The sequence below is a fragment of the Aquamicrobium soli genome (genome assembly GCF_042646345.1).
Taxonomy (GTDB): Bacteria; Pseudomonadota; Alphaproteobacteria; order Rhizobiales; family Rhizobiaceae; genus Mesorhizobium; species Mesorhizobium soli_A.
In genome coordinates, this window is the sequence record NZ_JBHRTK010000004.1 from 1 (window position 1) to 115,343 (window position 115,343).

A 115,343-nucleotide genomic window follows, 5' to 3' on the forward strand; every position below is an offset into this window, starting at 1 on the left:
TCCATACTGACAGTCAGCTACGGCATCAAAATTACCGCAAGGCGGCCGCCCTCGGAGGCGTACCCTATCTCCGATCCCAATACAGGATCAGCAACCTCACAGATCGCGATCACTCCCGAAAGGTGGTCCGGAAACACCGCTTACGGAGGGTTAGGGGATCTACACCGTGGAATTGTATCTGAAGATCCGTCTGGCCTGCTCGGAAGGGATGAGCAGTCGTCAGGCGCCGAAGCATTTCAACATATCGCGCGACAGCGTAGCCAAGAGGCTGTCGTATTCGACCCCGCCGGGCTATCGGCGTCGGTCACCGGTCCGACGGCCGAAGCTGGACGCGTTCGTAGCGACCATCGATCGGTGGCTGGACCAGGAGCCGGTTTTTACGCCGCCGTTGACACGGCCCTCGGCGCAGGGATACGGCTATCCTTCCTTGCGGTTGTCGCCGTCGAACTTTTTCAACGAAATGAACGATGCGATCGTTGCCTACCCTGAGCTGTCAAAGGGCTTCTGGCTCGGTACCGCGACAGATTTTTTGCGACCATGGCGCTACCGTGCCTTATCGCGGGCTGGCTAGTGTTCAGACGCACGTCATCGGCTAGGATCAGTTGAACGGCAGTGATGAAGCGGCTAGGCGCTAGTGTCAACTACGCCAGCGTCCTTCGTTCTCCTGAAACCAGCGATATGTTTGCTGAAGTGCATCTTCGAAAGGGGTTCGTGCTTGCCAGCCCATGGCTGCCAGCCGGGACACGTCCATCAACTTGCGCGGCGTGCCGTCGGGCTTCGTACTGTCGTAGACGATCCGGCCGTTGAAGCCTGTGATCCGCGCTACCGCTTGTGCAAGTTCCGCGATGCTGATGTCCTCGCCCGTGCCGACATTGATGTGCGAGAGCATGGGCTGAGTGCTCGCCTCGTAGGCCGCCGCGGGCAAATCCATTACGAACAGCGAAGCCTCGGCCATGTCGTCGACATAGAGAAACTCGCGGCGTGGCGCGCCTGACCCCCACACCACCACCTCGGCGTCCCCCGCGCGCGCGGCGTCGTGGAAGCGGCGCAGCAGGGCCGGCAGCACGTGGGAGTTCTTCTGGTGGAAATTGTCGCCGGGCCCAAACAGATTGGTCGGCATCACCGAGCGGTAGTCGACGCCATATTGCCGATTGTAGCTCTCGCACTGCTTGATGCCGGCAATCTTGGCGATGGCATAGGGTTCGTTGGTTGGCTCCAGCACACCGGTCAGGAGCGCGTCCTCGCGCATCGGCTGAGTTGCGGCACGCGGATAGATACAGGACGAGCCAAGAAAGAGCAGGCGCCGAACGCCAGCCTCAAACGCCTGATGGATCACATTGCCCTGGATCATCAGGTTCTCGTAGATGAATTCGGCCGGATAGGTGTTGTTGGCATGAATACCGCCAACCTTCGCCGCTGCCAGGATCACAACATCAGGTCGTTCAATTGCCATGAAGCTGCGCACCGCTACCTGGTTGGTCAAGTCAAGTTCCGCATGGGTGCGTGTCACCAGTTCGACGCCGTCACGGGCAGCAAGCCGTCGGGCGATCGCCGAACCGACCATCCCGCGATGGCCGGCGACATAGACTTTCACAGCCGACATTCAGATATCCATCGACAGAGGGGTCTTGAAGCCGTTCTCCCTGAGGAAAGCGTGGCGGCGGGCAGTTCCAAGGTCTTCTGCCACCATCTCGGCGCACATCTCGCGCGCGGTGATCTGCGGCGTCCATCCAAGCTTTTCGCGAGCTTTCGACGGGTCGCCAAGCAGCGTCTCGACCTCTGCCGGACGGAAATAGCGCGGATCGATGCGCACGATCACGTCGCCCGGTTTCACGGCTGGCGAGCGGTCGGAGACAACCGCCTCAACCACGCCGCACTCCTCAGCACCCGAACCCTCGAAGCGCAACGTGACGCCCAGTTCGTCCGCTGTCCACCGGATGAAATCACGCACTGAATGCTGAAGGCCGGTAGCAATCACATAGTCTTCCGGCTGCTCCTGCTGAAGCATCATCCACTGCATACGCACATAGTCCTTCGCATGGCCCCAGTCGCGCAGCGCGTCGATGTTGCCCATATAGAGGCAGCTCTCCAGCCCGTGGGCGATGTTGGCCAGCCCTCTCGTGATCTTGCGCGTGACGAAGGTCTCGCCGCGGCGCGGGCTTTCATGGTTGAAGAGGATGCCGTTGCAAGCGTAGAGACCATAGGCCTCGCGGTAGTTGACGGTGATCCAGTAGGCGTAGAGTTTGGCGGCCGCATAAGGGCTGCGCGGGTAGAACGGCGTCGTCTCACGCTGCGGCGTCTCCTGCACAAGCCCGTAAAGCTCCGACGTGGAGGCCTGGTAGAAGCGGGTCTTCTTCTCCAGTCCGAGGAAGCGGATCGCCTCCAACAGGCGCAGCGTCCCGATGGCGTCAACGTCGGCGGTGTATTCCGGCACCTCAAAGCTGACCGCCACATGGCTCTGGGCGCCAAGATTGTAAACCTCGTCAGGCTCCACCTCACGCAGGATACGTGTCAGGTTGGAGGTGTCGGCCAAATCGCCGTAATGGAGCGTAAGCCGTGGGTTGAACTCATGAGGATCCTGGTAGATGTGGTCTATGCGTTGGGTGTTGAACAGCGAGGCACGCCGCTTGATGCCGTGCACCTCGTAACCCTTTTCGAGCAGGAATTCGGCCAAATAAGAGCCGTCTTGTCCGGTGATGCCGGTGATGAGAGCGCGTTTGTTAACCAAATCCGATTCCATTCTTATTCTCGTACTACGAACTGCCCGAGCTTGCTGAGATTTTTCCAGGCGAGCGCGCTCAGGCCCCCGATACCGTTCTTCCTCAGGGCACGATAATCCTCTCTGCTTTTATGCAGAATCTGCATGAGTGACCTGTTGCTGGCGCCGCCGAGCCTCATCTTGACCAAAACTTCGGGAATGTAGACAGGTCTAAGATCTTCGCGGCTGAAATAGCGCAGGATCGCCTCATAATCCGCCGCTATCCTGAAACTCATATCATAGAGGCCCTGGCGCTCGAACACCTCCCGCCTCAGGAACAATGTGGGATGGGGCGGCATCCAGCCTCGTCGCAGCTTCTTCGGACTGTAGGTACCCGAACGCCAATGACGGACCACACGGGTTTCATCCTCCGCCATGACATAGTCGAGGTCGCCATAGACGGCCATGATATCCGCCTTGCCGAAGGCGGCAGCGACTTTCGCCAATACCTCGTCATGTACAAAGAAGTCATCTGAGTGCATCATCCCGACGACGTCGCCGGTGGCGAGTGCTATCCCTTTGTTCAGCGCATCGTAGATGCCCTCGTCCGGCTCGCTGACAAAGCGCATGCGATCATGCCAGGCCACCTCGATCGCAGCCAGCGTGCCGTCCCTTGAGGCGCCATCGATGATCAAATGCTCGACATCCGCGTGCGTCTGGTTCTTCACGCTACTTATTGCCTGGGCGATGGTCGCCTCACGGTTGTAGACGGCGGTGATTATGGAGATTTTCACAATGCCGACGTCTTGCGGCTGGAAGAAGTCGGAGCATTCGAGATCTTGATGCCAGTGCATGCGGTAATCGCGTCGGTCACCATTCCCCCCTGTTCAGCCCATCGAGTTTCTATTTCCGTCACTTTCGCATCGACGAGACTGCGATACCAGAAAGCCTGTAGCACATGAAAATACCATCCGGGCTCGCCGTCTAGGAAGCCGAGCCGGATGATGTAGCGATAGAAAAAGTAAAGCAGAGCACGCAGTCTCTTCGGAAGGCGGCCATAAACCTGCTCCTTGAGAAACCGACGCATTCTGGCCTGAGGGCTTGCGCCACCCTGAGCGAGAGTGTCAACGTTCATGAAGCCGTGTTTGTGGTTGAGGATGTCTATGGCCTCCCGTGAGGCATAGGAATTGTGCTTGGCTGTCCACCAAGTGAGCGAATTGAGGTTTATGTCGCTCAGAACGAGACCCGTCTTCGCCACGCTGCCTGCCACCTTGATGTGCTCGTCCATCCAACGCTGCTCGCATCGGCCGCGCCCGTTACGCCAGAGCCGCAACTGCCAACTCGGCTCAATACCGCCGTGCCGGATACGACGCCCCATAAAATGGATGCGTCGCCGCACTAGAAGGCCATCCACTCCTGGCCTTGCCGCCGCAATGGCGCTCCCCAGCGTCTGGGCACTGTCAGCATCGAGCACCTCATCGGCGTCAATGCGCAACAACCAGCCGCCCTTTCCGGCGAGCGCGTCGATGCCGAAATTCATCTGAGTGGAATGGTTGACCCACTCATTTCTAAGTATATGCGCCCCAAGATCTTCAGCGATAGCCATTGTAGCGTCTTTGGAGCCGCTATCTACAACCGTGACACTGGCGCATTGGCCCGAAAGACTCCCAATGCAGCGGGCAATATGCTTTTCCTCATCTAGGGTGAGGATAATCGCGTGAATTTGATTCATTATCGCGACTTCAGACCGGAGGTTTCACGCGACGATGATCATCGGCCAAGACTTCCTCCTTCCGTACGAAACCGCAACAGCCTCGCGGGATTGCCGATTGTGATTGCGTTCGCCTTAACATCCCTCATCACTACGCATCGCGCACCGACAATGGCGTGCGCACCGACGCGTACGCCGGGGCCTACGAAGGCATCCGCGCAAATCCATGCGTCGCTTTCGATGATAATCGGGGATTTGATCAATGGCATTGTCGGATCGCAATAGTCATGCGTTCCGGCACAGAGATGTGCACCTTGCGAAATTGTGACGCGGTCGCCGAGCGCTATGGGACCGAGCGCATAGATGATGGCCCTATCACCGATAGCGGATTGACGACCGACGGACAAGTTCCACGGGATGGTGATGCGCGTGGACGGATAGACATGCACATCGCGGCCGACCTTTGCGCCGAATAGTCGCAGCAGAAAACGCCGCCAGCCCCAGAGCGGCCGCGGGCTGAATGCGAACAGAGGGTAGACCAGCACCCACAAGACTCGTCCCGCCTGCTCTCGTCGCGACCACTTTCGCGTGGCCCGGTTGGCTGCAACATCCATCCCTTAACTTCAGTCCGTCATGATGCAGTCAGGCTTCGGTTTCTGGCCAAGTGCCCAAGCATACACATCAGCCATGCGCCTAGCGATACCTTCCCAACCGAAATCCCGCTCCATCCAGGCGCGCCCACGCGCGCCCATTGTTCGACGCTCAGTAGACGTTAAGGACATCGCTTCTTTCAATGCAAGCGCCATATGATCGGGCCCATGCTCTACCCACCAACCGCAACACTCATCCGTCAGCCCCTGCCAAGGCGCTCCTTTTGTAGAAATGACTGGGGTTTCGACGGCAAGGCTTTCGGCTACCGTCATCCCGAAATTCTCATGCAAGGTCGATAACGCGAACAGTTCTGCCTCTGCAAGCAACGCGATCTTCTCATCGCCAAAGACTGGACCTGAAATCTCGACGGTATCGAGGTTCAGTTCCCTCACGAGTTTTTTCAGCGCCTCAGCGTGGCCGATTTCGCTCGGCCCAACGATCTTCAGTCGCCATTCTTGAAATTCCGGCTCCACCAGAGCCCATGCGCGTATCAATCGGTCGAGCCCTTTCTTTGGATGGACGCGACCGAGGGACAGGACGAAGGGAGAAGAATTTTCTTCTCGCGAGCTATCGGCCGCCAGCATGGGTAGATCGACACCGTTCGGAATGACGGCGACGGGCTGCGTAAGCCCAAAAGCCCTTATGTCGTCGTATTCCTGCATTGCAGTGGCGTGGAAACAGGTGACCCGGCGTGCCGCACGACCTTGAAGCAAGGTCCAGAACGCCTGCTTCCTGAGTTTTGAAAACTGAAGGGCCTCTCTGCCAAGCATACCCCTAGGCGCCAGTACGAATGGCTTGCGAGTTTCGATGGCGGCAGTCGCTGGGTAGACGTTTGGCATCATCCACAAACCGTGAGTGTGGAATACATCTCCTTCGGACCTCACGAGTATATTCTTCATCTTTCGAGAAACGCCTAATCTTGCCAATGTCGTTCCAGCAGCGAACGGTCGCTGGATGCGAATATCCCTGTATTCTCCCTCTTCCACTACCGCTTCTTGACTCGAAAGCGACAAAATATCTACAGAACACCCAATCTGCGCTAGTGATCTACAAAGCCTCGGCACTGAATAAGTCGGCCCTGAAGCCTCCTCTTCAAGTGAAGATACCGTGTGTACTATCTTCATTAGATATTACTACCAACCCAAGCGCTAAAGTGACGCCGCAGTAGCAAAGCGGTCCTGCTCGCCTGCGGGAACCGAGTAGGACATTCTCGTCGTCGCCTCCTCGATGAAGGATCCGATATGAAGAATGCCCATCAGATGATTTCTCAAGTTTGCCGTGTGCGGTTCGACACCGCCGCGGGCATCCTCATCAACATACGGAACCCGAACTACTCTCATTTCTCGGCTATCGATGGATTTTGTGTATGCCAAGGTGGAACGGACTGCACAGGTACGGTCATATCCGGTGCAGGTAAAAGGATCACTTCAAGATAAGCTGCGCCCGCCGTCGCGCCGAGACAACGCGCCCACCCAGCAAGCGCCGCCCGCCTCTCTTGCGTTTGCCGCCCACGTAGCAGGGCATCGTGCAAAAGACCCGCCATTGCCTCTGCACCGCCGCCGGTAAACACTCCTCCAACGCCGCTCGCCCTCACCACGCCCGCGACGCCGCAGGTCGCGGAGCAGATGGCAGGGGTTCCCGCCATCAGTGCTTCCGATACCACCGCACCCCAGCCGTCATGCCGACTTGGCAGTACAAGGCAATCCGCATCGGCCATCAACATTGGGATTTCGTGGATGGGTCGCTGGCCGAGCCAACGTACACGGCCCGGAAGCAGTCTGCTCGCCATCATACGCAATCTTCCTTCAAGAGGCCCCGAGCCGACCACCGCCAGTTCGAACGGACTGTCCTTCAGCCTTGCAAGCGCTTCGAGCAACAGTGCAATACGCTTAAGTTCGATAATTCTACCCGCGAACAGGAAGCGGAAAGGCGCAGTCGTTTCGAAACGCGGCATCTGCAGGAACTGCCTATCAGGCAGGAAATAGGCGAAGGGGAATATTTTTTTCGCTGGCATGCCGCGCTTGACGAGCCAATCCGGCGTGGCGTGGCCGATAGCAAATACGCCCTCCAGATGCGGGTGCCAGCGCCGGATGAGGCGGCGATACTCCAACCGCTTGGGTATGCCGCGCCAGCCGGAGTCGTCCACCGTCTCCATGATCACCCATTGCCGCAGACCACGCAGCGCCAGCGCCTCCCGCGCTACGCCGACCAAGCCATTGCCGCGAAATCCTTGGCAGATATGAATACTTTTTGCCGGCGCGGCGCGAACCGTCTCCCGCATCGTCTCCGGGGTCGACGCAAAAACCGAGCGAGCGCTACCCAAGCTCGAGGTCTGCCAACCCTGCGCGGCGCGGTCGGCCGACATTTCCTGTTCGGCGACGTAAGTGACGTCATGACCGGCGCTGGCCAATGCCGCCGCGAGTCCGGCCATGTGTGGCGACACTATGCGCTGCCAGAACCAGACGGGATCAGCCATGCCCGATACCGCGTGTCGAGGCGTCGCTGGCATAAGCCCATCCGAGTAATATTAGTGGCAGCAGTCCGAAACCGCCGGGCGAGAACAGAGTGGCTTCTCCCATGTTGAGCAACAGCACCGTCAGACAGACGGCCAGCGGGGCCAAGCTGCTGCGCGACGCTGACCGCAACAGGTGGAATACCCAAAATGCGACCAGCAGGGCGCCAAATATGCCGAGTTCCTCTATCACCATCAGAGGTGTAACCCCCTTCTCGATGGACGCGCCAACCGGAAGACCAAGAATGGGGTCTCTGGCCACTACCATCAGCGCAGGCTCAGAAGCGATGCCGAAGCCGATTCCGGTCAGTGGATATTCGGCGATGTTGTCTAGCATAGAATTGATTAGGCCGCCACGCGAACGGTCGTAGGCTGCCAGAAGGCCATCCACCTGAGCGCGACCGGATTTGCTGATATAATTTTGCGCCATCTTGCCGATCGTGGGAGCCATAAAAACGCCGGCAGCGAGAACCACGCCCAGCACGCCCCAGATCCGGGCGCTACGCAGGCCGGGAAGCATTTGCCGGACCGAACGGCCGCCAAAACCAGGCCCGAGCAATATAGCGAACCCGACCGCCAGTACCATCGCCAGGCCGGCGGTGCGCGCCTCCGACATCATGATGGCGCCAAGGGAAGCCCCGGCAACACCCAGTAGCCACCAGGGTGGCCGGGCCTCCCCGAACAAGCGCGCCGTCGCCCAAGCGCATAGCAGCGCCATGGTCGGCCCGAAGGCCTGCGGATGGTTCAGGATGCCCTGAAAGCCGGTCCCGTTACGAAGATAGCCCAAGGAGGAGACCGAGAGCGGCAGGCTGGCGAGGAGGATCAGCACCAGCCCCCAGAAAATTTCACGCGAGAGTTGCTCCCTCTGCCAGTATGATAGGATGCACCAGACGGAAACCAGTGTCGCCATGGCCAGAGCCCAAGATATGGCCTTCAGCACCGAAACGTCGGCCATCGAACTGAACAAAAGCGAATGGGCGACTATGAACAGCCCCAGCAGAAGCGTACCCAGCGTAAAGGGACGCATGTACGGGCGGCCAAGGAAGAAGCCGCTATGCAGCATTGCGGATGCCGCGGCCCCAAAAAGCACCGCATAACGCCCGACTGCCGCCGCACTCGCTTCCGGCGCGAGCCCGGGACTGAGCATGGAAAACAGCCACGATATCGTCAGAGCGCGGATGGCGTGGGCAGGGCCGAGCAGAGCATATGCGGCGACCAGCAGATAGCTCAGATTGGCGGTGGACGATGAGGCTAGGCGCAGTCCTAACATCGCGACCAGAGGCGCATAAGTCCACAAGCGCGCGGTCGCAGAGCGGCGCGAAACCAACACGGCGTTTCGGGCAATAGCGATTCTCACCTCGGCCTGCCTCTGGTCATTTTATCCACCGCCTCTCGTCCCCCCTCCAGCTTCACCACCATGTCGCATCCTTCCAGCGTCGAGAGGCGGTGGGCGATGATGAGGATGGTGAGGGTGCGGTCGAGCCGCTCGATGGCGGCCATCACCGCGCTTTCGGTCTCGGTGTCGAGCGCGCTGGTCGCCTCGTCGAGTACCAGCACGCTCGCCTGTTTGTAGAGCGCCCGCGCGATGCCGATGCGCTGGCGCTGGCCGCCCGAAAGCTGGATGCCGCGCTCGCCTACGTGCGTGTCGTAGCCCTGCGGCAGCGTCGCGATGACCCCGGCGAGTTCAGCCTGCTCCGCCGCCTGGCGCACCCGTTCGCGGTCGATCTCGCCTCGCCGCACGCCGAAGGCGATATTTTCGGCGATGGAGGAGTCCGCCAGGTATATCGTCTGCGGCACATGCGCGATGTTTTTCTGCCAGGCGGCGCGATTGGCGGGGGTGAGTTCCACACCGTCTACGCTGATTTTTCCCGCAGTCGGCTCCAGCAGGCCCAGAACGAGGTCGATCAAGGTCGACTTCCCGCTGCCTGTCTTTCCCGCGATGCCGACCCTCGCGCCCTTGGCGACCTCCAGGCTCACTCCCTTGAGCGCGACTCCCCTGCCGCCGGGATAGGCATAATCGACGCTATCGAGCTTGATGGCGCGCGCGAACGATAGCGCGGCCTCCGCGGCCGATATCTCCGGCGTCTGCCGGGATAGCAGTTCCACGACGTCGTTCAGCACCTGCCGATAGCCCATCGCCGACGCCCAGCCATTATAAGCTTGCTGGATCAGCGGCAGCAGGCGCTGTGCGCCGAGCGCCAACGCCCCCAGCACCGGAATGGCCTCCGTCAGGCCGCCGGGGCGCTGCACCATCACCACGGCCACGATCGCAATCAGCACCATGCCGAGCGCTTCGACCACGAAACGGGGTGCGCCGGCAAGAACGGCATTGCGCGTTCGCGCGTCCCGGAAGCCCGCCTCCGCCCGCTCGTAAGTCTCGATGAAAACGGGCTGCAAACGGTCGAGAAGCACGTCACGGATGCCGCCCAGCCCTTCCTGCATGGCCTGCACGCGTTTGCCTTGCGCTTGCGCGATGACGGTGCTGTTGCGGCGCAGGCGCCTGCGCGCGGCGACCGAGGCGACCAGGTAGATCGCGGCGAACCCCACCCCGGCGACAAGCGCTACCGCAGGGTCGATGATGATCAGCCCGGCGACGATGAACAGGCCAATCACGACGGCAATGGCCCCGCTCATCAGCGGCAGAAGCACGCCGTTGGTGACAATCTGAACGTTGTTGATCGAGGCGATGAGCTCACTCGAGTTATGGCGCGTGTGGTAGGTGTAGGGCTGCAGCAGCGTGTCGGAATAAAGCCGCACGCCCAAGTCGTAGGATGCGCCGTAGACGAACTTGTTGCTCGCCCACAACAGCGCCAGCCGCAGTCCTGCGGCAACGAGTGCAGTCAACGCGAACAGGCCGGTCACGGTATAGACCGCGGCAGCTTGATCCTTGATAGCCAGGCGTCCGATCAGGGGGAACATAGCCGCGGCTTCGTCTGCCGGAGAAGCGATGAGGGCCAGGAGCGGGACCACCGCGCCGATCGTGACGACCTCTGCAAAGGCCCCGACGAGCATCAGCACCATCAGCGGCATGAAGGCGCGCCGGCGCGCCGGCGAAAGCTGAGCAATGAACAAGCGTAACGCGGCGAGCAAAGACATATTCGCATCCGCGCCGCTTTTGACCTTTATCGATTTCACCGCGTAAATTTTCTTCCGGACGTTGATTTCACTGTTACAGCCAATTTATGAATGTTTCCGACATCTGTAACTTTTTTTTCGGGCAACAAAGTTCCAGGTCATCTTGCGCCCGATCCATACAATGCGGGCGCTTCTCATAAAAACTACGACCCATGAACTATCCTGCTAACTTCGACTCGCGATTGTAGACGTCCTCCAGCCGGATGATGTCGTCCTCGCCAAGATAGCCGCCGGTCTGCACCTCGATCAGGATGACCGGCTCACTCCCATGATTCGCCAATCGATGGACAGTCCCCAGTGGCACGTAGACCGACTGGCCAAGCATCAAATCGCGTATGTTGCCGTCAATGGTTACTTCCGCCCTGCCCTGCACCACTACCCAATGCTCGGCACGATGACAGTGTTTTTGCAGCGACAGTATGCCATCGGGCTTCACGACGATCCGTTTGACCTGATATCCCTCGCCCATGTCGAGCCGTTCGTAGTTCCCCCAGGGCCGGAATAACTGAAGACCTTCAACAGCCTCGATGCGCGCCTCGGTCTGAAGTCGAGCCACAAGTGGCTTGACGTCTTCGGCGCGGGGCTTCGGCGCCACAAGAAGGCAGTCGCGGGTCGACACGACGATCATGTCGTTCACGCCAATCAAAGTCGTCAACCTGTCCTGTGAGTGGACGACGTTGTCGCTCCCTTCGAGAATGGTCGCATCGCCAATGACAGTGTTGCCATGCGCGTCAGATTTCACGATCTGAGACACCGCGTCCCAACTGCCTACATCAGACCAACGATAATCGACCGGCAGAACAGCAGCGAGATCGGTACGCTCCATCACCGCGTAGTCGACCGAGATCGAGGGCGCCTGCGCAAAAGCGTCTCCCAGCCTTTTAAAATCTAGGTCGCTCGTTGCGGTTTCGAGCGCCACCGTCACCGCAGCAAGGATATCAGGCTGCAGTCGCTCCAACTCCTCAAGGAACGTAGTGGCCCGAAAGAGGAAATTGCCGCTGTTCCACAAATAGCCCTCAGCCAAATAGCGCTCGGCCTGATCGAGGTCGGGCTTCTCCACGAACCGTCTCACCGCTGCTGCCTTGGTCAGCGGCTCGCCCGGCAGGATATATCCATAAGAAGTGGCAGGACGGTCGGGTCGCACGCCAAAAGTGACAAGTCGACCGGCTTCGGCATCTGCCAGCCCTTCGGCTACAGCGTTGGCAAAGGCGTTCGTGTCGGGAATGTGGTGATCGGCCGCCAGCACCAACACCACAGCGTCCCTCGAGCGCTTCAGTGTCTCGAGGCAGCCTGCGGCAATAGCGGCGCAGGAATTGCAGGCTTTCGGCTCCAGTAGGATATCCGCCCCGAGGCCTACGGCAAGCAGATCCTCGGCAAGAAGAAAACTGTGCCCGTTCGCACCGACGACAACCGGTCTCGGATCGAAGAGGTCACCCCGGCAACGCAGAACCGTTTCCTGAAATAACGACTTCCCGCCGCCGAAGCTCAGAAACTGCTTTGGCTTGGACGCTCGAGATAATGGCCACAGTCGAGTGCCCGACCCACCGCTCAAAATGAGAGGAACAACATTCATGCTGCGACGACCTCCGCGAACGCTGCCTGTTTTTGGATGAGCAGGCTCATATTCCTTTCCTACCTACCTCGCCCCGAAGCCGGTCAGCATGATCCGGATTGTGCGCAGCGCCACGACGAGATCGAGCCAGGGCGAGAAATTCTTGATGTAGTAGAAATCGTAATAGAGCTTCTGGTGGACCTCGCTGACACTGGCCACATGCCCCTGGTTCACCTGCGCCCAGCCCGTCACGCCCGGGCGCACGATGTGGCGATAGGTATAGAAGGCCAGTTCCTTCTGGTACCACTGCGACAGCACCACCGCTTCGGGGCGAGGGCCGATCCAGCTCATTTCGCCGCGCAGCACGTTTATGACCTGCGGCAGTTCATCGATGCGCGTGCGCCGCAGGACGCGGCCGATGCGCGTGATGCGATGGTCGTCCTTCTGCGTTATCGCTTGGTCCTTCTCGCTCCTGGCGTCATCTCCGCCGGCCCGCATCGTGCGGAACTTGTAGACGGTGAATATCTGCCCGCGATAGCCGACGCGCGGTTGCCTGAACAGTGCCGGCCCCGGCGATTCAAACCGGATCGCCAGCGCCACGATCAGCAGGAACGGTGCCCCGATCACCAGGACCACAAGGGCGCTCAACCAGTCAAGCAATTGCTTGATCCCGAAATAGACCTGGTTCGGGTTGAGCGAGCCCAGCGTGTTTTCCGACAGGTGCTCGATCGCGACCCTGCCGGTCAGCGATTCCAGGATCTGCTTGACGTGGTAGACCGGAATGCCGGCCAGCACGCAGTCAGTGATGAAGCGCTCCCAAGCCTTCGGCAGCTCGGTACGTAGGTCAGCCACTACCCCCTGCACCCGGCCCGGCTGCGCGGCAGGAGACGACAGGCGCTCCCAGATGACGCCGTCAAGGCGCATCAGGCGCTCGACGTCGCCCAGCGGCACGATCGCCAGGCGATAGGGCTCCAGCCGGTGGATGAAGACGCTGAGGCCGAAATACCAACTTGCCGAAAGGAGGAACGAACTGCCGGCCTGGAAACGGCTGTAGTCCAGTCGCAGGAAGAAAATGGACAGGAAAACAAGCCCGTAGCTGATCACGAAGGCCGGCAATATGGTGCTGAAGGCGGCGACGCCTGGAAAGACGTCGAGCCGCTTATAAATAACGTAGCCCATCAGATGCGCGGCCACGGCCGCCACGATGGTTGTTTGTGTGGTGATCGCGATGGCGGCCTGCCAGTTGATCGCCAAACGGATTAAGAAGGGAAGGCCGACCGCGACCAGTAGTCCACCCAGAAGCTGGTACCGCATCCGCAGAAGGGGGTGTAGCCTGTTGCCGGCCGGATCCTTGCTACCCAGCGGTGGATTAATATCCACTACACTGCGTTCGCTCATTGGGAAAACTCCGCCTAGTCGGCAGTCGTCGAAACATTACAAGCCTGCCTTTTATGGCGCGTTGATCGCCGGTGCTCGAACAGGAATCTGAGGCCCTACAAATTCCATGAGCACAAAGACGCGCCCTTGATCGGCAAGGTGTCCAAGACTGCTGATTGCGTTTGAAAAAGGCGCATCTGCAGATACCGCCGTATCTTCGAGCTGAGGTCCATCATCGAAATCGATCACATCATCGCTGCCGACCCTGGCCTTAAGCGCCTCCACAAAACCGGGCGCCAAGGCGACGGGACCATCACCATTCGTGACCATCCTTTTTACGCCGAACGTCCCGTTGACAGGATTCCAATTTCCGCATGACGAACCGTCAAGAAACAAATAGCCAGGGAACAGCGAGACGAGCGGACAGATACCTTTCGAGCATGACGAATCGTCTTGTGTAATTTCGGCCAGAGCACACGAAATCCTTGGTTTCTCAGATTTAGTGAAGCGAGGGATTCCTGGTTCGGTTTGGTCGCAACCAAATACCACGTCTTTTCGGAATTCAAGACTGGCCGTCCTAGCGTTCATATAAGCACATTTACAATCGATGGTATCATTTCTGCCCTCCCACCAATATAAGTGACCCTTTCCACTCTCCTTTTCCATTGTCAAGCGATACGAGGCGTAATCTGTTTTATAGGTGGTCGATTCGCTTGATGCGTGGCAATCATTTTCGAGTCCCAACGGTGGTCAAGGTAATGTTGAAAGGCGTACGCCGCCGCCCCAAAAACGTCTTAAACTGCGACATGGACGCGCCTGCATTCTGGCTCGCTTAATGATCCTAGCCTTCTGGCGTGGGGATCGAAGCCCACTCCTGCACCAGGTTCCGTATGAGCGAATCGAGCGCCAGCCGGCCGGACAGCTACTTGTCGATGCCGTGCTGGCCGAGCAGGTAGCAAGCCATACAGTCCTGCATGTCGCGATCGAAAAGCTCCTTGCCCGTCAAACCGAGCTGCTCGCGAATCGACTGGAGCTTGCTCCTGGGGTCCTGGAGCATCTTGGCCTGGATCTTGTCAATCTAATCGAGCGTCATGCCCACCAGGTTTACGTCGCCGCCAGTGTGGGGCCCGTAGTCCCACGTCTCGTTGTAGCCACGGCCCTTGTCGGCGCCTTCGGATTTGCCGATCAGGTCGAACATGGGGCGATACACGTAATAGCAGTCGCCCGCGACCGAGGGTGCGTTCGTCATGATGGTGATCCTTTCAGGTTGCGGTTGGTGGTGCCGCCTAGTAGGTTGCCAGCGCGTAAAGCTACGGAGGGGGCAAATGAAGTGGGCGATTATTCTCGTCGCTGCGTCGCTGCGACGGGACGTATAAGATCAGTTTTAGACATAAGCTGCGCAGATGAAATGACCGATACTAGTCCAAAATACGTCATTTGGTTGGACTGGGCATGTTCCCTAGCCGCATTGGCGACCGAGGCGATTCGCATCTCTTTTCCTGCGGAAATCCCTAACAAAATTTTGGCTGTTTTCTACAAGGCGAAGAGATGATGCGATCAAGTGCACATATCGCTATAATAACCGCTTCAAACCCACAAAATTCTGGAATGTACAGCGTCGACCTAGCAGCCAAGAATTTATTTTCCCAATTAGGTGTCCCTCACACGTTCTTCTTAGCTCAACCGAGAAAGAAGCGGGGCGCAAGGTACCTGCCAATGTTGAATTGGCAGCAGATGAGATTCGGAGTGTTAAAGCATCGTATGCTCCACTCTATTCGAGAACTAGAAGGGTTCAGTCACATCGTATACTGGGGCGATTTCCTCAATAATCCCAGATTTGGGGCGGAAGATTTTTCCCCTACGGATGTCGCAAACGGCTACTCTAAGAACACGAAGGAGGCGTTCGAGCGCTGGAGTGAGATCTTCGCGCTGAAGGGGGGTAAACCAAGCGCGCGAGTCATAGCCGCTGGGGGTAATTTCCAGCATGCTTTCAACCAGGACGAAGCCGCCATCCTAGGTTCATTTCTGCATAGTGCTGATTTTGTCGCACCACGCGATCCCTTCTCCTTCGAAAATATCGCACCACTAATGACTTCGTCTGCGACGCTTATACAGGGAATGGACTGCGCATTCTTGCTGCCCTCGAACGCCTCCTGTAAACGAGCGGAGAACTACTTCTGTTACGAGTTTGGCCGATCATCCCTCCCCGGTACAGAGAACTTGGTCCGGTCAGTAGAAGCGGCAACCGGCTTGACCGGTATAAGGCTACCTCATTGGCTTTCTCTCAAAGCCGGAAGCGCTCATGCTGTATTTGAAAAGCAGAGAAAGACGCTGTCCTCCGCACAGTTCATCCTCACGGATATCTATCATCTGTCCGTAAATGGAATAAGCTCCGGGGTGCCAGTCTACTGCTTAGGTCGCGCTCATGACGCCCAGGTGGGAACACTCGGCGATTTCAAAAAGAAGACACTCTTTTCTATGCTAGGTTTGAGCAATTACTACTTTGAGATGGGCGACAAGATTGATTCCTATCGATCGGTCGTGAAGACAATAGAGCATAGGTCGAGGCACTCAGAGCCAGAATGGGGCGATAGCCAGAAGCGTATTGTAAGTATGAAAGAGGATTTCCGTTCCGCGCTATTTTCTTCGATTTGATGTTCCTAGCAAAGTTCTCTCATCGACTGAGCGAACTACCAATTTGCCTTGTTATAGATGCAAGAGCCACTTTATTCTCCAATCCGACTATCGAGCTGATTATTCGTGCCGTCCGGGTTCCTGCGTGCCCATGGAAGCCTCGTTTCCGTGCTTCTGCAAGCATATCCCTGCCTAATGAAGTGTGCCCCTCCTGGAAGCAGGATAGAGCCAAGACGTAGTACCGGAGCCCTATGGCGGTGAAAATCTTATTCGCGCTTTCGGTGCATCGTTCAGCGAAAGCCTCTGCTTGCGAAAGGATGCGCTTCTGATCTTCTATAGAGCTTGCAACGGACACCCTTGAAAATCGCGTAGGACTTGAATGGTCCACATAAATTAGGCGTCCCTTGTGACTGAAGGCGAAGCGCTCACCCTTGATGATTGTCCTAATCCCGATCTCGTAATCATCGGCCTTCTGGACGGCAGCCCAACCACCGATCGATTGTAAGAAGGTAGTCTTCCATGCCACTGAACCGGTCAAGCATCCTTGCCCCCCCACCCAAGCGCATAGGAGCTCCACCTTGCTCTCAATGAGATTACAAACGACGTTCGAAGATGCTCCCTCTCGGAACCTATCGTTTTTCAGCACAGCCCAACGGGTAAAAACCGCATCTGCGCCGCTGGAGAAAGCCGCAACCATCCCGCTGTGAAGCCCGTCTTCGACAAAATCATCCGCATCCAAGAAAGTCACGTACTCAGAAGTAACCTTCTCCAGCCCGATATTCCTTGCGCGAGCAGCACCCAATGGTAGTTCGTTCACAACGATGCTCGCGTTAGGAAACGCCGCAACCTCTCGACTAGTCTCGTCGCTTCTACCATCGATGACTGCGATGACGCTAACATTCGAAGGAATAGAAGAAAGCGTTCTGTGGATCGTTTTCTCAGCATTGTGTGCCGGTATGACGACGGTGATGTCTGCCACCGATAACCTCCTCAACGTCCTTGCGATCCAATTTGTTTCGCAAATGCATTAGAGCTATCCGCATCAATTGGCAACGATCGCACGGGAGTGTGGTCGAGTATGGTTTCGGGCCAAGCGGTGACTCGCGTCCGGTTTACTGCTATCAAGGCGCAATTTTACAATACCCACCGGATGCCCTTTGATGAAAGTTGTGATCTGCATATCTTCCGACAATGAGCGCTCGGGAGGTAGCTTCCGAGTTGCTGAGGTTGCAATCCGATCATTGTTGCGTCTCGGTATCGAGGTCAACGCAATAATTGGCTACGGGCAAGGTGGGCGAATAAAGCGGTTGCTAGGGAAAAACTGCCATCTCGTAAACGCGAAATCGTGGAAAGATCTTCAGGGGTGGATTCGCATGCGCCGTCTCGTGAAGCAGTTGGCCCCTGATGTTATCCATTTCGCTTCATCTTCGAACTGGATGGCCGCCTGTACTTTTGGCTTACCACCCCTTCGAATTATGCACCAGCACTTCCGTCCCAACATTGGTCCCAATGCGATCAAACATATTCGCTACGCACGGTTAACGATGGTGGGTTCGAACAGAGTAATTGCGATATCTTATGAAGCTGCCAGACAGCTTATTAATCTCTGCGGCATACCTGAAGCGAGAGTTGCTGTTGTCCACAATGCCATTGACGATGAATACCTTACGGCAAGTCGACGCAGGCCTACCGATAAGAAACGACTGGGCATGGCGATCCGTGTGGTTGAGGATAAGGGTGCAGAGGATGCGATAGAGTTACTATCTCTCATGCCAGAAAACTTCGTCCTCACAATAGCAGGCGATGGGCCGGCGCTCCCGCGCCTCAAGGCTTTATCCGAAGAAAAAGGACTTGCATGTCGGGTCGAATGGCTTGGCTCCATACAAGATATCGATGAGTTTTACAGTGCGATCGACTACTACCTCTATATGTCCTGGTATGAGGGCTTCGGCTTGTCCGTTGCTGAAGCGATGACTTGCGGCATCCCGGTTGTAGGACTACTTGGCGACGGCGAAATAGCAGAACCCGAGTACCCTCTAGTCACTCAAGAGAACTCGCTATTATTACCACGATCCTCTCGGCGGTTCTGTCGAGAAACGGATATGGCAACGCTAGAAAAATTGCGAGACGCGATCATTGAACTCGATAAAACGGGTGATGCGCAGGTCATGCAGATAGAAGCGGCAAGATTGTGGATTACGGATCGCTTTTCCTCCGATCACTACGGCCGGCAGCTTCTTCAAGTATACCGGGACACGCTACGATTGCCACGAGGTTACTCGTGAACGCCACCATCTCTTTCTTCAACAGCGTATTTTGGCACCTCCTACCAACTACACGCGCTTTCTCACTGAGGCGAAGACTACTCCGCCTGGCGGGGGCGACTATCGGGGAGAACGTTCGCGTCGTCTCAAGCGCGAGAGTATTTATTGGAGGGCACCTCATCATTGGGGCAAATACGTGGGTAGGTCACGACGCGCTATTCGTTGGAGGAGATGCCTCGATAGAAATCGGGGCCAACTGCGATATTGCTCCTCGGGTATCATTCGTGACCGGGACGCATAAGGTAGAACCCACGGGCTTAAAGGCCGCGGGCAACGGATACTCACTCCCGATTACCGTGGGGGATGGCTGTTGGATCTGTGCAGGGGCAACGCTTCTTGGCGGCACCGTCGTAGGGCCTCATTCTATCGTTGCATCCGGCGCAGTCGTAAAGGGCGTTTTCCCCGCTTTCAGCGTAATCGGAGGGGTACCGGCTCGGCAGATAAAATTCCTACGCGATCGCGCCGGGCCTGCGTGAGAGTATCGGAGCTGACATTCTCGGCGTTTTCGCGGGCGTAACGATCGAGTTTCGCCAGCCGGCGCCTCCTCCGGATCCGGGGCGGCATTGGCAATCGTCGGGTGGGCAGGCCTTCCCGCGAAATCACCCTCATCGCGTTCGGCTTCCCGCGCCATCGCCTCGTAGCAAGCCGAACATAGGCCTTGCGCGAGTGACCTGCTCGCCATTCTGACGTGTTCGAGACGTAGTCGTGATACCCAGCCATCCTAAAGCGCTCTGTGTGGTCCCCGACCAGAACCGCCAGTTCTGCATTCAAGCGCTTACCAGAAAAGCCATCACGAAAACGGCGAGCTTCATCAGCGTCGACCTCGAAACGGGCATAACGTTCGTCAAGGCACGCGATCCTTCATCCAGCGCGAGGCCGGATCTGTAGAGACGTGCTGCCATGTGGGCATTGGATAAGAGCCGGCGACTCTCCTTCGCAAAGGTAACGCCGTGCTTTGAGTCATCGAACAGCCGATGCCATCTCTTTAGCACTTCCGGCAACAAAAGCCTCGCCTGGATCTTTCGTGCGTAACGACCGACGAAGTCCACGATTTATTAACCAAGATGCTATTCACCCTCGTTGGTGGCGCCCATGTTCGTGCGCCCCGGACAAACCCTGCGTCCGCCGCTGCGTGGCGCGACAGTTGGCAGGCAGAGACACGGGGAGCATGACCTCCTCGCCTCGGTACAGACGTTCAGGAATCGGAAGCAAACATGGACGTGCGAGGCATAAACTTGTTTGAAAACGAAGAGACAAAGCAGCTGAGCCGCCACGGCTGGACCCGGTTGCCGGCGCTGCTGCTCGCGCTACTTTGCCTGGGCGTCACGAGCGCATTCGCGGAAATGCGCTCGCTGAGGATACATCATCTCCATACCGGCGAGAAGGCCGAGATCGTCTTCAAGCGCAACGGGCGGTACGACCAAGCGGGGCTCCGCAAGATCAACGTCATCCTACGCGACTGGCGCCGCAACGAGCCGATCAAGATGGACCCGCGCCTGCTCGACCTCGTCTGGCAGGCCTATCGCGCCAGCGGCTCAAAGGCCTACATCAAGGTCGTCAGCGGCTACCGGGCCCCGGCCACGAACGCAATGCTGCGCAGCCGCTCCAAGGGCGTCGCGCGCAAAAGCCAGCATATGCTCGGCAAGGCAATGGACTTCTTCCTGCCCGACGTGCCGCTGAAGAAACTGCGCAACATCGGCCTGAGGATGCAGGCCGGCGGGGTCGGCTACTATCCGAATTCCGGCTCGCCCTTCATCCATCTCGATGTCGGCAATGTACGCCATTGGCCGGGCATGAGCCGCAGGGAACTGGCCGGCCTGTTTCCCGAAGGCAAGACGCTGCACGTGCCCAGCGACGGCAAGCCCCTGCCCGGTTATGCGCAGGCGCTCGCCGCCTACAAGACGCGGCAGGCGAACGGTTCGCCGGCCATTGCGCTCGCCAGCACCGGCGGTGGCAAGGGCAAGAAGCAGGGCCTGCTGGCGGCCTTGTTCAGCGGCGGCGAAGACGAGGCCGACGATGTCGCGGATGTCGCCCGTGCCGCGCCCGTGCCGCCCAAGGCGGTCAAGGCCGCCCCGCAACCGAAGCCCCAGGAGGCAGCCCCGCGGCCCGGCATCGCCATCGTATCGCCGGAAAAGGCGCAGCGCGCTGAAATCCCGGTGATCGGCGAGCAGGCCCCTGTCCCGGCAGCCAAACCGGACGCTCCCGAGAGCATCGTCGCCTCGCTGACCTCGGTTCCGCTGCCGGCGTTCGCGCCGTCACCGGATGCGGCGCCCGAGACCATCCCGTTCGGGGCGGCCGACACCACCGGACCTGCCCTCACCGAAAAAGCATCCGACCGACCGCAGGATGCCGCGGTGGAGATGGCCGACCTGAGCATTCCGCTGCCGACGCGGCGACCCGATTCCCCTGTCGTGGTGGCGGCGGAAGAGCCAAAGGCCGACGACGCGGTCGCCGCGCTGCTGGCGATGAACCAGCCCGACGACGAGCCGGCGAGCCTGGCCAGCCAGCCGGTTTCGGCCTCGCTGCCGTCTGCGGCCGATCGCGTCCGGACCATGCCGAAGACGGGACGCGTCATGGCTCGGGCCAACCAGCCGGCCGCTCCTGTCGTGGCGGCAGTGCCGATGCAGGCGGGCTCCTGGCCGCTCGGGGTCGACCGTGTCGTCACCGGCGCCGTCCCGCGACAGAAGGCGCCGCGCCTTTCGGCGAACGTCATCCGCACCGCGCCGCAGCACGCCTATGTGGCAGGCTTCGACACCGACCGCACCCCCGTCGACCACCAGCGCTTCACCGGCACGGCGGTCAACTTCCTGCCTGTCGCCCGCTTCAACTAGGCTGCCGCGCCGAAACTACCATCGGCAAAAGGCATGTGAAAACAAAAGCTACGGCAAACCGATTGATCCGATATCGGAGGTTTGCCGCAGCGCATTGCGCCGGGAGGTTACCGGGTGAAAGCCGTCAGGCCTGCTGAATGGCGGAAAGCTTCCACTCCGCGCCGTTGTCGCGGGTAAAGGTCCACAGTTCGGTGGTTTCCGTCGGCTGGTCGGCGTCGCCCTCGACGACCTTGCCCGTTTCTCGGTCGACGGTCACGTCGCGCGACGAATAATGCAGCGCGGCCGTCGCATAGTCGCGGTCGCCCTCGCTCCAGCTTTCGGCGATATCGGCCTGCAGCAGGGTGACGTCCGACACGTCGTTGCGAACGCCGTTATGCGCGTTCTCGGCCAGTTCCTCCGACAGGTAGGAGACCATTTCCAGCGTCACCAGGCGGCGCAGCGCGGCGTGGTCTTCGCGCCCGAACGCTTCCTGCACTTCCGTCAGCATCCGCTCGAAGGTATCGAGGTCGCCCTGCTCCAGCGTGATGTCCTGCGACGACGCCGCCTGGGCGCTGCCGCCCGATCCCGCGCCGAAGCCGGAGCCGATGCCCGGGATGCCGAAGGAGGGAGCGTCGGTCGTTTCGCGCGCGTGGCCGCCGGCTCCGGCCATCGCCGGGGCTGGCGCGCGCGCCGATTGCGAGCGGAAAAAGCGGATCGCCAGCATGATCGCGCCGCCGATCAGCAGCGCCTGCAAGAGGAAGCCGAACATGCCGGCCAGGCCGCCGAAGCCGTGCCCGAGCAGAAGGCCGAGCAGGCCGCCAAGCAGCAGGCCGCGCATCATCGAACCGCCGAGCCCGTTCATGAAGCCCGGGCGTTGCAGGCCGGCCGGCTGCTGGCGGCTTGCGGCGTTGGTGCCGGTGTTGGGCGTCATCGACCGCTCGACCGGGGCGGTCTGGGCCGGGGCCGTGCGGGTGGGCGCCGGTGCCTGGAAGGTACGGGTTCCGCGGCTGCCGAAGCTGCCGCCTCGCCTCGCCTCCGCGTGGTCCATCGCGGTCATGGAAAAGGCCAGGAAAAGGGTGGCGAACAGGGCTGCAAAGCGGACGCTGGGCGAAGTCGGCATCGGATTTCCTCGATCAATGCTGGTTGACTGTCTGGTGTTCACGCCGCCGCGCCGTGGCGCGCATGGCCCGGCCCGATCGATCGTTCAAACGGCGATCGCCGGCGGGACAGGTGGTGGGAGAAGCGGGCATCGCCGCACTAGCGGCGTAGCCGGAGCAGGACGGAAGCGTAGGGAGCGATGTCATGCCAAACTCCAACCGGTTGCAGCGCTGGCCCGCTCGAACCGATGGATGTTTTCGACATCATGGAACGGGCCCTTTAACGCGGTCCGACATCACGATCGCCCGGAGGCGACAGTCAGAGGGGCCCGGCCCGCGCGTGGGATTTGGGCAGGCCGCATCCGGGTTTCAAGAGCCCGTTCCGATAAAATCGACCGACCCCACAATTTTTCGCGCAGCCGCGCGCGACCGCATGGGGACGCTTGAATTTCAAGGCGCCTTCGGCTAGACGAGCCGCACCCAGGACCGGGCCCCTCTGGCGGTTCGCAAGAACCGTGATGTCGGACTGGATGTCAATAAAGGTGGCCTGGTGTTCGTGGATTTTCACCGACCTTAGCTTTTTGCAGCCATCCGGCACCGGCACGACAATGCCGGGGCAGGCACTGGCGATACGGTCGATCCACCCATGCGGGCGCACCTCAACGAAAACGGGTGCCACATGAGCGAATTTCTTACACCGGAAGCCCTTTCCGCCCTCCTCCAGGTCATTTTCATCGACCTCGTGCTCGCCGGCGACAACGCCATCGTCATCGGCCTTGCCGCAGCCGGCCTGCCCAAGAACCAGCGCAACAAGGCCATTCTCGTCGGCATCATCGCGGCCACTGTGCTGCGCATCGGCTTTGCCGCCATCACGACCCAACTGCTGCAGATCGTCGGCCTGCTGCTCGTCGGCGGCATCCTCCTGCTGTGGGTCTGCTGGAAGATGTGGCGCGAACTGCGCGCCGGTCACAGCGCGGAAGCGCATGCCATTCTCGACGGCGATGCCGCCAGCCCCGACGGCGAGAGCGGCGGCGTTCCGAAAAAGACCTTCGCCCAGGCGGCATGGCTGATAGTCGTCGCCGACGTGTCGATGTCGCTCGACAACGTGCTCGCCGTCGCCGGTGCGGCGCGCGATCACCTGACGATCATGATCTTCGGCTTGGTCCTGTCGATCGCCATGATGGGGCTTGCCGCGTCCTACATTGCCCGCCTGCTGCAGCGGTTCCGCTGGATCGCCTATCTCGGCCTCGCCATCATCCTCTATGTCGCGCTGGAAATGGTCTATCGCGGCGCCCACGAGGTGCTGAGCTATCTAGGTTCCTGAGCCGTCAGGAAATGGCCCGGCGGGGTTTCGTCCCCGCCGGACCGCTTTCCCCCCCGACGGCGAGAAGCCACGGGGATGGTACGCGGCCGATTGCATGCCTAAATAGGGCGAAGACCTTCACCCTATGCACGGTGTCTTTCATGAAAAAGATCGGTTTCCTGTCGTTCGGCCACTGGTCGCCCTCACCGCAGTCGCAGACGCGCTCTGCTTCCGACGCCCTGCTGCAATCCATCGACCTTGCCGTCGCGGCCGAGGAACTTGGGGCGGACGGCGCGTATTTCCGCGTCCACCACTTCGCACGCCAGCTCGGGTCGCCCTTTCCGCTGCTGGCGGCGGTCGGCGCCAGGACCAGCCGCATAGAGATCGGCACCGCCGTCATCGACATGCGCTACGAGAACCCGCTCTACATGGCCGAGGACGCGGGAGCGGCCGACCTTATCGCCGGCGGCCGCCTGCAACTCGGCATCAGCCGCGGCTCGCCCGAGCAGGTGATCGACGGCTGGCGCTATTTCGGCCGTACGCCGCAGGATGGCCAGAGCGACGCCGACATGGCCCGTCACTACGCGGAGGTGTTTCTCGACGTGCTGAAGGGCCAGGGCTTCGCGCAACCCAGCCCCCGGCCGATGTTTCCCAATCCTCCCGGCCTCTTGCGCCTCGAGCCGCACTCCGAAGGCCTGCGCGACAGGATATGGTGGGGTGCGGCCACCAACGCCACCGCGCAATGGGCGGCCAAACTCGGCATGAACCTGCAAAGCTCGACGCTCAAGTTCGACGAGGGCGGCAAGCCTTTTCACATCCAGCAGGCCGAGCAGATCCGCGCCTATCGCGAGGCGTGGAAGAAGGCCAGCCACGAGCGCGCGCCGCGCGTGTCCGTCAGCCGCTCGATCTTCGCCCTGGTGAACGACCTCGACCGAGCCTATTTCGGCGGCGACGAGAGCCAGGATCATTTCGGCTACATCGAGGCGGACACCCGCGCCGTGTTCGGCCGCAGTTATGCCGCCGAGCCGGACGTCCTGATCGAGGAATTGAAGCAGGACGAGGCGATCGCCGAGGCCGACACGCTGTTGCTGACGGTGCCCAACCAGCTCGGCGTCGCCTACAACGCCCATGTCATCGAGGCGATCCTCACCCACCTCGCGCCGGCCCTCGGCTGGCGCTGACGCAAAGCTGCCGGCCGGACGAGGAAATTAAAGAGCCCAACCGCGGGGGGCCTCTGGCCAGATCGAGAAATTTAGGCTACCGGTCGAAGGCTAACTAAGTAAAGTCCGGCAGCCACTTGGCTACTTTTTCGGGGGAAAAACATGAACGGAAAAAATACAGAAAAGAAGCCCTATGTGCGACCGGTCCTGTCCCGTCGGGAAAAGCTGGGCGCGGTGACGGCGGCGCCCGCCGGATCGGGTGCGAAGCTTGTCTGATCGACCCTTCTGCTCCTGAGGCCCGGCGCCTCAGGGCAGGTATTGCACCAGGCGAAAGCTCTTGCGGCGCAGCCATGAGGCGCGCGCCGCTTCCCCTTGCGCCGCGATGAGCGTTCGCGGGGTAATCAGCATCTTTCCGAAACGCTCCTTCAAGCCGGCGTGGAACAGCTTTTCCAGTTCCGCGCTGGCTGGGTCGTGGAAGAGCCGCGCCGTCACGGCCAGACACACGGCGCATTCCAGGCCAAGGCGCATGGCGCAAAGCGTGTATGCAAACCGGCGGTAATCTTCTCGCGGCAGATGCCGCACGGCCTGCAACACGTCGACCAGCATGGACAGCCGCTCGAACTTGTGCCCGAGCGTCGCGTGAACGATCGCCGTAGCGAGCAGCGCGCCGGCTGCCTCGGCGTCGCCGTCTCCGACCCGCAGAAGCTCGTCCCGGCCGAACGCGGCGCGCCGGCGCAGCAAGGGGTAGTGCACCATGTCGCCGTGCAGTTCGATCAGCACATGGCGATAGTCCGGGTGGGCGAACTTGTATTCGAGGCTGCGCCGCAGGCCCTCGCCGCCGTCTTCGCGCACATAGCCCAGTTGCCTCATCACGGCGTTTGCCCTTTCGAGCGCGCCGGGCTTGACCATCAGGTCGATATCGGTATAGAGCCGGTCGCCGCGCACGCCGTAGAGCTTCGCGGCGAAGACCGGCCCCTTCACCACCGATGCCTGCACTCCGCCTGCCGCAAATGCCGCATCTATTTCAAGGCGAAGCCGGTTCAGGAGCATGGCCTGGCCGATGCGATGGAGCATTTCCTGATCACCGGCGGTGCCGAGGCCGCCGCCGAACTTGCGCCACACGATGCTGTCGACCCCGTGCACCCGCGCGAGTTCCATCAGTTGCTCGCGCCGGGCCGCGTCGTCGACTTCGATGGCCGGTTTTTCCGGGTCGGCGAGGCAGGCGAGCATCGCATCCAGTTCCGACTGCCCCCACGCCGCAACTGCCTGCGGAAAATGGGCGGCATTCTCCGGCAGGGAAACTTTCTCCGTCATCATGTTCCCCGTGCTTCGTTGTCGTCGGCCGGTAACAACGCGGCAAAGCTGGCTACCGTCTCCAGCGAACCGATGTCCTCCGCCGTGAATTGACGCTCCAGCCGTTGCTCGAAGGCCATCACGATCGACAGATGCGCGATGCTGTCCCATTGCGGCAGCGAGCCGACCGGCGTCTCGCCCGTCACATCCTTCGGGTGGCAACCAAGGACGTCCACGATGATGCCGCAGGCGACGGCGAGGCGAGGATCAGCCATCGGCTTCTCCTCTCCTTGCCAGCCATTCGTCACGGAACATCTCGAAGATCAGCATGTCATGGACCTCCCCCGTGACGGCGTCGCGGCGGCATCGGTGCAGCGTACCGACATGGCGGAAACCGAACTTGCGATAGTTGAAAACGGACGGAAGGTTGCGGGCCACGACCTGCGCCTGCAGCCGCTCGACGTCCGAATGGTCGAAGATGTGGTCGACGATGCGGCCGCGCACTTCCTGCACGACGCCCTTGCCCCACCATTCACGATCCTGGATCCCGATGGCAAGAAAGCAGGTGCGATGGGGCCGGATGACCGAGAAATGGTAGCCTATGGGCTTCGTTCCGCCGCGCGGCACGATCGCATGGGCGAATTTCGTGCGGTTGTTGGGGTGTATCATCTCCCGGTACCATTTCCACGGCGAACGATGCTCGCCCGAACCCGAGTAGCTCGACATGAAGGCCCTGTCCCGGCACCAGGGATAGGTGTCGCGGAAGGCTCGAAACCGGCCTCGCGGCTCAAGACGGAAACGCTCGCTTTCGATCACGGCCGCCAGCGCGCTCCTGCCCATGCGAATCACGCTCCCGGGCCGGAGGCAAGCGCGGCTTCCCGCACCCTGGCACGCACGATCTTGCCGCGATCGTTACGCGGGATGGCCGTCATCACGAACAAGCGCATTGGAACGGCCTCGGCGCGACAACGCTCGCGGCACCATGCACGCAATGCCGGTATGTCCAGCCCCTCCTCCCCTACCACGGCGGCGGCCACCGCTTCTCCCGCTACCGGATCGGGGATAGCGAAAGCACAGGCTTCGCGCACCTGCGGATGGCGCTCGAGCAGCATGTCGATTTCCTCGGCGGGTATTTTGACGCCGCCCCGATTGATCTCATTCTTGATCCGGCCGACCAGCGTGATGCGACCGGCAGCGTCGATGCGGCCGGTGTCGCCGGTGCGCAGCCACGCACCATGAAACGCGGCGCTGGTTTCCTCTTCCATGCCCAGATAGCCGTTCATCATCGAGGGAGTGGCCGCAAGGATCTCACCGACGCCTTCGCGCCTCACCCCGCCGTCCTCACACAGCACGGCAACGGCCCCGCCCCACGGACGGCCGACCAGCCCGTCTGCGGCATCGGCTTCTTCCAACGATGCGGCTGCGAACCAGTTCGCCGTTTCCGTCATGCCGTACATGTTGAATACCCGGCTGCAACCGGTCCATTCGGCGATGGCGCGCCATTGCGGCAGCGAAAGCGGCGCCGAGCCGACATGCACGCGGCGCATCGCCTGGGCAGGGCGCGGCGAAAGGCGCATCGCGACCGTCCAGAAGGTAGGGGTGGAACTCATGAACGTCAGGCGCTCGGCATCGACGAGCGGCCCGAAACCGCCGATCTCGTCCAGTCCCGGCTGCGGCCACAGAACCAGGCGGCCGCCGGCGGCCAGGACCGTGAACACGTTGCCGATCATGCCGTGGCCGAAATGCAGCGGCAGCACGCACAGGCTGCGCTGCAGGTCGCCAGCGCCGATAGCCGAGAGGTTGAGCGAGACGCGTGCCGACAAACTGCGCTGGGTGTGGACGATGCCCTTGGGCCTGCCCGTCGTGCCCGACGTCATGAGCACCAAGGCAGGATCGTCTGGGCCAAGCGGACCGGCGGCGCTGGTCTTGACTCCGGTCGCGTTCAAGCCGTCGTCGTCCAGCAGCGCCGAAGCGCCGGTGGCGGCTACGACGTTGCGGCGCTCTTCCGGCGTGATCGCGGGATTGACGGTTACCGCCATCGTACCGGTTTCCCAGAGCGCGAAGATATCGCACAGATAGTCGAGCGGCTTGCGGCACGCCACTATAGCTGCCCCGCTTATTCCGGCATCTCGCAATTCATCGGCGCGTGCGATGACGGCATTGGCGAAGGATTTCAGGTCAGTGGCCGTTTGCGTGCGGTGCTCGACCATTTCCGCCCGTTCGTCCAACAGTGACAAAAGCATCGATCGCATGGACGCGGTCATGCATTTCCCCTTCGCATGCCCGGGCTGCGGGCGGCGGCCCTATTCTTGAGAGTTTCGGCAACGCTTTCGAGTCCGGCTAGGCCGTCCGCAACTTGCACGCTGCAGGCCGGGATCGCGCGCGCCATCTCGGCCAGCATGGCAAAGCGACGGTTTTGCAGCGGGGTCAGGCCGGCGAGCGAGCCGCGTACATTATCCGCCGCCAGCGCAGCGAGCGCTTCCGTGGCCGACAGCGGCTCGACGGCGGAGACCGCCCCTCGCCGCAGCAGGACCAGGCGGCTGATAGGCAGCTCCCCGTCTTCAAGGGGGATGACGCCGGTTAACCTGCTCAATGGCAGCGATTGCTCCCCATTGCTTCTCCAATCGTCGCGGACCGGAATCCAGGGCAGCATGGCAAGCGTCCGGCGGTGGATGTTGAGGGCGCGCGGCAGGCCCCGGGCCATGAGGCGGGAGCCCTCGCGGCGCAGCGCCACCACATCGTCGGCCGCGAACGAGAAGCCGCACCGGGCGAGCGCCAGCGCGGTCGTCGTCTTTCCGGTTCCGCTCGGCGCCGAAACCAGGATCATGCCGCCGTGCTCCGGCAGGGCGAGGCCGGCGGTGTGCAGGAGTTGCTGGCCGCCATGGTCGTAGGCGAACTCGATCGCGATCGCCGCCATACTGCCGGTCGCCCTTTTCGGGTGCTCGGGCGAAACGATCATCTCGGCACGACCGGACAGGGAGTCTATCTCCAGGCTCGCCTCGCCGGGGAATGTCATGAAGTAGGTATCGCCGAGGCGCGCAAAAAAGCACTCGCCCTCTTCGAGGAGCGACCCGCTATAAAGCTTTACGGCTCCTAGCGGCGGTAGGGCGGGCGCCCCGACCCGAATGTAAACAAAAACCGTTGGTTCTGCGGGATTGTTCAACCTGCGTGCGGCCAGAAAGTGCTCGAAGCCACCCAACAAATCGGCGCGCTCGGCCGTGACGGCAAGCGTTCCCTCCCCCAGATCGTAACCATGCTCTATCGTCATGTCTCTCCTTCGCCCCGATTGTCGCCTCGCGGCACGGACAGCACTTCGACATAGCGTGTCTCGGTTTCGCCGATCACCGTGACGCCGCCGAGCGTGACCCAGCAATGCGCCTTGGCCTGCGGGCTGGCGACGATGCCAGGATCAATGCCGAAATGAAGGCGCGGCCCATGCCCGGCCTCGGTGAGAAAGCGGTAGGCTAGCAGCCCCTCGCGCAGGCAACGGCGGTTGCGCATGAGCACCGGGTGGCGCAGTGTTCGCCGCACCGCCCGCACGATCGCGGCCGCCGGCATGCCGTTGAAGCGCCCCGGCCCGGCAGCGGGCTCGGCAAGCGTGAGAACGGCATCGAGAGGAAGGTTTTGTGGAAGCCGGAACGGCAGAAGTCGCGCCCGCAGCCACAGTTCCGCGCGGAAGGCCAAGCGTGTTGCAAACCCCGATGAGACTGCAAAGAGCCCCGTACCCATCCGCCTACCCAACGACGACCAGGACGCGCTCTTCGACGAGATCGGCCACGATGGCGAGCGTATCGCTGACGGCCGCGGCGTGATCGACGTCGAATTCCTCACAAATGCCGGCGGCGAGTTCGGCGACCGGCCGGCGGCCGTCGACACGCCGCAGCACCGCCTCGGTCGTGGCGTTGCCTGTGAACAATTGACCGTCGTCAGTCAAGAGCACGACGACCCCGTCTCCGACTGGCTGGATGCTCGCCGCCGGCCCGAAGGCGGGGATGGTCTCCGCCGTGATCTTCCTTACCGTGCTGCCCAACTTGGCCCCCCTGCCCTGATCGCAAGCGCACAAGTTGCAGAGTAATGGCCGGCATGCAAGTGGGCTGGGCCGGGGATCCGGTGTTACCGCCGTCATATGCGCCGTCGCAGGCGCGGGCCGGTGCGTATCCGAATGAATGGCCGAGAGGGTGGTGTGATTTACCCGCCTGTTTGGGTGGATAGGAAGCAACAAGAAGAAAAAGGTAGAACCGCGCGAAATTTCGTTAGTTTTCGTCGCGCGTGGTCGGCGCGTTCAACGGCCTTTGGCAAGGGGCTGCTGTCATAACGAACACTTTCATTGTCGAAGGCGGGCAGGCGATCCTGGAATCGCTGGACCTCATTCTGATGCGCTGCGCTTGGTGGAATTCGTCTTGCGCAAGTACCTGCTGTCGAGCGCGCACCGGACGAAAAGACCCGTTGACCTCGCAGGCGTTCACCTCGACGAAGTAACGATCCGGGAGACCGTCGGCCTCGTTCGTATAAACATCAATCTCACGTCTCCGTCTGGCTGAAACGGCGCTCCTGGTTGCTGCTGCGGCAACCGGTACCGTCGCGCAGAACATCCTTGAAGGGTTTATGAGCCGTTCGTCGGCCTTTGGCACGGAGATCACGCTTTCCCAAGCTGTCTGCCACCTTTCCATTTCGCAGCGGAGGTACGGCTAGGGGTATGCCACCGCGGCAAGCGCATTTTGCTCTTGGTCGCTATAGGTTCGAGGTCGCAGCGTGCTACTTGACGTCAGGGGTGGCTAATTCCTCACTCAAGGTGGCGATCAGGGCCGACACGCGAGCACGCACTCGTGGATTGAGCTGGACGAGCGCTTCAATGAGGCGTCGGCCTTCCGCGCTGGCAATGAAATCTATGCGCTCATCGACCGGCAGAGGCGGCGTTTCTCCGTTCGCCTCGTCGTTGCCGGGCAGCCCTGCAAAGAACCGGCTGACTGGGACACCCAGGGACTTGCCGATCTCGTAGAGCATGGAGGCGCTTACGCGGTTCCTGGCGTTTTCATACTTCTGAAGCTGCTGAAAGCTGATGCCAATGGAACGGGCAAGCTGAGCTTGCGACACATCTGACTGAACACGAACCGACGCAATCTGCCTTCCGACATGTTGGTCAGCGGGATGAGGAGTTTCGACTTTGGTTCTCGGGCTCATCTGAAAGAGCACGGAATGTTGCGGCCTCAATACTCCCTTTCGATGCGCCACATCATTGCTCAATTTACTTCCAATCCGGGGACAAAGCCTGTGCTCGCATAATTAATTAAATCGCCATTTAAAGCACCTTTCAAGGTGGAAAATAACCCTATCAGTGGCGAACAACGTTGATCCACTGATTGTGGACTCATGGTCAGCCCACGACAAATTCGAGCCGCACGAGCTTTGCTCGGTTGGTCGCAGCAGGAGCTTGCAGATAAAGCAATCGTGTCGCTGAATGCGCTCGCGCGATTGGAAAATGGTAAAGTAGATTCTCGCATCAGCACTTTACAAGCCATCGAAGCGGCTTTGAAAAAGGCTGGTGTTGAATTCCTGTCTGCCAATCAGAAGGGTGAGGGCGTGAGACTACTCGATCCTCTAGCCTGAAGTCACATTGCATGCATCCGTAGATGGGCTAAGCTATTTTAACATGTCGTCTCAACACTGACTGAGTCGAATAATATCTTGTAAAACTGAACGAATTTGCGGCCATGGAAATTCGGCGTCGTTTTTCGAGGGCTGCCCTTCAATCAATATAGCATCAAGTTTGGCTATCACTCCGGCGATTGAGGTGGCGGGAGTACTGGATAGGAGCTTCAACAAATGTTCTTCTTGATGCCCCATCTCTCGCTCAGCGTGCCGCGCAGCGGAATAATCAAATTCATGATCGGTAAAATCCCGGTACGCCTGTAGTCGGATGTTCGCAGCCATTTCGATGAGTTTTCGTTCTAGTTGCTCCTGCTTACGGCAGAGCCGCTGCGTCTCTTGGTGGGCCGCTTGCCACTTGTGCCAGATCGCTACGACCGGGTCGCCAGATCGGTCCCCCCCACCATTGTCGTGGGAAGACGCGGCCAGTTGCCATCCTGTGGCGAGCATTGAAGCTCCTGAAAGCAATCTCCTGCGAGTGACGACAGACAAAGTCGTGATATTGTCGGAATCAGCCATGATCCGAGCTCCCAATAGCTTGGCTGGTCAGACCGATCGCAGCGTTACAGCACTGCGATCGGTCGCTGCACGTGCGTCGCACATGCTATCTCTTTTTGTACCTTTTTGACGCTAAGTTCAAGTCGCAGTGCGAAAATGACCAAGAAGCCATTCACGACACGTCTGGATCCATCTGTGTTAGCGCTAGCGGAGCAATTGGCAGCGACCGAACGCCGATCAATAACAGCTGTTATAGAACTCGCATTAATCGAGTATGCAGAACGGCGTGGCGTTAAGATGCAAGATGTCGAGAAGGGTTGATCATCTGTCGGTCACCGTCATGCATGGCCTTCAGCTGGCGGCAAAACCCAGTCGTGGAGCGGCGCGCCGTTGCGCAGCGCGCGCCGCCACGCTGCCGATGCCCTGCCCGCGCTTGAGATGAACATGGCGGCGGACAGCTTCCCGAACCCGACGACAACGGGCGTCGTGACCTGCAGATTCTGCTCGATGCGCTCGAGGGAGCGGCTTGGTGCGAGCCGCCCTGCCCCTGTCCGGCAGGGTGCCTGCGATAACTCACACGGAAACGCATTCCTCGAACCATTCCCACAGGTAGGGAGCCAGTCCGCGGTCCACGTGCACGCGCAGGCATTCGGCCTTGCCATGGCGATAGGCGATGGCGTTGACATCGGCGAAGAGCATGGCGGCCGAGGGCGAGTTGCCCGCCGGGTCGAGCGTCACCGCGCGAGCAATAACATCCCCTAGCCCGGGGCCTTCGATTTCGAACACATGCAGGGCGGCATCCATGCGGGTAGCCGCAAAGCCCTCGCCACGCCAGCCCGGCGCGACCGAAAACGGTCGGACGGAGACGGCGAGCAGACGGTCGCGGGCGACACGCGCCTGCCAGGTGTCGCCTTCGGCAAGGGCCAGCGCCCCCACGCCGGGACCGGTCAGGCCCGAGGCCGCATTCCAGGCATTGAGATTGCCGCTCACCAGCATCTGGTAAAGGCCGGCTACCGATTTGACGGCAACGCCGGCACCTTCGATGCCGGCCGAACTCCAGTCGGGAGCGGCCGGCCAGCGCTGCGCCAGATCGGGGATGAGGTCAGGCATTGAGACGATCTCCGGCAGGGTCCAGCGCGCAGGGCGCGGTGATGGTGGCGCGGCGCAGCATGCCCAGATGCTGGATGTCGATGACCTGGCCGTGGCGGGAAGCGCCTTGCTCGATCAGGCCGAGCGCGATCGGCCGGTTAAGCGTCGGGCTGAAGTAGCTGGAGGTTACGTAGCCGAGACTGCGCTTTTTCCCTGCTGCCTCTACTATGCCGTGCGCGCCCGTCGCGAGCGGCGCTTCGCCTTCCGGCACGGAAAGGCCGACCAATTGCTTGCGGTCACTACGCTCGCCCTCTTCCGTGAACAGCGAGCGGCGGCCGACGAACTCGGCCGTGCGCTTGCGGCGCGGGCCGTCGAGGCCAAGGTCCTGCGGCATGGTGCTGCCGTCCGTGTCCTTGCCGATGACGATGTAACCCTTCTCGGCACGCAGGATCATCAGCGCTTCGAGCCCGATCGTCACGGCTTCGAGAGAACTTCCTTCCCGCTGCATGCGCGACCACAACCCCTCCGCGCGGTCGGCGCGGATGGAAATCTCGTAGCTGCGGTCGCCGGTAAAGGAGACGCGCGCGATGCGTACCTCCTCGCCGTCGAAACGGCCGTGGGTGATCGCCATATGCGGCAGACTGGCATCGTCCAGCGCGGCACCGAGGGCCAGGGCCTCGACCAGCTTGCGCGCGTTCGGGCCGGACACGGTCAGCGTGGCGTATTGCGCTGTCGCGTTGTGGATATAGACCGCCTCGCGGCCGAAGCGGTCCTGCCGCCATTCCTCCAGCCGGGCGTGGACGGAAGCGACGTGCGAGGACGAGCAGGAAACCACAAAACGGTTCTCGTCGAGCCGAACCAGGATTCCATCATCGAAGACCACGCCGTTTTCCGACAGCATGAAGCCGTAGCGGCAGCGGCCCGGCTTCAGCGTCGACATGGTGTTGTAGTAGATGAAGTCCACGAACTCGGCGGCGCGGGGCCCAGCCACCTCGATCTTGCCCAGCGTCGAGCCGTCGAACAGCGCGACCGACTGGCGCGCGCGGCGCGCCTCGTCGCGAATGGCGTCCTGCGCCGGACCCTGCCCGTAATAGGCCGGGCGCAGCCAGCCGCCATATTCCCGGAACGAGGCCCCGGCAGCCCGGTGGATGTTGTCCAGAGGCAGGCGGCGCACCGGTGCCAGCAGCGACTTGCGACGCATGCCGGCAAGACTGGTGAACGGCACCGGCGTGAAGGGCGGACGATAGGTGGTGGTGCCGACATCGGGAATACTGCGCCCAGTCGCTTCGGCCAGCAACGCCAATCCGTTGAGGTTGGAGGTCTTGCCCTGGTCGGTCGCCATGCCGAGCGTGGTGTAGCGCTTCAGGTGCTCGACGGAGATGAAATTCTCGCGCGCGGCAAGCTCGACATCCTTGGCCGTCACGTCGTTCTGGTAGTCGATCCAGACGCGGCCCCTGGCCTTCGGCTTCGGCCAGGCGGCACTGACGTTCAGGCTGGCCTCGACGCCGGTGCTTTTCGGTGCGGCTTTCGCCCGGCTGGCGAACCCTCCAAGCGCGGCAAGGCCGCTTTCCAGCGTCCCGGATAGGGAAACCGCGCCGGCCAGCGCGCCTGCGGTCCCGATCCCGCCGACCTCGGCTCCAGGCACGAACGCGGCCAGCGCATCGTCCCAGCGAAGCTTGCCCTTGGCCTGGCTGTAAAGATGCACGCTCGGGGTCCAGCCGCCGGATACCAGCAGGCAATCAACGGCAAGCCGCGTGCCGTCGTCCAGCGCGACGCCTTCGACAACCTTGCGACCGTGGGCGGCGACAACGGCACTCCCCGCAAGCACGCGCGCCTTGCCCGCAGTTCCACACGCTCCGGCCGGTCGGATATCTACCAACGTAACCTCGGCGCCCGCTTCCGCCATGGCGCTCGCGACCTCATAGGCGCTGTCGTTGTTGGTGGCGACGACGATGCGCTCGCCGGCCAGAACCGCGAAACGCTTCAGGTAGTTCAACGCCGCGTCGGCGGAGAGGATGCCGGGCAAATCGTTGTCGGCGAAAGGCAGCGGCCGCTCGATGGTGCCGGTCGCGAGCACGATGCGCTTCGGCCGCACCCGCCACAGCGTATCGGGCCGGCCGTCGCCATGCCGCTGGTTCAGCGCCACGAGATTGTGGTCATAGATGCCGAAGGCCGTAGTTTCGGGCAACAGAATGGCGCCTTTTTCCCGCAGGCCGGCGACCGTTTGTGACACCCACTGCATGGCGGGCATGCCATCGATCTCGCCTGCCCGATGGCGCAGGGACCCGCCCGGATGGGCCTGGTCGTCGACCAGCAGGACGCTGTGCCCGCCTGCCGCAGCACTGGCCGACGCCGCGAGCCCGGCGGGGCCGGCCCCGACCACCAGCACGTCGCAATGGTGGTTCACTTGCGCCGCCGACTGCTGCTGCGTCCAGCCCGCATCGACCGTGCCGAGGCCGGCCATGGCGCGGATGCGCGGCTCGAACAAGTGCCAGTCGGGCCACATGAAGGTCTTGTAGTAGAAAGCCGCCGGAATGAAGCGGGAAAAGCGGTCGAGGAAGGCGTTGCGGTCGCTCTCGGCGTCGGGAACGGCGTTGACGCTGCGCGCCGCGATGCCGTCCTTCGCCGCTTCCGTGGTGGCGCGGGCATTGGGCGTATGGCGGCCGTCGCGGGAAATGTCGACCAGGGCGTTGGGCTCCTCGACGCCCGCCCCCCACAGGCCGCGCGGCCGGTGATATTTGAACGAGCGGGCGACGACGCGCTGCCCCGAAGCCAGCAGGGCCGAAGCGATGGTGTCGCCGGCAAAGCCCTGCACCACGCGCCCATCGAAGGTAAAGCTCAAGGGTCGGGAGCGGTCGATCTCGCTGCCGCCGGTGGCAAGCCTTCTGGCGCTCATGACCGGGGCTCCGCTTCGCTGAGGGTCGTGGAGCCGCTTACCGTATGGACGACGGTATCACGCTCCATAGCGAAGAACTCGCCGCAGGTCGTGTGCACCCAGATCTCCTTCGTCGCGCCCTTGGGATTGGCGCGCATGTGCAGGTAATCGGCCCAGCGGTCGGGCGAGATGTCCAGGCCGTCGGGACGCAGGTTTCCCGCCTCGCCGCCATAATGGAATTCCCTCTCGTCACGCGGGCCGCAGAAGGGACAGGGAAAGAGTTGCATGAGGAAAATCCTGTGCGTCGCTCAGTGCGCGATACCGGAGCCGGCGGCCTCGTCGATGAGGCGCCCGGTTCGATAGCGGTCGAGATCGAAAGGCCGGCTGATGTCGTGGTGCTTTCCCGTGGCCAGAAGGTGGGCAAGCAGCGTGCCGCCGGCGGGGATTGCCTTGAATCCGCCGGTTCCCCAGCCGCAGTTCAGGAACAGGCCGGGCAGCGGCGACTCCCCGATGATGGGTGAGGAATCCGGCACCACGTCGACGATGCCGGCCCATTGCCGCATCAGCTTCAGCTGGCCGAACACCGGGAACATGTCGAGCATGCCCGCGATCACGCCCTCGAGGACGGGCAGGTTGCCGCGCTGGCCATAGGACGGAATGCGGTCGAGCGCGCCGCCGATCACCATCTCGCCCTTGTCCGACTGGCTGACATAGACGCCGGTATCGGGCGAGATGACCACCGTGTCGAGGATCGGCTTGACCGGCTCCGACACACAGGCCTGCAAGGCGTAGGAATTGACCGGCAGCCTGAAGCCGGCCTTGGCCGCCAGCACCGAGGAATGGCCGGCCACCGCCATGCCGGTGCGCTCGGCGCGCATCGTGCCGCGCGTCGTCACGACGCCCCGGCAACGGCCGCCCTCGACAATGAAATCGGTGATCTCGCAATTCTGGATGATGTCGACGCCGAGCCGGCTGGCGGCGCGCGCATAGCCCCAGGCCACCGCGTCGTGGCGGGCGGTGCCGCCGCTTTTCTGCAAGGTGCCGCCGAATACCGGATAGCGGCAATCCGGCCCGTAATTGTAGATCGGCACCAGCCGCTTGACATCGTCCAGCGACAGCATTTCCGTGTCGATGCCGTTGACCTGGATGGCGTTGAGGGTGCGGGCGGCCGTCTCCAGCCCGTTCTCGCTATGCGCCAGCGTCAGCACCCCGCGCTGGGAAAGCATGATGTTGTAGTTCAGGTCCGCCGACAGGCCCTTGTAGAGTGAATGCGCCAGGCCGTAGATCGCCGCACTTTCGGGGTAAAAATAGTTGGAGCGCACGACGGTGGTGTTGCGGCCGGTGTTGCCGCCGCCGATCCAGCCTTTTTCCAAGAGCGCGACATTGGTGACGCCATGGTTCTTCGCCAGGTAATAGGCCGTGGCCAGCCCATGGCCGCCGCCGCCGATGACGATGGCGTCGTAGCGCGACTTCGGCTCGGGCGAACGCCAGGCCGGCTCCCAGCCTGACTGGTTCGAGAGCCCTTCCTTGAACAGCGATAGCGCTGAATAGCGGCGCGTCATGCCTTGCGGCTCCATGCCCGGCAGATGAGGTCGAGATACATACGAACGCCTTGCTTGCGATTGCCCCAGGCTTGCTGACGAAGCCTCCCAATCCATGCCGGCAAACCGGGTGATTTGCCAGCCACAGATTCGACCTCAGCCACGCATTTTTCGACCTTCCGGGTCATAAGGCGAGGCAGCGATCACACAGGCGCCCCGCTCGATGCCTACGATATGCGTGGAAAGCTCCATACCGGTGACGGCGGCTTCCTTGTCGAGAAGTGCCATGGCGAGGCTTTTGCCGATGGTGTGGCCGAAGCCGCCGGAGGTGACGAAGCCCACCAGCCGGCCATCTTTCCATATCGGCTCATAGCCGCCGGCGTCAGCATCCTCGGAATCGACCTCCAGCGTGACGAGGCGGCGGTGCCCGCCCTCCTCGCGTGCCTTCAGCGCCGCGTGCCGGCCAACGAAGTCCTGCTTGCCGAAATCGATCCAGCGATCCATTCCGGTCTCGGCCGGCGTATAGTCCTGCGTGAACTCGCGCGACCAGATGCCGAAGCTTTTCTCCAGGCGCAGCGAATTGACGGCGGCAAAGCCGTATTCGGCGATGCCGAGGTCGCGGCCGGCCTCGAGCAACGTCTTGCGGAGCGTCGCGTGTTCGTTGGCGCGACAATGGATTTCGTAGCCGAGTTCCCCCACGACCGAGAGCCGACCTACCCTCGTCCGGATCAGTCCGACATCAAGCTTGCGGCAGGCGAGGAAGCCGAAGGAAGCGTTCGAGACGTCCTCGTGCGTGACCTTTTCCAGCACGTCGCGGGCGTTCGGACCGGCCAGCGAGAAGCCGACGACATCGTCGGAAATGTCCCGGACCTTAACACCCTCCGGAAGGTGCCGTTCGAACCAGCGCATGTGCCACTGGCGCAGATAATAAGACCCCATGATCCACCAGGTGCCGTCGCCCCAGTTGAAGACGGTGAGATCGCCCTTGAGCTCGCCGTTTTCGCCGAGCATCGGCGCTAGCCGGGCGCGACCCGGCCGCGGCAAGGCGCAGGCAAGCAGCCGGTCGAGCCACGGCTCGGCACCGGGGCCGCTCACCTCGTAGCGCGAGAAGGCGGTGATATCGAGCAGGCCCACCCCTTGCCGCACGGCGCGGCATTCCTCCGCAACGATGTCGAAGGCGTTGGATCGCCGGAGCGTCGGTTTCTCGACAAAACCTTCGGGCGCAAAATAAAGTGGCACTTCCATGCCCCAGGAGACCCCCCAGCGGGCACCGGCAGCGTCCATGTCCGCATGCGCCCCAGCCGTCTTCAGAGGCCGGCCGGCCGGCAGTTGCTCGTTGGGGTAGCTCATGACGAAGCGGCGTGAATAAAACTGCCCGGTCGTCTGGCGGATATATTCCCGGTTGGAAGCGAATTCGCCGTAACGAGCGATGTCCATGCCGAACACGTCCGCTTCCGGCTCGCCATGGACCATCCATTCGGCCAGCGACTTGCCGACCCCGCCGCCTTGCAGGAAACCGGCCATGACGCCGCAGGCGACCCAATAGTTCTGCACGCCACGCACCGGACCGACCAGCGGGTTGCCGTCAGGCGAGAAGGTGAAGGCGCCGTTGACCCAGCGCTTGATGCCTGCCGTGTCCAGGCAAGGATAGCGGCTGAAGCCCAGCGCCAGTTCGTCGGAGATGCGTGTAATGTCTTCCTGGATCAGTTCGACGCCATAGTCCCACGGCGCGCCTTCCATGTTCCAGTGCTTGTGATTGATCTCGTAGATGCCGAGCAGGAGGCCCTTCTGCTCCTGGCGCATATAGGTGAAGCCTTCCAGGTCGACGACCAGCGGCAGTTCTCCGTCGAAGGCCTGGATCTCGGGGATGGCTTCGGTGAGAAGATAGTGATGTTCCATCGGCGAGACGGGAAGATCGATGCCGGCCATGCGCCCGACCTGCTTGGCCCACAGCCCGCCCGCGTTGATGACATGCTCCGCAACGATGGTGCCCTTCTCCGTCACCACGTCCCAGTGTCCGTCGAGCCGGTGCCGCAGTTCCAGCACGCGGTTGTGCTCAACGATCTCGGCCCCGCGCAGCCGCGCGGCCTTCGCGTAGGCATGCACCGTGCCGGAGGGGTCGATATGGCCTTCCCGCTCGGCATAAAGCCCGCCGAGGATGCCGTCCGTGTTCAGGATCGGGCAGCGCCGCTTGATCTCGTCCACGCCAACCATATGGACGTCGTCGATGCCCATGGTCTGGAACACGCGGTAGGAAGCCTTGAGCCACTCCCATCGCTCGGGCGCCGATGCGACGGAAATCCCGCCGGTCATGTGCATGCCGATGTTCTGGCTGGATTCCTTTTCGACCTCGGAGAGCAAGTCGATCGTATAGGCCTGTAGGGCGGCGATGTTGGGATCGGCGTTGAGCGCATGGAACCCTCCTGCGGCGTGCCAGCTCGAACCGGCCGTCAGCACCTCGCGCTCGACCAGCAGGACATCGCTCCAGCCGAACTTCGCCAGATGATAGAGCACCGATGCGCCCACCACCCCGCCGCCGATGACCACCGCCCTGTAGTGCGACTTCATGCATTGCCTCCATCAAAGGCGGTCAAACTAGCCACGATGGACACATATGTCCAGTAGATCGGAACCGGTTTTTGGCCGGCCTTTGGCAACGTTCCGTGTACATGCTTGTCTAGGCGGGATGATTAGTCTAGCGTTTCGGGAAAGCGGCATCGGAACTGCCGCTACAACGGGAGGAGCGAGCATGCGCGACGGCAGGAACGATCTGGATTCCCTCAAGCAGGAGGCCGGGCGCCCGGCCCCGAACGAGCACGCGAAAGGCGAACCGCGGGGACCCAACCGTCGCGACCTGCTGCAAGCGGGCGGTCTTCTGGCCGCCCTGCCCTTTGCCGGCGGTCTCGGCGCATCGGCGATGGCAGGGTTCGCTCCGACACGCGCGCTGGCCGCCAGCCCCGGACAATGCGTCCTCGGCGTCACGCAGGAGGCGGTGAATTTCAATCCCCTGCTCTACGTCAACACCGGTGTCGAGACATCGGTCGAGTTCATCGTGTTCGATGCGTTATGGAAGCTCGACCCGACCGGCGCCTTCGTCCCGAACCTCGCGGCCGAAATCCCGACGCAGGAAAACGGCGGCATCTCCGAGGACGGCCTGACCTGGACGATCAAGCTTCGCCCGGACGTGAAATGGCACGACGGGACGCCGTTCACCGCGGCCGACGTCACCTTCACGCTCGACGTGCTGATGGACCCCAAGGTCACGGTGCGCAGCCGCAACGGGCACGACCACGTCGAATCCTACGAAGCGGTGGACGATCACACCGTGCGCGTGAAGCTGAAGGACAGCTTCGCGCCCTATATGGTCTCGTGGCAGAAGACCAGCATCGTGCCGAAGCACATATTGAGCGGCATCGACATCAACACCGCTCCCTTCAACACCAATCCGATCGGCACCGGCCCGTTCAAGTTCAAGAGTCGGGTTGCCGGCAGCCAGATCGAATTCGAGCCCAATCCCGACTATCATGGCGGCGCGCCTAAGCTCACCTCGCTGATCCAGAAATATGTTCCGGACCAGCAGACGCTTTACGCGCAGTTCCAGACCGGCGAGGTCGACATCTACGACCTGCAGGGAATTCCGCCGCTGCTCTACGCCAAGGCCAAGACCCTGCCCGGCTGCAAGATCGAACTCAGTCCGATGCCGTTCGTAGAGTTCATCTACTTCAACTGCGGCAAGCCGCAATTTTCGGACAAGCGCGTGCGCAAGGCGCTCTACATGGCCGTCGACAGGAAGGGCTGGATCGACGCCGTTTTCTATGGCGTGCCGCTGCCGACGCTGAGCTTCCTTCCGCCCAACCACTGGGCCTACAACAAGAACCTCGTCGACCCGGGCTACGACCCGGCGAAAGCGGCCGCACTGCTGGATGAAGCCGGCTGGAAGGTCGGCTCCGACGGTGTGCGCGAGAAGGACGGCGTGCGCCTTTCCTTCACCATGTCCACGACCGCCGGTGCCAAGGCCCGCGAGCAAGCGCAGCAACTCGTCCAGCAGAACTTCAAGAAGATCAATGTCGAGATGACCATCAAGAACATGCCGGCATCGGTCGTCTGGGGCGACTACACGATAAAGAGCGAGTTCGACACGCTGATGGTCGGCTGGGATGCCCTGCTCTATCCCGACCCGGACTATGGCGACCGCATCCGCAGCGACGCGATCCCGGTAAAGGGCGGCAACGGCTCCAACTATGTCCAGTACGAGAATGCCGAGATCGACGACCTTTGCCGCAAGGGCGCGACGACGGTCAAGCAGGAGGACCGCAAGGCGATCTATGACCGTATCCAGGAGATATTGCTGGACGACATGCCGTTCGCACCGATCTACGCCTACCAGCAGATCGTGGGCGTCAGGGACCGTATCGGAAACTACAAGCCCAATGCCTATACGCCGATCAACTCATGGAATACCGTGGAGTGGACGGCGACCTGAGCGCAGCAGCACGATGCCGGGAACATGCAGGGCTGGATTTGACGGACAGACGGATATTGGACCCGGCCTGCCGGCAGTATCCGCTAACAGGTGGGTGCGGCCCGGACCCGGCCCGTCACGGGCGCGGCGTATCATGAGGCATCAGCAGCAGGGCCGCCAATGGCACGCTTCCTGATAAGCCGGCTTGCCCAGTCCGTTGTCCTGTTGCTCGGCGTCTCGATCGTCGGCTTCATGCTGATGCATCTCGCGCCGGGCGGCCCGCTGGCACTCTACACGCTGAACCCCACCGTCACGGCGCAGGACATCGAGCGCATCAAGGTCCAGTTCGGCCTCGACCAGCCCGCCTATATCCAATACCTGAAATGGGCTTCCGGCATGGCCACCGGAAACTGGGGCTATTCCTTTTTCGGTGGCCAGCAGGTCCGGGAAATCGTGCTCGACCGTGTCCCGGCCACACTGCTCCTGATGGGTTCGGCGCTGGCGCTGGCGCTGGTGATCGGCGTCACGATCGGCATCGTTTCAGCGGTGCGGCGCAATTCGATCTTCGACTACGCGAGCGCAATCGCCTCGATGCTGGCGCTGTCGCTGCCAACCTTCTGGTTCGGCCTGCTGGCGATCTTCGTCTTTGCCCAGACCCTTGGCTGGTTGCCCGCCGGCGGCATGGTCAGTACCGGAGGCGGCGGGTTCGTCGACAGGATCGAGCATCTCGTGCTGCCTGTGGTCGTGCTGGCACTGGTGCTGGTCGCGCAATGGAGCCGCTATACGCGCTCCTCGATGCTGGAAATCCTCGACCAGGACTTCATGCGCACTGCCCGTTCTAAAGGCATCGCGTCCTCGCGCGTGCTCCTGAACCACGGCCTGCGGGCGGCGCTCGTTCCGTTGGTCACGCTCGCTGGCCTGCAATTGCCGCTTCTGGTGGGCGGCGCGCTGGTGGCCGAGACGGTGTTCAGCTGGCCGGGAATGGGCCTCCTGTTCCTGAGCGCGCTCAGCACGCGCGATTACCCGGTGCTGATGGCCATCCTGATGGTCGGCGCCTTCGTGGTGATCCTCGGCAACCTCCTGGCCGATATCGTGGTGGCGTTCGTCGATCCGCGGGTGAAGCTCGGACATGATTGAAGGAACGCTCGATATCGCGCCGATCGCGGCACCGGCGCGAGCCGGGGCTCTGAAACGCCTGATGCGGCACCGCCTGGCCGTCGCCGCCCTGATCGTGCTCGCGATACTGGTGATCGGTTCGGCCGGCGCGCCCTGGCTCGCCCCGTTCGACCCCGAGGAACTCGACATCGCCAACCGCTACGCGGCGCCCTTCACGGCCGGCCATATCCTCGGCACCGACGATCTCGGCAGGGACGTGCTGACGCGGCTGATGTATGCCGGCCAGATATCGCTTTCGGTCGGTATCGCCGCCATGCTGGTGACGGTCGTCATCGGCTTTTCCATCGGCGCCTTCGCCGCCTACTACAGCGGCTGGATCGGAACGCTGCTGATGCGGCTGACCGACATCATGCTGTGTTTCCCGAGCGTGTTCCTTCTCCTGTTCGTCGCGGCTTTCGTCACGCCCAGCCTGACGTCGATGTCGCTGATGATCGGCCTGACCTGCTGGATGGAAATCGCCCGCATCGTCTATTCGCAGATACTGGTCCTGAAATCCGCCGACTTCATCGCCGCGGCACAAATGGTCGGCGCGCCGTCCTGGCGGATAATCCTGCGCCAGATCCTCCCCAACACGCTTTCTCCGGTGCTCGTCGCAGCAACCCTGAACACCGCCAACGCCATCCTGCTCGAAAGCTATATCAGCTTCCTCGGCTACGGTATCCAGCCGCCTGCCGCGAGCTGGGGCAACATGCTCACCAATGCGCAGAGCGACTTCCAGGTAGATCCCTGGCTGGCGGTGTTTCCGGGCATCGCCATCACGCTGGCCGTCTCCAGCTTCAACTTCCTCGGCGACGGCCTGCGCGACGCTCTCGATCCGAAGATACGCGACCGATGAACGAACCGGACACCGCTTCCAGCCTGCTTGAAGTGCGCGGCCTCGAGGTCAGCTTCGGGCGTGCAAAGGCCGTCGACGGCATTTCCTTCGATGTCCGGCGGGGCGAGACGCTGGGCCTGGTCGGGGAAAGCGGCTGCGGCAAATCGACGACGGCGCTGGCCCTGATGCGCCTGCTGCGCGACGTTCGGCTCGGCGGCGAAGCGCGGCTCGACGGCACCGACCTGCTCGTCCTCGATGAGGATTCGATGCGCGCGCGCCGTGGCGCCGACATCGCCATGATCTTCCAGGACCCGGGTACCGCGCTGCACCCGATGATCCGCGTCGGCGATCAGATCGTCGAAACGCTGAACGCCCATATGAAGCTTTCGCGCGACGAAGCCCATCAACGCGCGGTCGATCTTCTGCGCCAGGTCGGGATCGCCGCGCCGGAAGAGCGCTTCTTCGCCTACCCGCACGAGATGTCGGGCGGCATGAGCCAGCGGGCCATGATCGCCATCGCCATGGCCTGCTCGCCGCGCCTGCTGATCGCGGACGAGCCGACGACCGCGCTCGACGTCACCGTGCAGGCGCAGATACTCGATCTCCTGCGCGAGCTGACCGGCGGATTGGGCATGGGCGTCATCCTCATCACCCACGACCTCGGGGTCGTCGCCGGCATGACCGATCGCGTGGCGGTGATGTATGCCGGCGTGATCGTCGAGACGGCCCCGACCACCGCCCTGTTCGCCAACCCCGCCCACCCATATACGCGCGGCCTGCTTCACTCCATTCCGAAGCTGGACGGCGGCTGGGACGAACCGGTGCCGACCATTCCTGGCAGCGTCCAGGGCGCGATGGAACTCTCCGGGTGCCGCTTTGCGCCGCGTTGCCCCCGCGCGAGCGAAGCCTGCAAGGCAGTTCCCGCCTTGCGCGAGATCGCGGAGGAGCATTTCGTGGCATGCTGGAACGCCCCATGAGCGATATCCTCATCGAAGCGGCAGGCGTGGCGCGCCATTACCGGCTTTCGGAGCACCGTACGCTGCGTGCGCTCGATGGCGTCGACCTCGAGATTCACCGAGGCGCCACGATCGGCCTCGTCGGCGAGAGCGGCAGCGGCAAGAGCACGCTCGGGCGCACGCTCGTCGGATTGCAAAAGCCGACGCTCGGCAAGGTCGTTTTCGACGGCCTCGATACCGCCTCGCCCGACCGTGCAACGCTGGCAAAACTGAGGCGCCAGCGGCAGATCATCTTCCAGGACCCGTCGAGCGCGCTCAATCCGCGCATGACCATCGGCGATACCATCGTGGAGCACCTGCGGGTGCAGGGCTGGTCGCGGGCGGACGCGCGCGCCCGCGCGGCCGAGGTGATCGAGCAGGCCGGGCTGTCGGCCGCGTTCCTCCCACGCTATCCGCATGAAATTTCCGGCGGCCAGCGGCAGCGGGCAGTCATCGGCCGGGCGATCAGCACCGATCCCGCCTTCATCGTCGCGGACGAGCCGGTCTCCGCGCTCGATGTCTCGACGCGGGCGCAGATCATGAACCTGCTGCGCAAGCTGCAGGCCGACCGTGGCACGACCATGCTGTTCATAAGCCACGATCTCAGCGTCGTGGCGCATATGTGCCGGGATGTCGCGGTGATGTATCTGGGGCGCATCGTCGAGATCGCACCGCGCGCGAGCCTCTTCGAGACGCCACGGCATCCCTACACGGCCGCCCTGCTGTCGGCGATCCCGCTTCCCGATCCCGTGCGCGAACGCATTCGCGTGCGGACAGTGCTGAAAGGGGAGACGCCCGACCCCGCGGCCCGCCCTTCAGGGTGCAGCTTCCACCCGCGCTGCCCGCGCGCAAGCGAACTGTGCCGAACCACCGATCCGAAGATGCGGCCGATCGGCGAACGGCAGCAAGTGGCCTGCCATCACCCGATTGAATAGAGCATTTCCAGCGAGAACGGGAAGCGATTCTGGCGCTTTACTCAGAACCAGAACCGCCCCAAAACCTCAGTATTGGCTGGCTAAAATCAGGATTCATCCAGCCAGACGCTTTCTACATTGATCTCGTTGGTCTGGTGCATGCCGTGGTTCTTCACGGCCGGGACCGAGTGATTGTAGAACTTGCGCCAGAACGGTTGCGCGATGATGCCCGAGTCCTGGAGTATCTGCTGGATTTCGGCCATCAGCTTGCGGCGCTCGTCCACGTCGGCGACCGTCATGGCCCTGTCTAGCTTGGCATCGAAATCGGGATTGGCATAGCCCGTCTCGTTCCATGTTCCGCCGGTTCGATAGGCCAATGCAAGCGCCTGCACGCCGAGCGGGCGCATGTTCCAGATGGTCATCGAATAGGGATATTTGGTCCAGTCGTTCCAGAAGGAACTACCGGGTATGACGGTCCTCTTGATCTTGAACCCGGCCTTGCGCTGCTGGGCGGCGATGGCATCGCCGGCATTCTTCTGCCACTCCTCGTCGACGGTGATGAGTTCGAACTCGTGGTCCAGTTTCCCGGCCGCTTCCATGAGTTCCTTCGCCTTGGCCAGGTCGCGCTCCACCGGCGGGATCTTGGCGTATTCGGGATGGATCGGGCTGACATGGTGATGCTCGGCCAGGGTGCCGTGATCGCCATAGGCGAGCTTCAGCACGCCGGCGTTATCGACCGCGAGCTGCAGCGCCTTGCGCACGCGCTGGTCCTGGAACGAATCGCTGGTGACATTGGTGCGGGCAACGATCGTCGCGGCGGTTTCCACCTCGGACTTGACCAGCCCCATTCCGTCGAGGACCTCCACGAAATCCGCATTGGTTTCGTAGTTGGTGTGCACTTCCCTGGACTCGAAGGCATTGACCATCGCGGACGGATCGTTGCCGTAGTCGATGAATTCCACGCCGTCGAGATAGGCTTCGCCGCCCCACCACTTGCCGCTTTCTCGCCGCTTGACGACGATGCGCTCGCCCACCGAATAGGAAACCAGCTCGAAGGCGCCGGTGCCGACGGGATGCTTGACGAGATCCGCCCCCATCGTCTCGTAGTCGCGGTGGACGATCAGGCCGGGGAAGTCGACGAAGCCCGGAATGATGGAAATGTCCGATGCCGGAAGCACCAGCTTGATCGTGTAATCGTCCACTGACGATTGCAGTCTCGCTGGCCTTGCCCGTCGCCGGGTCGATCAACGAGACCATGCGCCCGGCCATCGAATTGCCTTCGACGGAGGAATCGCACCAGCGCTTCAGGTTGAAGATGACGTCGTCGGCATCGAAGGTGTCGCCGTTGTTCCATGTCACGCCCTTGCGCACGTGCAAGACGTATTCCGTCGCGTCGTCGTTGGTCTCCCAGCTTTCCAGCAACATCGGCTTGAAGGTGAAATCCCGTTCGTACTTCACCAGCGGTTCGAGGAACTGCCGGGCGGCATTGGAGCCTTCCACCCAGTCGAAAGTCCGTGGATCGCGGATCGGCTTGCACAGCATCGCGATCTTGAGAACGCCTCCCTTCTTCGGCTCCTGCTCCTGGGCCATGGCAGGCGCCGGCGCGGCGAGGCCGATCATGGCATAGGGGGTTGCGGCCGACGCTCCCATCACACTGGCGATCGAGAGAAACTCCCGCCGATCCATCCTCTCGGCCCCCACCTCACCCGCAAGCGCCGATACGAAGCGCGAAACCGGCTTCCCGTTGCGATTGAAAAACGCCATCTTTTCCCCTTGCCGTGCCTGTTGCTGGTGACTTCGTACATCCCCGATCTAGGAAACCGGGGACGCGCCGCCTTCCGCCTTCCGCCGCTCGATGAATTCATCCAGTGCGGGCCCGAGTTCGGCCGCCCATGCTGGTGCGCCATCCCGCTCCAGCACACCCTTCCACACCGCGTTCGCCCGCCTCGTCGCATCCTTGCCGCCGGCTGCCGTCCAGTTGCCGAAATTCGACCAATCGGCGACGAAAGGCTCGTAAAAAGCCGTCCGGTAGCGCGCCATGGTATGCTCGGCAGCAAAGAAATGGCCCCCCGGCTGGATTTCCCGGATCGCCTCGAAGGCGATCGCATCAGCATCCCCCGGCGTGGCGGAAAAGAGTTCCGCCATCATCTGCAGGACTTCGATATCAGTGATCAACTTCTCATAGGAAAGGCTCAGCCCGCCCTCCAGCCAGCCAGCCGAATGGACCAGCATGGTCGCACCCGCGAGTACCGCTCCCCACAGCGCGAACTGCGTCTCGTTGGCGGCCTGGGCATCGGCGATATTGGCGGCGCTACCGCCGCCGGCCCGCCACGGCAGCCCGAGATACCGCGCAAGCTGGCCCGCCCCAAGGGTCGCCTTGGCATGCTCGGGCGTCCCGAATGCGGGGGCACCGGATTTCATGTCGACGTTGGAGGAGAAACTGCCATAGACGACCGGCGCGCCCGGCCGGGTGAGTTGGGCGAGCGTGATGCCGGCCAGTGCCTCCGCATGCTGCAACACCAGCGCGCCAGCGACGGTTATCGGCGCCATCGCCCCGGCAAGGCAGAAGGGCGTGATGACGGTCAACTGGCCAGCCTTGGCGAAATCGATGATGCCCTGCGCCATCGGGATGTCGAGCAGGCGCGGCGAGTTGGTGTTGATGATCGCATAGCAGTGGACGCCGGCGCGGAATTCGTCCTCGCCAAGCCCGCGCGCGATGCGCATCATCTCGAAACTGTCCTCGACCTGCGGCGTGCCTCTGGCAAAGATGAACGGCAGCTTGTCCGAAAGCGTCAGTTGCGCGCGCAAGGTGGCGTAGTGCCGAAAGCGCAGGTCGACGTCCTGCGGTTCCACGTGCGGGCCGTGCATGTGCAGGACATCGAAATGCTGGACGAGCCGGGTCAGCTCTTCGAAATCGGCAAGCGTCCCCGTGCGCCGGCCCCGGTCAAGGTCCGTCACGTTGGGGCAGCCGCAGCCTGCTACGAAAGCGAGCGCGCCATGCTCGAGGACGATGTCGCGCTCGCGAATGCCTGCCCGCGCCACGATCGACTTCGGCGCGCTCGACAACGCAGCTGCCACCGAATCGCGCCCGATGCGAACCATCATGGTATCGTCGTCGACAAGACATCCGGCCGCCCGGAAGATATCGCGCGCCTGCGGCAACAGCACCTTCAGCCCGAGGTCTTCGAGGATTCTGAGGGCGGTGTCGTGGATCGCCCCGACCTGGTCCGCTGAAAACACCGGTTGCGACGCGAATGTATTGCGAAGGTTGCGATAGTCCGGCTGGCGTGCGGGCGCCGTGTGGCACCCGCGAAGCCTGCGACCGCCGCGCTGCCGCTTTTCCGTACCGACCGGATTGTCCAGCGTCGAAGCTTCCTCCACGAAACCAGCCTCCAGAACCTGTTGCGACCAAAGCCGAAGATGAGCCTATTGCCTCTGTACATAGTTGTCCAGAGAGATTCTGGACATACGTGTCCATCCTCTTGATCGGCGCACCCGGCCGTGACAATGGTGCTTGCGATGGACAAGACAGCAAAGCGGCAGATCGCCGCGAACGGAAACATCAAGGCGACCCGGGAAGACTGGCTCGAGCTGGCCCTGGAGACCTTGATCTCGGACGGGGTGGAGAGCGTCCGGGTGTTGTCGCTTGGCCAGAAGCTGGGCGTCTCCCGGTCCAGCTTCTATTGGTACTTCCAGAGCAGGCAGGATCTGCTCGACCAGTTGCTCACCTACTGGCGGGAAACCAACACGCACTTCATCATCGACCGTGCGTCGCGGCCGTCGGCGACGATCATCCGTGGCGTGATGAGCGTTTTCGAGTGTTGGCTGGACGTGAGGCTTTTCGACCCGCGCCTCGACTTCGCGATCCGCGCGTGGGCGCGCCAATCCGATTCGGTAAGGAAGCGGATCGACCAGGCCGATGACGAGCGCGTGGCGGCGATCCGCGACATGTTCCTCAGACATGGCTACGCGCCCGACGATGCCTTCGTGCGGGCGCGCGTCCTCTATTTCATGCAGATTGGCTATTATTCGCTGGAACTGCACGAACCGCTGGACAACCGCCTTTCGCTGGTTGCCGCGTATCTGCGCAGCTTTACGGGCCAGGAGCCAACGGACAAGGATATCGCCGACTTCGCTGCCTACGCCAGAAGCGTCAATTCCCCTCAAAAATAGCCGGCAGCACGAGCCACGCGGACAGGGGTGGCTTTTGCTTATTTCTGGTAGCGGCCGATGAGTTCCACGATCCGCTCGATGGCGTGGACGGCTGCCTTGTGGTCCTGCGAAAAATTGAGGCGCACGCTTTCCAGCGAATGCGGGCCGAACTCGGAGCCCGGCGTTACCGTGACGGCGGCCTGCTGGCGCAGGATACGGACGAATTCCTGGGTCGAGACATCGAGCGCCGGCAGTTTCGGAAAGAGATAGCTTCCCGCCTCCGGCCTGCGCGCCTGCAGTCCCTCGACGGCGCTCAGCTTCGAGAGCAGGTCGTCGCGAATAGCCCGGTGCAGCGCGATGCGCTCATCCATCCAACTCGCCGGTTCGGCAAACCACGTGTTGAGGACCGCCTGGCTGTAGCCTGGCGCCCGCAACGAAACGATCGCCTGCAGCTTTTCCATGCGATCGATGACGCGCGGCGAGCCGAAGGCCACGCCCAGCCGGTAGCCGCTCAGCGACTCCGTCTTGGAAGGCCCCATGATGGTTACGACATTCTCGGGATCGATCGCCGAGGCGCGAAGATGGGTGTAGTCCCGGCCGTCGTACAACAGCCGCGAATACAGCTGGTCGACGATGACAGTCGCGCCAAATCTGCCGGCAAGCTCGGCGACAGTGCCGATTTCCTGTCGCGAATAAACGACGCCGGCGGGGTTGTTCGGATTGGAGAACACGAACACCCTGGCGCCCGCCTTGAACGCATCGTGAAGCGCATCGAGATCGAGGCCCGCCGCCCCATGCGTGCCGAGATAATCGAGCCTGACGGGAACGACCTCGCCGTCGAAGAACTGGACCAGCTTGCGGTTGGCAAAATAATCCGGCTGCACGATCGCCACCTTGTCGCCCGCCGACACGGTCGCGGCTAGGGCGAGAAACAACGCGCCTTGCGTTCCCGGCGTGATGATCAGCCCGTCCCTGCCCGAAACCGGAGCACCGGTGAAGCGGGCCAGCCTGTCCGCCAGCATGTCGCGGATTTCGGGACTGCCGCGATACTCGGTATAGGCTTGCCGGCCGCCGCGCTCGACCCCGGCCGAGAATTCCTCGAAGGCGCCGGGCGTGGGAAGGAAGGCATCGACGTCGCCATGGGAGAAATCGACCGGGGTGCCTGGGATGCTGTCCCCGCGCAGGAGGGCGTCGACAGCGCCCATGCCCTGGCGCGCTTCCTGGCCCGGCGCGTTGTCGGTGGCCAACTTCGCGAACTTCGTCTCGATCGAATTCATCTATATCCCGTCTTTCCCGCCCCAAGGCATTGGTCCGCAGGCCTCGCGGTTAGGGAGGCTGCCGGCGTGATCTATCGTGCCGAAGGCACAGCAAGAGCACGGTCGCGAACCACTGTCACGCTCGATTTGGACGCGATTGCGCGCGAAAGCGTCCACCGGATGCCCTCGCCTACTCCATTTCCTTGCCGTGCGCGATGATCCATTCCTTCGCCCGCCTGACGGCACTGCTCTTCGAAAGCTGGTTGGTGCTGAGGTAATAGCTCCACGGGCTGGCGGCGCGGATTGCAAACGGCTCCACAAGTAGGCCCCGTTGCAGATAGATGCGCGCCAGCGAAACCTGCATGGCGACGCAACCTGTGCCCATCGCCGCCAGTTCCAGCGCGATGTTGGAGGCATTGGTGGTGATGCCCTTTTCATGCCCCGACGTGGTGATCCCCAAGGCTTCGCTCATGGCCTTCCAGTATTCCTGGCGGCCATGGACGAAGATCCAGTCGAAATTCAGGATATCGGCCGGCTCCTCGAGCTTGCGGGGCCCTTCGAGCAGCGCCGGCGCGCATAAAAGCGCCAGCTTGTCGCGCCACAGGGGAACCGCGTCGGCCGGACGGTCGTCGAAACGGCGAATGGAAATGGTGATGTCGGCCGCCTGTTCGTTCATATCCTCCCATATGGTGCCGTGCAGGAGCAGTTCTGTCTCCGGATGCTTCACGTTGAAAGCAGCCATGCAGCCCGCCAGCCAGTTCTCGGCGAGACTCATGGGACAGGAGACGACAACGGTACGGTTACGCGCCGAAGCCACGATGGCGTCGGTAGCGAAGTCAATCTGTTCAAGCGCCTGCCGCAAGGTCGGCAGGAACGCCTCTCCGACCTCGGTCAGCTTGAGGCTGCGCGGATAGCGGACGAACAGTTGCCGTCCGATATAGTGCTCCAGCGCCCGCACATGGTTGCTGACGGCGGCCTGGGTATATCCGAGTTCGCTCGCGGCCGCGGTGAAGCTCAAATGCCGTGCCGAGCACTCGAAGGAGCGAATGTAATTCAGAGGCGGTGGCGGCTTCATCCCCGGTTCCCAAGCCCGTTGCTAGCGCCCTTATTTCCGGCAGTTGCGGGGTAGGAGGGCAGTGGCATCGTTTTTTTTGAGCAATGAGGCTGAACTTATTACGTGAATTCCATATGAGGTCAAATTAATCATATCTCGACGATGGGGGAGAGATGAAAGTGGCGTTCGTGAGCCGATCGCAGCGTGATCACGGGACGGGCCTGGTCTCCAAGTGCACGAATAGCCGCGCCGTGAGTCTGGCAGCCCAGCCGCGCGACTGCGAGGAACGCCCCGGCATTTCAGCCTTCGACCCGTTCGACGGCCCTGGTCGCCATGCCCTTTAGCCTGCTCAAATACGGTTTCAGCCGCACTTACCCGGCGCGGCGCGATATACCGCCGACGCCGGAACTGAAGCGATATTACGACATCGTCATCATCGGCGGCGGCGGGCACGGCTTGGCCTGCGCGCACTATCTATCGAAATATCACGGCATCACCGATGTCGCCGTCCTGGAGAAGGGCTACCTGGCGGGCGGCAACACGGCCCGCAACACCACCACCATCCGCTCCAATTACATCACGCCCGAGGGTATCGCCTTCTATAAGGAAGGGGTCGAACTCTACGAGCGCATGTCACAGGAACTCGACTTCAACGTCATGTTCTCCCAGCGCGGCCAGTTGACGCTGGCGCATACCGAGGCGACGCTGCGCAGCTTCAAGGCGCGTGCCGCCATGGGGACCCATCTCGGCACCCGCACCGAGGTGGTCGACCAGAAGGAGGTCGGGAAACTCTCGCCCCTTCTCAACATGGATTACGGCGGCCCGCTCGAGATTCTCGGCGGCCTTTGGCATGCCGACGGCGGCACTGCCCGCCATGACGCGGTCGCCTGGGGCTATGCCGCGCAGGCGAGCCGGCGCGGCGTCGAGATACATCAGCGCACCGAGGTGACCGCCTTCGAGATCAGCGGCGGGCGCGTCCGGAAGGTCGTCACCGACCGCGGCGCGATCGCCTGCGGCCAGGTCATGATCGCCACCGGAGGAATGAACTACGAGACGGCGCTCAAGGCGGGGATCGAATTGCCGATCCGCTGCTATCCCCTCCAGGCAATGGTGACGCAACCGCTCAAGCCATGGCTGCACACGCTGGTGTCGTCGGTGTCGCTGCACACCTATCTCGTCCAGTCCTCCCGTGGCGAAGTCGTCATCGGCGGCGGCTCGGATCCTTACCAGCTTTATTCGACGCGCTCGACACTGGACATGAAGGAGCACCTAGCGGCGGGTGCGGTGCACCTTTTCCCGTTCCTGCAAAACGTGCGCCTGCTCAGGCAGTGGGCCGGCATCACCGACATGACGCCCGACTACAGCCCGATCATGGGAGCCAGTCCGCTCGCCAATCTGTGGCTCGATTGCGGTTGGGGCACCTGGGGGTTCAAGGCCACGCCCGTGGCCGGCAAGCGCATGGCCGAAACGATCGCCAGCGGCAGGGTCCCGGACATCCTGAAGCCGTTTTCCATGGAACGGTTCCGATCGTTCAGGCTCCTGAACGAAATGGGCGCAACGGCGGCGAGTCACTGAGGCGGCGATGAAACTACTGGCATGTCCCGTGAACGGCTTTCGCAACATCGACGAGTTCCAGTCGTTCGGCCCCCTGCGCGAAACGCCCGACCCGGAAAAGACGAGCGACGCCGAATGGGGCCAGCATCTGTTCAGGGCCGACAACCGCAAGGGCATCGTCGTCGAATGGTGGCGCCACGTGCCCAGCAACGTGTTCTTCCTGGCCGAACGCGACACCGAATCCAACGAGGTCGTCCGCACCTTCCTGCCCGCCGAAACCGGGGAACGGCGATGAGCCGGCTTCCTGCCCCATGGGGCACCCGCATCGACCGCCTGCGCCCTGTCCGCTTTAGCTTCGAGGGCAAGACCTTCGAAGGTTTCGGCGGCGATACGATCGCCAGCGCCCTGGCCGCGTCGGGGCAATGGGTGCTGTCGCGCTCCTTCAAATACCACAGGCCACGAGGGGCGGTCAGCATGGCCGGCGCCGAAGCCAATACGCTGGTGCAGGCCGGGCACGAGCCGAACGTGCAGGCCGACCGGGAGCCGATCCGCGACGGTTTGGTCGTCAGCGCCCAGAACGTCTCAGGCTCGCTGGATCATGACCGTGATGCACTGATGGACCGCCTCGGGCGATTCCTGCCGGTCGGCTTTTACTACCGCACCTTTATGGGACCCCGGCGCGACAGCTGGCTGAAGCTGTGGGAGCCCCTGATCCGCCGAAAGGCGGGCCTCGGCGTTCTCGACACCGCCGCGCCGCCCCAGTTTTTCGATCAGGTCAACCTGCATTGCGACGTGCTGGTCGTCGGCGCGGGCCCGGCTGGGCTTTCCGCCGCCATTGTCGCGGCGAAGGCAGGTGCCGACGTGGTCATCTGCGACGAAAACCCCGAGCCGGGCGGGTCTCTGACCTATCGGCGCAGCGACGGAGTGACCCTGTCCGATCTCGTGAGGGAAGCGCGCTCGCTGCCAAATCTGCGCATCCTCACCGGCACCATCTGCAATGGCTGGTTTGAAGACAACTGGCTGCCGCTGATCCAGAAAAACCGGCTCTACCGCGCACGTGCGCGACAAGTCATCCTCGCAGCCGGAACGATCGAGCAGCCGGCTGTCTTCCGCAACAACGACCTGCCCGGCATCCTCCACGGCGGCGCGGTGCAGCGGCTGATGCGGCACTACGCCGTGCGGCCCGGGACGCGCGCCGTGGTGCTGGCGGCCGACGGCGACGGCTACGATGTCGCGCAGGACCTGCTCGACGCTGGCGTCACGATCGCGGCGCTGATCGACCCTCGCCCCGTCGGAACTGAAAACGGCGCGCAGGCTGTGTTACGCGCCCTGGGCGTCGAGATACTATCCGGAGCGATGATCGAAGAAGCCCGGGGCGCCGCCGGCAACAGACATGTCGCCGCCGTGAAGGTAGCCGGCCGCTGGATAGAGTGCGACCTGCTTTCCGTATCGGTCGGCAAGGTTCCCGCCTGGCAACTCCCATGCCAGGCAGGGGCAAAGGTCGGCTATGAAGACACGTCAGCACGCATGGTGCTAGAGCTTGCACGCGACAATGTTCTGCTGTGCGGCTCCATCAGCGGCAACACCGGGTTGGAAGGCGCGATCATGGATGGACGGCGGGTCGCGCAGGCGGCCCTTTCCGGCCTAGGGCATGGGTCGCTGCCAGTCCCGGAGAACTGCTTGCGGCCGCCGACCGCAAATGGATATGCCCAGCCGCTCGTCCCGCATCCCAAAGGGCGCGATTTCGTCGATTTCGACGAGGACCTACAGATCAAGGATCTTCTGAACGCCGTCGAGGAAGGTTACAGCGAACTCGAACTGACCAAGCGCTTCACCACGGTCGGCATGGGTCCGAGCCAAGGCCGTCATTCGGCGATTGCCACCGCGCGCATCGTCGCTACTGCTACCGGGCGCCGGGTCGGCCAGGTTGGGGTGACGACCGCACGGCCGCCGACCGGGCCGGAAAAGCTGGGGCTGCTGGCTGGCCATCACCATGCCCTCGAGCGGCGAACGTCGCTGCACGCCCGGCACCTCGCACTTGGCGCGCGTATAAAGCCCGTCGGCTCCTGGTGGCGACCCTATTTCTACGGCGCCCCGGAACACGCCGGCGAACTGACGAAGCGGGAAGTGGACGCCGTCCGCAACCACGCCGGGCTGCTCGACGTATCGACGCTGGGCAAGCTCGAAGTCCGCGGCCCCGATGCCGGCCTCTTCATGGACCGGCTCTATACGATGGCACATGCGAACCAGTCCGTCGGGAAGGTGCGCTATTGCCTGATGCTCAACGAGATGGGCTCCGTCATCGACGACGGCGTCGCCTACCGCCTTGCCGCGGACCGTTTCTACGTGACTTCGACGACTGGCGCTGTCGCGCGTGTCTATGCCGACATGCTGTTCTGGAATGCCCAGTGGGGGCTGAAGGTCGACGTGCTCAATCTCACCAGCGCTTTTTCGGGCCTCAACCTGACCGGGCCGAAAGCGCGTGCCGTCCTCGAGGCGATGGAAAGCGACATTGACTTCAGCCGCGAAGGCTTTGCCTATCTCGACGGCCATGAAGGCATGCTTGCCGGCGTCCCGGTTCGCGCCATGCGCATCGGCTTCACCGGCGAGATCAGTTACGAACTGCACTGCCCTTCGAGCTACGCGCCTGCGCTGTGGGATGCGGTCATGGCGGCCGGCCGCCCGCATGGCCTGCGCCCTTACGGGCTGGAAGCCTCCCGCATCCTGCGGCTGGAAAAAGGGCACATCCTGATTGGCCAGGATACCGACGCCCTGACCACCCCCGACGAGTTGGGCTTTACCTGGGCCGTATCGAAGAAGAAGCCTTTTTTCGTAGGCAAGCGCTCGATCGAGATGCGGGCACGGCTTGACCAAAAGCGTCGCCTCGTCGGGCTGGCGTTCCCGGCCGACGCCGGCAACCTGCCGGATGAGGGAGGCCTGGTGCTGCGCCACGGCAACCCGGTTGGCACCATCACGTCGATCGGCCACTCGCCGACGCTGGGCTATCCGATCGCCCTCGCATATGTTCATGCCGAGGACAGCGCGAAGGGGTCGCGCATCTCCATTCGATGCGGCAACGGGCGCATCGTCGAGGCATCCGTGGTGACGCATACGTTCTTCGACCCGGAAAACAAGCGTCAGGATTTGTAGCATGACGCAATTTTCCTCCGTTCAGCGCCTTTTTCCGTTCGCCCCCGGCGGTGCCGCGGCGGAATTGCCGCTGCCCAGCGGCCGCGTCACGCTGAGCGATCTTACCGAAAGGCCTCGCTTCGGAACCAAAGGGCCCGGTAGCGCCGGCTGGCTGGCTTCCCAAGGGCTCGACCTGCCCGCCGTCAACCGCATCGGCATGCACGATGGCATGCGGGTCCTGCGCCTCGGAAACGAGGACCTCCTGTTCCTGGCCGAAAATGCCGCCAACTCTCTCGGCCAATTGGTGGACAGGTGGAACAGGGCAGAGGGTGCCCGCGGCTATTCTTCCTGGCGCGAGGAAGGCTGGGCATGGATGCGCCTGTCCGGCCCGGATGCGACCGCTCTCATGGCGCGACTCTGCACCGTGGACTTACGCCCAGAGCACTTCGGCGCCGACCGGATCGCGCAAACCCGCGTGGCTTCGATAGAGGCGGTCGTGACGCGAAGCGCGGACGGCTTCGATATCCTGTTCGACATTTCGCTCGCGGCTTTCTTTGCGCGGACAGTCGGCATGGCTGAAGCCATCCGGCAAACGACGCCGGGAGCCGGGGATGTCCGCCCGCCCACTGGTCCGTCGAGGTGATCGCGATGTCCCGGAAGCCGACCGTCATCCTGCATACGAACTCCCCCGCCCCGGCGCTGGAGGCGCTTCGTGCCGATCATGGCGATCTCGATATCCATACCTGCGACAATTATTCGGGCCTGCCCGGCCTTGTCGCGCGCACCGGGGCGGAGGTCGTCTACTCCGTCCGTTTCGCCGGAACGCCCCAATTTCCCCGCCCCGCTCTCGTCGAGAGCCCGACGGTCAGGTGGGTATCGGTCGGCGGGTCCGGCACCGACCACCTGCAGCCGTGGGACCCCCGCGAGGTAACGGTGACGAACGCCGCAGGCGTGGCCGCGAACATGATGGCGGAATATGTGCTCGGCGCCATGCTGTCGTTCTCGCTCGACCTGCGCGGCTTCCAGCGCCGGCAGCGGGAGCGGCAGTGGGCGCCTCGACCGATGCGTCCGGTCGAGGGCCGCACTGTCCTCATCCTCGGCCTGGGCAAGACCGGGCAGGCGGTGGCGCAGCGCGCCAAGGCCATGGGCATGACCGTCATTGGCGTCAGGGCACAGCCTGCCGCCATCGCCAGCGTCGATGAAGTCCATGGCGCGCAGGAACTGCCGGCGCTTTGGCCGCGCGCCGATTTCATCGTCGTCTGCGTCCCACTCCTTCCGGACACCAGGGGCCTTGTCGGCCCTGACGCGCTGGCGGCGATCAAGTCGGGAACCTTCCTGATCGACGTCTCGCGCGGCGGTGTCGTCGACCAGGCGGCATTGATGGCGGCGCTCGACGCGGGGCACCTCGCGGGGGCGGCGCTCGACGTGTTCGAGACCGAACCGCTGCCGCCGGAAAATCCGTTATGGGCCTATGAAAACGTGACGATCACCCCGCACTGTTCCTCCATCTATGATGGCTGGGACCTCAAGGCGGTGCGCATGTTCTCGGACAACCTTGCGCGCTACAGGCGCGGCGAACCATTGCAGAACGTCGTGGTGCCGCAGCGCGGCTACTGACGCAAAGGAAGGACGTTTCGATGACGCAGGAAAGACGAAGCGGCGGACGGCGGGGAAAGACCGACCGCGTGGGCGCCAGCATCCCGCAACTGCCCTGGCAGCAGGTCGTCAACAACAACGCACCGATGCAGCTTTTCGACGAGGACAGGATGGAGGCCCTGCATCGGACTTCGATGCGCATCCTGTCCGAACTCGGCATCCGGGTGCTCGATGAAAAGGTGCTCGGCATCTTCGAGAAGGCCGGCGCCATTGTCGACCGCAGCGAAGGAACCGTGCGCATCGACGAAAGCCTGGTGATGGCGGCGCTGAAATCCGCGCCGCACACCTTCACGCTGACCAGCCGTAATCCCGCCAAGCAGCTCGAGATCGGCGGCGGCAACGTTGCCTTCGGCCTCGTCGCCGGCCCGCCGAACGTCCACGACCGGGTGAACGGCAGGCGCCAGGGAAACTTGGAGGACTACAAAAACTTCATCCGCCTCGCGCATTATTTCAACGCCATCCACATCATCGGCAACCAGGTCGTCGCCCCGGTGGAACTGCCGGCAAATTCACGCCATCTCGATACCTATCGGGCTAACCTGACGCTGAGCGACCTCAGCTTCCACTGCACGGCCATCGGCCGCGGCCGCGCCATGGACGGCATCAACATGATGGCGATCGCCAGAGGCATCCCGGTCGAGGAGATGCGGGCTTCGCCGGGCGTTATCACCATCATCTCGGTCAATTCGCCGCGCCTGTTCGACGGGGCCATGGCCGAGGGCTTGATCGCCATGGCCGAGCACGGCCAGCCGGTTACAATAACCCCCTTCACCCTGATGGGCGCGATGACGCCGGTGACGCTGGCCGCGGCCCTGTCGCAGCAGAACGCCGAGGCGCTGTTCGGCGCCGTGCTCACCCAACTCGTCAATCCGGGGACACCCGTCATGTACGGGGCCTTCACCTCCAACGTGGACATGCGTTCTGGCGCGCCCGCCTTCGGCACGCCGGAAAACGCCAAGGCCAACATCATCGGCGGCCAGTTAGCCCGCCGCTACGGACTGCCCTATCGCACCTCCAACGCCAACGCCTCCAACGCGGTCGACCTGCAGGCAGCCTATGAGACGGAGATGGCGACCTGGGGCGCGATGCTCGGCGGTGCCAACATGATCTATCATGCCGCCGGCTGGCTGGAGGGCGGCTTGACCGCTTCCTACGAAAAGCTGATCCTCGACGTGGAAATCCTCCAGAACATGATCGAGTTCCTGCGCCCGGTGCCGTTCCAGGAAGATGACCTCGGCTTCGAGGCCATCAAGGGCGTGCCGACGGGCGGCCACTTCTTCGGTTCCGAGCATACGATGGCGCGCTACTCGACCGCCTTCTACCAGCCCATGCTGTCGAACTGGCAGAATTACGGCGCCTGGCAGGAAGCCGGCGGCAAGGACGCGCTCGATCGGGCGACGCTGCTGTGGCAGCAGGCCCTGCACGAATACGAAGAGCCGCAGATGGATCCCGCCATTCGCGAGGAACTGGACGCCTATGTCGCCAGGCGGCGCGAGGAGATCGGTTCCGACGAGCCGTGACGCGCCGGCCAGCTCGCCTATCAGCCCGGCCTTGAGGTTGGGAGCCATCTCGTCAGATTGAACAAGGAATATCCCCACATGCGTACACATGCCCAGGTGGTTGTCATCGGCGGCGGGCTGATCGGCTGCTCGGTTCTTTACCACCTCGCCAAACACGGCTGGTCCGACGTCGTTCTCCTGGAACGTTCCGAACTGACATCCGGCTCGACCTGGCACGCGGCGGCCAATATCCACGGCCTGCACGATTCGACCAATATCAGCCGGCTCCAGCATTATACGATGGCGCTCTACAAGGAACTGGAGGCCGAGACCGGGCAAGGCTGCGGCGTCTTCCAACCGGGATCGCTATATCTGGCGCAAACCGAGGCCCGCGAGCACCAGCTGCGGCTGCAGGAGGCCAAGGCGCGCCGCTACGGTATGGATTTTTACGAGGTCAGCCGCGCCGACGCCGAGCGGCTGCACCCGCTGGTCGATTTCGACGGGGTGCGCTGCATCATGTTCGAACCGCAGGGCGGCAATGTCGACCCGTCCGGCGTCACCATGGCCTATGCGGCCGGAGCACGCCAGCGCGGCGCCGAAATCCATCGCTTTACCGCCGCGACCGCGACCGAGCAGCAGGCCGACGGAAGCTGGATCGTGCGCACCGACAAGGGCGACATCCGCACGCAATGGGTGGTGAACGCCGCCGGCCTGTGGGCGCGGGAGGTGGCGGCGCTGGCAGGGCTGACGGTGCCGCTGATCCCCACCGAGCACCAGTATTTCGTTACCGAAACGATCCCCGAGATCGCCGCACTCGACCGGCGGCTGCCGTCGGTCGCCGACCGCGACGGCGAATACTACCTGCGCCAGGAAGGCCTCGGCCTGCTGATCGGCGCCTATGAACGCAACATGAAGTTCTGGGCCGAGGACGGCACGCCGCTGGATTTCGGCCACGAACTGTTCCCCGACGATCTCGAGCGCATCGAGGAAAACATGATGCGCGCCATCACGCGCGTGCCGGCGGCAGGCAGCGCGGGCGTCAAGCGGGTGATCAACGGGCCGATGATCTGGTCGCCCGATAGTTCCGCGCTGTTCGGGCCGGTGCCCGAACTCGCCAACTATTTCTGCTGCATCGGCCTGATCCCCGGCTTCTCGCAATCGGGCGGGCTGGGCAAGCTGGCGGCGGAATGGATCATCGACGGCGAACCGTCGCTCGACATGTTCGGCTGGGACATGGCACGCTTCGGCCACTGGGCGAACAAGGCCTTCACGAAGGCGCGCGTGCAGGACCAGTACAGCCACCGCTTCAAGATCCATTTTCCGAACGAGGAGCGCGCGGCCGGCCGGCCGGTGCGCACGCGCCCGGCCTATGCCACGCAGAAGGAAATGGGAGCCGTGTTCGGCCTCAACTACGGGTGGGAGCATCCGCTGTGGTTCGCGGCCGAAGGCGAGCCGCGCGAGGAGACCAACGGCTTCACGCGTCAGAACTGGTGGCAGCCGGTGGGGCGCGAGGCGCGCATGCTGCGCGAGCACGTCGGCGTCATCGACATTTCCAACTACGCCAGGTACCGGATCTCGGGACCGGGCGCGGAAGAGTGGCTGAACCGGCTGCTCGCCAACCGCATGCCGGCCGAGATCGGCCGCTCGTGCCTGACGCCGATGATCGGCAAGCGCGGCGGCATCGCCGGCGACTTCACGGTGACGCGTCTGGACGAACAGGAATTCATGATGTTCGGCTCCGGCATGGCCGAGCGCTTCCACCAGCGCTATTTCCGGGCCGTTCCCCTGCCGGCCGGCACCAGCTTTACCTCGATGACCGAACAGATGTCCGGCTTCAACGTCGCCGGGCCGAAGGCGCGGCAGTTGTTGCAGGCGCTGACGGATGCCGACCTTTCCACCCCGGCGTTCCCGTTCATGCGTTCGCGCCGCATCGAGGTGGCGGGCATAGAAGTGATCGCGCTGCGCGTTTCCTTTACCGGCGATCTCGGCTGGGAACTGCATTGCGCCGAAGCCGATCAGGTCGCGCTCTATCGCGCGCTGATCGGCGAGGCCCGCAAGCTCGGCGGCGGTCCGGTGGGTTCGCGTGCGCTGATGTCGCTGCGCGTGGAGAAGGGCTATGGCAGTTGGGGGCGCGAATATTCGACCGAATACTGGCCGCAGGAAGTGGGGATGGCCCGCCTGGTCAAGATGGACAAGGGCGACTTCCTCAACCGCGACGCCTATGCGGCCGTTGCCGACAGGCCGGCGCGCGACACGTTGGTGATGGTGGCCATCGAGGCGGCCGATGCCGACGCCACCGGCGGCGAGCCGGTCTTCCTGCCCGATGGCACGCCGGCCGGGCAGGTGACGTCGGGCGCCTACGGCTATTCGGTTGGCATGTCGCTGGCGCTCGCCACCCTCAAGGCCGGCAAGGCCAGGCCCGGCGACGAGGTTTCCGTCGCCATCCTCGGCCGCCCCCACAAGGCGCGAGTGCTGGAACGCCCCCCCTTCGACCCGAAGGGCGAAAAGCTGCGCGCATGAACTTATGGAGGCAAAACCGGTTCGCACTCTTGCTGGAAATTCTCTAACCATCCGGGGCTAGGGACATGGTGTTGGCTATCCCGAAAGGAATGGAGCGATGCGAGGCCGCAAGCCCGTTCGTATTCCTTCTCCTCGACGGATTCTCGATGCTGTCCCTATCCTGCTGCGCCGAGACGATGCGGGTGGCCAACCGCATCGCCGGCAGCGAAACCTTCCGCTGGAGCTTCATGTCAGAAACCGGCGAGCCGGTTCGCTCGTCCCTCGGCGTACCCTTTCCCGTCGACAGGGGGCTGGCCAATCTGGATGGGGGCGAAACGGTGCTGGTCTGCGGCGGCGACAACATCAAGCACGCCTCGACGAGAGCCATAATCGACTGGCTGCGCCGCCAGGCGGTGCATGGCGTACCCGTAGGCGGCCTCTGTACCGCCACCTACACGCTGGCAAAGGCGGGCCTGCTCAACGGCAAGCGCGCGACCATCCACTGGGAGAACGAAACCAGCTTTGCCGAGGAGTTTCCTCAGGTCATCCTCAGCCATTCCCCCTATGTCATCGACGGGCACCGCTACTCGACCGCAGGCGGCACTTCGTCCGTCGACCTGGTGCTGAGTTTCGTCGAGGACATGCACGGGCCGGCCCTTGCCGGCGAGATCGCCGAGCAACTGATCTATTCCTCGATCCGGAAGATACAGGAAACCGCCAGCACGTCGCTGCCCGGCCGAATGGCCCTGCGCCACCCCCGGCTGAGCGCTGTCATCCGGTTGATGGAAGAGCGGCTCGAAGACCCAGTTCCGACGCCAAAGCTCGCCGAGGCCGCCGGGATTTCGCCACGGCACCTGGAACGCCTGTTCCAGCGCCATATCGGCCGCACGCCGCTAAAATACTACATGGACCTCAGGCTGGCGCGCGCCAGGCACCTGCTGCAGCAGACCGACATGACGATTTCCGAGATCGGCCTCGCCTGCGGCTTTCTTTCAGCCTCGCATTTCTCCAAATGCTACCGCTTCAAGTACCGGCAGGCGCCGCTGCGGGCGCGCGGCCAGTAGTTTCTTTCAGATCGCGCCGCTTTCCCCTCTGAGGCCGCCGAGGATTTGACCGACGCGCACCATTTCCTCTTCGCGGCCAATCGTTATCCGGAGGCAGTCGCGCAAGCCGTAGCCCGCCACCTTGCGGGCGATCAGGCCGCCGGCCCGCAGCCGCTCGTCCGCCAGCACGGCTTCCGCCTCGCCGGAAAAGCGGACCAGCACGAAATTCGTGAAGCTGGACGGGACCTCGAGCCCGGCGTCCCTCAACCGGCCAGCAAGACGGTCGCGAATAGCAGCCGTACGCCTGACGACATCGCTGACGTAGGCGCGGTCCTGCAGCGCCGCGGTCGCCATGGCCAGCGCCACGCCGGTGACGTTGTTCGAGTTCACGATCTTTCGTACTTCCCGGCCGACGTCGGCCGGAAACAGCCCCCACCCCACCCGCAGGCCTGCCAGGCCATAGGCCTTGGAGAGCGTCCGCAGCACGACAGTATTGCCCTCGTTCACGAGTTGAAACACCGGCCGCGGGTCCTGATCGTCGAACTCCCCATAGGCCTGGTCGACCACCAGCAGGACGCCGGCTGGCAATGAGGCCCGCAGGCGCACGATCTCCGCGTTCCCAATACGGGTGCCGGTGGGATTGCCCGGGTTACACAGGAAGATGATCCGGGTGGCAGGCGTTACCGCATCAATAAGTCGATCGACCGAAACGGCGAAATCGTCTTCCGGAACCTGCACATAGGTCGCGCCGGCCTGGGCGGCCGTGGAAGCGACGAACAGGTAGGTATAGGCGCTCGCCAGGATTTCGTCCCCGGGTCCCGAATAGGCCCTGACGACGCAGGAAATCAGATCCATCGAGCCGGCGCCGCACAGGACGAGGCCGCGCTCCACCCCCAGGGTTTCGGCAATCGCGCTGCGCAATTCATTCCAATCGGGATCGGGGTAGAGCGCCGCCCGGGCAAGGGCAGCCCTTCCCGCTTCGAGCGCGGCCGGGCTCGGCGCAAAGGCGCTTTCGTTCTGTGCGAGCGTCGGCTTGTCGTGCCCGCCGAAATCGGCCAGCGGAAAAGCCTCGATCGCCTCGACCCGAGAAAACAGCCGCATCCGTACGGTGCTCCCTTCACCTGTCGCCAAGCGACATATCATCCGTTCCTTGAGGAGACGGGATCGGGCGGCCAATTCATAGCGAAAAATGCACCGTCAATGGCCTCCGATTTTTTGTGGCGCCGGCTTGGTAATTTTTGGAATGAGAATACCATCGTGCTCTATTATCGATAATCAAGATGGATGCCATGAATCTCGATTCCCTGCAAAGCTTTCGCAGCGTTGCCGACGCCGGCAGTTTCAGCATCGCGGCGGCCCGCCTCGGCGTCATGCAATCCACGATCAGCGGGCGCATCCAGTCCTTGGAAAAGGAACTGGGCTGCGTCCTTTTCCGGCGTGGCCGGGCCGGCGCGGAACTGACGCCAGCTGGCCATGATTTCCGGCCGCTTGCCGAACGGATCGTCCAGACCTGGGACCAGGCACGCCATCAGGTCGCGCTGCCGGACGGCTTTAGCGCGACGTTCCGCTTCGGTGGCCCGGTGGCCTTGCAGGACCAGTTGAACGTGGCGTGGGTTCTCTGGATGAAGGAACATGCGCCCACTGTCGCCCTTCAACTGGAGGCCGGCTATTCCGATACGCTGACGGACCGCATCCTGGCTGGAACGATGGATGCAGCGACCCTGTATCTGCCACGCCAGCGCCCGGGCCTGGTCGTCGAGGAACTGCTCATCGAAAAGCTCGTCCTGGTCCGCCACCCCCAGATGGAGGGCGCCTGGCAGGATCATTTCGTCATGGTCAACTGGGGCCAGGATTTCGGCAGAGAGTTCGTCGAAGCGTTTCCCGACGCTCCCATCCCCACTATATCCGTCGGGCTCGGAGCGCTCGGGCTCCAGTACGTGCTCGCGCTCAAGGGAGCAGCCTACCTGCCGCGATCGCTGGTCGACTCCATGTTGGCCGAGCAGCGCCTCTGTCCCGTGGAAGGCGCACCGGTATTCGAGCGGCCCGTCTATCTGGTCTATCCGGCGTTCAGCCGGGATCCTGAACTGCAATCACTGGCGCTTGGCGGCGTGCGCGGCGTAGCCGCGACACTGTCGTCCGGGGCCTAGAACCGTCACCTTTGGGGGAAGCATGACATACGACATCATCATCCGCGGCGGCACCGTCGTCGACGGCAGCGGCGGACCGCGTTTCGCAGGCGATGTCGCCATCGACGGCGGCATGATCGCGGCGCTGGGGGATTTGTCGCGGGAGGAGGGCGGGCAGGAAATCGACGCATCGGGCCGCGTCGTCGCGCCGGGGTTCATCGATGCCCACACCCATGACGATAGCGCGCTGTTGTCCGGCGAGGGGATGATCGCCAAGACCAGCCAGGGCGTTACGACTGTGGTTGCGGGAAACTGCGGCATAAGCTTGGCGCCGCTGCTGCTCGATGCCACTCCGCCGCCGCCCTTCACCCTTGTGGGGGGCCAGGAAAATTTCCGCTTCGACCGTTTCGAGGATTACGTTTCCGAGCTTTCGCGCATCGGGACGATGACCAACGCGGCACTCCTGGTCGGACACACGACGCTGAGGCAGCGCTTTCTTCCCAGCATGGACAAGCCGGCGACGGAAGACGAGATCATGCTGATGCAGGAAGAAGTGGCCAAGGCCATGGCCGCTGGCGCCTTCGGTCTCTCGAGCGGCCTCGACTATGCCCCCGCCGTGAATTCGTCCACCGGCGAGGTCAAGGCATTGGCCCATACCGCCGCGCAATCGGGCGGGCTCTACGTCACCCACACACGCAATTATTTCGAGAAACTCGAGGAAGCGATCGACGAGGCCATCGAGATTGCGAGCGATGCCGGCAACAAGCTGATCATCTCCCATCACCAGGTTACGGGGCGCGACAATTTCGGCAAGAGCGGCCCGACCCTCGACCAGATCGACGCGGCCCGCCAGACGCTCGACATCGCCCAGGATTGCTACCCCTATGCGGCGTCCTCGACCGTGCTCAAATTCGAACGCTGCGACATTGGCCTGCCGATCCTCATCACCTGGTCGGACCCCTACCCCGACATGGCGAACCGCTATCTGGCCGATATCGCTAGCGAATGGCAGTGCACCGAGCGAGAGGCGGCGGCGCGTCTGTTGCCGGCCGGCGCGGTCTATTTCCAGCTCGACGAAAACGACGTGCAGCGCATTCTCGCCCACCCACGTACCATGATCGGCTCGGACGGCCTGCCGCACGACAAGCATCCCCATCCGCGCCTGTGGGGAACGTTCCCGCGCATCCTCGGGCACTACTGCCGTGAACTCGGCCTTTTCACGCTGGAAGAGGCGGTCTTTCGGATGACGGGGTTGCCGGCAAAGGAATTCGGGTTTGACCGGCGCGGCCGCCTGGCGGTCGGCAACTTTGCCGACGTCGTGCTTTTCGATGCCGCGACCGTGGCCGACAAGGCGACGTTCGAACAGCCGACCCTGGAATCGGTTGGCATAGACCTCGTCTTGGTGAACGGCCAGCCGGTATGGAAAGAGGGCAAGGCAACCGGCGCCCGCCCGGGCAAGGTCCTGAAGCCGATGGGAAACAGCCGGCACTGAGGAAGCCGGCGGCGCGGCCGCCGACCTCCCTTTCCACCTACAGGACTTCGTAGAGCGTCTCGGCCGTGGTAGCCGTGTACTGGAATTCGACGGGGCGGGAGCAGCGCCAGGCTTGGTGCGGCTCCCCCCGAAGCGCCTTCAAGGCCTCGGCGGTCCGGAGAACGCCGCCACCATAGAGGCGGTTCGCCATGTCGAGGATCGCCACCCGGTTCATGAAATCGGTGCCGCTGCCGCAGGCGTCCTTTATCAGCCAGGCGCGGAAGCCGGCGAAGACGGCGTCGAACACCGTGGCGCGGACACAACTGTCGGTCCAGACACCCGCCACCAGAAGATGCTCCACGCCCCGCTCGCGCAGCGTATCGGCCAGCCGCGTGTCACGAAAGGCACTGGGCCAGGCTTTGCGGATCACCAATTCACCGCCAGCCGGCATCACCTCCTTGCAGATGGCGGCGCTGTCGGCTCCGGCCACCCCGTAGCGAAGGTCATCGGCGAGATTTTCGTGCAGGAGCGGATAGCTTGTTTTCACTTCCTCCTGCTCGGCCCAGGCCTGCGCATGAAGGACCGGGACCCCCGCCTGTCTGGCCGCGGCGATGACCGAAACGGCATTGGCGAGGATCGCGTCGAACCCCTCGACGGGATAAGCGCCGCAACTGCGATACTCGTTCTGGAAATCGATAGCGAAAACCGCCGCTGACTGGACGTTCAAGATGGCCTCTGTGCTGGTTGACGGGGTGGGATCGGAAATTTCATGGGCCGTCGAAGACAGTGACGAAGCGAACAAGCATTGCCACGACTGCGTCGAGATCAGTCGCTTCCATGGCTTCGTCCGGATTGTGGCTGCCGTTTTCGCTGCGCACGAAAACCATGGCGCTGGGGACGCCCGCTTCAGCAAAGGCTGCGGTGTCATGTCCCGCGCCGCTGGCGAGGAGCGGGACGTCGTTTCCGGGCCCGGCAGCGGCGGCGAGTTTCTCGACCAGCCCTGTGTCCATCGGCGCCGGCGCCCAGGTAAGCGGCGCATCGAACTCGAAGCGCACATTGCGTCGAGCCGCGATCTGCAGGCAGAGCGCGCGCATCGAGGCGGCAATGTCCTCAAGCGTGCTTTCGCGGTCGCTGCGGATATCGAGCGTGAAACCGATATCACCGAGTACGCGGCTGCCGCCATGCTGCCGCGGATCGGATTCCACCCTGCCGAACGTGATCGTCGCCTGTCGGCCTTCGGCTTCCAGCCGATCCCACACGGCCTCGAGGCCCTGCGCGAAATCGGCGAAACCGAGCACGCTGTCCCTGCGTGAAAAGCGCGGCTCCGCACCGGAATGTGCATAGGCGCCAATACAGTGCCCGGCGAGGTGACGAAATCCTCCGTTGATCGCGGTGACGATGCCGTAAGGCCGATCCATGCTGACCAGGCGGGGGCCCTGCTCGATATGGACCTCGACAAAGGCGGCGATGTCGGCGGGGCGCAGTTGTGGCGTCCCGGTCCGGATCGCCTCGGGATCGAAACCGGCATCCGCCATGTGCTCGGCCAGCGTTCGCCCGGTATCGGCCCGGCGGGCTTCCAGTTCGTCCGCCGGCAGCCGCCCCAACGCGGCGCGCGCACCCGGATAGGAAACGGGAAACCACACCGCCTCCTCGGCCCGGGTGACCATGACGGTCACGTCGCGGAGGACGACAAGATTCCGGGCAGCCATTTCGGCGAGCACGGCAAGGCCGGCGACCACGCCCGCCGCGCCGTCGAAATTGCCGCCATGCGGGACGCTGTCCAGGTGCGAGCCGAAAAACAGCGCGGGCAAGGCCGGATCGCTTCCCGGCCGCGTCAGGTAGAGGTTGCCGGCGGCATCGGTGCGCGTCACGGCTCCCAGCGCTTCGGCCTCGCGGCGCACGAGGTCGTGCGCCAACTGTTCGCCGGCGCCATAGGCCGCCCGCGTCACGCCCGGATGATCATGCGTTGCCCGCGCCAACTCATCCAGCACGCGGCGCAGCAGGGCAGCGCCCGCCGTCAGTTGCGCCTCCTTTGCCGCTCGCATCGGCGCAACTTGCCCGGCCATCACAGCGGACCGGCGCGTTCGGCGATCAGGCGGTACTGGTCGGGGCGACGGTAAAGCTCGAAATCGAAATTGACCTTGCGGCAAACGGCGATGAGATCGAGGTCGGCGCGATGCACGATGACCTCGTCATCCAGCGAGGTGACCTGGGCCGCGAGTTCACCCGTCGGCGCGATGATGCAGGACCCCCCGATCAGTTGTTGCCCGTCCTCGTTGCCGGCCTTGGCCGCCGCCGCCACCCAGACGGTGTTCTGATAGGCGCCCGCCTGCATCGGCAGATGATTATGGAACATGCGCAGGTGCCCCAGCGACGGGGCCTCGTCCAGCAGCAGCGGCGTGTTGTAGCCGATCAGCACCACCTCCGCCCCGCCCAGCCCCAGCATGCGATAGGTTTCCGGCCAGCGGCGGTCGTTGCACAGGGCGAGCCCGACGCGAACGCCGCAATAGTCGAAGACCGGAAATCCGAGATCGCCCAGTTCAAAATAACGGCGCTCCAGGTGCGTCGTCGTGCCCGCCGACGCCTCAGTCCCCCCGGGAATGTGCATCTTGCGATAGCGGCCGATGAACTTGCCGTCCGGGCCGACCAGATCCATGGTGTTGTAGCGCCGCGTCTTTCCGCTGGAGCGGTCGAGTTCCGAGTAGCCGAGCGCGAAGCCGATCTTCAGCGCGGCGGCAGCCTCGTAAAGACGCCGGGTCTCCTGCCCTGGCATCGCTTCCTCGAAGAACGCCTCGATCTCGGCGTCGTCTTCCATCTCCCAGCGCGGGAAGAAGCTGGTAAGCGCCATCTCGGGGAATACGGCGACCTCCGCTTTCGCGGCGGCGGCACGCTCCAGAAGCGCAACAAGCCGGTCCACCGTTTCGGCGCGCGTCGCGCTCCTCTGGATCGGCCCCGTCTGGCAAACCGCGATGGTCAGGTGTCTAGCCATGGTGTGGTATCCTCGATTGCTATCGGATTATCTCGTGGCGCACCCGCCTTGCGCGGGACGAACCGGCCGACGTCCGTGGTGGGGCACAGATTGCCGTCCAGGACCACCGGTATCCCACGCACAAGCGTGGTGACTGGCTTGCCAGTGACCATCCTGCCCTCGTACGGGGTATAGTCGACCCTGGAGTGCATGACCTCGCGCGTCAGCCGCCACTGGACGGCCGGGTCCCAGATCGCAAGATCGGCATCGAGCCCGACAGCAATACACCCCTTGACATGGTCGAGCCCGTAGAGGCCTGCGGCGTTGCCGCAGGTCACGGCAAGGTAGCGCTGAAGCGAAAGCCGGCCGGTCACAAGACCCTCGGAGAACAGGAGCGGCAGGCGGGTCTCGATACCGGGTATGCCGCTGACCGCCTTGTGGAAGGCCGGCGCGCCATCGTTGCCCAACTTGTCGGCCAGCATCGAGGGCGAATGGTCGGACGACCAGAGCGCGATGTCGCCTCGCGCGAGCGCTTCCCACAGATAGGCCTGGTCGGACGGCGCGCGCGCCGGCGGCGAAAAGACATAACGAGCAGCCTGCTCCGCATCGCGGTCGAGGTCCGCAGCCGACAGGAAAAGATATTGCGGGCAGGTTTCCGCGAAAACTCGGGCGCCGCGCTGCTGCCCGCGAAAGACTTCCTCGGCCGACTGCCGGCACGAAACATGCACGACGACCAGGCGCGTGCCCGTTATTTCCGCCAACGCAACGGCCCGGTGCGTCGCCTCGCGTTCCACGACACTGGCATGTGCGACGGCATGGTAGCGCAGGTCCGTTCGGCCCAGTTCGATCAGCCGCTTGCGGGTTCTCCTTATCGCCGCATCGTTTTCCGCATGGACCATGACGATGAAGCCCTGCGTGCGCGCCTCATCCAGAACGGCCAGCAAGGTCTCGTCGCCGACCGCAAAGCCTTCATAGGTCATGAACACCTTGATGGACGTCACGCCCTGCCAGGCCAGCACGTCGAACTGGCGTGCCAAATCGGCACCGGTCCCGGCGGTAACCACACCGTGCAGGCCGTAGTCGATCACCGAGCGACCGGCGGCGCATCTCATGGCGCGATCAAACGCATCGATCGACGTCATGCCCGGCCCCGGCATGGCGAACGGGACCATGCAGGTGGTGCCGCCAAAGGCGGCCGCGATCGAGCCGGATTCGAAATCGTCCGCGCTGGCGGCGCCGCCCCACGATGGTTGGTCGAGGTGACAATGCGCGTCGATGCCCCCCGGCAGCACCCAGCGGCCGCCCGCGTCGACTGCCGTGTCAGCCCGGATGCCTGCGCCGAGCTCGGCAATCCGACCGTCGGTTATGCCGATGTCGCATTCCGCCCAGCCATCCTCCAGCGCGACCCGCCCGCCACGGACGACAAGATCATGCATCGGGGGCCTCCGAGGGCACCGCGATCACCGGCTGCATGGCAAGAAGCTGTTCGCGCGGCAGGTGGCAGGCGATATTGTGGGTTGCCGAAAACTCATGGACCGGCGGACGCTTTTCCCGGCACAGTTCACCCAGCACATAGGGACACCGCGTCGAGAACGGGCACCCGGCAGGCGGACTGGACGGCGACGGCATCTCGCCCGAAAGAACGACCTTGCGCTTGCTGATGCTGCTGTCCGCGATCGGGATAGCCGACAGCAGTGCTTCGGTATAGGGGTGGTACGGCGGCGAGAACACGGCGTCGGCGCTGCCCTGCTCCATCACCTGGCCGAGATACATGACGACGATCCGATCGGCCAGGTAGCGCACCACCGACAGGTCGTGGCTGATGAACAGGAGCGTCGTCTTTTCATCGCGCTGAATGTCCAGCAGCAGTTCAGTGATCGCGGCCTGCACCGAGACGTCGAGCGCCGAAACCGGCTCGTCCGCGACGACGACGGCCGGATTGCCCGCAAAGGCCCTCGCGATCCCCACGCGCTGCTTCTGGCCTCCGGAGAGCTGCCTTGGCCGCCGGTGCATGAAGTCGTGCGGAAGCTTGACGAGATCGAGCAGTTCCCGCACCCGTTGCTCGATGGCCTTCCTGTCCTTGGTTCCTCCCAGCTTCCTGATGACGCGCGCGATCTGCGAGCCGACCGTATGGCTTGGGTTGAGCGTGTCGAAGGGGTTCTGGAAGACCATCTGCAAGTTGACGACCGTCTTGCGATTCCGCTTCTGGACGGGCAATTTCGCCACGTCCAGGCCGTTCACCTGCAGCGAGCCGGCCGTCGCTTCCTCCAGGCCCATCAGTATCCGGGCGAAAGTCGACTTGCCGCAGCCGGACTCGCCGACGATCGCGACCGTCTCGGCCACATTGGCATCGAACGTCAGGGCATCGTTGGCCTTGACGCGGCCGTAGCTCTTGCTGAGCGCGTCGACTTTCACCGCAACATCGCCAATGACGGGAGCCGGCCTGTTGCCAGTGGTCCGTGGAGCGGCGTTCCAGTCGATCTCGTCCACGCGCGCACAACGCGAAAGCCGTTCCGCCCGGCCCTGCGGACGGACCATCGGCACCGCCTGCATGCCACAGCGCTCGGCCACGAAGAACTCGCAACGCGGGCCGAAATTGCACCCACGCGGCCGATCGCCGGGCGCCGGAAGCTGACCCGGAATGGCGACCAGCGGACGCGTGTTCTTGTCGGCGCCGGGCACCGGGATGGAAGCGAACAGGCCGCGCGTATAGGGATGGCGCACCGCGCCGAACACATCGGCGACCGGCCCGCTCTCGACGGCTTCGCCCGAATACATGACGGTGATGAAATCGCACGTCTCGCGCACCAGACCGAGATTGTGCGAGACATAGATCATCGACATGCCGAACTGCCGGGACAGGTCTCCGATCAGGTCGACGATGCCGGATTCGATGGTGACGTCGAGTGCCGTCGTCGGCTCGTCGAGCAGCAGCACCTTCGGATTGGCGAGCAGCGCCATGGCGATCACCACGCGCTGTTGCTGGCCTCCTGAAATCTGGTGCGGATAGGCGTTCATCAGGCGGTCGCAATCCGTCAGCCGGACGCGTTCCAGCATGGCGCGCGCCTGCTGCAAGGCCTCCTGCCGGCCTACCCCGCCTTGATAGATCGGAACCTCGGCGAGTTGCTCCGCGATCGTCATGGACGGATTGAGCGAAGCCATCGGCTCCTGATAGATCATCGCGATCTGCGAACCTCGCAACCGGCGAAGTTCAGCGCCCTGCATGGTCAGGATATTGCGACCCTCCAGAAGGATCTCTCCTCCGACGATGCGGCCGTTCTTGCCGAGATAGCGCATGATGGCCAGCGCCACCGTGGACTTGCCGCAGCCGGATTCGCCGACGAGGCCATGCGACTGGCCCGGCATGAGCTTCAGGTTGAAGTCGATAACGGCCGGCACTTCGCCGCCGCGGGTGAAATAGGAGATCGAGAGGTTCCGGCATTCCAGCACCGGAACCGCATCGTCGCGTGGGATTTGAGCGGCGGACTGCATCATCTCAGTCCTTGAGGCTCAGTTCCCTCAGGCCATCGGCCATGAGGTTGAAGCCCAGGATGAGGCTGGACACCGCAATCGAAGGAATGACGAGCATATAGGTGAATTTCCAGACCAGCGCCGCGGTCGCTGCTTCCTTGATCATTAGGCCCCAATCGGGATCGGGCGGCTGCAATCCCAATCCCAGGAAGGTGAGCGTCGTGATGGCGACGGTCGTGTAGCCGAGCCGCAGGCAGGCATCGACGATAAGGGGGCCGCGGGCGTTCGGCAGCAGCTCGACCATCATGATCCACAGCGGGTGCTCGCCCCGGGTCTGCGCGGCAAAGATGTAGTCGCGCGTCCTCATGTCGAGGGTCAGCCCGCGCACGATGCGCATGATGGCCGGCGCCGACGAAATCGTCACGGCGACCACGATGTTGAACCCGCTCTGCCCCAGATAGTTGAGGATCAGGATGAACAGCACCATGACGGGAAAGGACAGAAGCACGTTGGAGATGAAGGACAGGATTTCGTCCCACCAGCCGCCGAGATAGCCGGCGACCAGCCCGAACGTGGCGCCGACGACATAGGCGATCGAAGTGGCGGTGATGCCCCACACCAGGACACGCTGGCACCCCCACAGCGTCCGGGAAAGCATGTCTCGGCCGCGAAGGTCCGATCCCAGCAGAAAGGTGACGCCGTTCTTCACCGCGCCCGGCAGCGCATAGGGCGCAATCGGCTTGTTGGGATCGAGGATAGGCAGATACGGCGCCGAAACCGCGATCAGCAGCCAGAAGAAAACCAGAGTCGCCCCGATAACCGCGATCGTGGAATCGCGCCATGCGCGCACGGCCATGCCATAAAGAACGAGGACCGCTGGGATAGCCGGGATCAGGACGTAGTGCTTCAGCGCGCCGATCTGCGGGCCGAACATTACATAGGCGGCGAGCGGCACATAGATCAACAAAAGCAGCAGGATGATGCGGCTGCCGGTGGACGAAGGCGCGAGGCTCCGTACAGAAGGCGCGGACGTTGGGTTGAGAGCCGTCGTCATGCGAACCGCACCCTCGGGTTGAGCACCATGTAGACGATGTCGGACATCAGTTGCGAAAACACCGCCACTCCAACGGCGACCAGCGTCGCCGCCTGCACGACAGCGATATCGCCGTAGACGGCCGCGTCGAAAAGCATCCGGCCAAATCCGGCATACTGGAAGAACACCTCGACCACGACCACTTCCGAAAGCAGCCAGTTGAGTTGCAGGAAGATCAGCGTGAACGGCACGATGAGCGCATTGCGCAGCGCGTGCTTCATGATCACGCGCCAGTAGGGCAGCCCCTTCAGCACCGCCGTGCGGATATAGTGGGAGGTCATCACCTCGGCCATCGAGGCCCGCGTCATCCTCACCACATAGCCGATGTCGTAAATCAGCAGGGTGAGCAGCGGCAGGGCGAGTTGCCTGAAATTGAAGCCGTCGACCATCGCCGATTTGGCCGGGACCCAGCCGAGGCCCAGCGCGAGAACGACGGTGAGCAGCACGGCGGTGGCAATCTGGGGAATGGAGGTGGAGATCACCGCCCCGATGGAAATAATGCGATCCAGCAGCGATCCTTCATCCATGCCGGCCAGGACGCCCAGCAGGAGCGAGACCGGCACCATGATCAGGAGAACGGAAAAAGCCAGCACACTGGTATTGAACAGCCTTTCGGACAGAAGCGTGCTGACCTCTACGTTCTTCTCGAGAGAACGGCCGAAATCGCCCTGGGCCAGCTTGCCGAGCCATTCGCCGTAGCGCAGGAGAAAGGGAGCGTTCAGTCCCTTGTTTTCCAGCCAGTTCTGGTAGTCCTGCTCCGAAAGCGTCGCGACGCCGAACCCGCCGAGCTCGGATATCGCAACCCGCTTGCGGAACTGGTCGCTGTCGAAAATGGCAAACAGGATCAGGGAGACGGTGGCCATGATGAGCAGCATCTGAGCCACGCGGCGGGCGATCAGTCTCAGCATGCGGCACCGCTGCATCCACATGCCGCGGGGCGGGCAGCAGCGCCGCCGGTGCGATGTATGCTCCCGATCAAGACAAGTTCCCGTTCTTCACCGATGAAATGCCGATAGTGAAAAACCTGCCGGCGGCACATAATCGCGTACGCGCCGATCAGGCTCCGGACCGATAGCGTCAACTATCCATCCACACCCTGGTCAACTGCATCTGGCGCGAGGGATGGGCGCTGTAGCCGTGAACCTTGGCCGAGGTCATCGTGTAGACGGGCCTCCACAATGGCTGAACCATGATCGCGGCATCCTGGAGAATCTTCTCCACCTTCTCCATCTTGGCCCTGCGCGCCTCGACGTCGATGGTCGCTTCCGCATCCGACAGCGCCTTGTCGAATTCGGGGTCGGAGAAGTGGCTCTCGTTCCATGGCACGCCCGTGCGATAGGCCTGGGCAAGCGCCATCGTGCCAAGCGGCCTGTGTGCCCAGGACGTGGCGCCAAAGGGCGTCTTGTCCCAGATTTCCCAGAACTTCGAGGTCGGCATTACGTTGACGTTGAGATTGATTCCGGCATCCTTGAGCTGATCGCGCAAGGCCTCGCAAACGGCCTGCTGCCACTGGCCGTCGGTATTGCCCACGTCGATGGTGAGGTCGAGTCCGTTGCCATGGCCGGCTTCGGCCAGAAGCGCTCTCGCCCCTTCCACGTCCCGTTCGGTCATCGGCAGGTCGAAGAACTCGGGATGCACGGGGCTGACGTGATAGTTGCGGGCCGCATCCCCCGCTTCCGGGAAAATCAGCGCCTGAATCGCGTTGTTGTCCGCAGCCTTGACGACGGCTTGGCGGACGCGAATATCGGTGAAGGGTTCCTTGTCGACCTGCATGCGGCAGCAGATGGTCTGTGCCGTCTTCACCGAAGCGATCTGCGCCCCCTCGATCGAGCGCGCCAATTCGAGCTGTTCCACCGTCAGCTCATAGATGGCGTCCACGGAATCCGACGCCAGTGCGGCCGCCTGGTTTTCCTGCTCGTAGTGGTAAAAGTGGATTTCATCGAGGAAAACGTCGCCGCCCCAGTATTTAAAATCCTTCCCGTCGGTCGTCATGCTAATGCGCTTGAGGATGCAGCGCTCACCTACTTTCAGCTCCGCGACGGTGAAAGGACCGGTGCCGATACAGTTCTCGGAAAACGGCGGCTTGAACGACGGATGCACGATGAGGGCCGGATATTCGGCACAATCTTCGGCGACCGAGAGTACCGGCGTCGAAAGGTTCAGCTTCAAGGTGTGGCTGTCCACCACTTCCACAGCGCCGGCCGTCGGCTTACGGATGGGCTTGCCCTTTTCGTTCTTGTCGCCGGTGGCCGTCGACAGCGCCGAAAACGTCGAAAGGCCGAGCGTAGAGGAGCCGGTGGCGGAGTCCGTCCAGCGCAGGATGTTCCAGGCAAGATGGTCCGCACTCAGTTCATCGCCATTGTGCCACATGACACCCTTGCGGACATGCAGCGTCCATGTTTTCAGGTCGTCGGACGGCTCCCAGGACTCGACCAGCATCGGACGCACGACGTTGTCAGGGCCGACCTGGGTCATGTATTCGATGGTCTGTCGCGACTGGTTCGACATCTCGTTCCAGCTGTAGGTCGCCGGATCCTCCATCTTGGCGACCATCTGAGCAATCCTCAGCGTCCCGCCACTCTTGGCGTTGGGATCGACTGGAGCGAAAGGAAGAGTGTCCGCGGCCATCGCCGGTGCGGCCATCCCGGCCATGCCGTAGGCCGCGGTGGCCGAGACGCCGAGCAGCGCCGCGAACCGGACGAATTCGCGGCGGCTCATCCGCCCGTCGTCGAGTTGGTCACGCAGCTTCGGCAACAGAATATGATCGCGCTTTTTCATCGTCGTTTCCCCTTTTTTGTTGTTCACTGGTTTCGTGTTGCCATCCGTGCCCGACTCGTCGGCATCCGGACGGACAGGCAGGTCCGCTGCTATACGGCAGCGGTCACCATGATTTCGACGCGGTAATCGTCGCCGGCCAGCCGCGCCTCGACCGTCGCGCGCACAGGCATTGCGCTCTTGTCGATCCAGGCGTCCCAGGCGGCGTTCATTTTCTCGAAGTCGGCGATGTCCCTGAGCCAGATCACCGCGCTCAGGACCTTGGTCTTGTCCGTGCCGGCCTTGGCCAGGAACCCGTCGATCTTGGCGAGAATATCGCGGGTTTGCGCCGTCGTGTCGCCGGACAGGTCGTCGGCGGTCATGCCCGAAAGATAGAGCGTGCCGTTGTGCGTAAGAGCACGGCAGAAACGCGGCCCGTCAGCGAGGCGTTCGATGGTCATGCATTAATTCCTGTTCTGGTGGTTTCTCGGGACGGTGAATGCATAAGCCGCGCCGGCGCCAACTCGTCCGGTTGCACGCCGAGGGCCTGAATATCGGCCGGCAGCCGCTGGAAGCGGATCAGCTCAGCGCAGGTACGCGCCAGCGCCGCCGCGGTCTTGATCCCGTAGCCGCCCTGCCCCGCGAGCCAGAAGAAGCCGTCCGCGACAGGGTCGAACCCGACGACCGGGGAACCGTCGGCCGCAAATGTCCGAAGACCGGCCCAACTATGCGTCACGCGATCGACCTTCAGCGTCGTCGCCTTCTCCAACCGATCGACGCCGATCGCGACGTCGATATCCTCGGCATAAGCGTCGACGGGTTCGCTCGGGGTCGCATCGGCCGGCGAGACGAATATCTGCGCGGCATCGGGCTTGAAATAGAATTCGCCCCCTACGTCGTTGACAAGCGGCCATCCGCTGGTGGCGACGCCCTCCGGCATCGGGATGTTGAAAGCCGTTCGCCGCAGCGGCGTGAGCCCAACCGGCGAGACATCGGCCATGGCGGCGATGCCGTCAGCCCATGCGCCAGCCGCGTTGACGAGGATGGAAGCACCGTATCTTTCCTTCCCCGTATCGACGATCCACTCGCCACCTTGGCGGGAAATCGCTTGCACGCCAGCACCGGTGATCACGCGCGCGCCCCGCTTTCGCGCACCGCGCAGAAATCCCTGGTGAAGGCCGTTGACGTCGATCTCGCGCGAGTCCGGCTCGATGATAGCAGCGGCGACGTAGTCCGGGCGCAGCACGGAAACGCGATCGAGCGCTTCCTTCACCTCCATCGGTCGGATGGACGGCACCAGTTGCCGTGCCCGGTCCAACTCCTCGTCCAGCAGATCGAGCTGGTCTTCGCGTGCAATGGTGATCATGCCGCGCGGCTTCATCAGCGGGTGCTCGCAGAAACCTTCCGGCGGATGCTCAAGAAAGGCGCGGCTCGCCATGGCCAGCCGACGGATGGTCGTGCTTCCATAGTTTTCCGTAAAACTGGCTGCGGAACGGCCAGTGGCGTGATAACCGCACTGCTCCTCCCTTTCCAGGAGGATGACCTTCGCAAAGGCGGAGAGTTCCCACGCCGCGCTGGCGCCGGCCATACCGCCGCCAACGACGAGAATATCGGCCCGATCGATCTCGAGCGAGGAAAAGGAAGACAACGTCATCGCTGTGAGATCCGGGGGGAACGGCCAAGACCGCGTCCGGCAGAATGGAGGCAGTCGACGGCAAGGCAGATCAGCGGAATCGCAGCGAAGGAACGCGCGGGCTCCATCGGCATTACACGCGTCAGTCCGAAAGCGCTCGGCCATGGGTCAGAAAGACGATCAACCAACCTTTTCACCTCCCGGGAAGGATCATAGGGATCGCGCAAAAATTTGGAACGCAAATTTTTAAGCCCATTGATATCGGAAAACCGAATGCTTCGCGGTCGCCGTACCCCGCAAAAGATATTCGCAAACGACCTGCCGGTGGATTCGAAGCGCCATCGTGCCAAGTCCAGGGAAACATGAGAGCGCGTCGCGAAGGGCTATAATTCTCCTCAATGATTTTCTTGGGGACCAGCACATCCGGTAGCAGGATGGGAGATGCCTTTCGCTGACGACTGTACGCCTTCTCCAGAGCGACCAAAGGACGCCGGCGTCACCTAACGTCGCGCCGGACTGCCGGCGCAAGCAGCAATACTCCGTTCCAATATCCACGACGCTGACAGATCGTATCCGTCTGCCGCCGGCTAAAACCATCGCGTACACGGCAGAGCTCGGACAGCCCGGCAAGCAAGACGTCTATCGCGGCCAGTTGGCCCAGCTTCCCGCCGACGCTGGTCCGTGCTCGATTTCACGCCCACTGCTGGTGAGGAAGGCCATGCTGTGGGGACCGCCCTTCTGGACCGCAAGCCAATTAGCCGCCGGGCCGTCACCGGAGGGCGACAATATCTCGATCCGGGTCGCGCCCAGTTCGATCCTCGAGCCCGCAGCGTTATAGTCGTCGTTGTTGATCGGCTCGGCAATCTTCCCGAGTGTGCGTGAAAGCAGTTCCGACAAGGCCGTATGATCCGCGACCACCCAACGTAGCGCGGCTATGCCAACCACTCCGTTCGAATGTTCCCCCGCAGGCGGAACGCGCCATTCGTTGGGGCTTACGTCTTCGATCAGAAACGGCATCTGCCCAGCCCAGGGCGCCTTGGGGATGGTCAGCCGCCAGGAAAGCTCCTTACCATCGGGGCGCTGGCGACCCATGGCGCGGATCGGTGCCATCTCAACGCCGCCTTCCAGGTAACGCGCTACGTCGCCCTCGATATCGTCGGACACCGCGCAGACGTCGAGGAAGCCTCCGCCGAACTCGAGTTTCGGCGCCCAGCGGTGGGCCGGATCTGGGGTCGCGAAGGCCAGAAGTTCGACATAGGCCCCGTCGGCAAGACCGATGAGGGCGTTCTCGGTTCCCGTGGAATGACGACCGCCCTGGCGAACATCGAACCCGAGGGCCTGGTAATATCTGGTAGCGGCTTCAAGCTTCGGGGCCAGAATGACGACGTGGTCGATCGCTGCGATCATTTGGAGCTCCTCCTTTTTTACTTGACAGTGTGAGTCTCCCTTCCATAATGAAAATGTCAATCTCGCAATAGTAAAATGTCAAATTTTGCCCACTACACCAGCGGACGAGGTCTTTTTGGCAACGCCTCGCAGGCGGCTACCTCGTGCCGATAGGTGCTTAGACACACCGCCGATCGGCATAGCCGATTGAGTGGAAGATTCAGGAGGAATTTCGATGTCGGTTGTCACCCTGGCCAATGCCTTCCTGATCGACTGCACCGGCTCGGAGCCCAAGCAGGGAGCTTCGGTCATCATCGAAAACGGCAGGATTCGTGACATTCTCGATGCTTCCGCTGCAGGGTCGGGAGACGTGATCGACCTGGGCGGTAAGACGCTCATGCCAGGGCTCATCGACGCACATGTCCATGCCTGCGCGGTTCAGGCCAACCCGGCGGAACAGCACCGCAATCTTCCGCCCAGCTACATCGCGGTTCAGGCGATGCTGAAGCTGGAGCAGATGCTGCAGATGGGCTTCACGACGGTGCGCGACGCCGGCGGCGCCGATTTCGGATTCCGCCAGGCGGTTGAAGACGGCCACATCAAAGGCCCCCGGATGAAGGTAAGCGGAAATCACCTTTACCAGACCGGCGGACATGGTGACAAACGCCGGCCGGCGGAGTTGTGCACCTGTGTGGCCGCAACGGACGTGGGGCTGGTCGGGGCCGTCGCGGATGGCCCCCATGAGATGCGCAAGGCCGTGCGCGAGAACCTCCGCCGGCACGCCGACCAGATCAAACTGATGTGCTCCGGCGGAGCGATGTCACCGGGCGACGAACTGGATGTCGCCCAGTTCACGCTTGAGGAAATCCGGGTCGCTGTGGAGGAAGCGACCGCTGCCAACCGATACGTCATGGCGCATGCCTATTCGGGCGCCGCGGTGATGAATGCCGCGCGCGCGGGCGTACGCTCGATCGAGCACGGGAACCTGATCACCGAGGAGGCGGCGATTGCCGTACGTGACGCCGATGCGTGGCTTGTGCCGACGCTAGCGGTGTATGAAGCGCTTTCCCGCCATGGCAAGGAATTCAACATTCCTCCGTTCCAGCTCCAGAAGGTGGAAGCGGCGCGCAATTCCGGGTTGCGGGGCCTCGAGATCGCCTATCGCGCCGGCCTCAAGATAGGGACCGGCACGGATCTTCTAGGAACCATGGTGAAGTATCAACCGATGGAGCTCGAGCTGAAAGCCGAGATCATGACACCGATGGAATCCCTTCTGTCGGCAACCCGCACCAACGCGGAACTCATGCGCATGGCGGATCTGACAGGGACGGTCGAACCAGGAAAATACGCCGACCTGATCGTCGTCGACGGGAACCCGCTCAAGGAGATTGCGCTGTTCCAGGACCCCGCGCGAATGCTTATGGTCATGAAAGCCGGGCGGATTTATAGGAATTTGCTGTGATCAGGGAAACTCGATCCAGTTCCAGGATATTGGTATCGAAGAACTCGGATTCCTGAAGAACGGCCTCGATGACCATCTTTTGCGATGTCGTGATCTCGGCGGCCGCCACCTTCTCTGCCCGCTCGGCCTCGCCATTGATGATCGCATCGATCAGCGCCTGATGCTCACGCCGCATCTCACTCGACCGGTTGCGAATAGATAGACCGACGTAAAATAACCTGTCCATTTCCTCAAAGAGCTGCTCCATGAGCTTGATCAGGCGATCGTTGCCGGTGAGCTGCGCAATGCTCAGGTGAAAGCGTCGGTTCTTGTCCAGGAAATCTGAGGTACTGTCTCCGTCCTCTTTCTCGTAGCCGGCGGCGGCCAAGTCGCGCAACCGTTCGACAACATCAGGCGGTATGACCTTTTCAGCAGCAAGGCGTGCAATCTGCGGCTCAATGATCAGGCGCAACTGATAGATATTGGTGATGTCACGCACGGTGATCGGCGCGATCCGATAGCCGCGCCGCTGCACGGAGAACACCAGCCCGCGCTGGGAAAGCCTTGCGAGTGCCGCGCGAATGGGTGCCTTCCCGAGCCCGGTCAAAACCGAGAGTTGCGCCTCAGTCACCTCATTGCCCGGACGAAGGTCACAGCGAATGATCAGGCGCTTAATCATTTCGAACGCCTGGTCGCTTAGCTTACCTTCTACCGGAACTGCTTTCACATCGCCCATTTTATTTCCTCACAAGGAGACCAGATTATACTGTTTAACTCGTTAATCTTGGTCTAATGGCGACATGCCAGCTACGTTAGGTAAACATGTTAATTACCACCTCGCGGTGCTCAGCGCAATGTAAAGTAGCCGGCGGCCGGCCTGGCGGATAAGCGGTACCGGCCTACATTCCTAGCCGGCCGAACAGCCGGCGAACCGAAATCAGCAGTACCGTCATCACAAGGATCACCACCACCCCGTAGGCGGCTGTTTTGCCCGGCTCGCCTGCCGACCAGAATTCGTAGGCTACCACGGAATAGGTCTCGTTGCCGTGCGCCAGCAGAATCAAGGAGGCTGGAAGTTCGCGGAAGCCGCGCATCACAGTGTAGAGCAGCCCGGCCGCCATGGTGGGAAGCAACAGCGGGAAGTAGATCGTACGCAGGATACGCAACCAACTGGCCCCGCTGATGGCCGCCGCTTCCTCCAGTTCCTTGTGTAACTGCCCCATGCCTGCGTAGATCAAGCGTACGCCGTAGGGTAGGAACTTCGTCACATAGGCAATGATGATGATAAGAAGCGTGCCGTAAACGGGTAAGGTCGACGGAAGCCACATGGCGATCAACGCAAGGCCGATTACCACCCCCGGCAGGGCAAGAGGCAGAAACGACAGCACGTCGAGCAAGGCCCATATACGCTGGCGGGACCGAAGCACGGCCCAGCCGATAACCAGGGCCAGCGCCAAAACGACCAGGGCCGCAATCACGCCGGCGGCCAGCGAATTGAGAATGCCGCGGATTGCCGTGCTATCGTTCAACACGATGGCATACCAGTTCAGGGACAGTCGCGACAAACCGCGGAAACTCGGGGCCTGTACAAATGGGCTGAGTGACGTCCAGACGAGGACGAAAAGGGGCAAGCCAACGGTCAGGACGGTGAACAGGACCAGATAGAGATGCGCCGCCGGGCGCCAGCGCCCAAGCACGATGCCGGCGGGCCTGTACCCCTTGCCGCGGACCACCGAAAAGCGCTCGGCGCGGCGGTTGAAATGACGATACCAGAACATGAGCGCGATCGTCACGACAAGCAGCAACACCGACTGCGCGGAGGCCAACGGCCCGTCCGGCGGAATTTGTGTCTGCGTCAGATAGATCTCTGTCGCAAAGACCCTGACATCCGCCTGGAGGCCGATCAAAATGGGGACCGTAACATCCTCGATCGACATTACAAAGCTGACCAGGAAGGCCGCCAGGAGCGCCGGCCGCACCAGCGGCATCGTCACCGTCCCGAGGATTCGCACGGGTCGCGCACCCGACATGGCAGCCGCCTCCTCCAGCGCCGGATCAAGCGCCGCAAAGGCAGGCCAAAGCCACAGGAAAGCAAGCGGCACGTCGAGCAGACCACCCACCCAAACCATGCCCCAGAAAGAATAGATGTCGAACAATCCAGGTCCGAAGACCGGGGCGAGCCAGCGATTGACAACGCCGATATGTTCGTCAAGCAGCAGGACCCAGCTCATCGCGATCAGCACGGGCGGCATGAAGGCGGGAGCCAGCGCCAGAAAGCCGAAGAACGCCTTGGCGCGAACGTTCGTGCGCTGCAAAAGATAGGCGAGCGATGCACCGATAGTTATGGCGATGATCGAACTCGCGGTCGCATAAACCACTGAATTCCAAAGCAACCAATAGCTTGCCGGGTCCGACAGGACCTTGACGTAGTTGGAGAGGCTGCCGCCGGCAGCCTCTCCCTCAGTGGCAAACGAGTTGATGAGCAGCCGGGCCAGCGGCACCACCACCAGCACCACCAGAAGCACCGTACTGGCAAGAAGCAGAGTATCACGCAGAAGCTCCATGGTGAGGATCTTGCTACGAAGGCGCGCGACTAAGCCGCCTCCGGACGATGTCCCGTTGATCCGCATCGTAATTTGCCCTGGCCTTCTGGAAGCTTACTTGCCCAACACCTTTTCCCGGAACATGGTGTCGTACTGACCGATGGTCGCCAGCACTTTATCGGTCAAAGGAACCAACGTCCGGCCGGATGTGGCGACATCGGCAAAGTCGTACTCGGTGTCTTCGCGTGGCCCGAACTGGTGGAATTTCTTGTAGAAGGACTGGCCCCCGTCCTTAGCGATGCGCCAGTCGTAATTGAGCGCAGCAGCGTACGGGTTGGGAGCATCCGCGAGAAACACCGTGTAGGCGGGCAGGATCGGCAAAGGCTCCGGCAAGACGTAGTCAACAGGCGCCCCACGGTCGGCCGCAATGGCGACGTTGCCAGCGTGCATGTCAGCGGCGACCGCGATCTGGCCCGCAGTCAGCGCGTTGGTCAGGTCGGAATTGCTTTGAAAGAGCTGCGGCTTCTTCGCAACCACGGCATCGGCCAGTTTCGCGGCGGCACCCTCTCCCTTGAGGGATGCATAGCCAGCAAGCCAGCGGCCGCCCGACTGAAGCCGCCCGATCGGAGCCGCGAAATCCGAACCCCAGAGTTTTTCCTGGTCGACCGGCACATCTTCCTTGGAGATCGTGTCCGTATTGAAGGCGGTGACCTCCGGCATCAGCCAGTGCACGGTCCACTTGCCGTCGGGGTCGGCATAGCTTGGCGGAAAGCTCGCCGCCTCGGGCGAATGGTAGGAAGCGAGCATGCCGCGCTCCATGAGATAATTGATCTCGCTAGCGGTGATGCCCCCCAGCAGCGAAGCGACCGGCCGACCGGCCGCGGTTTCCGCTTCCACCCGCTGAAGCATGTCCTTGGTGCTCATTCGGACATACTCGACCTTGATTTCTGGATACTTCGCGTGGAACGCCTCCTCCCACGCGCGCATGACATTCGGATCGTCCGCAGCGTATACGACGACCTTTCCGTCCTGCTTGGCCTTCTCCTCGAGGAAAGCCTGACGCTCTCCTGCGGGCTTGGCCGCAAGCTCATCGAGCGCTTTCTGAACCGTCTGCGCTGTCGCACCTGCGGCAAAGGCCTGCAGGAACAGCAGCGCAGTCCCGAATTTCAAAATTGTCTTGCTAGCGTATCCCATTGCATTTCCTCCTCTTTCAGTCGTTGCAACAGCGTACGGAACGGGTCCTCGACCGTGTTTTCAAACGCTGTCGTTTTCCGTAAGCGTAGCCCTGCGGCGTAAGTAGGCGCCCTCTGCCGTCTCATGCCGGGACGCAACGCGCATTGCGGATCGATACGGTCAGCTTCTCGGGCCGGTTCGACACGAGATGGTTGGCGATCTGGGTTCCGGTGGGAACGGTGCCGCGTAGCCTCACCCCTCCTGCCAGCCCCTCCCAGTCGACAACTCCGCCGAGCAGGCTGATACGCTCGAGCGAGACAGCTTGCCCCTCGGACGCCTCCTCGACGGGCTGAAGCTCTTCCGGGCGTACGTAGACAATGACTTTGTCCCCCGCGGCAAAGGTTCGGGCCGACAGGCATGCCAGCGAACCAAGCGGCGTGTCCACCATCTGCCGATCGCCCACGAGGCCGCGCACCACGCCCTCGGTGCGGCATGACTGTCCCAAGAATTCGGCAACGAATCGGGTAGCGGGTCGCTGGTAGATGTCGTTAGGCGCACCTAGCTGCTCAATGCGGCCACGATTCATCAGCGCGGTCATGTCCGAGAGGACGAAGGCGTCCTCCTGATCGTGCGTCACATAGATCGCGGTAATACCGAGGTCTTTGAGAATGCGGCGCAGTTCGAACCGCATCTGCTCGCGCAGTTTGGCGTCGAGATTGGACAGGGGTTCGTCCAGCAGCAGCAGCCTTGGACGTGTGGCGAGCGCCCGGGCCAGCGCTACGCGCTGCTGCTGACCGCCGGACAGAAGCGCCGCCGAGCGTTGGGCAAAGTCGCCCAGCCCTACGGTCGAGAGTGCCCAGGTCGTCCGCTCGACGACGACGGTGCGGGGTTCCTTCGCCGATCGCAACCCGTAGGCCACATTCTCGAATACCGTCTTGTGGGGCCAGATCGCGTAGCTTTGAAAGACCATCCCTATCTGCCGGCGATAAGGTGGCACCACAGCGCCAGCACCCGAAAAAACGGCCTGGCCGCCGATGAAGATCTCGCCCGAGTCCGGCGTCTCGAGCCCGGCCACCGAGCGGAGCGTGGACGTCTTTCCGCAGCCGCTTTCACCGAGAAGCGTCACGATGGTCCCATCCGGCACCGAAAGCGAAAGATTGTCGATCGCCGGGGCGTCGGCGCCTGCGTAGGTGAGGCGAAGGTTCTTGATTTCAAGCACGGAGTTGCTCGACCGGCTATTTGAGATCGGAGCGAATGTCTGCGGTCTCGATCAGCGCGATCCCGAGATTTACCGTCATCGGGTAATTGGACGCCGCGAGATAGCAGAAGGGCTTTTCCGTGCTTGCATTGAAATGCTGGTGCCAGCACATCGCCGGCATTGCGATGGCATCGCCGGCTTTCCAGTCGATCCGTTCACCGTCGATGATCGTGTAGGCTTCGCCCGACAGGGCATACATCATGGCCTCACTCGTGTGACGATGCTTGCCCGTGCTCGCGCCGGCGGGCATTTCGGCGAGGAAGGAGTGGATGGACTTCAGGTTGAAGCCGGTGTGAGCGCTGATAAGCAGTGCCGAGCGCGCCATCTTGTCTTCTTCCCAGACAAGCTCTTCGGAGTGGATTACCTTCTTCGCGCGTTGGTTTTCCTTCGCCGCCTCTATAATGGCAGCGTCGAGTTTTTCACCCCAAGTCGCTTGCTCACCCATGATAATCAGGCCTCCCTCGATGCTGGTACTAACTGGTCGCGGACCTGCCGGCGGGTTAATGTATTAGGCAAGGCCCCATGACATTTTATTGTAACCACAAAGTTTTGCCGCTGACAAGCTAGAGCGCACCGTAATTTTTAAGCCCAGAGACAGCGTCATTCCCCATAACTCTCTGTTATTGATAGGTATTTGTAAAACACGCCATTTCGACAGGTTCACCAACCTTGCCAAAAAGCCGATAAAATTTCCTATGGACGAATCGTGGCGTACAATGTATCTGACATGTCAGAGGCGCCATTAGGAAATTATTAGGCCGTTAGATGAGTCTGCGCGACAAATTCTTAGCCTCGCTCGGCGAGGCAGACCCGATTGCGTCACTACGCGAGGGGCAAATTGGAAACGGCTTGCTGCTGGAAGGTCGCAACGGCATCGTACCGCTGCTCTACGCGGACTATGTCGCGTCCGGCCGGGCCCTGAGCCAGATCGAAAGCTTTGTCGCGAGTGAGGTCTTGCCCTTCTATGGCAACAGCCACACCGAGGCTTCGCTGTGCGGTCGCATGATGACCCGGATGCGTGAAGAGGCGCGCGCAATCATCGCGGCGCATGTGAAAGCCGCTGCCGACTGCCACGTGATCTTCGCGGGCGGTGGTGCCACGGCCGGACTAAACCGGATCACGCGGCTGCTTGGCCTCAGCGAGCGGATTGCCGCCGGCGAGCGGATCGTCGTGATAATCGGGCCTTACGAGCACCATTCAAACATCCTGCCGTGGCGGGAAACCGGTGCTGCGATCTGTGAGATTCCGGAAGCGGAAACGGGCGGTCCCGATCTGGCGGCCTTGGAAGCGGCGTTGATCGAGAACCGGCACGCGGATCTCGTCATCGGCAGCTTCAGTGCGGCCTCCAATGTCACAGGCATCGTGACAGACCCCGATCCTGTAACGCGGCTGCTCAAGCGCTACGGGGCGCGCTCGATCTGGGACTACGCTGCCGGCGCACCTTATCTGGAAATGGACATGCGCTCCGGCACCGACTGCGCCAAGGACGCAATCGTCTACTCCTCGCACAAGTTCCCCGGTGGCCCCGGCGCTTCCGGTATCATGGTCGTGCGCGATAACCTCGTGCGCACGCAGGTGCCGACGGCTCCCGGAGGCGGTTCGGTCGTCTTCGTCTCACCGTGGAAACATCATTACAGCAGCCGCGTCGAATCCCGGGAAGAGGCCGGAACCCCGAACGTAATCGGCGACATCCGGGCAGCGCTGGTGATCCTCCTGAAGGACTGGATCGGAACATATCGCATCGTTGCCCGCGAAACCGAGTTGAGAAGCCGGGCCCTCGAAGCCTGGCGGAACGTCAAGGGCCTGCGGCTGCTCGGCCAGAGAGAGAGCACCGAGGCCCTGCCGATTTTTTCCTTCGTCGTGCACGATGCCCAAGGGCCCGTTCACCATCAGCTTTTCACGCGTCTGCTCAGCGACGTCTACGGCATACAAGCTCGCGGCGGATGCGCCTGCGCCGGTCCCTATGCGCATCGTTTGCTGGAGATCGATGAGGAAGAATCCCAGGAGGTGATGGACCTTATCAACCACGGCGAAGAGGACAGGCGCCCAGGCTGGGTCCGCCTCAATCTCGGCTACCTCCTTTCAGACCAAGAGGCCGACCGCATTATAGAAAGCGTCCGCGAGCTTGTCGGGACCGCCAGAAGCTGGGAGGCGGCTTATTCCCTCGATCGGCGCACGGCGCGCTTCGCTCCGCTACACGAGGATATCCTCCCCTGATCGGGATGGGGTCACGGCTCGGCCTTGCTCAGTGCCATCGCCCAAGCGGTCAGGTATCGAATATCTACAATTCAGATCGACAGGATTTTCAACGGATTTAGGGAGTGGACGGATGATCATCTACGGGGTTACGGGCTCGCCGTTCTGTCGCAAGGTATGGCTTGCTACATTGGTCGCCGGCTTGCGGGACAGGGTCAGCCTAGCGGGCGTCGACCTTGCTAGCAAGGAAGACAGGACACTTCTGGCGAATCCACTCTCGAAGGTGCCCGTGCTCAAAACACCCGACGGGCGGGCCATCTACGATTCCGTCGTCATTATGGAAGTGCTCGACGACCTCAGCGGCGGCAAGCTCATCGGCCGCGGCGCGGACAGGTACTTGCTGCTGACCACGCAGGCGCTGGCGGACGGTATTCTGGAAGCCGCATCGCTTCAAGTACAAGAAAAGCGCTTCCATCCGCAAGAAGGCCAAAGCGAGAAGTGGCTCGGCTTTCAGGCCGGCAAGGTCGCACGAGGCCTGGCCGAATTGGAAGGCAACCCTCCATCGACCGGGGGGAGCGGGGCCCGCATCGACGCGATTGCGGTCGCCTGCGTGCTCGGTTACATGGACCTGCGGTTCGAAGGCCGCTGGCGCGAAAAGCATCCGCGCCTGTGCGATTTCCTGCGCGGGTTCGAGGCGGCCGTTCCGGCCTATGCAGGCACCGGCACGGCCTCAGTTTTCGGCGCAATACCCTAAAAGTAGCCGCATGATACTGCCGGCAGGACGGACGGGCCCCTTATCTTCGAGGGCCCGCCTCTCATGCGATGGTTCTGAAAGGCGAAGAAGATCGCGCAGGGGCTTTCGATTATCTCCGACAGGTCCTCCCTTACGCCTCAAGGCTTTTGAGGAACGCCTCCGGGTTCCCGGTGAACACCCGCTCCAGGATATCGTCGCTGTAACCCTCGGCCTTCCAGTCATTGAGCAGGCGCTCATACTGAAACAGAGGGTAGTCGGCTCCGAACATTACACGGCTCTTCAGCCGGCGGTTGATGTCGTATTTCAAGTCCGGCGTGAAGTGCTTGGGCGACCAGCCGTGCAACTCGTACCAGATGTTTGTCTTGTGCAGCAGCACCGCGATGGTTTCGGCCTGCCATGGCCAGCCGGGACGTGCCGCAACGATGTGGAGGTCTGGATAGCGTGCAGCGACCTGGTCGAGGTAGCGCGGATGGCAGTTCTCCACCAGAATTCCGTTGCCGCCCGGAAGACCGGCGCCCAGCCCCGTCATCCCAACCATGATCAGAACCGGTATCCTGGCCTCGACACAGAACTTGTAATAGGGGTCCCAGATCGGATCACTGGCCGGGCCGGCGCCGCTTCCCGACACGCCCAACCCTAGAAAGCCGGTGGCCATGTCCTTACAGCGCCGCAACTCCCGCACGCCGTCAACTCCTGTACGCGGATCGATCTGCACCCAGTTCCCGATGATCACGTCCGAATGTTGCTTCTGGGTCTCGATCCCATAATCGTGCAGTTCAGCTGCGGCATCGAGAGGAAGCCATTTGTCGAATCCGAAATCGAGGATCACCCGGACGTCGTTCTTGCGGAAGTGGTCCGCCATTTCCTGCTCGGTCTCATAACGCGGGTCGGAGTTCCAGACTTTGCGCTGTTGGGCGAGCTCTGCCTCCGAACGCAGGGCGTAACCGCGTTTCGTCGACCAGTGGGAATGCAGATCATATAGGGTCATGGCTCAGGGGTGCTTCTCAGGTTCGGGCTAGAACAAGGCTTCGGTAGTGCCGCCGTCGATCTGGATCGCCGTTCCCGTCATGAAGGCGGCGTGGTGCGAGGCCAGGAAGGCAACCATCGCCGCAACCTCCTCAGGCTTGCCGAAGCGCTTCAACGGAATACGGTTCTGCGCCTCCGCGACGATATCCTCCAGCGGCCGTTTCTGCATGTCGGCCTGCGCCTTCAGCGCGCGACGGGTGAGGTCGGTGTCCAGGCGCCCGGGGCAGATGGTATTTACCGTTATCCGGTCCGCCGCGAGTTCCCGCGACAGCGTCTTGCAATAGCCGATAAGCGCGGCCAGGGTCGAGGCGGAGAGCCCGAAATTCACCAGCGGCGCGCGCGCGGCCAGCGCCGCGATGCTGATGATACGGCCTTCGCCGTTGTCGCGCATGGAGGGTACGCAAAGGCGAGACAGGCGCACGATGCTCATCAGCATCTGGTTAACAGCCTTGTTCCAGGCCTCGTCGTCGAAGCTCATTAGGGGGCCGAGCGGCGGAGCGCCATCGTTATGAACCAGGACGTCTACCCGGCCGAAACGCTCCAGCGCGGTGTTGATCACTCGCTCATGATCCTCGGCCTTGCGAACATCGGCAAGGACGGGGACGATCTCGACATCGCCTGCCTCTCGCACCCGCGCAACGGAATCGGACAGAGCCGGGTCACGCCGCGCCCACATGACCAGCTTGCAGCCCTCGCGCGCCAGACGCTCGGATATGGCATAGCCGATACCGCCGCTGGCGCCGCCGACGATCGCAACTTTTCCGCTCAGTCCCAGATCCATATCGCTCAACCCTTCTTGCGGTTATCTATTAAACGCTTGATCTTGGAGGTCTTCGACAGCCCCGTCATCTGATCGAGCGCACCGCGCGCCACGATCTTTGCCGTCACCTTCACGTTGAGCGCCTCCTTGAAGCGGAGTTCGAGCGCGGCTTGCCCGGACTGGTTGTTCGGGGCTTCTTCCCGAACCGACTCCACAAGCACCGTCATTTCGTCTCGCCCATCTACCAGGTCCACGACGCACACATACTCGCCGGTAGTCTCAATCACATCGCCGATGACCGAGCCGATGGCGTCAGGATACACGTTGACGCCCCGCAACTTCACCATGTTGTCGCTGCGCCCGAAGATGCCCGCCAGCCGCCTATGGGTACAGCCACAAGGACAGTCGCCGGGAACGAAGGCTGAAATGTCATTGATGTTGAAACGGATCATAGGGGCCAGATGCTTGAACAGGCAGGTCACGAACACCGTGCCGTTCTCACCTTCCGGAACGGCTTGGCCGCTCTCCAGGTCGACCACTTCCACGAAGTGCGCATCTTCGTAGACGTGCATTCCGTTCTGTTCTTCGCAGTCAGCCGCAATCATGCCGGCTTCGTTGGCGCCATAGGTGTCGTAGACCTTCGCGCCCCACAGGTCCTCAAGAACGCCGCGATCCTCCGTGCCGAGGTGCGTACTGAGGAAGCGCACGTTCATCGTGCGCGGATCAATGCCCATTTCGTCACGAGCGACGAGCGCCATGTGACGTAGATAGGCCGGAAAGCCGATCAGAACCTTGACCTTCCAGGCCTTCATCAACTCAATCTGCCGGCGCGTGGGCGTCGCCGAGCCGGCACCAGTCATCACGGGAACGGCGCCGGTATATTTCCAAAGCGATTCACGGGTGGAAAGACCCGCGTTCGAAAGGCCGAGCGAATGGGTGACCTGTACCAGGTCATGTGGCCGCACGCCGTGCGCATAGAGCCTTCGTGCGCCCATGATGTTGACGACCTCGCGATCGCGCGGCGAGTAAAGCATGGGGCGCGGAATGCCCGTGGTGCCGCCGCTCGTCTGCATGACCAGAGGCATCGGCGGGTCCGACTTGGGATCATAGCCCATGTAATCCCCGAAGGGCGGCATCAACTCGATGCTCTCGCGCAAATCCGCGACCGAGAACGGAGGAATGATCGAGATATCCTCGATTCCGCGGATATCGCCGGGTTTCAGGCCTGCCCTGCCCCAATGTCGCTGATAAAAGGGAACCTGCCATGCGCGTTCCACCTGCTGCATGAACCTGCGCGCCTGCAACGCGGCCAGGCCGCTGTGGTCCATCCGCGCGACACCCTTGAAATAGATCGGCGGCGGCGGGAACTCTTCCCAGAGCGCAGGAATGTCAAGCGCGTTTGCGTAGAAGGGTAGTTCCGAAATGCTCATGTCAGGCGCCTGCTCCCCATCAGCGATCCCTGATCGATCGCACCATCAAAATTCTAGAAGCACAATAATTGCGACCGGTAGAATGTCAATAAGTTAGCATAACATTTCATTGTCGTCTTAGCCATGGCGGCATTGGTGCACGGGCGCAGACTTTTCAGCCAGAACCCGACGACTCCGGCATCACTGGTCCGTTTCAAAGCACACAACTCATCCACCGCGCGGATGCTCGATCCGATCGGGCGCGCTCGCTACATCACAACTCAGGCGCGAGGAAATCGCAGGCGGTATCCGGCAAGTTCCTGCTTATCGAGCTTGGCGACGAGCCCCTTCTCCCAGGCGAGGTACTGGCGCGCGGCGTCCAGATTTCCCGCATGGCGGTCGTGCACGAAAAACAGGTAATCGATGCAATCGGCATCCGATGGTATGTCGGGGGTACTGGCAAGTGCCAGACCGAACCGGCGCCATAGGTCGGGGTTGCCGACGTGCAATCCGACAACCTTGCATCCGGCTCCCGCGATTTCCGCGGCAAAGGCGCGGCCGAGCGTCTCGTTGTCGGCGATTACCAAGGCCGGGCAACTACCGATACGGCCGAGCACATTGTCAAGGCGGGCCCTTGTCGCCCAAACCGCGCCTTGCAGGTGACAGCGACGATACTCACTCGAATGGCGCACATCCACGAGAACGACGTCGCTGCCCGGCGCAACTAGGTCTTGAGGCCCGACGGGAGGCTGCTCAGCCAGCATGGTGGCTATGGAGTTCAGCCCTGGATCGGCAGGCAGCGACGCCGCCGCCGCCAAACCACCCTCGAGCACGTGAGTTTCCCAGCCGAGTTGCGACAGCCAGCTTGCGATGACAGGCGCCCGCACCTCCTCATCGTCGAGCAGCACGACACGCGCGTTGCGGACCCCCAGCCATTGGTCCGTCGCCTGAAGAAGCTGCCCTCCCGGCGCGGACACTGCACCGGGGGCGGAACCTTGGCCAAATTCCTCGGGCGTCCGGATGTCGAGCAAGTAAGTCGTACGATTGTTCTCACCCAGCCATCGAACAACGGTTTCCGCATCGGCCTTTGATACACCGAAAGATCCGGCGAGATCGGCGGCCTCGCGGCGGATTTCTTCCAGGCGTACACCATGGGGAGGCAAGGGGTAGAGGCGATCGCTGCCATGTTCCAGTTCGAAGCCGGCAAGCCGCCAGCCCATCGTTCCATTTTCGAGCGCCACCACGCGGTTGGCGCAGCCGAAACGCCGCAGGGTAGCCGCTCCCATGATGCTACGCGTACGCCCCGCGCAGTTGATCACGACCGTGGTTTCGGGACTACGTATGATCTCGCCGATCCGGTAAACGAGCTCGCCATTCGGACAGCACAGGCTGCCGGGAATGTTCATCTTGCGGTACTCGTCGATCGGGCGGCCATCGATCACCACCACATCTTCTTTTGCCGCAAGTCTATCGTGCAATTCCCCCGCAGTGATAAGCGGGACCGCTTCCGTGTGCTCGACCAGCTCCCCAAAGGTCTTGGAGGGAACATTTACGCCCGCAAACAACGAAAAACCTGCCTCTTCCCACGCCCTTGTCCCGCCCTCCAGGACATGGACATCGCTGTAGCCATAGCGCCGCGCGAGCGCTTGCGCCTTGGCGGCTACAAAGCTGGCGCCGTCGTCATACATCACGATCCGGCACGAGGATCGGGGTACCAATCGCTCGAGACCGGACTCAAGCCGGCTGAATGGAAGAGGAACGCCGTAGAAAAGATGCCCTTCGCCGAACTCGCCTTCCTCACGTACATCCAGCAGAGCGATTTCCCCGCCGTCATGCAGCCATTGCTTCAGCGTAACCGCAGTTGCCAACCGCAAGCCCTCCCAAGCCGTACCCGTGTCATGTTCGACCAGGTTATCGAACGCCCGCCATGCCCGCGACCCGATGTCATCCGGATACGGCCAACGGCGTCGTTACCTGATTTCCCCCGGAATAGACCGAAAAGACCTTGTCCTGCGCCTCGCGGATGAAGCGGCGCAGCATCCGCACCTCATTGTCGTCGATGATCTGATCCCAAGGAATCTGATCTTCGGTCGCGAGCACGAGCGAGCCATCAAGCCCGCCGGTCTCTTCGAGTATTCCTCGATAGTAAACGGAAACCCGGTTCTTCCCACCGACCTCGTCCTCGAAAACCGAGAAAAGGAAGCTTAGGCTGAACTTCAAACCGAGCCGCTCTGCACGGCCAAGCAACGAGCTCGGATCGTCGCGCGAGCCCAGCGAACTCGCCGTTAACAGGCCGAGACCGCCGGCCTCGTTCTTGTGGAGCAGAAGAGCGCCGCTGCTTTCGAGAATGACCCCGACGCGCAGTTGACTCGTAAAGGCGGAATCAAGCAGCGATTGCATTAGGCTGGGCGTCACATAAGCGCCACGGCAATAGCCGAGCGGGTTGGCGGTGCTTTGGGCGAAATCCGCGACCCGTCCTATCAGTACGAGGTGGTCGCCGGCGTCGACCTGCTGGTGCATCTTGCATTCGAACCAGGCGGAAACGTCCTGCAGAACAGGGCTGCCGCACGCTCCGGACCGCCACTTGACGGCGCTGAACCGTTCGGCGGTCCGGGACGAGAAGCGGCTGCTGATATTCTTCTGCTCTTCAGATAAAATGTTGACGCAGAAATACCCCGCCGACTGGAAAGCCCCGTAGGTACTCGCGCCCTTTCCTATGCAGACCAGGACGAGCGGCGGTTCGAGCGATACCGAAGTAAAGGAATTCGCCGTGAAGCCCCTGGGAATGCCCTCCGCATCGATGGTGGTGACCACCGTGATGCCGGTCAGAAAAGTTCCCAGCGCGGAACGGAAGGCCTTCACATCGAAGAGGGGGAGCATGTTGTCTTGCACTGAGCACCTCACTTGCGTTTCAGGCTTCGGTATCCGGTGGCTACAGGCCCGCGCCGGACATATCTATCACAACGCGTCCGCGAATTTTGCCGTCGAGGATTTCGTTCGCAAGCTCGGGGACTTTCGCGAACGGTTCCACGCGCATGATGCGGGCGAGCTTGCTGCGGTCGAGGTCAATCGCCAGTCTCGTCCACGCCCGCTCGCGCTTCGCCAACGGCGCAAATACCGAGTCGATCCCGATAAGAGTTACGCCGCGCAGGATATGCGGCAGCACGGTACCCGGCAGATCCGCGCCACCGGCCAGGCCACATGCCGCCACCGCCCCGCCGTAGACGGTCTGGGACAAGACGTTGGCCAGCGTGACGGAACCGATCGAATCCACCGCCCCACTCCAGCGTTCCTTTTGCAGCGGGCCGCCCTTTTTCGCCAGCGACGGCTGGGCCACGAACGACGCCGCGCCGAGTTCGGCCAGGTAGTCGTGCGTCTCCGGACGACGCGTGGCCGCGGTCACCTGGTAACCGGCCTTGGACAACAGGCTGATCGCTACCGAGCCTACCCCTCCGGCAGCACCTGTCACCAGAACCTCACCGCCCTCCGGCTTGACGACGCCCCAGTCTTCCAAGGCGTCGACGCATAAGGCGGCCGTGTATCCGGCGGTGCCGATCGCCATGGCTTCTGCTTCGGTAAGGGTATCGGGGAGCCTGACAAGCCAGTCAGACTTCACGCGCTGATAGCGAGAATAGCCGCCCCACTCGGTCTCCGACATGCCCCAGCCGTTGACGATGACCTTGTCGCCCGGCTTCCAACTGGTGGAGCGGGTCTCGACGATCGTCCCCACCAGGTCGATACCCGCGACCATGGGCAGACACCGCGCTATGCGACCCTTGCCCGATACGGCCAGGCCGTCCTTGTAGTTCAGCGTGGAAAAGGAGACCTGGACCAGCGTATCGTGATCCGGTAGGTCGGCCGCCGTCAGGCTCCGGAACCGCGCCGTTTGAGTGCGCTCCTCCGCCTCCAGAACAAGCGCGGTAAACGGCTCGTTAGACTTACGCTGCATATTCAAACCTCGTCCAGAACAACCGCTTGACGTTCCATGCGGGGGCGCCCGCACCGGCAGCAGCCCGCAATAACCGGGGCTACTTCGTATCGCTGAAATAGGGCATGACCTCGGTGCCGAAGAGTTCCATCGATCGCTTCATCGAGGCTTGGTCCGGTCCGAATACGAACATCATGAAATGGTCTACGCCGATTTCTTTGTAACGCTTCAGCTTCTCGATGCAGGTCGCCGGCGAGCCAACGATCAGGGTCTCGCTGAGATGTTCCGCGGACGCCTCTCCCTCCAGGGGCTCCGGCACCGGAAATCCGTTCCGCACCTCAACCTGATCCCGGAAAAGGCGGCTGAAGATGCGGCTGCTGACCTGCGCCGCACGCATCGCCTCCCTCGCCAGGGCATCAGTTTCGGCCACGAAACACACCCTGGAAACGCCGAACTTGGGTCGCACCGGCGGATTGATCTCGCGGATCGCCGCATTCACCTGCTGCGCCACCTGCTCGATGACGGTGAACGGCTCGCCCCATCCGACATTGGTCATCACGTTGAAGCCGTTGCTTATCGACCAGCGGATCGTGTCGATCGACCTGGCAGCCACCCACATCCGCGGGAACGGTGTTTGCGCCGGCCGAGGCACTGTAGTCGAGGCGGGAAAGTTCCAGAACTCGCCCTGATGCTCGACCTCCTCCTCGCTCAGGAAGCGCTTGACGACGGACGCGGACTCAAAAAACCTTGCCGACGCCAGCTTGGAATCCACGCCGAAGCGCGCAAACTCGTAGTTGACCGCCCCGCGACCGATGCCGATCTCGAGTCGGCCGCCGGTCAATGTGTCGGCCTGGGCGATTTCACCGGCGAGGCGTATCGGATGATAGTACGGGGCGACCGCGATCGCCGTGCCGAGCCGTATCTTCGAAGTCCGGGCCGCCGCCGCCACGGTCATCATCAGCGGTGAAGGGCACGAAACGTAATGGATGAGATGATGCTCTGGAAACCACGCGGTGGAAAATCCAAGCTCTTCGGCCCGGCAGACAAGATCCAGCGAATGTTTGTAGACATCCTTGGTCCCCACACTCTCGTCGAGACGCTGAAAGAGGATAAATGCACCGAAATCCATGAGTCCCAACCTTATAGAATGTTAGATATCTTTTCTAAGATGTTATGTACAGCCGAGCGGCATGTCAACAAAGAAGGCCTCCGATCGGAAGCGCCTTCCTCAAGAAGCCGCTTTAAAGGGCGACCTGTGGGATAGCATTGCCAAGAGCGAGGCCGCTGGCGCGTCATCGCAAAGAGCCATCACGGCATCGGCTATCGAAGACACCTCAGCCTTGGCGACGCGATTGGCGTTGCAAGAATGAAACTTGGCGATCAGATCGCTCAGTTCCATAGGATTGCGCCGGTCTCCGAACGGGACCGGTATGAAGGTGTCGTAGGTGCCGTCAAGCGTCTCTACGGTCACCCCGGCCGAGAGCGCATCCCCACCGTTGCCGGGGAAAGCTGCTTCCGCATCCGGATCGACCTCCAATTTGACCTTCTCCATCAGCGCCGGCAAGCGCGCATCGTTCATCCGCCCGGATCGGAACAGCGACTCTTCGGGCCAGACCTGGAGGAGCGCCGCGGCGGCACAGAAAGGCGTACTGAATTGGCCCTCCAGCAGCGTCCGGGGTTTGTAATTGGCATAAGGGTAGCGTGTCGCCTGCGCAAAAATCCGAACGGTAATGTTGCGCACGCGTTCGATGTCTTCCAACGTCCTCAGCCGTAGCCCCTGTTTTTCCGCAAGGGCCTTGCCCGCATCCATGACGGGATGCGCCCAACGGCAGGCGGGCCACGGCTTGAAGGCGACGTCGAGAATGGCGTAATGTTTTCCAAGGCCCTCGGTAAACAGAGCGAAGTCGCACTGGTCGGAACCGTACATTCTCCAGAAACCGTTGTTTCCGTCGAGGATGTCCTGCGGGGCGGTGTAGCCCCGTTCGGCAATGAGCGCGGCACGCAGGCCCGTCTCCGCCGCCCACCCATAGCCGTTGTGCATGTCCGGATGGTCGTCGCGCCAGACCTTGAGCGTAGACGAAATCGGGGCAGTCGCACCGGCGATGCCGAGCGCGTTCAGGGTCTGCTCCAGATCAAGCTTCAACAGTTTCGCGGCAGCAGCTACCGAGCCGAACGTCTGAAAGGTAGCGCAGCCCCACACCTCTTCGGTCGCGCGGCGGTAGCTTGGCTGGATAGCCGCGCCCACGCGCAGGCAGGTTTCGTACCCCACCACGATAGCCTCCAGCACGTCCTGGCCGGAAGCGCCGCGCATCTGCGCCAGCGCAAGCACCGGCGGCACGACATTCGCGCCCGGGTGCGCGAACATGATACTGCCCGACCTGTCATAGCTATCATCAAGTTCCAGGAAATTTGCGGTCAGCGCGTTGTAGAAAACCGCTTCATAAGGCGTCGTGCGAAACTGGCGCCCAAGTACCTGCACGCCTCCTTGCGGCACCGGAGTCAGTAGCGAATATAAAATGTCACCCCGCCGGCTATGGCTGCCGGCCATGGAACAGCCGATGCTGTCGAGAAGGCAAAGCGCCGCCTTGCGGATCACTTCCGGCGGAAAGTCCTGCAGGCGCGCATCGACCATGTACCGCGCGAGCTGCGCTGTGACGCTCCCGGCACTAATGGGCGCGTGTTTGGCTGTTCGTGGTGTCGCCGTCGAGTCCGCTCCCATGCGGCACCTCCCCTCCAAGTTTATCGCGATCCGGCCGCCAAGCCTAACATTTCTTTTGTCGAAAACAACATCTCAACCAGATGTATTCGTTGACCCGAACGTGCCTTTCTGCCATCCTACGTCTACACCTTCAGGCAGATCAGGGAGTTTACTGATGGCGCAGAACAAGGTCGACGCCTTTATGGCGCTTGCCACCGAGACGATTGGCCGAGATGGTGTCAGCCGCTCCTCTCTCGATAAGGTCCTGGCAGAGCTGTTGTCGCTTGCAGGCCAACGGGAAACGTGGTCGGCTTCCGTCTATCCCGACCCGGAGCCGGACGAGCGTCAAGCGCGATATCTCGTGCATGCCGACGACAAGACGGGCTACACCCTTTACTTGAACGTCATGCGTCCGGGAAAACTGATCCCTCCCCATAATCACACCACCTGGGCATGCATCGCTGCGGTCGAAGGCAGTGAGCACAACAAGCTGTATGAACGTGTCGACGGCGGAACCGGCGCAGGCAGCGCCCGGCTCAATCTGATCCGGGAAGTCGACATCGCGCCGGGCAACGGCGTGGCGCTCATGCCGAATGACATACATTCGGTCGAGATTCGCGGCGCTTCGTTGATTCGGCATCTTCATTTCTACGGCAGGGCGCTGGAGAGCCTGTCGGAACGCCTCACCTTCGACATCGAAGCGGGAACGGCCAGCGTGATGGGTATCGGCGTCAAGACAAGGGCTTCCAAAGCATAAAGCGAGCCCCTGGTTTTTGATCGGGACTTGGGCGCCGTGAACGCTATTTCACCGCAGCCGCGAGAGCTTGACGGAGCTCGCGGACCAGGTGATTTTTTCCAGGAGCATCCTTCGGGCCGAGGGTCCTCTAACTTGCGGTGCCTGGGGTGCTTCTTTCGAGTTGTAGGAAAGCCGCAGGCATCCATTGTGCGCGGTCTCCATGCCATCGCCCGAAGCTGTTCCGGTCCTGACTTTCCCGGAGGCGCCCACTTCGACACGCTGGTATTTCCCGGCTGCAAAATCGTGCCGTTCTACGACTCCCTGGTAAACTGGTCGTCCTCGCTGCCGACCGCCTCTCGGCGCTCAGTGCGCTACGTAGCGCGCTGACCGAGCTTGAGATCAACAGCATCGCCACAAACATCGATCTGTTCCGAAGGTTGCTGGCAACGGCGGATACCAGTCCGGCGATGTCCATGCGCTTTGGCTGGAGACCTGGCTTCGAACGCGCTCGCGAGCGTAACGACGAAAGGAGCTTGAAGATCGCCAGCCATTCGAACCAGGTCTCCCTTTGGACGGTGGAGCGGATTAACGCTCGCCCCTACGCAAGGGGTTGGGCAGCAGCCATTCCAGCATGGCACCGATGGCAAGAAGGCGGCGGTCGGTGTGGAACAGTCCGTCGACGGAAAGGCCTAGCGGCACACCGGCGCTATCGACCCCGCAGGGCACCGTGATGCCGGGCATGCCGGACAGGCTGCCCGGCCCGCTGTTTTCGATCATTAGGTCGAATGCGGGTACCTGTCCCTCGCCGAGGTCGACGACATCCTGCCCGATACGCAAGGCGGCAAGCTTCGTCGTCGGGAACACGATACCGTCCAGCCTCGCCCCGATCACGGTTTCGGCGTACAGGGCTTGCAGGGCCGGCCGGTCAATGTCCACCGCCTGCCGATAGGCGGCAAGGAACGGGGCCTCCGCTCGCGCGTCCAGGTCGGCCAGGATGGACCTCACGTCAGGGCTCGCGACTTTCGCCACCACGTCATCATAGGAAATCGAAAGCCCGCTGGCCCGAAGGTAGGCGGTGATGGCCGGGCGCGTCTCATGGAGCGTAACCGTGACACCTGCCCGCCGGTACAGTTCACCGAACCTGGCGCCGGAGACAGGAACCAGCGACACGCCGGCGCGGGAGAGCGCCGCAAGGGCCTGTTCGCTCGCCTTGGCCACGTCCTGTTGCAGCCCGTCGAAGAAAAACGCATCGGGCACGCCGAGCCTCACCGTCGAGGGTTCGATTGCCTCCAGGGTGGTATCCGCGCCCGCGATCGCGGCATCGAGCAACGCCAAATCGGTAAAGTTGCGCGCCAGCGGCCCGACCGTGTCGCGGGTAAACGAGATCGGGAACACGCCCTCCCCTGGATAACGGCCGATGGTGGGACGCAAACCCACCAGCCCGCAGAAGGCCGCAGGGATTCGCACCGATCCGCCCGTGTCGCTTCCGAGGCCGGCAGGAACCAGCCCGGCGGCAATGGCGGCGGCCGTGCCGCTGCTGCTGCCTCCGGGGATCCGGTTCAGATCGAACGGATTGTGCGCCGCGCCCTGCCACGCATTGTTTCCCGACGTGCCGAAAGCCAGTTCATGCATCGCCGTCTTGCCGAAGACGAGCGCGCCCTGATCGAGAAGCCTCTGCGCGACCGGAGCCGTCCGCGCCGGGTAGAAACCTTCCAGCGCCGGCGTACCCGCCGTCGTCGGCAAGCCGAGAACGTCGATATTGTCCTTTATGCAAAGCGGGAGCCCCAGCAGCGGCATGCGCACGCCCTGCGCCAGCTTCGCATCGGCCTCGGCGGCGGCGCGGCGTACCGCGGCTTCGTCAACGGCACAAAACGCCCCGAGGTTTCGGTTCCGGCCGTGCCTTTCCAGAAGCGCCTCGACGACGGAAACGACGCTTGTGTGCCCGTCACGAAGCGCCGCGAGCAGGGCCGCGGCGTCCGGGAAACCAGCGATATCTGCCGCGGGCGCGCTCATTGCGCGTGTTCCTCGCCGAAGACATGTACCTTTCCGGCTCGGTAGCCCAGGCCTATCCGGCTGCCGACTGGCCATTTCTGCGCCGCGCCGGTGTCGGAAAGACGCAGCAACAGCGTTCCTTCCTGCGCGGAAGGGTTGGCGACATAGAGGTCGACGTGGCTGCCCTGGTAGACGTACATCTGGACCTGGCCGGTGATCGACGCTTCTTCGACCGTCGGCGTGATGAAGATATCCTCCGGGCGGATGAACACGTTGCAGCGATCGCCCGGCCGCGAACCGGCCAGCTTTTCCTTCGGCACGACGACGAAGCCATCTTCCGTCTTCAGCCGGATTTCGTCACCTCGGTGCGTATCCACGACGGCATAGAGACGCGTGATGTCGCCCAGGAACGACGCGACAAAGGCATTGGCGGGTTTTTCGTAGATTTCCGCCGGGCTCGCAAGCTGGCGCACCCGCCCCTCCGACATCACGGCCAGCCGATCGGCCAGGCTCAGCGCCTCGCTTTGGTCGTGCGTGACAAAGACGGTCGTGATGCCGAGCCTTGCCTGAATGTCCTTGATCTCCACCTGCATGTTCGCACGCAGATTCTTGTCGAGCGCCGACAGCGGCTCGTCCAGCAACAGCACGTGCGGATTGATGATCACCGCCCGGCCGATCGCAACACGCTGCTGCTGGCCGCCGGACAATTGTCTTGGATAGCGGTCCGCGAACCGGGCGAGCTTGATGACGTCGAGGATCCGGCGAACCTCGCTCTCGATCGTGGCACGCGCCACTCTCTGCATCTTCAGGCCGTAAGCGAGGTTTTGCGCCACCGTCATGTGCGGAAACAGGGCATAGTTCTGGAAGACCATGCCGACCCGCCGGCGATAGGGAGGCACCTGCGTCACGTCGGTTCCATCGAAATAGATGCTGCCCGACGTCGGCGACAGAAAACCCGCGATCATGTTGAGCAAGGTGCTCTTGCCGCAGCCGGACGGACCGAGGAGCGCCATGAAGCTCCCGCTTTCGATGGTCAGCGTCGTTTCATGAAGGGCGGTGTGTGCGCCGAAGCGTTTTACAACTTTGTCAACACGGACAGTCGAACTGACCTTGGTCATTGTATCGGTTCCTTTCGAGGCGCCTATTCCCGCTCGACAATCGCAAGGACCTTTCCGAGCCCGAGCGACATGTTCATCAGGACGAGTAGCACCGTGGTGAGGACGAAGAAGATCACCGACAAGGCGGCCATGCTGGGATCGGCATATTCGCGGACGTAGTTGTACATGGCCACCGGAAGCGTCTGCGTGCCCTGCGCGGTAATGAAGATCGATGCCGTGAACTCGTTGAAGGAAAGGATCGCGGAGAACAGGACGCCGGCAAACAAGCCCGGCGTCATCAGCGGCAGGGTTATCGTGACCAGCACCTGCCAGGGCGATGCGCCGAGGCCTGCCGCGGCCAGTTCGAGCCTCTGGTCGAGGCCTCGCAGCGAAACATAGACGCTGCGCAGGACGAAAGGCAGCACCAGCACCACATGCGTGAGCACGATGACAGCATAGGTACGGTGAAGGCCGATCTGGCTGGTGAAGATGAGGAAACCGATGCCGATGGTGAAATAGGGGATGACCAGCGACGACGACAGGACCGCCTCGAGCAGCTTCTTGCCGGCGAATGTGTACCTGTCGATCACGTAGGCGAAAGTGCCGCCGACCACCACAGACACCACCGCCGTGGCGCACATGACGATAAGGCTATTGTAGAATCCCTTCTGGAAATCTCGGTAGGTCAACGCACGCACGAACCAGCGCAGCGACAGTTCCTGCGGCGGAAAGGAGATCAGCGAAGCCTGGTTGAAGGAAACCACCGCAACCACCAGCGCGGGCAGGAGGATGAACCCCAGAAGCAGCACCACCACGACCCTGCCGGCGAAGCTTGCGAGCTTTGTCATCATGACCTGCCTCAACGCGTCGGAATTCGTTCGAGCGGACTGAGCGCCAGCCGCATCAGCCCGACGAGGACCATGGTGAACAGCACGCCGGCCAGGCTGAGAACCGCCGCCACGGGAAAGTTGAACGAGGCGATTCCGACCTGGTAGACAAGATTGCCGATCATGTTCACCTGGCCGCCGCCGATCAGTTGCGGCGTCGCAAAGGCGCTGAAGGACCAGGCGAAACAGGTGGTGATGCCGGCGATCAGCCCCGGCCCCGACAGCGGCAAGGTAACGGTAGCAAAGGAGCGCACCGGTCCCGCCCCGAGGCTCTGGGCGGCCTTTTCATAGGCCGGGTCGATCTGGCTGAGGGCGGTAGCCAGGATGATGATCATGATCGGCAGCGTGAAATGGACCAACACGACCACCACTGCGAATTTCGTGAACATCAACTGGACCGGCTTGGAGACGAGCCCCAGGCCCATCAGCACGGCATTAATAAAGCCGGCGTTCCCCATAACGACCAGCCAGGAATAGGTTCGGGTGATCTCACCGGTGAATAAGGGCGTGACCGCAATGATGAGAATGGCCGCCCTCAGGGCGGAACTTTTCGTGCGCACCAGGGCGTACGCGATCGGATAGCCGACAAGCAGCGTGAAGGCGGCCGTCAGCAGGCAGATCAAGGCCGTGTCGGTAAAGACGGTGCGGAACAGCGGACGGACCACATATTCCAGGTTCGAGAACGTCCACTCGCCGACTTCAAGGCTTCCGGGAATGAACTTCCGGAAGCTCAGCTCCAGCACGGAAGCCAGCCCGAACATATAAAACAGCGCCAGGACAACCGCCGGCGTGACGAACCAGATAAAAAAGGGACGCTTGGTCATGACCATCGGAATCGGTGAGCCTTTGCGACGTCGTCCGGAGAGCGGCAGGAGATCCGCGGTACGGCCCGGCCGGTAGCCGGGCCGTTTTCACGAGGGCCTATTGCGCCATCATGTTTTCCGAGAACCAGGTCCGCCATTCGGAAAGCTTCTCTGAACGCAGCTTGGGATCGATGACGATCGCGCCGTTCTTCCATTCCTCGGCCGTCATGAACACGCCCGGCAGGTTGGCGATCTCCGGTTCGACCTCGACGCCGGAAACCATCGGGCCGCCCTTCTTGCGGCGCACGATCTCCGCCTGGACCGCCGGGTCAAGCGCAGCGTTCACGAAGGCATAGGCGAGCTCGAGATTCTTGGTGCCCTTCATGATCGCCACCGTGTCGATGCCCATTACGGCGCCTTCCTTGGGAATCTGGACGGCCAGCGGCACCCCTTGCGACATCTGGTGCAGCGCCATCATCGACAGCATGACCTGGATCGGGGTCTCCCCCGTCGAGATCAGCTGCTCGCTGGCGGCATCGCTGGAATAGTAGGCCTTCACGTTGGGCTTGAGGTCGAGCAGCTTCTGCTTGCCCACTTCCCAGTCGGAGGCGTCTCCGCCGGACAGTTTGGCGGCAACGGTAATGATCTCGGACGGATCGAAATCCTGCAAGCCGACCATGCCGGCATATTCCGGCTTCCAGAGATCTTCCCAGCTCTCGAACTTCACGTCGGCCGGCAGCAGATCCTTGCGATAGACGATCGGGTAGACATAGGACCACACGCCCAGATGGGAATCGCTGATCTTGCCTTCTGGAAAGATGTGGGCCGCATTGGGAATGCGTGAAAGATCAAGGGGCTCGTACAGTCCGCCGGTCTTGTAGAGCCAGCCGACATGTGCGGTGGTGAAGGTAATGTCGCTTTCCGGGCTACCGGCGGCAAGTTGCGCCTGGTTGAGGCGGTCGATGGTTCCGCCGGTTATGAACTCGACCTCGGCGCCGGTCGTTTCGGTGAACTTCTTTCCAATCGTTTCCGCGATCATGTCGCGCCAGTCTCCTCCCCAGGAACTGACGATCAGCTTCTCCGCCGCCTGACCCGGCGAGGCGCCTATCAGCAAACCGCAAAGCGAGCCGGCAACGGCATACAACCATCTGGACATCGGACTTCCCTCCCTTTTCATACAATAAGTTTCGCATAGGAAAAATGGATGCATTTGTCAATGTTATGTATCCAATCTATTCGACTAGATATACAAATAAAGTTATCATGCATGCGATTGACGGCCCACCCTCCGCGGAACCCACCGCCATTTTGCGAGGTGTCAAGGGGCTAGCAGTCCGAACTGCGCACGATTGAGGAACGACTTAAGCTGTCCGGGGGGCAGGCGGTGCTTTTCGAGCCGCGCGACCCGCACTATACGATCAACGAGGGTGAGGAAGAGAGCGTCTATCTCGTCATCACCGTGAAGCAGTAGAACGGGGCGTGCCCGAAGCTCGGACGGCCACATCGGCGGCAAGCCGATGGTTGATCGAAGCTTTCAAAGTCCCGCCCGTGAAAACCGGAGTGTCGTCGTGGAAGCCATCGCGGAAGAAAAGGAAACCAGGCTCTCGTCCGACAGCCTGATCCGCATTCTTGAAGGCGACATCCTCGACAGCAAGCTCAAGCCCGGCGACCGGCTGGACGAGCAGTCGCTGGCCCGCCGCTTCGAGGTCTCGCGTACGCCGGTGCGCGAGGCGCTGCGCCACCTGGCCTCCAGCGGCCTGGTCGAGATCCGCAAGAACCAGGGCGCGGCGGTGCGGCGGCTGACGACCACCGAACTGATCGAGATGTTCCAGGTGATGGCGGAGTTCGAGGGGCTTTCGGCCCGCCTCAGCGCCCGGCGCATGTCGGCGGAGGAGATCGAGGTCATGCGCCGCCGCCACGAGGAATGCACGGCGCTGGCCGAGGGCCGCGACTACGAGGGCTTCTTCGCCGCCAACAACCTGCTGCACGAGGCGATCTTCCTCGGCTCGAAGAACGAGTTCCTGCACCAGGAGGCGCGCAAGCTGCGCAACCGGGTCAACGTCTACCGCCGCCACATCACCGGGCCGCGGCTGATGCACAAATCCGTGCAGGAGCATGCCGGCATCGTCGCCGCCATCGAGGCCGGCGACGAGGAGAAGGCCCACCGGCTGATGCGCGAGCATGTCGACCTGCTGGCCGGTTCCGCCGCCGACGTCGTCCTCGCCCTCAAGGCACAGAGCGGCGAGGCCTGACCCGCTTTCGGCTTGGGATCAAACGAAAATATCCAGAGGCACAAAAGCCGAGACGATCACGTTCGGAATATCGACCACCTCGCTGACGCGCAGGTCTACCGCCGCGCTGCAGATGGCATAGGCCTGCTGGCGGTCGTAGCCCCGCGATTGCAGGTAGGCGATCATCTCAAGCAAGGCCCTGCGGGCGGCAAGGTCGATGCTTTCCGAAACGTTGTTGCCTTCGTCGTCAAGCGAAAGGCCGACAGTCGCGAAATACTCGCGCTCGGCGGGCCTCGCCCGCTCCCGGTGGATGAAATAGAACTGGTCGGGGCGGTAGGTCAGGTCGCCTTTCTTGTGCAGCCGGAAGCGCGCCGTCAGCGTCGCCCGCATCTCGATGCCCTGCCCGCAGACCTCGCCGTCCCCTTGCGCGAAATGCGCGTCGCCGGTCGAAAAGAGGGCGCCTTCCACCCTGACTGGAAAGAACAGCCGCGAACCTATCCCCGTGTGCCGGATGTCGATGTTGCCGCCGTTTTCGCGCGGCGGGCCGGTTCTCAGCGCCTTCTGCCCGAGCGCGGCAGGGATGGCGCCATCGACGCCGGTCGGCGGAAAGACGAACTCGCCCCGCTCCAGTGCGGCGGTTTCGCGGGCATGGGCGCGCTCCAGCAGTGCCTGGTCGGGTGCTACGCCGACGATGCCCATGAACGGGTCGGCCGGAAGCCGGATGCCGGGCAGTTGCTCGCTGGTCGCGAACCCATCCTGCAACCGCCATTTGACAAGAAAGGCATCCGGAAACTGGTCCCGTAGGAAGCCGAAGCCAGGCGACTGTGTGGTGTAGCCGAAGGGGGCCGGCTCGATGTCGACGATATGCACCTCCAGCACGTCGCCGGGTTCGGCCCCTTCGATGTAGATCGGCCCGGTCATCGGGTGGATCACCCCCTCCTCGACGCGCGCGAGGTCTTCGACAGTGGTTTCAGGCGTCACCTGCCCGTCGAGCGCATCGCGGGTGTCGATGATGAGCGTGTCGCCTGGACGGCAGCGCGCTACCGGCCGAATGTCGGGATGCCAGCGGTTGTGACCGACGCCGCTATCCCCAGAAAGCGGTGCGGTCGGATGAATTCTGACTTCGACTGTTGCCACGCTCGCCTCCCGCCTTGCGTCATCGCCGTCCAGTTAGGGTCCCGTACCGGATCAGCGTTCGTTCCTGAAATAGGGCTTGCCCAGGGCGGCCGGCGCTCCGCGGCGGTTCTGCCGGTCGAAGAAGGACAGCAGGATCAGTACCGCGATCGTCAGCAGATAGGGAAGCATGGACAGCACTTCCGCCGGGACCGAGCCAATCCCGGCCGCCTGGAGCGTGAAGTTGGCCCGCAGCGCCAACCCGAACAGGTAAGCGCCCGCTACGAGACGCAGCGGCTGCCACGAGGAGAACACCACGAGTGCCACCGCAATCCAGCCGAGCCCGCTCGTCGTTCCCGTCTGCGACCAGTTGGGAACGCGGGCGAGCACCAGATAGGCGCCGGCGAGGCCGATCAGCGCGCCGCCCGCCACGGTGTGGCAATACTGGACGGCGGCGACCCGGATGCCCATGACGTCCGCCGTCGCCGGGCTTTCGCCCACCGAACGCATCGCCAGCCCGGCTCGGGTGTAGCGGAAATAGACCGCGACCAGCGCCACCAGGATCCAGCTCGCATAGACCATCGCATCCTGCTGGAACAGGATTCTCCCGACCACCGGAATGTCCGCCAGCCCGGGCACCTTATAGGGAGATATCCGCGCTGCAATGGCCTGGCCTTCGACCGACTTGCCGAAGAACGTGGCGATCCCGCTTCCGAAGATGACGATGGCGAGGCCGGCGACGATCTGGTTGGCGCGCATCGTCACCGACAGAAAGGAATGCACCAGGGCAAGGGCGGCGCCGGCGAGCAGGCCCGCAAGCAGCGCCAGCGGAATGCTTTCCGTTGCCCGGGCGGTCAGGAAGGCGGCCACCGCGCCGATCAGCATCATGCCCTCGATGCCGATGTTGACGACGCCGGAGCGCTCTCCCAGAAGTCCGCCCAGCGCCGCAAGGACGAGCGGCGTTCCGGACGCCACGGCCGCCGCCGCGGCCATGGTCAGCACCATCGCGTTCATGGCGAGCCCTCCGCCGACCCGGCGGGCAACCGGTGGACCCGCCTGATGCGGTAATGAAGAAAGATTTCCGCCGCCAGAAGGAAGATCAGGATGGCGCCCTGCAACACGACGGATATCGAACTCGGCACCGACAGCCCCGACACCGATTGGAGGGTTTCGCCCGCATTGGCCAGTCCGCCGAGCAAAATGGCCACCGGGACCACCGCAAGCGGGTTATAGAGCGCCAGCGCGGCAACGATGATGCCGGTATAGCCGAAGCCCACGGCGAGCCCATTGGGGTCGAGCCGGTGAGCGCGGCCTGCGACTTCCGAGGCTCCGGCCAGGCCGGCCAGGGCTCCGGAGATCAAAAGCAGCGCAAGGGCCGTCGCCGGGGCGTTGATCCCGGCATAGCGGGCCGCCCCCGGTGAATCGCCCACCACGCGGGCACGAAAGCCCAGGCGGGTGTCGCGCAGCAGGAAGAAGACGAGCACCGCCACGGCACAGCCGATAACGAAGCCCAGATGGATGCGTGAGGTGCCGAACTCCATCAGGAAGGTGCCGCTGGGGATGCGGGTGCCTTGCGGAAAGTTGGTCGAGGTCGGATCGCGCAGCGGGGTGTTCGAACCGAAGATCAGCAGCCGCGCGAAAAGCACCGCGACATAGTTCAGCAAGAGCGTGGTGATGATCTCGCTGGTACCCAGCCGGATTCGCGCCAGAGCGGGAACCACCATCCAGGCGGCGCCTCCCAGCATGCCGGCAACGAGCACGAGCAGCACCGCCGGCGGCCCGCTCAGCGTATCGCCGATCATCAGCGCCGCGGTGGCCGCGCAAATGCCGCCGACGACAAGCTGACCCTCGGCGCCGATATTGTAGAGCTTGAATCTGAAGGTAATCGCCGCGGCGAGCCCGGTGAGCAGGATCGGCGTCGCCGAAACGATCGTATCCTCGATCCCGTAACGGGTAGCGAAGGATGCCGTCAGCATCTCCCGGTAGATCACCAGCGGATCGAACCCGTTCACCGCCAGGAAAACGGCACCGACCAGAAGCGCAAGCACGACGGAGCACAGCGGCACGGCAACATAGAGGAACGGCCCGGTGTGAAGGCGCCTATCGAGTGTCAGCAAAGCGCCCTCCACCGCTGTAGCCCGAAATCGCCAGCCCGATCGCGGCTTCGTCGTAGTCGACGGCGGCGCATTGGTGGGTGATATGGCCCGCATGCATCACCACGATGCGGTCGCTCAAGAGCCGCACCTCGTCGAGGTCTTCCGAAATGAGCAGGATCGCGGCGCCCCGGTCGCGATAGTCCTGCAAAAGGTTACGCACGAATTCGATGCCCGCCACGTCGAGACCACGCGCGGGCGAAGCCACGACGAAGACGCTTGCCTGGCTGCCGAGTTCGCGCGCGAGCAGGATTTTCTGGACGTTGCCACCCGAGAGGCGCCGCACGACCTCCTCCGGGCCCGATGCCTTGACCCTGTATTCGCCGATGGCGGCCGCCGCCTTTTTCCGCGAGCCGCTACGGTCGAAAAGGAAGCCCGTGTCACTCGTCAGCATGAGATTGTCGGCGATCGAAAGGCCGGAAGCCAGCCCCGTCCCCAGCCGGTCCTCCGGCACGTAGGCCAGACCGGCTTTGCGCGCGGCATGCGGTCCCTTGCCGGTGACGTCGGTGCCGTTGACCGTCACCTTGCCGGCGTCCGGTCGTTGCAGCCCGGCCAGGACTTCCGCCAGTTGCAACTGGCCGTTGCCCGCGACGCCGGCGATCCCGACGATCTCGCCGGCGCGGATTTCCAGGTCGATGCCGTGCAGCCCGCAATGATGCCCAGCCTCCATGCCGAGACCGCTGGCCGCAAGGACCACGGCTCCCGGCGCCCGGGTCGAAGGCCGGGGCTTCAGGTCGACGTCGCGGCCGACCATGGCGCGGGCAATGGTTTCCGGCGTGAAATCCTCGATCGCGGCGGCTGCGACCACCTTGCCCCCGCGCATGACGGTGGCGCGATCGCAGATGGAAAAGACTTCGTTGAGCTTGTGCGTGACGAGCGCGATGGCCTTGCCGTCATCGGCCATCCTGCGCAGGGTGGCAAACAGCGCCTCGACTTCGCCCGGCGCCAGCACGGCCGTCGGCTCGTCGAGAAACAGGACATCGACCTCCCGCACCAGCATCTTGACGATCTCCACGCGCTGGCGTTCGCCGAGCGAAAGCTCGGCGACGGTGGCGTCCGGAGCGATTTCGAGGCCGTAGCGGTCGCCGAGATCGGCCACCGCCCGCCTGATACCGGCAGGAGACATGAAGAACCCCTGCCTGGTATCGCCGAGAACGATGTTCTCGGCGACGGTGAAACGGTCCACCAGATGGAAATGCTGGTGGATGATCCCGACACCCCGGGCCAGCGCATCCCGCGGACTGCGGAAGGAGACGGGCTGGCCGGCCACCCGTATCTCGCCGCTGTCGGCGCTGTAGAGACCGGTAAGGATCGAGGCCAGCGTACTCTTGCCGGCCCCGTTTTCGCCGAGAAGCGCGTGGATTTCGCCGGCTCTCAGCTCGAAATCGACGCGATCGTTGGCCAGCACGCCCGTAAAGGCCTTGGAGACGTTGCGGGCTTCGGCAAGCAGGGCGCCGGACGCGCCGGCCCTGCCCCGCTCGCCGTTGGCGGGCCTACTTGCCATGGGCGGAGCCGAGGACACCGTCGACGAAATAGTTCATCTCCAGCAGTTCCTTGAGCGTCGCCACCTGCCCGCTTGCCAGGACTTCCTTGCCGTCCTGGTCCTTGAGCGGGCCGGTGAACGGCGCGAAGGCACCGCTTTCGATCTCCTTGCGCTTGGCCTCGACCTTCTCGCGGGTTTCGGCGGACACTTCCTCGCCATAGGGAGCAAGCTCCGTGGTCCCGTCCTTCATGTGACCATAGACGGGATCCGGCTTCCAGCTTCCGTCGATCACCGCCTTGGCGGTATCGATATAGATGGGACCCCAGTTCCAGACCGTTCCGGTCAGCCAGGCCTTCGGCGCGAATTTCGACATGTCGGCGTTGAACCCGGTCCACTTTATGCCGGCTTCCTGGGCGACCTGCCCGGTCGAGGGCGTGTCCTGATATTGCGCCAGCACGTCGACGCCGGCCGCCACCAGGCTTTCGGCCGCCTGGCGCTCCACATTGGGATCATACCAAGTGGACGTCCACACGACGCGCACCGTCGCGTCCGGGCGGATTGAGCGCGCGCCCAGCGTGAAGCTGTTGATGTGGCGAAGCACTTCGGGGATCGGGAAAGCGGCCACGAAACCGATCTTGCCGCTCTGGCTGGCGGAAGCCGCCACCATGCCTTCCAGGTAGCGGGCCTCGTCGGCCATGATCATGTAGGTGCCGAGGTTCGGAGCCGTCTTGAACCCGGTGGCGTTCATGAACTTGACATCGGGGTAGCGCTCGGCAGCGGCCACCATCTGGTCCATGTAGCCGAAGCTGGTTCCGAAAATGAGCTTGTTGCCCCGGCGGGCGAGATCCTCGAAGACCCGCTGGCTTTCCGGGCCTTCCGGCACGTTCTCGACAGCCACCGTCTCGACAGCGCTGCCCAGCGCTTCCTCCAGCGCCTTGCGTCCCAGGTCGTGCGAATAGGTCCATCCGGCGTCGCCGACCGGACCGATATAGACAAAGCCGACCTTCAGTGGTTCGTCCGCCTGCGCCATGCCTGCCATGGCCCCAAGGCCAAGCGACAATGCCACGACGGCGAGTTTTCGCGTGAAATTCTCGAGCAACGTCTCCTCCCTGTCATTGAATGCAATTCACTGCGCTATTGTAGACTAACGCTTAGTAAATGTATTCAATATCGCAGAGCTTACTCAGGGACGCAAGCGGTTTGTGCGCGCACGAACCGGCGACTGGGGGCGCCGGTCGGTAGCGCCAGACGATCCGATATGTTCGCCGGTTGCGGGCCTCATGACCGGTGGAAGGGGTCAGCAGGTAGGCCGCCGAGGCGGCCTCGGTCGAATAGCGGAGGCAGGTCGGTACTTCTCTCCGCTGCGGCAAGACGCACGGATTCGCCGCCGCATGGCAGCAGCGCGATAGTCAACGATCAGGCAGCCATCCATGGAAGGCTGCGGGTCGTCCTCAATCGGCCATCAACTGGCGCTGGATCGAAAGGTAGGTCGAGCCGTCGGGTCGTCCCGCGCGCGGCTCCTCCAGCGGAAACGCCAACTGGTCGGCAAGGGCAAGGCAGGTCCATTGCAGGAAGAAGGTCGAGTCGAGCACGGCGGAAAAGGCGGATTGCCAGGCCTCGCCCTGCTTTTCCTCCACCGCGAAAACGTGGCCGTTGGCGAGCCAACCCTCGAACGCCCCGACGACCTGGCGGGCGCGCTTCAGGCCGGCCGGCGTTCCGCCGAGCGCGATCAGCGTGTCCTGCGGCTCCAGCATGAAGTTCATGCCATGCACGAAGTTCTCGGTTTCCGCAGCGATGGCGATCAGCCCGCCCGCCTCGTGGAATTTGGCGGAGCCGTATTCGGCGCTGCCGAGATCGGGACCGGCCCCCAGGACGACGATCTTCGTGCCCGGGCTGTAACCTGCGGCAGCCGCGACGGCTGCCTGGCGGGTGAGGGATAGCCCATCCGGAACCTTGTCGAGCACCGGCTTTACCGCATCCGCCGGCCGCCCGGAAAAGCGGCGCGCGAGTTCGACCAGCGCCACAAGGGTAACCGTGTAGTCGAGCGTATGCGGCGTCTTGCGCGACAGCGGCTGGTAGGGCAGCAGCATCGTTTCGCCCGGCGCCCTGGCCAGCGCGCTGTCGGCGTTGCAGGTGATGGCGATGGTGCGGGCACCGGCGCGCCGGGCCACTTCCGCGGCCTCCACGGTGCGCTTGGTGCCTCCGGATATGGAGGAGAGGATGACGCAGTCGCCCGCCTCGAACCGGGTGAAGGACGCCAGTTCCAACGAGGTCCGGGACTGGAAGGGTTGGCCGAGCGCCTCGAACACGCCGCAAAGCGCGCGCGGAGCGAAGGCGGAATCGCCGCAGCCGCCGACAAAGACGCGGCCCGCGGGCGGCGTCATTTCATCGGCGCGCGCGGCAAGCTGCGGCTGCACCTGCGCCAACAGTTCTGCCTGCGCCTCGATCTCGCGCTTCATCATCGCGTTCATCGGCCGGCTCCTTCCACCCCGAAAGCCTTGCGGCCGAGATCCCAGATCGCGGATGGCGGCACCGGGCCGTATTCGGTCAGGATGGCGGTGGTCAGCGCCGCCGGCACCACTTCCAGTTCCGGCGCGCGCGTATCCACATTGCGGAGGTTTTCGATCGACAGGCCTTCAAGCAGCACCGTA

The 115,343-nt window shown here is 62.7% G+C and carries 98 protein-coding genes and 2 pseudogenes (1 of these 100 running past the window's edge); 29 read left to right on the forward strand and 71 right to left on the reverse strand.

Going from position 1 to position 115,343, the window contains the following annotated elements; all coding sequences use genetic code 11:
- Window positions 1-166: 166 nt before the first annotated feature.
- Window positions 167-364: pseudogene (locus ACFOHJ_RS03865) on the forward strand (IS21 family transposase); the annotation flags it as partial.
- Window positions 365-637: 273 nt separating this feature from the next.
- Here ACFOHJ_RS03865 and fcl read toward each other — a convergent pair.
- From fcl to ACFOHJ_RS03940, 14 genes are all read right to left on the reverse strand, one after another.
- Window positions 638-1,603, reverse strand: a complete 966-nt coding sequence (gene fcl, locus ACFOHJ_RS03870; protein WP_378218719.1) for a GDP-L-fucose synthase — start codon at window positions 1,601-1,603, stop codon at window positions 638-640.
- On the reverse strand, window positions 1,604-2,740 hold the full coding sequence (gene gmd, locus ACFOHJ_RS03875) for a GDP-mannose 4,6-dehydratase (protein WP_378218721.1): 1,137 nt from the start codon (window positions 2,738-2,740) through the stop codon (window positions 1,604-1,606).
- Between the two features lie 2 nt (window positions 2,741-2,742).
- Window positions 2,743-3,552 (reverse strand): glycosyltransferase family 2 protein, encoded by an 810-nt coding sequence (locus ACFOHJ_RS03880; RefSeq protein ID WP_378218723.1) that lies wholly within the window; start codon window positions 3,550-3,552, stop codon window positions 2,743-2,745.
- Window positions 3,489-4,430 carry a glycosyltransferase family 2 protein gene (locus ACFOHJ_RS03885; RefSeq protein WP_378218726.1) on the reverse strand — a complete coding sequence of 314 codons (942 nt, stop codon included), beginning with the start codon at window positions 4,428-4,430 and terminating at the stop codon, window positions 3,489-3,491. The genes ACFOHJ_RS03880 and ACFOHJ_RS03885 overlap by 64 nt, the downstream gene beginning before the upstream one ends.
- A 38-nt stretch (window positions 4,431-4,468) precedes the next feature.
- Window positions 4,469-4,954: a colanic acid biosynthesis acetyltransferase WcaF gene (locus tag ACFOHJ_RS03890; RefSeq protein WP_378219194.1), complete on the reverse strand. Its 486-nt coding sequence runs from the start codon at window positions 4,952-4,954 to the stop codon at window positions 4,469-4,471.
- A gap of 78 nt (window positions 4,955-5,032) precedes the next feature.
- Window positions 5,033-6,184 carry a glycosyltransferase gene (locus ACFOHJ_RS03895; protein WP_378218728.1) on the reverse strand — a complete coding sequence of 384 codons (1,152 nt, stop codon included), beginning with the start codon at window positions 6,182-6,184 and terminating at the stop codon, window positions 5,033-5,035.
- A 212-nt stretch (window positions 6,185-6,396) separates the two neighbouring features.
- Window positions 6,397-7,536 carry a glycosyltransferase family 4 protein gene (locus tag ACFOHJ_RS03900; RefSeq protein ID WP_378218730.1) on the reverse strand — a complete coding sequence of 380 codons (1,140 nt, stop codon included), beginning with the start codon at window positions 7,534-7,536 and terminating at the stop codon, window positions 6,397-6,399.
- Entirely contained in the window at window positions 7,529-8,869 is a 1,341-nt protein-coding gene (locus ACFOHJ_RS03905) for a hypothetical protein (RefSeq protein WP_378218732.1), read from the reverse strand. Before ACFOHJ_RS03905 ends, ACFOHJ_RS03900 begins: the two co-directional genes overlap by 8 nt.
- A 56-nt stretch (window positions 8,870-8,925) precedes the next feature.
- Window positions 8,926-10,668 (reverse strand): ABC transporter ATP-binding protein, encoded by a 1,743-nt coding sequence (locus ACFOHJ_RS03910; protein ID WP_378218734.1) that lies wholly within the window; start codon window positions 10,666-10,668, stop codon window positions 8,926-8,928.
- A 196-nt stretch (window positions 10,669-10,864) separates the two neighbouring features.
- A complete protein-coding gene (locus ACFOHJ_RS03915) occupies window positions 10,865-12,280 on the reverse strand; it encodes a mannose-1-phosphate guanylyltransferase/mannose-6-phosphate isomerase (RefSeq protein ID WP_378218736.1) in 1,416 nt (471 codons plus the stop codon).
- 63 nt (window positions 12,281-12,343) lie between these two features.
- Complete coding sequence (locus tag ACFOHJ_RS03920; protein ID WP_378218738.1) at window positions 12,344-13,657, reverse strand: sugar transferase; 1,314 nt, start codon at window positions 13,655-13,657, stop codon at window positions 12,344-12,346.
- Window positions 13,658-13,708: 51 nt separating this feature from the next.
- Complete coding sequence (locus ACFOHJ_RS24890; protein WP_449224159.1) at window positions 13,709-14,224, reverse strand: hypothetical protein; 516 nt, start codon at window positions 14,222-14,224, stop codon at window positions 13,709-13,711.
- 334 nt (window positions 14,225-14,558) lie between these two features.
- Window positions 14,559-14,693: a hypothetical protein gene (locus tag ACFOHJ_RS03935; protein WP_378218744.1), complete on the reverse strand. Its 135-nt coding sequence runs from the start codon at window positions 14,691-14,693 to the stop codon at window positions 14,559-14,561.
- A gap of 21 nt (window positions 14,694-14,714) precedes the next feature.
- A complete protein-coding gene (locus tag ACFOHJ_RS03940) occupies window positions 14,715-14,885 on the reverse strand; it encodes a hypothetical protein (protein ID WP_378218746.1) in 171 nt (56 codons plus the stop codon).
- A 359-nt stretch (window positions 14,886-15,244) separates the two neighbouring features.
- On the opposite strand from ACFOHJ_RS03940, the gene ACFOHJ_RS03945 reads away from it, so the two are divergent.
- Complete coding sequence (locus ACFOHJ_RS03945) at window positions 15,245-16,291, forward strand: hypothetical protein (protein WP_378218748.1); 1,047 nt, start codon at window positions 15,245-15,247, stop codon at window positions 16,289-16,291.
- Window positions 16,292-16,310: 19 nt separating this feature from the next.
- Here the strand turns inward: ACFOHJ_RS03945 and ACFOHJ_RS03950 are convergent, their stop codons facing one another.
- Complete coding sequence (locus tag ACFOHJ_RS03950; RefSeq protein WP_378218750.1) at window positions 16,311-17,249, reverse strand: glycosyltransferase; 939 nt, start codon at window positions 17,247-17,249, stop codon at window positions 16,311-16,313.
- Window positions 17,250-17,430: 181 nt separating this feature from the next.
- On the opposite strand from ACFOHJ_RS03950, the gene ACFOHJ_RS03955 reads away from it, so the two are divergent.
- From ACFOHJ_RS03955 to ACFOHJ_RS03965, 3 genes are all read left to right on the forward strand, one after another.
- Window positions 17,431-18,555: a glycosyltransferase family 4 protein gene (locus tag ACFOHJ_RS03955; RefSeq protein ID WP_378218751.1), complete on the forward strand. Its 1,125-nt coding sequence runs from the start codon at window positions 17,431-17,433 to the stop codon at window positions 18,553-18,555.
- Window positions 18,556-18,890: 335 nt separating this feature from the next.
- Window positions 18,891-19,070 (forward strand): acyltransferase, encoded by a 180-nt coding sequence (locus tag ACFOHJ_RS03960; protein WP_378219196.1) that lies wholly within the window; start codon window positions 18,891-18,893, stop codon window positions 19,068-19,070.
- Between the two features lie 759 nt (window positions 19,071-19,829).
- Window positions 19,830-21,425: a DUF882 domain-containing protein gene (locus ACFOHJ_RS03965; protein ID WP_378218753.1), complete on the forward strand. Its 1,596-nt coding sequence runs from the start codon at window positions 19,830-19,832 to the stop codon at window positions 21,423-21,425.
- Window positions 21,426-21,549: 124 nt separating this feature from the next.
- Here ACFOHJ_RS03965 and ACFOHJ_RS03970 read toward each other — a convergent pair whose 3' ends face one another.
- A complete protein-coding gene (locus ACFOHJ_RS03970; RefSeq protein WP_378218755.1) occupies window positions 21,550-22,524 on the reverse strand; it encodes a Tim44 domain-containing protein in 975 nt (324 codons plus the stop codon).
- A gap of 656 nt (window positions 22,525-23,180) precedes the next feature.
- On the opposite strand from ACFOHJ_RS03970, the gene ACFOHJ_RS03975 reads away from it, so the two are divergent.
- The gene (locus ACFOHJ_RS03975) at window positions 23,181-23,825 is read left to right on the forward strand and encodes a TerC family protein (protein ID WP_378218757.1); all 645 of its coding nucleotides are present in this window, start codon (window positions 23,181-23,183) and stop codon (window positions 23,823-23,825) included.
- A 140-nt stretch (window positions 23,826-23,965) separates the two neighbouring features.
- The gene (locus ACFOHJ_RS03980; protein WP_378218759.1) at window positions 23,966-24,985 is read left to right on the forward strand and encodes an LLM class flavin-dependent oxidoreductase; all 1,020 of its coding nucleotides are present in this window, start codon (window positions 23,966-23,968) and stop codon (window positions 24,983-24,985) included.
- 285 nt (window positions 24,986-25,270) lie between these two features.
- On the opposite strand, the gene ACFOHJ_RS03985 is transcribed toward ACFOHJ_RS03980, so the two are convergent.
- The 8 genes from ACFOHJ_RS03985 to ACFOHJ_RS04020 all read right to left on the reverse strand — a co-directional run bounded on the left by ACFOHJ_RS03985 (window position 25,271) and on the right by ACFOHJ_RS04020 (window position 31,501).
- Window positions 25,271-26,281, reverse strand: a complete 1,011-nt coding sequence (locus ACFOHJ_RS03985; RefSeq protein WP_378218761.1) for a nucleotidyltransferase family protein — start codon at window positions 26,279-26,281, stop codon at window positions 25,271-25,273.
- Entirely contained in the window at window positions 26,278-26,532 is a 255-nt protein-coding gene (locus tag ACFOHJ_RS03990) for an acyl carrier protein (protein WP_378218763.1), read from the reverse strand. The genes ACFOHJ_RS03985 and ACFOHJ_RS03990 overlap by 4 nt, the downstream gene beginning before the upstream one ends.
- Entirely contained in the window at window positions 26,525-27,097 is a 573-nt protein-coding gene (locus ACFOHJ_RS03995) for a GNAT family N-acetyltransferase (protein ID WP_378218764.1), read from the reverse strand. The genes ACFOHJ_RS03990 and ACFOHJ_RS03995 overlap by 8 nt, the downstream gene beginning before the upstream one ends.
- Before the next feature lie 5 nt (window positions 27,098-27,102).
- On the reverse strand, window positions 27,103-28,521 hold the full coding sequence (locus tag ACFOHJ_RS04000; protein ID WP_378218766.1) for a class I adenylate-forming enzyme family protein: 1,419 nt from the start codon (window positions 28,519-28,521) through the stop codon (window positions 27,103-27,105).
- Window positions 28,518-29,525 carry a hypothetical protein gene (locus tag ACFOHJ_RS04005; protein WP_378218768.1) on the reverse strand — a complete coding sequence of 336 codons (1,008 nt, stop codon included), beginning with the start codon at window positions 29,523-29,525 and terminating at the stop codon, window positions 28,518-28,520. The genes ACFOHJ_RS04000 and ACFOHJ_RS04005 overlap by 4 nt, the downstream gene beginning before the upstream one ends.
- The gene (locus ACFOHJ_RS04010) at window positions 29,522-29,941 is read right to left on the reverse strand and encodes a lasso peptide biosynthesis B2 protein (RefSeq protein WP_378218770.1); all 420 of its coding nucleotides are present in this window, start codon (window positions 29,939-29,941) and stop codon (window positions 29,522-29,524) included. The genes ACFOHJ_RS04005 and ACFOHJ_RS04010 overlap by 4 nt, the downstream gene beginning before the upstream one ends.
- 49 nt (window positions 29,942-29,990) lie before the next feature.
- On the reverse strand, window positions 29,991-30,287 hold the full coding sequence (locus ACFOHJ_RS04015) for a PqqD family protein (RefSeq protein ID WP_378218772.1): 297 nt from the start codon (window positions 30,285-30,287) through the stop codon (window positions 29,991-29,993).
- A gap of 725 nt (window positions 30,288-31,012) precedes the next feature.
- Entirely contained in the window at window positions 31,013-31,501 is a 489-nt protein-coding gene (locus ACFOHJ_RS04020) for a helix-turn-helix domain-containing protein (RefSeq protein WP_378218773.1), read from the reverse strand.
- 126 nt (window positions 31,502-31,627) lie between these two features.
- On the opposite strand from ACFOHJ_RS04020, the gene ACFOHJ_RS04025 reads away from it, so the two are divergent.
- Complete coding sequence (locus ACFOHJ_RS04025) at window positions 31,628-31,864, forward strand: helix-turn-helix domain-containing protein (protein ID WP_378218775.1); 237 nt, start codon at window positions 31,628-31,630, stop codon at window positions 31,862-31,864.
- Window positions 31,865-31,915: 51 nt separating this feature from the next.
- Here the strand turns inward: ACFOHJ_RS04025 and ACFOHJ_RS04030 are convergent, their stop codons facing one another.
- The 6 genes from ACFOHJ_RS04030 to ACFOHJ_RS04055 form a co-directional block, all read right to left on the reverse strand.
- Window positions 31,916-32,422 (reverse strand): hypothetical protein, encoded by a 507-nt coding sequence (locus ACFOHJ_RS04030; protein WP_378218777.1) that lies wholly within the window; start codon window positions 32,420-32,422, stop codon window positions 31,916-31,918.
- 552 nt (window positions 32,423-32,974) lie between these two features.
- A complete protein-coding gene (locus ACFOHJ_RS04035; RefSeq protein ID WP_378218779.1) occupies window positions 32,975-33,511 on the reverse strand; it encodes a hypothetical protein in 537 nt (178 codons plus the stop codon).
- Entirely contained in the window at window positions 33,504-36,386 is a 2,883-nt protein-coding gene (locus ACFOHJ_RS04040) for a sarcosine oxidase subunit alpha family protein (protein WP_378218781.1), read from the reverse strand. Before ACFOHJ_RS04040 ends, ACFOHJ_RS04035 begins: the two co-directional genes overlap by 8 nt.
- Window positions 36,383-36,652 carry a sarcosine oxidase subunit delta gene (locus ACFOHJ_RS04045; protein ID WP_378218783.1) on the reverse strand — a complete coding sequence of 90 codons (270 nt, stop codon included), beginning with the start codon at window positions 36,650-36,652 and terminating at the stop codon, window positions 36,383-36,385. The genes ACFOHJ_RS04040 and ACFOHJ_RS04045 overlap by 4 nt, the downstream gene beginning before the upstream one ends.
- Window positions 36,653-36,673: 21 nt before the next feature.
- Window positions 36,674-37,927, reverse strand: a complete 1,254-nt coding sequence (locus tag ACFOHJ_RS04050; RefSeq protein WP_378218785.1) for a sarcosine oxidase subunit beta family protein — start codon at window positions 37,925-37,927, stop codon at window positions 36,674-36,676.
- A 135-nt stretch (window positions 37,928-38,062) separates the two neighbouring features.
- The gene (locus ACFOHJ_RS04055; protein ID WP_378218787.1) at window positions 38,063-40,474 is read right to left on the reverse strand and encodes a GcvT family protein; all 2,412 of its coding nucleotides are present in this window, start codon (window positions 40,472-40,474) and stop codon (window positions 38,063-38,065) included.
- 181 nt (window positions 40,475-40,655) lie between these two features.
- Here ACFOHJ_RS04055 and ACFOHJ_RS04060 point away from each other — a divergent pair, with 181 nt between their 5' ends.
- The 5 genes from ACFOHJ_RS04060 (at window position 40,656) to ACFOHJ_RS04080 (ending at window position 46,288) form a co-directional block, all read left to right on the forward strand.
- Entirely contained in the window at window positions 40,656-42,389 is a 1,734-nt protein-coding gene (locus tag ACFOHJ_RS04060; protein WP_378218789.1) for a peptide ABC transporter substrate-binding protein, read from the forward strand.
- A gap of 159 nt (window positions 42,390-42,548) precedes the next feature.
- Window positions 42,549-43,505 (forward strand): ABC transporter permease, encoded by a 957-nt coding sequence (locus ACFOHJ_RS04065; RefSeq protein ID WP_378218791.1) that lies wholly within the window; start codon window positions 42,549-42,551, stop codon window positions 43,503-43,505.
- Window positions 43,498-44,379, forward strand: coding sequence for an ABC transporter permease (locus tag ACFOHJ_RS04070; RefSeq protein ID WP_378218793.1), 882 nt, complete (start codon window positions 43,498-43,500; stop codon window positions 44,377-44,379). Before ACFOHJ_RS04065 ends, ACFOHJ_RS04070 begins: the two co-directional genes overlap by 8 nt.
- On the forward strand, window positions 44,376-45,335 hold the full coding sequence (locus ACFOHJ_RS04075) for an ABC transporter ATP-binding protein (protein WP_378218795.1): 960 nt from the start codon (window positions 44,376-44,378) through the stop codon (window positions 45,333-45,335). Before ACFOHJ_RS04070 ends, ACFOHJ_RS04075 begins: the two co-directional genes overlap by 4 nt.
- Window positions 45,332-46,288 carry an ABC transporter ATP-binding protein gene (locus tag ACFOHJ_RS04080; RefSeq protein WP_378218797.1) on the forward strand — a complete coding sequence of 319 codons (957 nt, stop codon included), beginning with the start codon at window positions 45,332-45,334 and terminating at the stop codon, window positions 46,286-46,288. The genes ACFOHJ_RS04075 and ACFOHJ_RS04080 overlap by 4 nt, the downstream gene beginning before the upstream one ends.
- Before the next feature lie 86 nt (window positions 46,289-46,374).
- Here the strand turns inward: ACFOHJ_RS04080 and ACFOHJ_RS04085 are convergent.
- Together ACFOHJ_RS04085 and ACFOHJ_RS04090 are read right to left on the reverse strand one after the other, a co-directional pair.
- A pseudogene (locus ACFOHJ_RS04085) lies at window positions 46,375-48,031 on the reverse strand (ABC transporter substrate-binding protein).
- Window positions 48,032-48,079: 48 nt separating this feature from the next.
- Window positions 48,080-49,648, reverse strand: coding sequence for a trimethylamine methyltransferase family protein (locus tag ACFOHJ_RS04090; RefSeq protein WP_378218798.1), 1,569 nt, complete (start codon window positions 49,646-49,648; stop codon window positions 48,080-48,082).
- 138 nt (window positions 49,649-49,786) lie between these two features.
- Between ACFOHJ_RS04090 and ACFOHJ_RS04095 the strand changes: the two genes are divergently transcribed.
- Window positions 49,787-50,440 (forward strand): TetR/AcrR family transcriptional regulator, encoded by a 654-nt coding sequence (locus tag ACFOHJ_RS04095; protein ID WP_378218800.1) that lies wholly within the window; start codon window positions 49,787-49,789, stop codon window positions 50,438-50,440.
- A 38-nt stretch (window positions 50,441-50,478) separates the two neighbouring features.
- Here the strand turns inward: ACFOHJ_RS04095 and ACFOHJ_RS04100 are convergent, their stop codons facing one another.
- A complete protein-coding gene (locus tag ACFOHJ_RS04100) occupies window positions 50,479-51,696 on the reverse strand; it encodes a pyridoxal phosphate-dependent aminotransferase (RefSeq protein ID WP_378218802.1) in 1,218 nt (405 codons plus the stop codon).
- A gap of 169 nt (window positions 51,697-51,865) precedes the next feature.
- Window positions 51,866-52,750 (reverse strand): LysR substrate-binding domain-containing protein, encoded by an 885-nt coding sequence (locus ACFOHJ_RS04105; RefSeq protein ID WP_378218804.1) that lies wholly within the window; start codon window positions 52,748-52,750, stop codon window positions 51,866-51,868.
- Window positions 52,751-53,062: 312 nt separating this feature from the next.
- On the opposite strand from ACFOHJ_RS04105, the gene ACFOHJ_RS04110 reads away from it, so the two are divergent.
- The 8 genes from ACFOHJ_RS04110 (at window position 53,063) to ACFOHJ_RS04145 (ending at window position 64,130) form a co-directional block, all read left to right on the forward strand.
- Entirely contained in the window at window positions 53,063-54,304 is a 1,242-nt protein-coding gene (locus tag ACFOHJ_RS04110; protein WP_378218806.1) for an FAD-dependent oxidoreductase, read from the forward strand.
- A gap of 7 nt (window positions 54,305-54,311) precedes the next feature.
- Entirely contained in the window at window positions 54,312-54,578 is a 267-nt protein-coding gene (locus tag ACFOHJ_RS04115) for a sarcosine oxidase subunit delta (protein ID WP_378218807.1), read from the forward strand.
- Window positions 54,575-57,433, forward strand: a complete 2,859-nt coding sequence (locus ACFOHJ_RS04120; RefSeq protein WP_378218809.1) for a 2Fe-2S iron-sulfur cluster-binding protein — start codon at window positions 54,575-54,577, stop codon at window positions 57,431-57,433. The genes ACFOHJ_RS04115 and ACFOHJ_RS04120 overlap by 4 nt, the downstream gene beginning before the upstream one ends.
- A 1-nt stretch (window position 57,434) precedes the next feature.
- Window positions 57,435-58,055: a hypothetical protein gene (locus tag ACFOHJ_RS04125; RefSeq protein ID WP_378218811.1), complete on the forward strand. Its 621-nt coding sequence runs from the start codon at window positions 57,435-57,437 to the stop codon at window positions 58,053-58,055.
- Between the two features lie 5 nt (window positions 58,056-58,060).
- Window positions 58,061-59,029, forward strand: coding sequence for a D-2-hydroxyacid dehydrogenase (locus ACFOHJ_RS04130; protein WP_378218813.1), 969 nt, complete (start codon window positions 58,061-58,063; stop codon window positions 59,027-59,029).
- A 20-nt stretch (window positions 59,030-59,049) separates the two neighbouring features.
- Window positions 59,050-60,588 (forward strand): trimethylamine methyltransferase family protein, encoded by a 1,539-nt coding sequence (locus ACFOHJ_RS04135; RefSeq protein ID WP_378218815.1) that lies wholly within the window; start codon window positions 59,050-59,052, stop codon window positions 60,586-60,588.
- A 78-nt stretch (window positions 60,589-60,666) separates the two neighbouring features.
- The gene (locus ACFOHJ_RS04140; protein WP_378218817.1) at window positions 60,667-63,087 is read left to right on the forward strand and encodes a GcvT family protein; all 2,421 of its coding nucleotides are present in this window, start codon (window positions 60,667-60,669) and stop codon (window positions 63,085-63,087) included.
- A gap of 89 nt (window positions 63,088-63,176) precedes the next feature.
- Window positions 63,177-64,130, forward strand: a complete 954-nt coding sequence (locus ACFOHJ_RS04145; RefSeq protein ID WP_378219198.1) for a GlxA family transcriptional regulator — start codon at window positions 63,177-63,179, stop codon at window positions 64,128-64,130.
- Window positions 64,131-64,136: 6 nt separating this feature from the next.
- On the opposite strand, the gene ACFOHJ_RS04150 is transcribed toward ACFOHJ_RS04145, so the two are convergent.
- Window positions 64,137-65,210, reverse strand: coding sequence for a pyridoxal phosphate-dependent aminotransferase (locus ACFOHJ_RS04150; protein WP_378218818.1), 1,074 nt, complete (start codon window positions 65,208-65,210; stop codon window positions 64,137-64,139).
- 188 nt (window positions 65,211-65,398) lie between these two features.
- On the opposite strand from ACFOHJ_RS04150, the gene ACFOHJ_RS04155 reads away from it, so the two are divergent.
- A complete protein-coding gene (locus tag ACFOHJ_RS04155; protein WP_378218820.1) occupies window positions 65,399-66,256 on the forward strand; it encodes a LysR family transcriptional regulator in 858 nt (285 codons plus the stop codon).
- Window positions 66,257-66,278: 22 nt separating this feature from the next.
- Entirely contained in the window at window positions 66,279-67,727 is a 1,449-nt protein-coding gene (locus ACFOHJ_RS04160) for an N-acyl-D-amino-acid deacylase family protein (protein ID WP_378218822.1), read from the forward strand.
- A 37-nt stretch (window positions 67,728-67,764) separates the two neighbouring features.
- Here ACFOHJ_RS04160 and ACFOHJ_RS04165 read toward each other — a convergent pair whose 3' ends face one another.
- From ACFOHJ_RS04165 to ACFOHJ_RS04215, 11 genes are all read right to left on the reverse strand, one after another.
- Window positions 67,765-68,433, reverse strand: coding sequence for a cysteine hydrolase family protein (locus ACFOHJ_RS04165; RefSeq protein WP_378218823.1), 669 nt, complete (start codon window positions 68,431-68,433; stop codon window positions 67,765-67,767).
- A gap of 40 nt (window positions 68,434-68,473) precedes the next feature.
- Window positions 68,474-69,751: a hydantoinase/carbamoylase family amidase gene (locus ACFOHJ_RS04170; RefSeq protein WP_378218825.1), complete on the reverse strand. Its 1,278-nt coding sequence runs from the start codon at window positions 69,749-69,751 to the stop codon at window positions 68,474-68,476.
- Between the two features lie 20 nt (window positions 69,752-69,771).
- On the reverse strand, window positions 69,772-70,695 hold the full coding sequence (locus tag ACFOHJ_RS04175; protein ID WP_378218827.1) for a nitrilase-related carbon-nitrogen hydrolase: 924 nt from the start codon (window positions 70,693-70,695) through the stop codon (window positions 69,772-69,774).
- Complete coding sequence (gene hydA / locus ACFOHJ_RS04180; protein ID WP_378218829.1) at window positions 70,680-72,110, reverse strand: dihydropyrimidinase; 1,431 nt, start codon at window positions 72,108-72,110, stop codon at window positions 70,680-70,682. The genes ACFOHJ_RS04175 and hydA overlap by 16 nt, the downstream gene beginning before the upstream one ends.
- The gene (locus ACFOHJ_RS04185) at window positions 72,103-74,166 is read right to left on the reverse strand and encodes a dipeptide ABC transporter ATP-binding protein (RefSeq protein WP_378219200.1); all 2,064 of its coding nucleotides are present in this window, start codon (window positions 74,164-74,166) and stop codon (window positions 72,103-72,105) included. The genes hydA and ACFOHJ_RS04185 overlap by 8 nt, the downstream gene beginning before the upstream one ends.
- 4 nt (window positions 74,167-74,170) lie before the next feature.
- Window positions 74,171-75,199 (reverse strand): ABC transporter permease, encoded by a 1,029-nt coding sequence (locus ACFOHJ_RS04190; protein ID WP_378218831.1) that lies wholly within the window; start codon window positions 75,197-75,199, stop codon window positions 74,171-74,173.
- Entirely contained in the window at window positions 75,196-76,146 is a 951-nt protein-coding gene (locus ACFOHJ_RS04195; protein ID WP_378218833.1) for an ABC transporter permease, read from the reverse strand. The genes ACFOHJ_RS04190 and ACFOHJ_RS04195 overlap by 4 nt, the downstream gene beginning before the upstream one ends.
- Before the next feature lie 169 nt (window positions 76,147-76,315).
- Entirely contained in the window at window positions 76,316-78,016 is a 1,701-nt protein-coding gene (locus ACFOHJ_RS04200; RefSeq protein WP_378218835.1) for an ABC transporter substrate-binding protein, read from the reverse strand.
- An 89-nt stretch (window positions 78,017-78,105) separates the two neighbouring features.
- A complete protein-coding gene (locus ACFOHJ_RS04205) occupies window positions 78,106-78,453 on the reverse strand; it encodes a RidA family protein (RefSeq protein ID WP_378218837.1) in 348 nt (115 codons plus the stop codon).
- Window positions 78,450-79,646, reverse strand: a complete 1,197-nt coding sequence (locus tag ACFOHJ_RS04210; RefSeq protein WP_378218839.1) for an NAD(P)/FAD-dependent oxidoreductase — start codon at window positions 79,644-79,646, stop codon at window positions 78,450-78,452. The genes ACFOHJ_RS04205 and ACFOHJ_RS04210 overlap by 4 nt, the downstream gene beginning before the upstream one ends.
- A 618-nt stretch (window positions 79,647-80,264) precedes the next feature.
- Window positions 80,265-81,032 carry a VOC family protein gene (locus ACFOHJ_RS04215; RefSeq protein WP_378218841.1) on the reverse strand — a complete coding sequence of 256 codons (768 nt, stop codon included), beginning with the start codon at window positions 81,030-81,032 and terminating at the stop codon, window positions 80,265-80,267.
- Window positions 81,033-81,246: 214 nt separating this feature from the next.
- Between ACFOHJ_RS04215 and ACFOHJ_RS04220 the strand changes: the two genes are divergently transcribed.
- Entirely contained in the window at window positions 81,247-82,473 is a 1,227-nt protein-coding gene (locus ACFOHJ_RS04220) for a metal-dependent hydrolase family protein (protein ID WP_378218843.1), read from the forward strand.
- Here the strand turns inward: ACFOHJ_RS04220 and ACFOHJ_RS04225 are convergent.
- The 5 genes from ACFOHJ_RS04225 to ACFOHJ_RS04245 all read right to left on the reverse strand — a co-directional run bounded on the left by ACFOHJ_RS04225 (window position 82,436) and on the right by ACFOHJ_RS04245 (window position 87,871).
- Window positions 82,436-83,188, reverse strand: coding sequence for a GntR family transcriptional regulator (locus tag ACFOHJ_RS04225; RefSeq protein ID WP_378218845.1), 753 nt, complete (start codon window positions 83,186-83,188; stop codon window positions 82,436-82,438). The two genes, ACFOHJ_RS04220 and ACFOHJ_RS04225, sit on opposite strands and share 38 nt — an antisense overlap.
- Before the next feature lie 163 nt (window positions 83,189-83,351).
- Window positions 83,352-85,016: an ABC transporter permease gene (locus ACFOHJ_RS04230; protein ID WP_378218847.1), complete on the reverse strand. Its 1,665-nt coding sequence runs from the start codon at window positions 85,014-85,016 to the stop codon at window positions 83,352-83,354.
- A 93-nt stretch (window positions 85,017-85,109) separates the two neighbouring features.
- Window positions 85,110-86,189: an ABC transporter substrate-binding protein gene (locus tag ACFOHJ_RS04235; RefSeq protein ID WP_378218849.1), complete on the reverse strand. Its 1,080-nt coding sequence runs from the start codon at window positions 86,187-86,189 to the stop codon at window positions 85,110-85,112.
- A gap of 121 nt (window positions 86,190-86,310) precedes the next feature.
- Entirely contained in the window at window positions 86,311-87,387 is a 1,077-nt protein-coding gene (locus ACFOHJ_RS04240; protein ID WP_378218850.1) for an ABC transporter ATP-binding protein, read from the reverse strand.
- Between the two features lie 16 nt (window positions 87,388-87,403).
- Complete coding sequence (locus tag ACFOHJ_RS04245) at window positions 87,404-87,871, reverse strand: cupin domain-containing protein (protein WP_378218852.1); 468 nt, start codon at window positions 87,869-87,871, stop codon at window positions 87,404-87,406.
- 320 nt (window positions 87,872-88,191) lie between these two features.
- On the opposite strand from ACFOHJ_RS04245, the gene ACFOHJ_RS04250 reads away from it, so the two are divergent.
- Both ACFOHJ_RS04250 and ACFOHJ_RS04255 read left to right on the forward strand, forming a co-directional pair.
- Entirely contained in the window at window positions 88,192-89,643 is a 1,452-nt protein-coding gene (locus ACFOHJ_RS04250; RefSeq protein WP_378218854.1) for an aminotransferase class V-fold PLP-dependent enzyme, read from the forward strand.
- 112 nt (window positions 89,644-89,755) lie between these two features.
- Window positions 89,756-90,376, forward strand: a complete 621-nt coding sequence (locus ACFOHJ_RS04255) for a glutathione S-transferase family protein (RefSeq protein WP_378218856.1) — start codon at window positions 89,756-89,758, stop codon at window positions 90,374-90,376.
- Window positions 90,377-90,506: 130 nt separating this feature from the next.
- On the opposite strand, the gene ACFOHJ_RS04260 is transcribed toward ACFOHJ_RS04255, so the two are convergent.
- The 8 genes from ACFOHJ_RS04260 to ACFOHJ_RS04295 form a co-directional block, all read right to left on the reverse strand.
- Window positions 90,507-91,364 carry an amidohydrolase family protein gene (locus tag ACFOHJ_RS04260; RefSeq protein WP_378218858.1) on the reverse strand — a complete coding sequence of 286 codons (858 nt, stop codon included), beginning with the start codon at window positions 91,362-91,364 and terminating at the stop codon, window positions 90,507-90,509.
- Between the two features lie 27 nt (window positions 91,365-91,391).
- Entirely contained in the window at window positions 91,392-92,183 is a 792-nt protein-coding gene (locus ACFOHJ_RS04265; RefSeq protein WP_378218860.1) for an SDR family oxidoreductase, read from the reverse strand.
- Window positions 92,184-92,188: 5 nt separating this feature from the next.
- Complete coding sequence (locus ACFOHJ_RS04270) at window positions 92,189-93,592, reverse strand: phenylacetate--CoA ligase family protein (protein ID WP_378218862.1); 1,404 nt, start codon at window positions 93,590-93,592, stop codon at window positions 92,189-92,191.
- Between the two features lie 260 nt (window positions 93,593-93,852).
- The gene (locus tag ACFOHJ_RS04275) at window positions 93,853-95,439 is read right to left on the reverse strand and encodes a rhodanese-like domain-containing protein (protein ID WP_378218864.1); all 1,587 of its coding nucleotides are present in this window, start codon (window positions 95,437-95,439) and stop codon (window positions 93,853-93,855) included.
- A gap of 76 nt (window positions 95,440-95,515) precedes the next feature.
- Entirely contained in the window at window positions 95,516-96,463 is a 948-nt protein-coding gene (locus ACFOHJ_RS04280) for a flavin reductase family protein (protein WP_378218866.1), read from the reverse strand.
- 40 nt (window positions 96,464-96,503) lie between these two features.
- Entirely contained in the window at window positions 96,504-97,520 is a 1,017-nt protein-coding gene (locus ACFOHJ_RS04285; RefSeq protein ID WP_378218868.1) for an MDR family oxidoreductase, read from the reverse strand.
- Window positions 97,521-97,599: 79 nt separating this feature from the next.
- Window positions 97,600-98,628 (reverse strand): LLM class flavin-dependent oxidoreductase, encoded by a 1,029-nt coding sequence (locus ACFOHJ_RS04290; RefSeq protein ID WP_378218870.1) that lies wholly within the window; start codon window positions 98,626-98,628, stop codon window positions 97,600-97,602.
- 99 nt (window positions 98,629-98,727) lie between these two features.
- Entirely contained in the window at window positions 98,728-100,218 is a 1,491-nt protein-coding gene (locus ACFOHJ_RS04295; protein ID WP_378218872.1) for an MmgE/PrpD family protein, read from the reverse strand.
- 154 nt (window positions 100,219-100,372) lie between these two features.
- Between ACFOHJ_RS04295 and ACFOHJ_RS04300 the strand changes: the two genes are divergently transcribed.
- The gene (locus ACFOHJ_RS04300; protein WP_378218874.1) at window positions 100,373-100,954 is read left to right on the forward strand and encodes a cysteine dioxygenase family protein; all 582 of its coding nucleotides are present in this window, start codon (window positions 100,373-100,375) and stop codon (window positions 100,952-100,954) included.
- Window positions 100,955-101,518: 564 nt separating this feature from the next.
- Here ACFOHJ_RS04300 and iaaH read toward each other — a convergent pair.
- The 5 genes from iaaH to ACFOHJ_RS04325 all read right to left on the reverse strand — a co-directional run bounded on the left by iaaH (window position 101,519) and on the right by ACFOHJ_RS04325 (window position 106,868).
- Window positions 101,519-102,946: an indoleacetamide hydrolase gene (iaaH, locus tag ACFOHJ_RS04305; RefSeq protein ID WP_378218876.1), complete on the reverse strand. Its 1,428-nt coding sequence runs from the start codon at window positions 102,944-102,946 to the stop codon at window positions 101,519-101,521.
- On the reverse strand, window positions 102,943-104,043 hold the full coding sequence (locus ACFOHJ_RS04310) for an ABC transporter ATP-binding protein (RefSeq protein WP_378218878.1): 1,101 nt from the start codon (window positions 104,041-104,043) through the stop codon (window positions 102,943-102,945). The genes iaaH and ACFOHJ_RS04310 overlap by 4 nt, the downstream gene beginning before the upstream one ends.
- 23 nt (window positions 104,044-104,066) lie before the next feature.
- Entirely contained in the window at window positions 104,067-104,873 is an 807-nt protein-coding gene (locus tag ACFOHJ_RS04315) for an ABC transporter permease (protein ID WP_378218880.1), read from the reverse strand.
- 8 nt (window positions 104,874-104,881) lie between these two features.
- The gene (locus ACFOHJ_RS04320) at window positions 104,882-105,733 is read right to left on the reverse strand and encodes an ABC transporter permease (protein ID WP_378218882.1); all 852 of its coding nucleotides are present in this window, start codon (window positions 105,731-105,733) and stop codon (window positions 104,882-104,884) included.
- 97 nt (window positions 105,734-105,830) lie between these two features.
- Window positions 105,831-106,868: an ABC transporter substrate-binding protein gene (locus tag ACFOHJ_RS04325; protein WP_378218884.1), complete on the reverse strand. Its 1,038-nt coding sequence runs from the start codon at window positions 106,866-106,868 to the stop codon at window positions 105,831-105,833.
- Window positions 106,869-107,280: 412 nt separating this feature from the next.
- Here ACFOHJ_RS04325 and ACFOHJ_RS04330 point away from each other — a divergent pair, with 412 nt between their 5' ends.
- Window positions 107,281-107,964, forward strand: a complete 684-nt coding sequence (locus tag ACFOHJ_RS04330) for a GntR family transcriptional regulator (protein WP_378218886.1) — start codon at window positions 107,281-107,283, stop codon at window positions 107,962-107,964.
- 18 nt (window positions 107,965-107,982) lie between these two features.
- Here the strand turns inward: ACFOHJ_RS04330 and ACFOHJ_RS04335 are convergent, their stop codons facing one another.
- From ACFOHJ_RS04335 to ACFOHJ_RS04365, 7 genes are all read right to left on the reverse strand, one after another.
- The gene (locus tag ACFOHJ_RS04335) at window positions 107,983-109,080 is read right to left on the reverse strand and encodes an acetamidase/formamidase family protein (protein WP_378218888.1); all 1,098 of its coding nucleotides are present in this window, start codon (window positions 109,078-109,080) and stop codon (window positions 107,983-107,985) included.
- Between the two features lie 51 nt (window positions 109,081-109,131).
- A complete protein-coding gene (locus ACFOHJ_RS04340; RefSeq protein WP_378218890.1) occupies window positions 109,132-110,070 on the reverse strand; it encodes an ABC transporter permease in 939 nt (312 codons plus the stop codon).
- The gene (locus ACFOHJ_RS04345; RefSeq protein WP_378218891.1) at window positions 110,067-111,173 is read right to left on the reverse strand and encodes an ABC transporter permease; all 1,107 of its coding nucleotides are present in this window, start codon (window positions 111,171-111,173) and stop codon (window positions 110,067-110,069) included. Before ACFOHJ_RS04345 ends, ACFOHJ_RS04340 begins: the two co-directional genes overlap by 4 nt.
- Window positions 111,157-112,713 carry an ABC transporter ATP-binding protein gene (locus tag ACFOHJ_RS04350; RefSeq protein WP_378218893.1) on the reverse strand — a complete coding sequence of 519 codons (1,557 nt, stop codon included), beginning with the start codon at window positions 112,711-112,713 and terminating at the stop codon, window positions 111,157-111,159. The genes ACFOHJ_RS04345 and ACFOHJ_RS04350 overlap by 17 nt, the downstream gene beginning before the upstream one ends.
- Window positions 112,703-113,791 carry a BMP family ABC transporter substrate-binding protein gene (locus ACFOHJ_RS04355; RefSeq protein WP_378218895.1) on the reverse strand — a complete coding sequence of 363 codons (1,089 nt, stop codon included), beginning with the start codon at window positions 113,789-113,791 and terminating at the stop codon, window positions 112,703-112,705. The genes ACFOHJ_RS04350 and ACFOHJ_RS04355 overlap by 11 nt, the downstream gene beginning before the upstream one ends.
- Before the next feature lie 352 nt (window positions 113,792-114,143).
- Window positions 114,144-115,163: an SIS domain-containing protein gene (locus tag ACFOHJ_RS04360; protein ID WP_378218897.1), complete on the reverse strand. Its 1,020-nt coding sequence runs from the start codon at window positions 115,161-115,163 to the stop codon at window positions 114,144-114,146.
- Window positions 115,160-115,343, reverse strand: the 3' portion of a protein-coding gene (locus tag ACFOHJ_RS04365) for a hypothetical protein (protein ID WP_378218899.1). 803 nt of this gene lie beyond the right edge of the window; only the last 184 of its 987 coding nucleotides appear in the window; the start codon falls outside the window, past its right edge — the gene reads right to left on this strand; the stop codon is at window positions 115,160-115,162. Before ACFOHJ_RS04365 ends, ACFOHJ_RS04360 begins: the two co-directional genes overlap by 4 nt.

Excerpts from the sequence above, each read along its gene's own strand:
- fcl (WP_378218719.1), bottom strand. The coding sequence starts at position 1,603 with ATGTCGGCTGTGAAAGTCTATGTCGCCGGCCATCGCGGGATGGTCGGT.
- ACFOHJ_RS04250 (WP_378218854.1), top strand. The coding sequence starts at position 88,192 with ATGAGTCTGCGCGACAAATTCTTAGCCTCGCTCGGCGAGGCAGACCCG.
- ACFOHJ_RS04195 (WP_378218833.1), bottom strand. The coding sequence starts at position 76,146 with ATGCTGAGACTGATCGCCCGCCGCGTGGCTCAGATGCTGCTCATCATG.
- ACFOHJ_RS03975 (WP_378218757.1), top strand. The coding sequence starts at position 23,181 with ATGAGCGAATTTCTTACACCGGAAGCCCTTTCCGCCCTCCTCCAGGTC.
- ACFOHJ_RS24890 (WP_449224159.1), bottom strand. The coding sequence starts at position 14,224 with ATGAACGCTAGGACGGCCAGTCTTGAATTCCGAAAAGACGTGGTATTT.
- ACFOHJ_RS04130 (WP_378218813.1), top strand. The coding sequence starts at position 58,061 with ATGTCCCGGAAGCCGACCGTCATCCTGCATACGAACTCCCCCGCCCCG.
- ACFOHJ_RS04235 (WP_378218849.1), bottom strand. The coding sequence starts at position 86,189 with ATGGGATACGCTAGCAAGACAATTTTGAAATTCGGGACTGCGCTGCTG.
- ACFOHJ_RS04035 (WP_378218779.1), bottom strand. The coding sequence starts at position 33,511 with ATGCCTGACCTCATCCCCGATCTGGCGCAGCGCTGGCCGGCCGCTCCC.
- ACFOHJ_RS04295 (WP_378218872.1), bottom strand. The coding sequence starts at position 100,218 with ATGGGAGCGGACTCGACGGCGACACCACGAACAGCCAAACACGCGCCC.
- ACFOHJ_RS04095 (WP_378218800.1), top strand. The coding sequence starts at position 49,787 with ATGGACAAGACAGCAAAGCGGCAGATCGCCGCGAACGGAAACATCAAG.
- ACFOHJ_RS04170 (WP_378218825.1), bottom strand. The coding sequence starts at position 69,751 with ATGCGAGCGGCAAAGGAGGCGCAACTGACGGCGGGCGCTGCCCTGCTG.
- ACFOHJ_RS03985 (WP_378218761.1), bottom strand. The coding sequence starts at position 26,281 with ATGATGACGGAGAAAGTTTCCCTGCCGGAGAATGCCGCCCATTTTCCG.
- ACFOHJ_RS04210 (WP_378218839.1), bottom strand. The coding sequence starts at position 79,646 with ATGACGTTGTCTTCCTTTTCCTCGCTCGAGATCGATCGGGCCGATATT.
- ACFOHJ_RS04065 (WP_378218791.1), top strand. The coding sequence starts at position 42,549 with ATGGCACGCTTCCTGATAAGCCGGCTTGCCCAGTCCGTTGTCCTGTTG.
- ACFOHJ_RS04045 (WP_378218783.1), bottom strand. The coding sequence starts at position 36,652 with ATGCAACTCTTTCCCTGTCCCTTCTGCGGCCCGCGTGACGAGAGGGAA.
- ACFOHJ_RS04005 (WP_378218768.1), bottom strand. The coding sequence starts at position 29,525 with ATGACGATAGAGCATGGTTACGATCTGGGGGAGGGAACGCTTGCCGTC.
- ACFOHJ_RS04310 (WP_378218878.1), bottom strand. The coding sequence starts at position 104,043 with ATGACCAAGGTCAGTTCGACTGTCCGTGTTGACAAAGTTGTAAAACGC.
- ACFOHJ_RS04190 (WP_378218831.1), bottom strand. The coding sequence starts at position 75,199 with ATGACGACGGCTCTCAACCCAACGTCCGCGCCTTCTGTACGGAGCCTC.
- ACFOHJ_RS04205 (WP_378218837.1), bottom strand. The coding sequence starts at position 78,453 with ATGACCATCGAACGCCTCGCTGACGGGCCGCGTTTCTGCCGTGCTCTT.
- ACFOHJ_RS04155 (WP_378218820.1), top strand. The coding sequence starts at position 65,399 with ATGAATCTCGATTCCCTGCAAAGCTTTCGCAGCGTTGCCGACGCCGGC.
- ACFOHJ_RS03910 (WP_378218734.1), bottom strand. The coding sequence starts at position 10,668 with ATGTCTTTGCTCGCCGCGTTACGCTTGTTCATTGCTCAGCTTTCGCCG.
- ACFOHJ_RS03940 (WP_378218746.1), bottom strand. The coding sequence starts at position 14,885 with ATGACGAACGCACCCTCGGTCGCGGGCGACTGCTATTACGTGTATCGC.
- ACFOHJ_RS04105 (WP_378218804.1), bottom strand. The coding sequence starts at position 52,750 with ATGAAGCCGCCACCGCCTCTGAATTACATTCGCTCCTTCGAGTGCTCG.
- ACFOHJ_RS03990 (WP_378218763.1), bottom strand. The coding sequence starts at position 26,532 with ATGGCTGATCCTCGCCTCGCCGTCGCCTGCGGCATCATCGTGGACGTC.
- ACFOHJ_RS04270 (WP_378218862.1), bottom strand. The coding sequence starts at position 93,592 with ATGAGCATTTCGGAACTACCCTTCTACGCAAACGCGCTTGACATTCCT.
- ACFOHJ_RS03955 (WP_378218751.1), top strand. The coding sequence starts at position 17,431 with ATGAAAGTTGTGATCTGCATATCTTCCGACAATGAGCGCTCGGGAGGT.
- ACFOHJ_RS04030 (WP_378218777.1), bottom strand. The coding sequence starts at position 32,422 with ATGGCTGATTCCGACAATATCACGACTTTGTCTGTCGTCACTCGCAGG.
- ACFOHJ_RS03895 (WP_378218728.1), bottom strand. The coding sequence starts at position 6,184 with ATGAAGATAGTACACACGGTATCTTCACTTGAAGAGGAGGCTTCAGGG.
- ACFOHJ_RS04025 (WP_378218775.1), top strand. The coding sequence starts at position 31,628 with ATGGTCAGCCCACGACAAATTCGAGCCGCACGAGCTTTGCTCGGTTGG.
- ACFOHJ_RS04255 (WP_378218856.1), top strand. The coding sequence starts at position 89,756 with ATGATCATCTACGGGGTTACGGGCTCGCCGTTCTGTCGCAAGGTATGG.
- ACFOHJ_RS04260 (WP_378218858.1), bottom strand. The coding sequence starts at position 91,364 with ATGACCCTATATGATCTGCATTCCCACTGGTCGACGAAACGCGGTTAC.
- hydA (WP_378218829.1), bottom strand. The coding sequence starts at position 72,110 with ATGCATGATCTTGTCGTCCGTGGCGGGCGGGTCGCGCTGGAGGATGGC.
- ACFOHJ_RS03920 (WP_378218738.1), bottom strand. The coding sequence starts at position 13,657 with ATGAGCGAACGCAGTGTAGTGGATATTAATCCACCGCTGGGTAGCAAG.
- ACFOHJ_RS03885 (WP_378218726.1), bottom strand. The coding sequence starts at position 4,430 with ATGAATCAAATTCACGCGATTATCCTCACCCTAGATGAGGAAAAGCAT.
- ACFOHJ_RS03945 (WP_378218748.1), top strand. The coding sequence starts at position 15,245 with ATGTACAGCGTCGACCTAGCAGCCAAGAATTTATTTTCCCAATTAGGT.
- ACFOHJ_RS04135 (WP_378218815.1), top strand. The coding sequence starts at position 59,050 with ATGACGCAGGAAAGACGAAGCGGCGGACGGCGGGGAAAGACCGACCGC.
- ACFOHJ_RS04075 (WP_378218795.1), top strand. The coding sequence starts at position 44,376 with ATGAACGAACCGGACACCGCTTCCAGCCTGCTTGAAGTGCGCGGCCTC.
- ACFOHJ_RS04120 (WP_378218809.1), top strand. The coding sequence starts at position 54,575 with ATGAGCCGGCTTCCTGCCCCATGGGGCACCCGCATCGACCGCCTGCGC.
- ACFOHJ_RS04040 (WP_378218781.1), bottom strand. The coding sequence starts at position 36,386 with ATGAGCGCCAGAAGGCTTGCCACCGGCGGCAGCGAGATCGACCGCTCC.
- ACFOHJ_RS04285 (WP_378218868.1), bottom strand. The coding sequence starts at position 97,520 with ATGCAGCGTAAGTCTAACGAGCCGTTTACCGCGCTTGTTCTGGAGGCG.
- iaaH (WP_378218876.1), bottom strand. The coding sequence starts at position 102,946 with ATGAGCGCGCCCGCGGCAGATATCGCTGGTTTCCCGGACGCCGCGGCC.
- ACFOHJ_RS04290 (WP_378218870.1), bottom strand. The coding sequence starts at position 98,628 with ATGGATTTCGGTGCATTTATCCTCTTTCAGCGTCTCGACGAGAGTGTG.
- ACFOHJ_RS04245 (WP_378218852.1), bottom strand. The coding sequence starts at position 87,871 with ATGGGTGAGCAAGCGACTTGGGGTGAAAAACTCGACGCTGCCATTATA.
- ACFOHJ_RS03935 (WP_378218744.1), bottom strand. The coding sequence starts at position 14,693 with ATGCTCCAGGACCCCAGGAGCAAGCTCCAGTCGATTCGCGAGCAGCTC.
- ACFOHJ_RS03900 (WP_378218730.1), bottom strand. The coding sequence starts at position 7,536 with ATGGCTGATCCCGTCTGGTTCTGGCAGCGCATAGTGTCGCCACACATG.
- ACFOHJ_RS04060 (WP_378218789.1), top strand. The coding sequence starts at position 40,656 with ATGCGCGACGGCAGGAACGATCTGGATTCCCTCAAGCAGGAGGCCGGG.
- ACFOHJ_RS04340 (WP_378218890.1), bottom strand. The coding sequence starts at position 110,070 with ATGAACGCGATGGTGCTGACCATGGCCGCGGCGGCGGCCGTGGCGTCC.
- ACFOHJ_RS03970 (WP_378218755.1), bottom strand. The coding sequence starts at position 22,524 with ATGCCGACTTCGCCCAGCGTCCGCTTTGCAGCCCTGTTCGCCACCCTT.
- ACFOHJ_RS04360 (WP_378218897.1), bottom strand. The coding sequence starts at position 115,163 with ATGAACGCGATGATGAAGCGCGAGATCGAGGCGCAGGCAGAACTGTTG.
- ACFOHJ_RS04220 (WP_378218843.1), top strand. The coding sequence starts at position 81,247 with ATGTCGGTTGTCACCCTGGCCAATGCCTTCCTGATCGACTGCACCGGC.
- ACFOHJ_RS04050 (WP_378218785.1), bottom strand. The coding sequence starts at position 37,927 with ATGACGCGCCGCTATTCAGCGCTATCGCTGTTCAAGGAAGGGCTCTCG.
- ACFOHJ_RS04185 (WP_378219200.1), bottom strand. The coding sequence starts at position 74,166 with ATGCAGTCCGCCGCTCAAATCCCACGCGACGATGCGGTTCCGGTGCTG.
- ACFOHJ_RS04265 (WP_378218860.1), bottom strand. The coding sequence starts at position 92,183 with ATGGATCTGGGACTGAGCGGAAAAGTTGCGATCGTCGGCGGCGCCAGC.
- ACFOHJ_RS04115 (WP_378218807.1), top strand. The coding sequence starts at position 54,312 with ATGAAACTACTGGCATGTCCCGTGAACGGCTTTCGCAACATCGACGAG.
- ACFOHJ_RS04350 (WP_378218893.1), bottom strand. The coding sequence starts at position 112,713 with ATGGCAAGTAGGCCCGCCAACGGCGAGCGGGGCAGGGCCGGCGCGTCC.
- ACFOHJ_RS04225 (WP_378218845.1), bottom strand. The coding sequence starts at position 83,188 with ATGGGCGATGTGAAAGCAGTTCCGGTAGAAGGTAAGCTAAGCGACCAG.
- ACFOHJ_RS04160 (WP_378218822.1), top strand. The coding sequence starts at position 66,279 with ATGACATACGACATCATCATCCGCGGCGGCACCGTCGTCGACGGCAGC.
- ACFOHJ_RS04140 (WP_378218817.1), top strand. The coding sequence starts at position 60,667 with ATGCGTACACATGCCCAGGTGGTTGTCATCGGCGGCGGGCTGATCGGC.
- ACFOHJ_RS04100 (WP_378218802.1), bottom strand. The coding sequence starts at position 51,696 with ATGAATTCGATCGAGACGAAGTTCGCGAAGTTGGCCACCGACAACGCG.
- ACFOHJ_RS04070 (WP_378218793.1), top strand. The coding sequence starts at position 43,498 with ATGATTGAAGGAACGCTCGATATCGCGCCGATCGCGGCACCGGCGCGA.
- ACFOHJ_RS04300 (WP_378218874.1), top strand. The coding sequence starts at position 100,373 with ATGGCGCAGAACAAGGTCGACGCCTTTATGGCGCTTGCCACCGAGACG.
- ACFOHJ_RS04200 (WP_378218835.1), bottom strand. The coding sequence starts at position 78,016 with ATGAAAAAGCGCGATCATATTCTGTTGCCGAAGCTGCGTGACCAACTC.
- ACFOHJ_RS04315 (WP_378218880.1), bottom strand. The coding sequence starts at position 104,873 with ATGATGACAAAGCTCGCAAGCTTCGCCGGCAGGGTCGTGGTGGTGCTG.
- ACFOHJ_RS03995 (WP_378218764.1), bottom strand. The coding sequence starts at position 27,097 with ATGGGCAGGAGCGCGCTGGCGGCCGTGATCGAAAGCGAGCGTTTCCGT.
- ACFOHJ_RS04320 (WP_378218882.1), bottom strand. The coding sequence starts at position 105,733 with ATGACCAAGCGTCCCTTTTTTATCTGGTTCGTCACGCCGGCGGTTGTC.
- ACFOHJ_RS04110 (WP_378218806.1), top strand. The coding sequence starts at position 53,063 with ATGCCCTTTAGCCTGCTCAAATACGGTTTCAGCCGCACTTACCCGGCG.
- ACFOHJ_RS04150 (WP_378218818.1), bottom strand. The coding sequence starts at position 65,210 with ATGCGGCTGTTTTCTCGGGTCGAGGCGATCGAGGCTTTTCCGCTGGCC.
- ACFOHJ_RS04145 (WP_378219198.1), top strand. The coding sequence starts at position 63,177 with ATGGAGCGATGCGAGGCCGCAAGCCCGTTCGTATTCCTTCTCCTCGAC.
- gmd (WP_378218721.1), bottom strand. The coding sequence starts at position 2,740 with ATGGAATCGGATTTGGTTAACAAACGCGCTCTCATCACCGGCATCACC.
- ACFOHJ_RS04125 (WP_378218811.1), top strand. The coding sequence starts at position 57,435 with ATGACGCAATTTTCCTCCGTTCAGCGCCTTTTTCCGTTCGCCCCCGGC.
- ACFOHJ_RS04215 (WP_378218841.1), bottom strand. The coding sequence starts at position 81,032 with ATGATCGCAGCGATCGACCACGTCGTCATTCTGGCCCCGAAGCTTGAA.
- ACFOHJ_RS04230 (WP_378218847.1), bottom strand. The coding sequence starts at position 85,016 with ATGGAGCTTCTGCGTGATACTCTGCTTCTTGCCAGTACGGTGCTTCTG.
- ACFOHJ_RS04000 (WP_378218766.1), bottom strand. The coding sequence starts at position 28,521 with ATGACCGCGTCCATGCGATCGATGCTTTTGTCACTGTTGGACGAACGG.
- ACFOHJ_RS03915 (WP_378218736.1), bottom strand. The coding sequence starts at position 12,280 with ATGAATGTTGTTCCTCTCATTTTGAGCGGTGGGTCGGGCACTCGACTG.
- ACFOHJ_RS03980 (WP_378218759.1), top strand. The coding sequence starts at position 23,966 with ATGAAAAAGATCGGTTTCCTGTCGTTCGGCCACTGGTCGCCCTCACCG.
- ACFOHJ_RS04175 (WP_378218827.1), bottom strand. The coding sequence starts at position 70,695 with ATGGCTAGACACCTGACCATCGCGGTTTGCCAGACGGGGCCGATCCAG.
- ACFOHJ_RS04055 (WP_378218787.1), bottom strand. The coding sequence starts at position 40,474 with ATGAAGTCGCACTACAGGGCGGTGGTCATCGGCGGCGGGGTGGTGGGC.
- ACFOHJ_RS04325 (WP_378218884.1), bottom strand. The coding sequence starts at position 106,868 with ATGTCCAGATGGTTGTATGCCGTTGCCGGCTCGCTTTGCGGTTTGCTG.
- ACFOHJ_RS03880 (WP_378218723.1), bottom strand. The coding sequence starts at position 3,552 with ATGCACTGGCATCAAGATCTCGAATGCTCCGACTTCTTCCAGCCGCAA.
- ACFOHJ_RS04080 (WP_378218797.1), top strand. The coding sequence starts at position 45,332 with ATGAGCGATATCCTCATCGAAGCGGCAGGCGTGGCGCGCCATTACCGG.